Raw genomic sequence first — 115,343 nt, 5'->3', positions numbered from 1 at the left:
TTTAAGCAAGTAGCCGATTCCTACAAGAAGTTCCGGAATACGGTACGCTTCATGTTAGGCAACACCGCAGACTTTGATCCGAAGACCAACCGCGTGGCTTATGAAGATTTAGCAAGTGTGGACCAGTACATGGAAACACGGTTGAACGAATTCGTAGCTGAGACGAAGGACCATTACGATCATTATGATTTCTTGGATATCTACAAGAAGTTGATCAACTTCTTGACGGTTGATTTATCAAACTTCTATCTCGATATTGCCAAGGATATTATGTACATTGATGCCGAGGATAGCCATTCACGGCGGTCGATGCAAACGGTCTTCTACGATGTTTTGGTTGCCTTGACGAAGCTCTTCACACCAATGCTGCCACACACGACTGAAGAAATTTGGCCATTCTTGAAGGAACCAGAAGAATTTGCGCAATTAGCTGAGATGCCAGCTGTTCAAAATTATGCGAACAGCGACGAGTTGATGGCTCAATGGACGCGGTTCATGGATCTTCGGAGTAACGTCTTAAAGGCGTTGGAAGAAGCCCGGGATGCTAAGTTGATTGGTAAATCCTTGGAAGCACACTTGGATTTGTATGTTGATGATGATACGCAAGCCTTCTTAGATCATTTGAACACCAATGTTCGGCAGATGTTGATGGTTTCAGCATTAGATCTACACGCGTTAAGTGACGCGCCTGCAGACGCAGAAACATTTGGTGACACGTTAGCCATCAAGGTTGGCCATGCTGACGGTGACGTTTGTGATCGTTGCCGAATGGTTAAGACCGATGTTGGCAGTGACGAGGCTTATCCGATGTTATGTGCACGGTGCGCCGCAATCGTTCGTGAAAACTACCCTGAATCAGTAACAACTGGTTTGGAAGCTTAATCTGAATTAAATTTAGCGTGAGTCTTGATAACTTATGAAAAGTGCCACTAATCAGTCAAACGGGACTGATTAGTGGCACTTTTTTGTGCTGGCGTGTGGGGATTATCAAGTAGTCAGTAAATCCGAACACCGGGATGATTGAGATACAGCTGTAAAAAACTGATTGCGTTTTTCAGATGCAAGATTTAAGAGCTATTAAGAATTTACAGTTGCTGCGCAGGACTTTGAATGGTTATTATGAGAAATGGTCCTTTGCAATTGAATTTTCATGAAAAAGTCAGTATGATAATGAAGTAGTTTAAATTAAGGTCGATTTTATATAGATAGGATGTTGATGGCTGTGAAAATGATCAAGGTACACGGTTCTGGTAACGATTTTTATTTATTGGATCAAACACAATTTCAAGCACCGTTATCGGATGCGGATTTGAAGCAATTGGCAATTAACATTTGTAAACGTGACGGCGCAGGTTTGTACGATGGCGCTGATGGCGTGTTGGTTGTTGATAAATCAGAACATCCACAAGTACTTGGTCGGATGCGGGTCATTAATGCGGACGGGACGGAAGCTAGCATGTGCGGTAATGGGCTACGGACCGTTGCTCGTTATTTGGGCACGCAAAATAGTCAGGAAGACTTCCGGGTTCAGACGATGTATGCGGACTTAAAGGTGCAGGCCGTTGCTGATTTTGCGGCCCACGTCCCAGCTTACAGTGTTGAAATTTCACCCGTAACTTTCGACGCGCAGACACTTGGCATGCATGCGAATAACGATGCGACGACAATTATTAATGAAAAGATTCCAGCGCTGTCTGCTGACTTGAAATTCTCAGCTGTGGCGGTGCCTAATCCGCATTTGATTGCGTTCGTTGACCATGATACGTTGGTTGGCCCCGAATTAGGACGTATCGGTGAATGGATGAATGATGGTAAAAACCAAATTTTCCCTGATGGCGTCAACGTTAGTTTTGTGGAAGTCTTAGGACCAAATTCAATTTTTGTACGCACGTTTGAACGCGGGGTTGGTTTTACCAATGCTTGTGGGACTGCGATGTCGGCTTCCTCATTGATGTACGTGTTATTACACCAAGAAAGTACCGATTTTAATCAAGAAATCCACGTCACCAATCCTGGTGGGATGGTCAAAACCGTTGTTCACCAAGGTGCCGATGAAGAATACTGGATGGAATTGATCGGTAACGCGACGTTCGTCCGGATCGTGACTTTGCCATTAGAAGATGCGCTTCAGGGCGACTACAGCCCAGCTACCGCAACGGAAACTGGTGAGCAGGTTGCTTATGAAGATTTCGTCGCTAACCTTGCAAAGGCCTAATGGCGATTAGTGTCAATTGGTCCGCTTGATTTTAAGAATTGGAAAAATGGGTTAAGGAGCCAAATTGGTCGCTCGTTAGCCCATTTTTTGCGGGTTCGTTAAAATTACCGAAATCGCCCAGTTGAAAATTGCAATCGAGCTAAAAAATCGGTATCCTTATTGAGAGAGCAGACACTGAAAGGGGTTCTTGATCAATGACATTTGAGGAACGGGTTCAGAGTCGTCAGTTGGTTTATCAAGGCGGGTTGGTACAGGTCGAACGACAAGAAGTCACTTTACCAGATCAAACGACGGCAACACGTGAAATTGTGCGACACCAGCCGGCCGTCGCGATGCTGATGATTACCGCGCAACATAAAATGATTGTTGAACAACAGTGGCGCGCTGCAACCGGTGGGCTGACCGTCGAGATTCCGGCTGGTAAGGTCGAATCCGGTGAGACCATGGACCAGGCGGCCGTCCGCGAATTAAATGAGGAAACCCGATTGACAGCTCAGCACTTAGAAGCAGTCGCCCAATTCTACACGTCACCCGGGTTTACGGACGAACTAATGAAGTTGTACGTTGCTACCGGTCTGAGTGCGGTTGCAACGGCATTCCCACAAGACCCTGACGAACAAATTAGGCTCATCAAGCTGGACCTCGCGACGGCTGTCAGTCAAGTTCAGACTGGTCAGATTCAGGATGCCAAAACCGTAATGGCGATTTGGTACTGGCAAAGTCACCCTGAGTTAGGAGTTGAAGCATAGTGGCAGATGATGATCGACTCACCAGACAGCAATATCGACAACAACGTAGCCAGCCAACTGGTCACGATACTCAGGAACAAGAATCACCAACGGCCGAACCCAGTGCATCCCGACAAGCGTATGCTGCTGAGAACAACCGGGCTGTTGAAGAAGCCAAGACGAAACGGCTAGCCCGCAAATTGAATTGGGCGATTGCTGGACTAGTCGTTGGGATTATTATTGTCTTTTTAATTTTATTTTTAACACCATAGAAAGTAGGCGCTAGGCTCACATGAAATTTGGAATTATTTGTGCGATGGAAGAAGAACTTAAAACGTTACGGGATGCTTTGCAAGACGAAAAGATCGTTAATATTAAGGATATTACGTTCTATGATGGGACAATTGATCAGCAGGAAGTTGTCTTAGTGCAATCAGGCATTGGTAAAGTGCAAGCTGGTATGACTACGGCTTTAATGATTACTAACTTTGATGTGGACGTTGTCATCAACTCTGGTTCTGCAGGTGGGATTGGCGCTGGTTTGCATGTCGGTGACGTTGTCGTAGCTAAGGCAACTGCTTATCACGATGTTGATGCGACGGCCTTTGACTACGAATATGGCCAATTACCACAACAGCCACTATACTACGAAACGGATGCCAATTGGGTAAAGCAAATCATGGCGGCGGCCAAGGCAACCGGTTTGAATGCCAAGACTGGACTGATTGTTTCCGGTGACCAATTTATCGCAGGTAAGGCGGCTACCGATAAGATTTTAGCACACTTTCCAGAAGCACTATCTAGTGAAATGGAGGGCGCCGCAATTGGTCAAGCTTGTCACCAGTTCCAGACGCCATATGTGGTGATTCGCGCGATGTCCGATGTCGGTGATGAAAATGCCGGTGTTAGTTTTGACGAATTTATCCTGGAAGCGGGTAAGCAGTCCGCAGCGATGTTACTTGCATTATTTGCGGCGCAAAATTAGTCAGATGTATCGCAGCGATGCTAATAACTAAGAATTATTTAGAAGGAAGTATGATGTAATGAAGCAAGTGTACCTAGACAATGCGGCAACGACCCCAATGGCAGCGTCCGTTATTCAGACGATGACGGATCAAATGACGAATACGTTTGGCAATGCTTCAAGCACCCACGCATTCGGTCGGGCCGCCCGTGAAGTTTTAGACGATAGTCGGCACGTGATTGCCCAAAGCATTAACGCAGCTGACGATGACATTATCTTTACCAGTGGTGGTACAGAAAGTGATAATACGGCGGTGATGCAGACCGCGTGGACGCGCCAACATTTAGGCAAGCATATTATTACGACGGCAATCGAACATCAAGCAATTCTTAAATCGACTGCTTTTTTGGCAGAACATGGGTTTGAGATTACTTATTTACCCGTGAATGAACAGGGACAAATTAGTCTGGATGATTTGAAGGCGGCACTACGTCCTGATACGATTCTCGTCTCAATCATGACCGGGAATAATGAAGTTGGTTCACAGATGCCAATCCATGAAATTGGTGAATTGTTAAAGGATCACCAGGCATGGTTCCATACGGATGCAGTGCAGGCCTACGGGTTGTTGGATATTGATGTGCAACGGGATCATATTGACATGTTGTCCACCTCAGCACATAAAATCAATGGGCCTAAATTCTTGGGCTTCTTGTATAGACGCAATGGCATTAACTTTCCTAGCTTTGTCAAGGGTGGCGAACAGGAAGATAAGCGCCGTGCCGGTACTGAAAATATCCCGGCAATCGCGGGCTTTGCCACGGCCGTGCAAGAACTGACGACCGCTGAGAAAGCCCACCGGCAGGCTAAGTATCGTGAGTTCAAGCAATACATCGTTGACCAGTTAACGGCTAACGGAGTTGATTTTGAAGTCAACGGGTCCCTCGGTGAGCATAACTTGCAACACGTTTTGAACTTATGGATCAAAGGGGTATCGACCTATACAATGCAAACTAACCTGGACTTAGGTGGTGTCGCAGTTTCTGGGGGCTCCGCATGTACGGCGGGGAGCCTAGAACCATCACACGTTTTAATTGCAATGTATGGTGAAGACTCTCCCCGGATCAGCGAGTCGATTCGGTTGAGCTTTGGTCGCTATACTACTAAGGCTGATCTGGATCAGTTTGTAACGGTGCTGACGAAGACGACGCAGCGCTTATTAAAAAAGCAGGGGGCGTGACGATGGCATACACAACAACGGTTAAACTAGATGGGGATACTAAGACGTATACGCTGAGTCCAACGGTCAAGAAATACACGTTGATGGATTTGGGTTTTGTGAAGGGTCGCTCGGGCGCGTTTAGTTTTGAACGTTCCTTGGATCCCACTTCACCCTATCAAGCGGCTTTCAAGCTGAAGATGACAGTCAATGCGGATTTGACTGGGTTTAAGATGACGACGGTAACGGGCAATGGTGTCCAACGGGCAAATATTTTCAAAAATGACGCCCATCCGGAAGCTGTTGAACAATTACGGTATATTTTAGCTAACTTTATTGAACGGGATGTCCTCACGACGGACTAATCAGGGAACGCCTGGCTTGCAGCCGGCGTTTTCTTTGTTATAATGGAACTTACTGGACTTGTACGACCTTCAAATCGTGGATTCTCCAGAATCTTTTGGAAATGATGGTGAAAAGTATGACTGATCACAGTAACACGCGTGTCGTTGTCGGCATGAGTGGTGGTGTTGATTCATCCGTAGTGGCGTTGCTCTTGAAGCAGCAAGGTTATGACGTGGTGGGCGTGTTTATGAAGAATTGGGACGATACGGACGAAAATGGTGTCTGTACCGCGACCGAAGATTATAAAGATGTTGCCAAAGTGGCAGATAAAATTGGGATTCCTTATTACTCGATTAACTTCGAGAAGGAATATTGGGACCGGGTCTTCACGTACTTCTTAGACGAATACAAGAAGGGACGCACACCGAACCCCGATGTTATCTGCAACAAAGAAATTAAGTTTAAGGCGTTTTTAGATTACGCGATGGATTTAGGGGCGGATTACATTGCCACTGGTCATTACGCGCGGTTACAACATGATGAAGATGGCACGATGCACCTTTTGCGTGGTGTTGACAGCAACAAGGACCAAACTTATTTCTTAAGTCAGCTGGATTCGAAGACCTTACAAAAGGTGATGTTCCCACTTGGCGAAATGGTGAAGCCTGACGTTCGTAAGCTTGCTTTAAACGCGGGCTTGGCAACAGCTAAGAAGAAGGACTCCGTTGGGATCTGCTTCATTGGCGAAAAGAACTTCAAGGAATTCCTAGGCCATTACTTACCAGCAACACCAGGTAAGATGATGACTTTCGATGGTCAAGTAAAGGGTGAGCACGCCGGGCTGATGTATTACACGATTGGCCAGCGCCGCGGACTTGGTATCGGTGGTGATGGTGAGGATAACGAGCCATGGTTTGTGGTCGGTAAAGATCTGAAGAAAAATATTCTGTATGTTGGCAAGGGCTACCATAATCCGCACCTGTACGCAACCCACTTAAAGGCGTCCGACTTACACTTTGTGACTGATGAAGACTTAGGTAATGACTTCCACGTGACGGCAAAGTTCCGTTACCGGCAAAAAGATTCTGGTGTGACGGTGCATTTTAATGATGACCACACGGAAGTTACCGTGACTTTTGATGATCCAGTTCGGGCGATTACTCCTGGACAGGCCGTTGTCTTCTACAACGGTGAGGAATGCTTAGGTTCCGGTATGATTGACGCTGCTTATAATGATGAGCGCGTCTTACAGTATGTTTAGTTCGTAATTGGTTTACCGCTGATCAAGCTGAGCTTGATTAGCGGTTTTTTTGTATGTATTGGGTCGGCCGTGGCCGGCGTACGTCAAAGCTTAGGTCGGACTTGCTTTTCTTGGCTAGGTTGATTAAGCTAAATGGAGTATGATCAATCGGACTGATTGGTTATAATCGATAAGCTGTTGTGGGATGGAATGATTATGAGACAATTAGCACATTTTAAATTTTTTGATACGCTATCTAAGAAAATGGTAGCCGGTTTTATTATCTTAATTCTGATTGGGACAGTCTTACTGAGCCTCCCATGGGCGACGCCAGCAAACGTGCACACGTCGTTGATCGATGTGTTGTTTACGTCGGCATCAGCGACATGTATTACTGGGCTGACCGTCGTCAATACTGCTGCGCACTGGACAACGTTTGGTCAATTGGTGATTCTGGTACTTTCGGAGGTCGGTGCGCTGGGCTACATGACCTTTGCGGTACTCCTCTTTAATATTATGCGTCGTCAGATCGGTCTCTCTACGCAGTTGATGGTCAAGGCCTCCCTGAATTTGGAACGATTGAGTGATACTAAAAGCGTTATGAAGTATGTCGTGGGTTTGTCACTGCTCTTTCAGCTAGGCGGTCTTGGGTTGCTCGCAATTGATTTTGTACCTCGATTTGGTTGGCGTCACGGATTGTATGTGTCACTATACCATGCGGTTATGTCATTTTGTAATGCCGGTTTTGATGTGTTTGGCGATAGTCTGCAAGGCTTTCGTAATGATCCATACGTCTTGACGGTCACGATGATCCTAATTATTGCGGGTGGCCTTGGATTTTTAGTTTGGCGTGACGTGCTGCTGTACCATACGCGTAAGCGACTGACTTTAAATTCCAAACTGACCTTACTCACAACTTTCAGTTTATTTGTCATCGGTTTTGTCTTGTTGTTGATCACTGAACGTGACTTGGAACTGTTGCCAACCGGAATGTCGTGGGTCAACCGAACGATCAATACGCTGTTTTTAAGTGTTACCCCCCGGACAGCGGGTTTAATTACAATGCCTACTCAAGGATTGCAAGCGGGGAGTTTATTGGTCATTATGATTCTGATGTTCGTTGGTGGGACGCCTGGATCGACTGCGGGTGGGATCAAGACGACAACGTTTGGCGTTTTGATGTTCCAAAGTATTGCCCAGCTACGTGGTCGCCGTGATGTTGAGTTTAGTCATCGTCGTTTTAGTCAGGAGAATATCAATCGGGCGCTAATGCTGATTTTCTTGGCTAGTATTGTGCTGACAGTGGCAACACTGATCTTAACGCAGACTGAAAAAATTCCGAAGGGCTTCGGGTTGGAATACGTTTTGTTTGAAGTGTTATCAGCATTTGGAACCGTCGGACTCAGTTTGGGATTGACGCCCAATCTGACTTTGATTGGGAAGATTGTAATCATGATGCTAATGTTTATTGGCCGGGTGGGGATCTTCACGTCACTCTACGCGCTTTCCAGACGTCAAGCTAGGGTGAACTTGATCCGTTATCCGGCAGAAAATATTTTGATTGGTTAGGTGGGCAACATGCGAAAAAATTTTGCTGTATTTGGTCTAGGACGGTTTGGTGAGAGTGTTGTTCGGGCGCTTGCCGCAGCTCATCAGGATGTTTTGGCCGTTGATATTAACGAAGAACCAGTTAACGAGCTAATGGACGTGGCGACACAGACAATGATTGCTGATACCCGTGACGAGCAGGTGTTGCGTGATTTGAACGTCGATACGTTTGATTATGTGATTATTGGGATTGGCAATAATATGGAAGCCAGTATTCTGACGACGATGTTGAGCAAGGAGCAGGGGGCGAAAAAGGTCATCGCCAAGGCCGAAACTAGCGACCAGGGGCGGGTCCTTGAACGGGTCGGCGCTGACCAAGTCGTATTTCCGGAACGTGATATGGGTCAGGGCATTGCCCACCGCATCCTTTCCAACCATATTTTAAACTTTATTGACTTAAGTGATGAGTATACGTTGGCCGCAATCGAGATTACGGATCCGAACTTTGTTAATCAGAATCTGATCGATTTAAAGATCCGGCAACGTTTTGGTCTGACGGTAATTGCAATCAAACACGAGAAACACATTGATGTCTCGCCCAAGCCGACGGATATGATGGCCCTCCATGATGTGATTACTGTGGTTGGTCCAGTTAAGGGCGTTATTGCGTTAGATGAAGCGTTAAAAAAATAAATGGATTAATGATGTAAAAACATCAAGGACAACGGGCCTTGATGTTTTTTTGGTTACAAGGGTGACTGGGTATCCACGTTGTGGCCGGTTATCACCAGGCGTTTAATTAATATGGAAAGTTAATGAATCAAAACATAACCCACAGTTTCGATTGGTATACATGATAAACTATGGTTGGCGTCAGGGGAAGAGGACGGTGAAAGCGGAATCATAAAGTGATTAGTAAACTAATATGGTAGCAGGCGACTGGAAAAGCAGTCGATTGAGAAGGAGGAAGCAACATGCGAACTTTTAAATTAATGACCGGGTTGAGTGGTGGCGCAACTTTACTATCACTTGCGCTAATGCCCCTAGCGGTGTTAGCGGCCGGACCCGGAACAGCAAGCAACAATTTGACGACAGTTTCGTCTGGTTATGTTGCGGATAGCACGGGTAATGCGGAAGCGTTATCGAATGCACAATTTACGGTTATGCCCGGTGAATTAACGTTGGATGCTGTGCCAAATATCGCGTTAAGTTCGACCAACGTTAAGAATATTGCATCTGCTGCCACAACGTTAAATGCAACAAGTAGCAATACGTCGGGAGGCAGTGGCTATGATGGCAATGGTAGTGGCAATTTAAACGTTAGCGACTTTCGGGGAAATCATGCTGGCTGGACGTTGACAGTTGGGATGGGACCGTTTAGTTCGGGAGCGGCTAAAGTTGACTCGGCCACATTGAATTTGAATATGACCAAGGGTAACGCTGACAATGCTAATACTGCCGCGCCGACCGCATTGAGTTTGAATCAGAGCGAAGTGACAAACGGATGGGTCGCGAGCCCACAAACGTTATGGAATGCTGCTGCAGATAGTGGTGAAGGTTCAAATACAGCGACGACTGCCACGAGCAGTTCATTGCAAGTCGGTAAGCAGTCCAATATTTCTGCTGGAACTTACACAGCAACGCTTTACTGGACGCTTCAAAATGCACCAGCAGCTGCTGCAGCAACACCAAAAGCAGCTTCATAGGTTCAGCTGATCATCGCGCGTCGTTATTCAATGATTAAGTGAAGTGGGGGTGTTTAGAATGCGATGGAAACAAATCGGTCAGTGGTGGTTATTAGTGTTGGCATTGCTACTAGGCGGGCTTTTAGGGTCATTACCTGGTCAAGCGGCATCTAACACACCCGCATCGGGTTTTATTCTGACACCCCTACTGCCCAAGGATCAACTAGATAAGCAGGCGGGTTACTTTAATATGAAGGTCACGCCGGGAACGACGTCAACGTTCAGAGTCTCCGTCAGCAATCCTGGTAAATCAGCAATTACGTTGCAGGTAACACCGGTCAACGCAACGACCTCAGATGCAGGCAGCGTCGCGTACGTGCCGTCTAAGCGGCATGACCCATCTGCCACGACGACGTTTACTGACATGACGTCAAGTGGCGTCGTAGTTAAGTTAGCGGCTCATCAAGCGAAAACGGTGGCTTTTAAGACCACGATTCCCAAGTCTGGGTTCCAAGGGGAGGTGTTAGGTGGCCTCTTTGTCACCAATCCAACCGCCAATGCGGCCCGGCCAACGACGAGTCAAGGTTTTATGTTGAAGAATCGCTATGCAGAGGTTACAGCGGTGGCGCTTTGGTGTCAGCCGCAAGTGACGATTCCAGTTAAGTTAGTCCTCGATGAAGTCAAAGTGACGCCCACCAATGGGCAACCAGTACTCTTTGCCAAACTCCGTAATCTGACGCCGACACTTTTTGGACAACTCAAAATTCAAGCACGCGTTATTCAACGCACGACGGGAAAAACCGTTGCCACGCAGCAACTTAAATCAGGATCAATGGCACCGAATAGCTGGTTTAACTATCAAGTCGCGTTGGGCACGCAAAACTTAGCCGCAGGGAAGTACCGACTAAAATTGCATCTAACGAGCGGCCAGCGTGTCTGGGATTTCACCCGTGACTTTACCTTGACTGCAGAACGGGCGCAACAACATAATCATCATCTGGTTGGACCGCGTCAGGTCAACTGGTGGCTGTGGGGTGCAGTGGCACTAGTCATTCTCTTAGCACTTCTAATGGCGGCGTACTGGTTTGGCCAGCGGCGTTCGCGTAAGGAGTGAGGAACGATGAGAAAGTTGATCAAGGCTTGTGGCCTAATGGTGATAAGTATGCTGGTTGGTTTAGGTATCGTCACGAGTGCCTTAGCAGCCAAAACGGCGCCCCAATCGCCAAGCAGTCCACCGAGTTCCGTCTTAGGTTTGAATCTATCGGGCGGTTTTTCACAACAGCCAATCGATTCAAATGTGATTGGTGGCAACTCAGTAACGCTGTCGGTTCGGGCCCAGCGCAGTGCGCTTGAGGCGGCGACAAGTCTGTTGAGTGGTCGCAAGTACGTTTGGTGGGAATCGACGGATGAGGGGCAAACCTATCAGAAGATTGGCACTAATAGTCGAACCTATACTTTCAATGCGCCGCAAGTGACCAAAACAACGCATCTTTATTTTCAGGTCCAGTATGATTTCTCTGGTGTTGGGGCGTTTCCTGATTATTGGTCCAAAATCGCGAAAGTGACGGTCACGCCAGCCCGGGTGGTAACGACTGGCATCAAAGTGACGAGTGATGACGCGTGGCTCAATAATGCACAAACGACCATGGTACATGCAGCACTGACGCCAGAGGAAGCAACGGATCCAATTACTTGGAAGAGTAGTGACCCGTCACTTGCGGCAGTTGATGAATATGGGAATGTGACCGCAGCGGATGCCGCCACGGATAATTCCGGAAAAGCGGATGATCACGGAACTGTCACGATTACCGGAACCTCTAATGGTCTGAGTGATAGCGTCAAAATTTTGGTTGGAGCGTTACAAGATGTGACGGTCGTAGAAGGGACGCCGGCAACATTTACATTACCAGCATTGCCCGAGGGGGTGACTGTTAGCAATTGGTATCGTGTCAAGAATGGTAAGGCTACAGCCCTCAATGTCACGGATACGAGTTATACGGTCAAGGTACCGACCAATGCGGATGATGATGGAACGGCCTACTATGCGAGTCTAAGCTATCCGGTCAATGGCAAGCCACAGACGGTGACGACCAACGCCGCTTTGCTAACAGTTAAGAGTGGTGGGCGGTTATCATTGAGTGCCGTTCCTAATTTTAATTTTGGAACGTTAAACCTGCAGCGACTTGCACAAGGCACTGACTTGGCGACAGACCCGACGGCCGTAAAAGCTAATGACGGTTATGACGGTAATAATGACTATCGGTTGGCCGTGGTTGATGACCGGACTGTTGGGGCTGACTGGCAGTTAATGGCGAGTCTGAGTCCCTTTACTGCTGGAAATACAACAATCAAGACGGCTCGGTTAATGCTCAAAGACTCGACGGGAGTGCTCAATCAAACGATACCAACGGATGGTTCGACAACCAGCGTTTACCGGCAAACTGGTCATCAGAGTCAAACTTTTGATGTGGCACCTAGTTCATTACAGTTACCAGCAACACCATTGGCAACGCCTGGTGAGTATCAAAGCATTATTACTTGGACCTTGGCGATTGTGCCCGCTGCATAATAATTAGTGGTGGTAAGTAGTGTTTCAAAGCTACTTACCACTTTTTTGTTAAAGCAGGGTAATGCTGGAGTTGAACTTGGTTCGGCTGATTTAGTTTACATAATTATATTTTTATTAAGTAGATTGGAAAAACGACGATTTACTCTTACGGCTGAGTAGTACGGTGAATAACAGCCATTGGCAGTATGGCGTAGCAGTTGCATACTTAGTGGCTAAAAGATACCATGCCCGGTCAACTGATCGCGTTTATCAAATAATAGCGTGATGATCGTTAAAATTCGTGAACAGATTTTGAAAATCAGTCTGAAAACTGTCATAATATAGAACGTAAGACGTGTTGCGAGCGTGACGAAGTATCACGACCATCCGCCACGTCATTTGAAGTATTAACAGGGTTGGCCTAACGGCGATTGACGATGAGTTGCAATGATACTGCTAAATCATCGCAACCGTTATTCAGTTTGGAGGGGCCATTGCTCGAAAATAAGATCAAATCAAGACACTAGAGTAAGGAAGTAAGCAATTGACAAAACTATTATTTGTTCGCCATGGGAAAACAGAGTGGAATCTTGAGGGGCGCTATCAAGGCTCTCAGGGAGATTCACCATTATTACCGACTAGTTATCAAGAAATTCATGAATTGGCAGCGGCGCTCCAGGATATTCGGTTTAGTCATATCTATGTCAGTCCGTTAAAACGGGCGCGTGATACAGCGATGACACTACGTAATGATTTGACACAATCAGAGTTACCCATAACGGTACTGAGTCGTTTACGGGAGTTCAATCTCGGTAAGATGGAAGGAATGGCCTTCACGGATGTTGAAGCTACGTATCCGGCCGAATTCGACGCGTTTCGAAATCATCCGGATCAGTATGACCCGACAGCGATTCAGGGGGAGAGCTTTCAACAACTGCTGAAGCGGATGACTCCCGCTATTAAGCAAATTGTTCAAGCAAATCCACGTCGCGATGACAATGTTTTGATCGTTAGTCATGGTGCAGCCTTGAATGCCTTAGTCAACTCATTACTGGGAGCGACACTGGCGACGTTACGGCAACGGGGTGGCTTGTCGAATACGTCAACAACAATTTTAGAGACGCGTGACCGTGGTCAACATTTTAAGCTATTAGATTGGAATGACACCTCATACCTATCACGGCGGCCCGATGCAACTGATACGATTTAATATAGAAGGAAGTGGTTCGGATGGCAAAAACATCACGTCCTAGCAAAGCTAAACAGCAAGCACTAGTCCATCAACTCATTGGCAAGATTGATGCACAGCCCGAGGACTACCATGCTTATTATGAACTAGTGGTATTATTAACGGCTGGTCAAGATTTTGAACAGGCAGAGGCGTTAGCAATGAAGGCGTTGGGAAAGTTTGACCACCAACAACCCGCAGCCGACTACCTGCGTTATGCGTTGGGAAATGTCTATTATCAAGCTCAAACTTATGACAAAGCGTTACCATATTATCAACAAATTACGGATGATCAACTAAAACAGGATGCTTATTTAATGAGTGCACAAGCTTTAATGGCCCAACACGATTACCAACATGCCCTGGTCTGGGCCATTACGGCTCAAGAGGCACGTCCACAACAACTTGACGCTAATTTGTTAGTAGCAGACATATTACTTGCATTAGGCAATAATCAGCAAGCATCGGATTACTATCAACGCGCATATAAGATTGATTCGCAATCTGGGCGAGCTGCTTTTAACCTTGGACTGACCGCAATGGTACTGGGAAAACCGTATGCCACCTGGTTTGAACGCGCGCAGAAATTGGACAGTCAATATTTTAAAAGTCATCAGCAACAGCTAACGGATATTGAAAAAATGTTAGCCGCACAAGCAGATAATCAAAATCACTAATTTAGGAGGATTTCCGTGACGGACGAACAAGCACATTTATTTTCCGACGATATTGGTCGGGAACCGGTCACACACTTTATCGTCGGTAAAGTCGCTGCCGTTTTTTTTAGCAGTGCCGATAGTTTTTATAAAGTCTTATTAGTCAAAGTAACTGAACAGAACATTGATTGGTCGGAAGATGAGATCGTTGTTACTGGAAATTTTGCGGATATTCAGGAGGAGACAACGTATCGTTTTACCGGTAAAACGGTCACGCATCCCAAATACGGGGTTCAGTTTCAAGCGGATAATTATCAAAATGAAACGCCCACGACACGCGCAGGCTTGATTGCCTATCTATCTGGTAGTGATTTTCCTGGGTTGGGTAAGCGGACTGCTGAGCGAATCGTCGATACTTTGGGCGAAGACGCCATTGATCAAATTTTAGCTGATCCGAAGGTTTTAAAACCAATCGGACTTCGGGCCAGCGTTCAGACGACTTTGATCGACACGCTCACGGTCAATAACGGTTTGGAGCAAACTATCATCGGACTTAATGCGTACGGTTTTGGGAGTCGGTTAGCTGCGGCCATCTATGCACGCTATCAAGGTGACACTTTGGCTAAGATTCAAGCGAATCCGTACTGTTTGGTTGAGGATATCAAAGGCGTCGGGTTCAAAAAAGCGGATCAAATTGCGGCCCAACTTAAAATTGATCCCCAAGCGGATGACCGGTTAAAGGCGGCCCTATTGACTGAGATTAATGAGCTGTGCGTGGAAAACGGTGATACGTATACCACGGCTCAACCGTTGCTGAATCAAACGTTGCAACTACTTGAGAATGCTCGCAATGTTCAAATTGATCCTTCGAAGCTGGCTGATCAGTTGGTCGTCTTGGCGAAGGAAAATAAAATCGTGGGTGACGAGAATCGTATCTACTTGCGCGGTCTCTATGAAGCCGAGTGGCGCGTTGCGGAACATTTACAACGGTTGTTAGCCGCCGATAATGATGAAAAATTGTCTGAACGTGCCGTGGATCATGCTATCGAGCATGTCGGTCGAGCTAGCAACATTACTTATGATGAATCACAAACCGAAGCACTAAAAGCGGCGATTACGGCGCCTGTTTTTCTACTAACTGGGGGACCGGGGACTGGTAAAACGACCATTATCCGTGGCTTAGTCGCGCTCTATGCGGAATTACACGACGTTGCACTAGATATCAATCAGTATAAGGATAAGCCTTTTCCAATCCTGCTGGCGGCACCGACTGGACGGGCAGCCAAGCGGATGGCTGAAACGACTGGGCTCCCAGCTAGTACTATTCATCGGTTGCTTGGGTTGACGGGGCGTGAAGATGGTCCCGAGGAGCCTAGTAAGGAATTAGATGGGGGCCTCCTGATTATTGACGAAATGTCGATGGTTGACACGGTACTGTTTCAGCAGTTACTGACGGCGATTCCAAGTCACATGCAAGTCATTCTTGTTGGCGATAAGGATCAACTGCCATCGGTAGGAGCCGGGCAAGTGTTTCATGATTTATTGCAGTTTAGTGAACTGCCCCAAATTGAGTTAACGACAATCTACCGGCAGGGCAATGATTCCAGTATTATTCCGTTGGCCCACGCCATCAAAGATGGTCATTTACCGGCCGATTTTGCCGTCAACCAACCGGATCGCTCATTTATTGCCTGCAACGCTTATCAAGTCAATCACATTGTTGAACAAGTTGTGGCACGTGCCAAGGCGAAGGGCTTCAGTGCTGAGGAGGTACAAATTCTGGCCCCGATGTATCGCGGCACTGCCGGGATCGATCAGCTGAATACCACGGTTCAGAAAATCTTTAATCCGTTGAAGAGTGCCCATCAGAAGCATCTAACGTATAACGGTCAAGATTTTCGGGTCGGTGATAAGGTCCTGCACCTCGTTAATTCACCCGAGGATAATGTTTTTAATGGCGACATTGGTAAAATCGTCGGTATCGATCTGGCAAATGATTCTCACAATGAATCGAAGAAAGACCAGATCACGATTGCCTTTGATCAAAATGAAGTGACTTATCAACGCAATGAATGGAATCGATTGACATTAGCGTACAGTATGTCGATCCACAAGTCTCAAGGGAGCCAGTTTAAAATGGTTATTCTGCCACTGGTACCACAATTTGCACGGATGCTACAACGCAATCTACTGTATACTGCCGTGACACGTGCTGAACAAATGCTGATCCTGTTAGGTGATAGTCAATCATTTGAGCGGAGCGTTACCAATGAATCGGTTAATCGCCAAACCACACTGACGAAACGGTTACAACAAGTCTTTGGCGGGGATACCGTATCCGATGAAACGGCCACTATTGCGACTACTGACCAAGCAGAGGCAATGCCAGTCGGCGAAAAAGCGACGGCGGTTAAGAAAGTTGCTTCTGACGAGGAGTCGGCCACTGAAAAAACTCAGGAACCGAGTTCCCAGTCTGCTGGACCAACAATTTTGACCCCAGCGCTAGTCAGCGCTGGCCGAATCGATCCGATGATTGGCATGAATGGTATCACGCCAGCTAATTTCATGCCGCAAGTAGCTAATTGATAATTAATTGGTTATTGCAACTGAAATTACGGTGAACGACACATTGTCGGCGACGCTCATTATGCAAGAAAATTTGCTTGTGTGCGGTTTTTAGCCGTGGTTACTGCTATAATCAAAGTAGCAAAATCATCAAACAACTTTTATGGAGGTCGTTATGTCAACAGATCAATCTTATGCCAAACTGAAACTGTTTGCCCTGAATTCGAACCTACCGTTAGCCGAAAAAATTGCGCAGCGGGTCGGAATTCCACTCGGCAAAAGTTCCGTAAAGCGGTTTAGTGATGGTGAAATTCAGATCAACATCGAAGAAAGTATTCGTGGGGCGGAAGTTTTCGTCATTCAATCTATTTCGGAACCGGTCAATGATACAATATTAGAATTATTGATCATGATCGATGCCTTAAGACGTGCTAGTGCCAGTCAGATTAACGTGGTTATTCCTTATTACGGGTACTCACGTCAAGATCGCAAAGCGCGTTCACGTGAGCCCATTACTGCAAAATTAATTGCAACGTTATTGGAAAAGGACCGGGCCAGTCGAGTCTTGACGGTCGATCTGCACGCCGCACAGATTCAAGGATTCTTTGATATTCCGGTTGATCATTTATTTGCGGCCCCACTCTTGGCAAGTTATTTTAAAGATCGCGGCATTACCGATAATCTCGTCGTCGTGTCACCAGATCATGCCGGTGTTTCGCGGGCACGTAAGATGGCAGAACTATTGGGGGCCCCAATTGCGATTATTGATAATCGACACCCAGATGATGATGACCTAGTGCCAAGTAGTATTATTGGTGATGTGAAAGGGCGCGTCGCCATTGTGATCGATGATATGATTGATACGGGAACCCGGTTCGATGTCTCGGCAGATGCTTTAGCACAAGCGGGAGCAGCGACCGTATACGGCTGTGCGACTCACGCAATCTTTTCACAGGATGCAGTGGCTAAATTACAGGCTTCCAAGTTCGAGAAAGTCATCGTGACGGATACGATTCAGATCCCAGCGGATAAACACTTTGATAAGTTGGTGCAACTTTCGGTTGGTCCATTATTGGGTGATGCAATCAAATTAGTACATGAACAGCAACCAGTTGATCGGTTGTTTGATCCTCGCATCTAGCTCGCAACTTTAAGAGGCTGTGACATAACTAGCCTCTGTATAAGCAAATGGGACGAGAAACCGAATTTTGGTTTCTCGTCCCATTTGCTTACGCCTTTGATTTTTAAAGTTGGTCCCTACCGTGACCAGTTTCATAATGTTTAACGCCAGTATTACGATTCCGGCTTCCTTGGTGACCTTGTCGAAACCTCGCACCGAGAATCGATTGAAATGTAAAGAAGCCTTCATCTTGCCAAAAACTGGCTCAACATCGATCTTACGTTGAGCGTAAATCTGACCAGTTTCTGGAGCTGAAAGTAATTCTCGTTGTTTCGATTTGAAATATTCCCAATTTTCGTTCACGGAAATCCTTTTAAGATATCCTTTTGGTGTTAGTGCCGCGGCAATTAGTTGATGATTTTCATCATACTTTTCGGCAATGTATTCTTTAAAGTCACGGGTAAAACCATACTTATCAGTCCGTCGACGATAAGCATTAAAATTAAACCGGACGTTTTGCGGATTGATAAAATAATCATCTTTTTCATGATAGTCCCAGTTCATAACCTTACGGTCATCACTTTGCCATTTTCGACTATTCTCTTTAAGCATTGTGCCGTAGGGAATCAAAACGGTATGCTGACCGAATTCATCTTCCAAGTACCGATAATTACTTTCGGAACCGTATCCGGCATCGGTAACGATGGTGTGACCTAACACATTGTTGGCCTTTAAATGTTCAATAAACGGTTGTAAGGTTCGTGTGTCGGTTGGATTTTGGAAAAGCCGATATCCCGTAATGAACTGATTACTCGTGGCGATTTGAACGTTGTAGGCAGGTTTTAATTGACCGTTTTGCATCGGATCTTCCTTGACCCGCATAAAGGTGGCATCGTGATCCGTCTTAGAGTAGCTGTTACGCTGACCATAGATTGCTTGCTGTGCTTGGTGTTCACGCATTTTATCACGTCGTTTATCCAACTTACGTTTTTGTGATTTAACAGTCCGGCGTTGCTGTTTGGCTGGGTTCGGGGAAACCTGCTTAGTTGCTTCCACGGTTTCATTAAGGACCACTAAGTGATCCTCAACCTTGCTAATCATGATATCCAATAGTTCGGGAGTCAGCTCTGATCCTGCCGGAATTTCACCGACAATTTTAGCTTCATGAAGCTCGCCTAACAGGTCAACGAGTTTTTCGCGATTCATCTTGTCAAATCGTATCGTATTCTTCTTCCAAACAAAGCTATACTTGTTGGCGTCGGCTAGGATCTTAGTTCCATCAATAAATGAAACATCATCAATCATGCCATTTTGACGAAGATATTGGGTTAGCTGTGATAAGCTATCGGTTGTCAAAGTGGCCAGTTCATCAGAAATTCTAAAGCGACAAATCGTCCGGTAGGACGGAATTTGGTCGGCAATTAACCACCCAGCTGGCTTGTTTTCACGGGCAAACCGTTCAATTTTACGACTGCTGAAAATGCCATAGCTGTACGCTAAAAGGACCAGTTTTAACATGGCACCGAGGTTATATTCCCGCGGACGGCCAAACTGGTAATCATATTTTAGTTTTAAACTCTCAACAAGCTGGTTGATGTAACGAGCAGAATGATGATCTTCTGGTTGGTAATCCAAGGCAATACTCAAAGTGGTTTGATTCATGTTATAATAATCTTGCATATTAGGAATGTCCTTTCGAGGATAATTTCGTAGAGTATCGGGTGCGACCGATGCTCTTTTTTTATTTTCTATTATATCAAAAGCAGGTCTGGAAAAATCCGAAGATTTTTCCAGACCTGCTTTGTTTCTAGAGACTTATGTCACAGCCTCTTTTTGGTTGGTTTACTGAATAGCGTAACTCGTCCAAACAGTGCAACTAATTACTTGAAGTAATCAAAAGATAACATTCCGTTTATATGCATAAACGTTGCTATAACAGCCAAATGCGCCGCTTTGGCATTGGCAAACGTTTTTCAAAATAACCGGACTGTTTTGTAAAAAAACGAGCGATTCTAGTTTGTATTTTGGTAAATTGTGCTACAATAAAATTATGATTTGTAAAAGCAGGTTAAGAATTTCTTAATCTTCAGTCACAAGACGATTTTGTTACTGTTAATTTGAGTTCAAAAACTAAGGAGTGAATTAAATGTCACAAGCACATACAACGGGCAAGGTCCTAGCCAGTACGGTTGGTGCCGTTGGTTTATTGCTTGCTACAGGCCAAGCTGCCAATGCTGCCTCAATCACTGTAAAAGCAAACGATACAGTTTGGGGCCTCGCTCAACAACACGGTGTTTCCGTGCAGAGTATTGAAAAACTTAACCAGATTAAAGCATCTGATGGTAATATCGATTTAATTTATGTTGGTCAAAACTTACAAATTGGTGGATCCGCAACTAAGACCGCCACGACTAAGTCAGCAACTAAGAAAGCCGCTACTAAGGGTACATATACCGTTAAAGCGGGTGACACTCTTTGGGCGCTTGCTGATAAGTACAACACTTCTGTTCACGCTCTCCAGACGTTAAATGGTCTTTCTGGCGATTTAATTGTGGTGGGTCAGAACATTCAAGTGCCAGGAGCAACGACCAAGACGACCGCTAAGACGAGTCAAAAAACAACCATGTCAGCTACTAGTGCAGCGTCAACTACGAGTACGACTGCCAAGGCCACGACGGCTGTTAGTGCGAGTTCCACCTCAAGTACAAGTGCGAGTTCGGTTTCAAGTGTGAGTGCAAGCGTTGTAAGTAGCACCAGTGCAGCAAGTCAGGATGCTGTCAGTGCGAACTCAGCAAGCAGTACTAGCACGTCAACGATATCATCATCGACCGGCTCTGTTGCTTCATCAACGGCTACGACCTCAAATGCACCGGTCAAAGCAGTCGCAACGAGTGCAGCCGTATCAGCAAGTAGTGCTAGTTCTTCGACTGCTACCAGTCAGTCGAAGAGTGTTGCAGCGAGTGCCTCAGTAACGAGTAGCGCGTCCTCATCAGCTGCTAGTTCAACAACGACTAGTCAAAGTACCGCTTCAACTGCGAGTGCAACTAGTACTAGCAGCACGACTGCTACTAGCACGGCTAGTCAAGCATCAAGTACAGCTGCTAGTGCAGCATCAACTACGAGTACAGCGAGCCAGAGTAGCTCGGCAGCGACTAGTTCAAGCACGACCAGTCAGAGTAGTTCTTCAGCAGCCACTAGCAGTGCAAGCAATACCGCAAGTAGTACCGCAACGACTAATAGTAGCAGTACCACTACTAGTTCAACGAGTGATTTAGCTACTGGTTCTGTAACCGGCCTTGCGCTGAAGTTGGCTAGTGCCAACATCCCTTATGTTTGGGGTGGTGCGAGTCTTTCGGGAATGGATTGTTCTGGTTTAGTTTCCTATGTTTACCAACATGCAGCTGGGATTACCTTGCCACATAGTACGGTTGCACAGGAATCTTATGTGACGACGCATTCCGTTGCGGATGCTCAACCTGGAGATATTTTATTCTGGGGTAGTCGTGGTAGCACTTATCACGATGCCATCTATATTGGAAATAATCAATACGTTGCGGCTCCAACTGAAGGCCAAAACGTTCAAGTTCAGACAATCAGTTCTTACTTCATGCCAAGTTTTGCAGGTACGGTTAAGTAAGCCGATTTTAATTGCAAATACCCCTAACACGATATTGTTAAGTGTTAGGGGTATTTTTAGGGTCTCTGTCAACCGGTGTTGATGAAGTTATATTTAGAATCCAATTCATTTACGAATTGGGTTCTTTTTTTCGATTTTGATTTTGAACTCAATTTGAATTCGATAAATAAAGTTTTGCCAGTTCTTGTAACCATACGCGGTTCTTTTGATTTGCTTGATTTTACGGTTCACACCTTCGACGGGACCATTTGATAATCGGCCGGTAGTCATATTTTTGATGAGTTGCCGGTTCTTGATAAAGCTTTTAATATTGGTCATTAGCTGAGGACTGACATTTTCGACATGACCTAGTGCTGCTTTGAAGGATCGATAATCACGCTTTTGAAAAGCCTTAACTAAGGCATGTGCGGCTTGGTAGGTTTGTCGAAACTGTTGGTCTAGATTTAAACCGGCTACGACTAATTGCTCTGGTGTCATGCGATCTTTAAGATGCGCAAACCATTGAGGTTTGCGCTTTTCGAGGCTGTCATAATCTTTTAAATATAACCGCCAATAATATTTAAGCACTCGGTATTCACGACTCTTAGGGTTAAAGCGTTTCATGAGTTGGACCCGAGTTTGATTCAAAGATCGTAAGGCCATTTGAACAAGATGAAAGTTATCTGCGACTAGTTTGGCGTGTGGAAAGAGTGTTCGAATCGCGGGTTGATATTGAGAATTAAAGTCCATCACAACCCGGGTTACGCGGTCACGATGACGTTTAGAATAATGATTGAGAAAGAAGTCTTTAATATCGGCATTCTTACGTCCTGGTAAAATTGTAATGATGTCGTGGGTTTGGGCATCCACCGCAATAAAACTCATTTGTTTACCAGTTGAACGAAATTCGTCGATACAAAGCATCGTTGGTAGTCCGTTGAAAGCTGGTTGGGTACCTTGTCCGAGTAACTTTATTCGGCGACTAATCGTATTGGTCGAGACATTGTATTGAGCCGCAATACTAGCCATCGTACGGTCTTCAGTTAATGATAGATCAATGGCATGCAGACTGTTTTCAGATATTTGATGATGTTTTTTAACCAGCGTAGTCGTTGTTAAACTACTTTTACCACAATTTTTACAGATAAATCGCTGCTTCTTTAAGTTAAGGATGGTGACTCGTTCGCTAATTCTAGGAATTCTGATGTGAACGGTCTTAAAGCCATTCTTAACCATGGAACGTTTGCTACAACGTGCGCAAACAGTAACCGGATACGTTAGCTTTGCAAGCACTTGTAAGCTTCCGTTAGTAGCTTTTTGAACAACTAAATCAGTAATATTTGGGTCTTTAATTTGGAGCAGTACTTTAGTAGAATGGTCCTGGGACATATCTGACACTCGCTTTCAATTGGTTTTGGTCGACTTGATTGTAGCACAGGACGATATGTCCTTTTGTTGTACATAAAAATAGTGTTGATGGATTTTATCCATCAACACTAAATATCATAGACCCGATTTTTATTTAAATTTTTTTGAATTTTATGATTTAAACTTACCAATAATTGTGGTATATTATGTTTGTCGTTTTTCAATTCGAAAAATTGGACCATCTATTGTGATAAGGAAGTGCTATCAGTGAGTAATCGTTTTGAGATTCTGGAAGAATATCAAGAGGCTAATACCCAACTCGATCATTTAAGGACGCTAGCCGTTCGGCAACAGGATCGCTCACGGGTTGTGACCATTTATCCGCATTTGAAAGAACGGGTGAGTCACTTATCTCGTAAATGTGAACAACTTGACATGCTTCTGGAAGCAATCAACGCTTCTGAGGACTAAGATTAATCAAGACTGACTGTGTGACCATATTGAGATGGTCAGCAGTCTTTTTTATTAGCCGAGTGGGTGGGGAGTCAATTAAGTGGTCATTAGCATTGCTGGCCGGTAAGTGGACGGTGATCAAGTAGTATGAATTGCCAATCTGGGTCCTATAAAAAAGTCGTTGCGAGCATCTTCGCAACGACTTTTTATCGCTAATTTGTATTGTTTTAGCAGTAGAGTTAGTGGTGGTCATGGATACTAGTGTCGATCCAGAATGGGTAGGGATGGGTGGACAAGTAGAGGTCGTAGTTACGATTCCCAATAATTTGACCATCCATCTGACCAATTTCAACAGAGTTAACCAATAAGTGCAAGTTAGCGTTGCGATAATGGTGAACGAAACGCGACTTGAGATGACGGCCACCCAGTAGCAGTAAGACGAACAACCAGAGGATAATCCACCAGTGAGGCTCTTCGACAACGATTAATTCGAGCTGATCATCGTGCAGATTAGCCTGAGGCAGAATTTTAACTCCGCCACCAAAGTATGGAATGTTCGAGACTGTACAAAGGAAAGCCCGCTTATAATAGTCTCGCTTCCGGTTAACGTGTACGGTTAGCGGGAAGCCTTCCTGTTGGGAATATGCGGCCAGCATGTTACTGAGATAAGCCCAACGACCCAGACGGCCCTTCTTTTTGCTACGGTTTGTGTCATCAACGATTTGAGCGTCAAATCCTAAACCAACGTTGTTGACGAAATACTGGTGTTCGTTTTTCAAGGTTTCATGGAAATAACCAACATTTAACGAACGGGGCCGCATATTGTTGAGTACTTGTGCAAGTGCAATTGCTGGATCAGTCGCCATACCCAGACCGCGAGCAAAGTCGTTGCCCGAACCTCCAGGAATGTAGGCGAGCGGGATCGGTTCAGCTTGTGGGACCTGCATAATACCATTCAAGGCCTCGTTCAGTGTGCCATCACCACCAATGACCAGAATGACCGGGGTCACGTTTGGTCGTCGTTGAATGGTTTTAACGTACTCATTTGCGAGCCGAATTGTGTGGCCGGCATATTCAGAAATTCGATATTCAAATCGAATCTGTCGTTGTTCTAGAATCGGCTTGACGGTTTCCCAAACGACCTTACCGTGACCAGATCCTGCCAGTTCATTAATAATAATGTAGTATTCAGCAATCAAAATTACACCTCATATCAGTCTTACACCATAAAAAACCGGAACGAGATCGTTCCGGCAAGTAGTTAGTTCATAATCAACATTGGCAGAATCATTGGGTGCCGTTCAGTCTTATCAAATAAGAAACTCTGCAGGTCGTCAATAATCGCATTGCGGATAGTCGCTTCGGTTGCTTTATCCGACTTCATTTTGCGCCGGATCGTACGGAAGACATGCCGCCGGGCTTCGTTAATTAGATCGCCAGACTCGCGCATGTAGACAAAACCACGTGACAGAATATCTGGACCAGCTTGGATCTCTTTTTTGTTCAAATTGATGGTAGCAACGACAACAACCAAACCTTCTTCCGAAAGCACTTGGCGGTCGCGTAACACAACGTTACCAATATCGCCGATTCCAGAACCATCAACATAGACATCGCCAGCACCAAAGTGACCGGCAACCCGGGCAGAATCCTTCGTAAAGGCAAGCACATCACCATTTTCAAGGATAAAACTATGGTCTAGTGGCACACCACATTGTTCGGCCAGTTCGGTGTGAATCTTCAACATTCGATATTCACCGTGAATCGGCATAAAGAACTTTGGTTTCATCAGCCGTAGCATCAGTTTCTGTTCTTCCTGACCACCATGACCAGATGTATGAATGTTATTGACTTTACCATGAATGACATTCGCACCGGCTTCTTCGAGTTCGTTGATTACGTGGTTAACACTTAACGTATTACCAGGAATCGGTGAACTTGAAAAGATCACGGTGTCGCCAGGTTCAATAGAAATCTGGCGATGAGTACCGTTGGCAATTCGCGAGAGCGCCGCCATTGGTTCACCCTGGGAACCAGTACATAGAATCATGACTTTATTGGCGGGGAGGGAGCGTAAATCGTTAGCATCAACGATGGCTTCGTCAGGGATGTTTAAATAGCCTAATTCACGTCCGTTGACGATAGCTGCTTCCATACTACGCCCAAATACCGCGATTTTACGATGATGTTCAAGGGCGACCTGCGCTGCCTCTTGAATCCGCGAGATGTTAGAAGCAAAGGTAGCAAAGATGATTCGACCTTCAACTTGTTCAAAAATGTGGCGAATTGATTGCGCCACCCACCGTTCAGACTTCGTCCAGATTGGCCGTTCGGCGTTAGTACTGTCTGACATTAGCGCCAAGACACCACGTTCACCGAGATGCGCCATCTTTTGAAGGTTCGGCGGCTGGTTAGTAATTGGTGTCAGATCGAACTTATAGTCTCCGGTCTCTACAATCGTGCCAGGTGGTGTTTGAACGGCGATTCCCAGTGTATCAGGAATTGAATGGGTCGTTCTGAAGAACGAGACACGCGTCTTACGGAACTTGAGCACCGTATCTTCATTGATCTCGTGTAATTCAGTTGTTTTTAATAACCCGTGTTCCTCTAACTTACCCTTAATCAAGGCTAAGGCTAGGGGGCCGGCATAGATTGGCACGTTGATCTGTTTTAATAGGAATGGAATCCCACCGATATGATCTTCATGACCGTGCGTAATCACTAAAGCTTTTATTTTTTGCTGATTTGCAACTAGATAAGAATAGTCTGGAATAACGTAATCAATTCCGAGAAGTTCATCTTCAGGGAATTTAATTCCGGCATCAATCAGAATAATCTCATCTTGAAATTGGATACCATAGGTATTTTTCCCAATTTCTCCCAAACCGCCGACTGCAAAAACAGCGGTTTCGTTATTTTTGACGTTTAACCGTTTCATTTATTGAACTCCGTTAGGTGATACTCTGGATTTTTTTGTTCGTAATCCAAGAAGTTACCTTCTAACGGTTCGATAAATTCGATGTTGTGATCTGTATTATCTTCCACTAAGGTCCGTGCCGCTACTTCGGTCTCGGCTTCGAGATACAAAGATTGGGTCGTTTCCCGTTGTGGGTTCCGTTCTTTGGTTTCTTGGTAATATACTTTGTAAATCATGCGTAAAACTCCTTAATATAAACAAGATTTATTTAGATACTAAGTAATCTAAATAGATAGCAAAAATAAAAGTTTGATCCGTACACCAGGTTGTGTAAACACAACAATTATCTTACATTTTAGCATAATTTGAGATGGGTGTATACAATGTTAACTTTCTTCAAAAATAGAGCGGTTAAAAGAATTTTTTTTGATGAAACATGCTATGCTAAACATAAGTAATAAAATGAAAAATTCCTAAAATTGTGAATCATTATACAAAAAAAGAATTGAGGGTTGAGCATGCAGAGTTGGTTAACAATCATTGGTGGGGTACTAATGGCAATCGTCGTTTATGAATTGCTGCGACGGCAAGTGCTGAAGCGTGCGGCGTTGAAGATTCGGCGGGCTGGCCAACGAACGGTTGATAGTGCGATGGTAGCAGCATTCAAAGTGCTCGCAAATGCGATGACGATTCAAGAGGTTGCGGGGGCGATTCATTCGGTGCCCGTCGCAGACGTCTGGGGGCGTGGTGTGATGGCCTTTGAGTACGTGCTAGATGCACCAGGCATGGTCACGGCCGATTTGCCAGAAGTTCGGCGATTATTCAATAACGAATTGCAAGCGTACGCAATTCACAATCAGGTGGTTGCTTTCCGGGAAGCTGGACCAGCGTTACGAGTGACTGATGCGTGGCTGCGCAGCGGACAGCTCCACTTAGATATTGCCTATTTGATGAATGAGGCCACTTTAGAGTATTTGGAAGATTTGCGTCGGTTGAATTCGAGTGCACCAAAAAAGCAGTCCTGAACATTTCAGGACTGCTTTTTTAAATGACTTTAAGAAATTAGAACTAAATCATCATCAGCGGCAAATGGATTGTCGCCATTGATATGGTCGTAGAATAAAATACCATGAAGATGATCAATTTCATGTTGACAAACAATGGCCGGATAATTCTTGAGACGAATCTTTTTCTCTTCACCAGCCATATTATAGTAGCGTAACGTAATCCGATCGTGTCGAATAACGTAGCCAGCAATATCACGGTCGACGGATAAACAACCTTCACCTTCAGTTAAGGCGCCGGGTTGGACGGAGTGACTGATGATCACGGGATTGATAATGACGTCTTTAAAGACCGGTTCATCATCTTCATTTTCACTCGGAACAAGGACAGCAGCCATCTGTTCCGAAACGTCGACTTGCGGTGCAGCTAAACCAACACCGGCACGCAGTCCGTATTTTTTAGCCAATTCGGGATTCTGGCTGTTTTCTAAGTATTCCATCATGTCATTGGCCAACTTCTGATCAGCTTCACTCAACGGAAATTTAACTTGCTTTGCTTCCGCGCGTAACGTGTGATTACCTTCGCGGATAATGTCGCGCATTTTAATCAATTCCAATTACCTCCAAAATTAAGATCGCGCAGTTTACACTTAATATCTAGTTTATCATAAGCCTACGCCAAAAAGTAGCGCCCGTTATGAAAAAGATGAAAACAGAATTAAGCACAAATTAAATAGTTCACAATCATTTGGACAGAAAAAGCCGGCTTTTCGCTCTTTGGAAGGGCTTGCAAAAGATGAAACGCAATGGTAAATTAGACTTGTAATTATGAAAACGATTACGAACGCGGTGCGATGCACAACGTTTGTACGTTCATGAAAGGGATGTGTCATTTATGGACAACGAAAAACCAATTGTTGATTTTGGTGCGATCCGCGATGCACTTGGGAAAGACTTTGAGCCCGTGCAAGTATTGGATGGTCAAGATAAAGTAATTAAACCAGAAATTGTCTCTAAATATTCAAACGAACAACTCGTTGAATTCTTTAAATTAATGTTATGGGAACGGACGTTACATCAACGTTCTAACGCTTTGACACGGCAAGGACGCTTAGGATTCTATGCGCCGACTGAGGGCCAAGAAGCCAGTGAGATGGGGAGTAACGCCGCGATGAAGAAAACCGACGTTTTAATGCCTGCTTATCGTGATATTCCACAATTGATTCAACACGGACTACCTGTTTACAAAGCGTTCCTGTGGTCTCGTGGTCATGTCTTGGGTAACGAATATCCAGAAGACTTCCATGCAATGCCACCACAGATTATTATCGGCGCTCAATACGTACAAGCTGCCGGTGTGGCTTTAGGGATTAAAAAGAACGGTACCGAAGACAAAGTTGCCTACACTTATACTGGTGATGGTGGGACTTCGCAAGGTGACTTCTATGAAGGTATGAACTTTGCCGGAGCCTTCGAAGCACCGGCCGTCTTCATTGTTCAAAACAATGGTTATGCCATTTCAGTACCACGGCGCAAGCAAACAGCTGCGAAGACGTTGGCTCAAAAAGCAGTTGCTGCCGGTATTCCAAGTGTTCAGGTCGATGGGATGGACTTCCTAGCTGTTTATGAAGTAACAAAGGCCGCCCGGGAATACGCTGCTGCTGGCAACGGTCCTGTCATGATTGAAACGCTGACATACCGGTTTGGCCCGCATACGAATGCTGGGGATGATCCTAAGCGTTACCGGACTAAGGACGAAGAACAACCTTGGTTCGATAATGATCCATTGATTCGTTACCGTAAGTACTTGACTGATCAAGGTGTTTGGTCAGAAGATCAAGAAAACGAATACGTTGAACAAGTTAAAGAAGATATCAAGGCTGCTGTTAAACAAGCAGATGAAGCACCAAAGCAAAAAATGACCGAATTCTTGGGGAATGTTTTTGAGGAACAACCACAAAACATTCAACAACAAATTACGGAATTCCAAGCAAAGGAGTCGAAGTAACATGTCAAAGAAAACGTATATTCAAGCGATCACCGATGCACTTCGATTAGAACTCGGGTCAGACGAAAAGACCTTAGTTTTTGGTGAAGATGTTGGTAAAAACGGTGGGGTCTTCCGGGCAACTGATGGCCTGCAAGCCGAATTTGGTGAAGATCGTGTTTTTGACACTCCTTTAGCAGAATCCGGTATTGGCGGTTTATCAATTGGGCTGGCATTGGAAGGTTTCCGGCCAATCCCTGAAATTCAATTCCTTGGATTCATTTTTGAAACTTTGGATTCAATTGCTGGTCAAATGTCACGGGAACGTTTCCGGACAGGTGGCACTCGGCATATGCCGATTACCATTCGATCACCATATGGTGGTGGAACGCATACACCAGAAATGCACGCGGACTCATTAGAAGGCTATTTAGCTCAAATTCCTGGTTTGCGGGTCGTGACGCCATCTAATCCTTACGATGCCAAGGGGCTATTAATTTCTTCTATTCGGAATAACGATCCAGTTTTCTTCCTTGAAAACTTGAAGTTATACCGGTCAATGAAGGCGGATATTCCGGATGAAGCTTATACCGTTCCGTTAGATAAAGCAAACGTGGTTCGTGAAGGTACTGATATTTCCTTGATTGCTTACAGTGCACAAGTTAACCAGTCACTGAAGGTTGCGGAAAAGCTCGAAAAAGAAGGAATCTCCGTTGAAGTTGTTGACTTACGGACCTTGTCACCTTTAGATGAAGAAACAATTCTCAAGTCTGTTCAAAAGACTGGTCGGGCCGTTGCGATTCAAGAAGCACAACGACAGGCTGGGATTGCTGCGAACGTTGCTTCACTGATTGCTGAAAAAGGTGCGCTTTATCTCAGTGCCCCAGTTGGCCGGGTGTACGCACCAGATACGGTCTACCCATTCGGATTAGCAGAAGACGATTGGTTACCAGCTGAAGATGAAATTGAGGCAAAAACCCGCGAAATCTTGAACTATTAATCAAGACGCGGCATCGAAAAACAGTCACCTGAGACTGTCATGAAAGGAAGTTATCCAATGGCTTACGAGTTTAAATTACCAGAGCTTGGTGAAGGTCTTGAAGAAGGCGAAATTGCATCATGGCTCGTAAAACCTGGTGATGAAGTCAAAGAAGACGATTCTCTAGTTGAAATTCAAAATGATAAATCGGTGGAAGAATTACCATCGCCAGTAAGTGGTAAAGTTATTGATATTTTAGTTCCAGAAGGTGAAACGGCTAAAATTGGTGATGTGATCGTCACGATTGACGATGGTTCTGGCGACGCTGCGCCAGCGGCTAAGGCTGAAACACCAGCGGCTACTAAGACGGAAGCCCCGGCAAGTGAAGCAGCTGAAACTCCCGCTGCAACATCAGCACAACCGACTGGAACCCCGGCTGCGGGCAATCCTAATAAACGGGTCTTGGCAATGCCATCAGTGCGCCAGTACGCACGTGATAAGGACATTGACATCACGTTAGTTACGCCAACTGGTGCCCATGGTCAGATCACAAAGCAAGATATTGACAATTACACGGGTGCGCCAGCGGCAACGGGTGCTAAACCGGCAGCTACGCCAGCGACAACGGCTCCGGCTGCAAGTGAAGCACCAGCACCAACACCAGTTAAACCATATGTTTCTGACACACCTGAATTAGAGACGCGTGAAAAGATGACGCCAATTCGGAAGGCAATCTCTAAGGCTATGGTGAACAGTAAACACACCGCGCCACATGTTACTTTATTTGATGAAGTTGAAGTGAGTGCGTTGATGGCACACCGGAAGAAGTACAAGCAAGTTGCTTTGGATCGCGACATCCATCTTACCTTCTTACCATACTTCGTGAAAGCTTTGGTTGCGGTTTTACAACAATTCCCAGAATTGAACGCGTCGATCGATGATGCAAACAAGGAAATTGTTTACAAACACTACTTCAATATTGGGGTAGCTACCGATACTGACCGTGGATTGTTAGTGCCAAATATTAAGCACGCTGAAGGTAAGGGCTTGTTTGCAATTGCCAAAGAAATTACTGACAATACGCAAAAAGCTTACGATGGCAAGTTAAAGGCCAGTGAAATGAGTGGTGGGTCTATTACTATTAGTAATATTGGCTCAATTGGTGGCGGCTGGTTTACCCCAGTTATCAACCAACCGGAAGTTGCCATTTTAGGTGTTGGGCGTATCGGTAAGGAACCTTACGTCAATGACGATGGTGAAATCGTTGTTGGTAAGATGCAGAAGTTGTCCTTGAGTTTTGATCACCGTCTGATTGATGGTGCAACAGCACAACGGGCAATGAACTTATTGAAGCAATTGTTACATGATCCAGAATTACTTTTGATGGAAGGATGAGGTCAGAATGGTTGTAGGAGATTTTGCTGAAGAACGCGATACAATGATCATCGGCGCGGGCCCTGGGGGTTACGTCGCTGCGATTCGGGCCGCGGAACTCGGCCAAAAAGTCACCGTGGTGGAAAAGGAATATATCGGTGGTGTCTGCCTTAACGTTGGTTGTATTCCATCAAAAGCTTTGATCAGTGCTGGTCATCGGCTACAAGAAGCCAAGGACAGTAAGATCTTTGGTATTAAAAATATTCAGGATCCGGTGTTGGATTTTAAAGTGACCCAGGACTGGAAAGACCATCAAGTTGTTGATCGGTTGACTGGTGGCGTTGAAATGCTGCTCAAGAAGCATAAGGTGGAAGTGGTCCGTGGGGAAGCCTATATGCATGATAATCATACCTTACGGGTGATGAATGGTGACCATACTGGTCAGACTTATAAATTCAAACATTTGATCATCGCAACTGGTTCACGGCCAGTTGAAATTCCGGGCTTCAAGTTCAGTGGTCGGGTCGTTGACTCGACGGGTGGCTTGAATTTGCCCGAAGTGCCTAAAGAATTAGTGGTTATCGGTGGTGGGTACATTGGTTCTGAGTTGGCTGGTGCCTATGCCAACCTCGGTGCTCACGTGACGATTCTTGAAGGGACACCGCAAATCTTACCTAACTTCGAAAAAGATATGGTCAAGCTTGTCTTGAACAGCTTTAAGAAGAAGGGGGTTGATGTCATTACTAATGCGATGGCTAAAAACTCCGAACAAGATGATAGTGGCGTTACGGTTACCTACGCTGTCGACGGGAAAGAAACTGAGATTCATGCTGACTATGTTATGGTCACGGTTGGTCGGCGGCCTAATACTGACGACATGGGCTTGGAATACACTGACGTCAAGTTAACGAAGCGCGGCTTGATCGAAGTTGATGAACAGGGGCGGACGGCCGCTGAGGATATTTTCGCAATCGGAGATATTGTCGCCGGTGCTGCGCTGGCACACAAAGCTTTTGCTGAAGCCAAAGTTGCTGCTGGTGCAATCAGTGGCAAGAAGACGGCGAACGACTACGTTTCAATTCCGGCAGTTTGCTTTACTGATCCAGAATTGGCAACAGTTGGCATGACGAAGGCTGAAGCTGAAGAAGCCGGCTTGCAGGTGAAGACGTCGAAGTTTCCATTTGCTGGTAATGGTCGTGCAATCTCGTTGAACGCCATGGACGGCTTCTTCCGTCTTGTCAGTACGAAGGACGAAGGCACCATTGTCGGCGCCCAAATTGCCGGACCAGGTGCCAGTGATTTGATTTCTGAATTAAGCGTTGCGGTCAATGGTGGGATGAATGTCGAAGACCTTGCTTTGACGATTCATCCACACCCGACCCTAGGTGAAGTAGTTCAAGAAGCGGCGGATGAAGCGATGGGTTACCCAACGCACATCTAAAGCGGATGATGGCTTAATAAAAGTTTGAGGCGTGAGTCTCAAACTTTTATTTTACATAGGATGTTGCAGCCAGTATGGATTACCGAAGTACCAGTCAAGATAGTCACGTAAAAACGTAACTTAACGCGCTGTCAGGCGCAATGAAGGTCAGTCTTGTTAATCATTACTCAGCTGATCCGTAAGTGACGCCTTTGAACCTGATGCGGATGTTGTTATTCAAATTGCTAACTTTTTAGCATGTAGTGGTCTATATTAATAACATATCAAAATGTGTTTGCTTCGGGGGGAAGTGGACCAATTGGTTACGCAAAAATGTTACAAAAGAGTAAGCTTTTTATTAACATTTACTTGAATTCATTGACAGCTCAGGTACAATTATTATCGAAGGTTGGAGGGATTGAAATGATTAATACAGTAATTATTCGGGGATTATTCGAGTTCGTACAACAATTAATATTAGTCGCAATTGCCAAAGATTTGCCAGTGAAATTAGTGGTCGCAACGGGTGCTGAAGAAGCGCCGCGCTACCAAGCACTGGTAACAGCGAGTTTAACTTGTCGTCAGTTTACACTAGTGGCGCAAGCTAAGCCGGATTATTCGCAAGCAGATAGCTTGATTATTGGAAATTTAGTGCCATTGGCAAGCGACCGTGATGCCAGTGGTGATTTAAAGGCGACTTTGCCGCTATTTCGCGCGTTTGTGAATGATGCGATGGGCGCTGGTTTTAACGGAAAAATTATTTTGGCTGGTAGCAATGATGCGGTTTTAAGTGTCTTAGCTGCGCGTTTCAGTGGCATTGATCATTCTAAAGTGGTCGGATTGGGTACTTTGCCGCAGAGTCGTTTATTGGAGCAACTACTACGTCAGCAATTAAGTGTCGGCCCGGCGGATGTCCGCGCATTCGTAGTGGGAACTGCGGCGACACACCTGATCTCATGGAGTCGTTCATATATTGGGCCGGCGCCCGTGATGACTTATTTGGCTAACCAGGATATTAGTTTTGGGATGGACGAAATGAGTGCAGCGACGGAGCAGATCGACGACCCCACGATTGTTACTAATCAGACCTTGAGTGTGTTAGCATTAGTACAAGTGCTCAATGCGTTTTACGCCCAGACACCGTTTATCGGTACCGTCACAAATATCCAAACACCAGTCGATGACGACCAGCTGGTTGGATTATCATCACCGGTACTGATTAGTGCTAACGGAATCAAACGAATGGCGGATATGGTGCTATCTGATGAAGAGCAGAAAGAATACGCTGAGATTGCGAGCCAGGTTCAAGAGGAACTTGACCGGGTCACGGCGGGGGAGTTGGATGAAGATGTCTAAACACAATGATAATTACCAATATCCACTGGATGAGACGTGGACCACGGCCGAGATCATTAAGGTTACGACCTTTTATCAAGCCATCGAGGCCGCTAATGAAGGAACAATCGCTACAGCAGACTTGTTGGCAGCCTATCGTGATTTTAAGACGGTCGTTCCGGCTAAGTCGGAAGAAAAACGACTGGCTCGTGATTATGAGGCTGCTTCAGGTTATCGGATTTATCAAACAATGCGCGCAGCTCAGGAAACTAACAAGCAGCGATTTCAATACCGAGACTAGGTGACTTAACGTGCAAACGAATGTGGTGAAACAGTTAAATCAGAAAATGCAAGTCGTGATGCAAACTGCGAGAGCGCAAGTGTTGGCGAAGATGGGCACCCACTTGACGGTTGCGGAGAAGACGAGTCGGCGTGATTTGGTCACTAACGTGGATCATAGCAATGAAGATTTTTTGGTGCGTCAGATTCGAGCCTTGGATCCAGTTGCGAAGATTTTAGCTGAGGAAGGAACCGGCGACCAAGTTACTGATATGAATGGTCACGTCTGGATCGTTGACCCAATCGACGGTACCATGAATTTTGTGCATCAGCGTAATCATTTTGCGATGATGGTGGGCTTGTATGTTGACGGTAAACCAACACTGGGATATATCTTTGATGTCATGGCGAATAAATTATATGCTGGTGGTCCTGAAGTCGGCGTCACGCTTAACGGTGAATTGCTGGCTGCACCCGCGGATGTTGATCTGAGTGCGGGGCTGTTTGGTGCGAGTGCGCCGTTACTAATTCAAGACCGCTTCAATATGCAGACGATTATTGCCAAATCACTGGGACCACGGATTATGGGTAGTGCTGGTATTCAAATTAGCCAGGTCTTAGCGGGCGAACTGGTCGGCTACCTGTCATACTTGCGACCATGGGATTTTGCGGCTGGTCGCGTTCTCGCGGAAAGCCTTGGCTTGGTTGTGTCTAGAGTTGACGGCAACCCGGTTAATATGTTATCATCGGGTGCTGTACTGATAGCGACAAAGCGCGCACAACGCTCAATTTTGGCAATCGTCTAGTAAGTAGTGGGACTGTGACCCATATGTCACAGTTTTTTTATGTCAATGGATGAAAGCCGCTGAAAACGTCGTTATGAAGGTTTCAAGTTGAAGCTATGACTTGATAGTAACGGCGGATTGTATTAATATATGTAAGATTTCTGCTGTCGAAGATAGTCAGAATTTTGAAGGATGAAAGGAAGATCAATTTTGAAATTTAGAGATGATATCCGCAACATTGCCATTATTGCCCACGTTGACCACGGTAAAACGACGTTGGTTAACGAAATGCTTAAACAATCGGATACCCTTGACGAACATGTCCAGATTGACGATCGGGCGATGGACACTAATGCCATTGAAAAGGAACGCGGTATCACGATCCTTTCGAAAAACACGGCCGTACGTTACGGCGACAAACAAATTAACATTCTAGATACACCAGGACATGCTGACTTCGGTGGTGAAGTTGAACGAATCATGCGCATGGTTGACGGGGTATTACTCGTTGTTGATGCGTTTGAAGGAACGATGCCTCAAACTCGGTTTGTTTTGAAAAAAGCTTTGGAACAACACCTAACACCAATCGTTGTTATTAACAAAATCGACCGCCCCGGTGCACGTCCTGAAGAGGTCGTTGACGAAGTGTTAGACCTCTTCATCGAATTAGGTGCTGACGAATCACAATTAGACTTCCCAGTGGTCTATGTTTCAGCTTTAAATGGGACTTCTAGTTATGAATCAGATCCTGCTAAGCAGGAACATACGATGCAACCAATCTTCGATACGATCATCAAGACGATCCCATCACCAATTGACAACTCTGACGAACCTTTACAATTCCAAGTGGCCTTATTAGACTACAACGATTATGTTGGTCGGGTTGGTATCGGTCGGGTCTTCCGTGGTACGATCAAGGTTGGTGACAGTGTTTCTGTCATGAAACTCGATGGTAGTAAGAAAAATTTCCGCGTAACTAAGTTGTTTGGGTTCTTTGGTCTTCAACGTTTGGAAATCAATGAAGCCCACGCCGGTGACTTAGTTGCTGTTTCTGGGATGGAAGATATCAACGTTGGTGAAACGGTTGCTGATTCAGCTAATCCTGAAGCTTTGCCAATCTTACGGATTGACGAACCAACTTTACAAATGACTTTCGGTACGAACTCCTCACCATTTGCGGGTAAGGAAGGTAAGTTCGTAACTGCCCGTCAACTTGAAATGCGGTTGAAGGCTGAACTTGAAACCGATGTTTCACTTCGGGTTGATGATACTGACGAACCTGGTTCATGGGTCGTTTCTGGTCGTGGGGAATTGCATTTGTCAATCTTAATCGAAACGTTACGGCGTGAAGGTTATGAACTACAAGCATCTCGTCCAGAAGTTATCTATCGCGAAATTGATGGTAAGCGTTGCGAACCATTTGAATCTGTTCAAATCGATACGCCAGACGAATATACTGGTTCAATTATTGATACCTTATCAAAGCGTAAGGCTGAAATGAAGAACATGGAAAGTACTGGTAATAACCAAACCCGGTTGACTTTCTTAGCACCTTCACGAGGCTTGATCGGTTATTCAACTGAATTCCTTTCATTGACACGTGGTTACGGAATCATGAACCATACTTTCTCTGAATACCTCCCAGTTATTCCTAACTGGAACCCAGGCCGCCGTAACGGTGCTTTGGTTTCAATCAACCAGGGTAAGACCACGACATACGCCACAATGGGAATCGAAGACCGGGGAACGATTTTTGTTGATCCAGGTACCGAAGTATATGAAGGCATGATCGTGGGCCAAAATAGCCGCGAAAATGACATTTCAGTTAACATTACTAAGGGTAAGAACATGACCAACGTGCGTTCTTCTAACAAGGATTTGACGGCGACAATCAAGACACCAACGCATTTGACATTGGAAGAATCGCTTGAATTCTTGAATAGTGATGAATTCTGTGAAATTACGCCAGATCATGTTCGCTTGCGGAAACGCATTTTGAACACGAACTCCCGTGAAAAAGAAGCTAAAAAGCGTAAAATGAACAAGTAAGTTGATTGCTTGGAAGCACGTCCTTAATAGGGCGTGCTTTTTTGGTACTGGCATGCCTAAGGCTGTATCCGCCAAAGCGGTTTGAAGAGGAGTCGTTTAATCACCAACTCAAATATTGTCCCATTAATGGTTATTGGGTTCATTTAGATGGAAATAATGATTGATAAATTGTTATCCAGAGTATAGTATTAGTTTATAGGGTAAAAAGAGTCTAATGGTCTTCGTTACCCGTTGAAATGGTATTGAACTTGGGAGGTGTGATCATCGTGAAAAAAATTAATAAGTTGATGATCTTAGGCATGCTCGTTTTTGGGGTAACGGGGGCAACAATGATCAATCCTGAAATGACGACCGCAGCGCATGCTAGCGCCAACATCACCATTGATGGCAAGATGAACGACTGGAAAGATGCGACGTTAACGGAGGGCTATAATGGTTACACGGCACTCACGAGTGCTGGCCAGTATGTCAATGTTTACGTCAAGATGAAAAATGGTGCTGTGCCAGGATATGGCGACTATAATTTCACTATTGATGGTAAGACGTATTATATTTGGTCTAAGAATATTTCAGGTAGTGTTAGCTCGGGAACGGTCAAGTCCTTCACATTAACTGGTGGTAAATGGAACGATGGTACTCAGTATGGAACTGTCGGGACGGGATATGTGACCAACGACGGTTCGCATAATTATGCCGAATTTCAGATTGACTTAACCAAGTTAGGATTAACTGACAGTGCGAGTGGTAAGCAGATTTCGATGGTCAATCCGAATATCGGTAGTGACTCTACGACTAGCACTGTTGGAACAATTACGTCGACTTCAACTAGCTCAAGTAGTAGTACCAGTTCAAGTACAAATGCGAATTCTACAACTAGTTCAAGTTCTACGACTAGCACCAGTAGTGCAGCCAGTTCCTCAGCAACTAGCTCAGCTGGGGTAATTACTGATAAAAGCACGGTCTCTTCCAAGGCGTCCTCGACGACGGACAATAATGCAGCCAATGACAATGATAATCTCAACATTAAAATCGATGGTAACTTTAATGATTGGAAGAACGTGACTTTGACCGAGGGTTATAACGGTTATATGGCAATGGTTAGTGACGGAAAGTACGTCTACGTTTATGTCAAGATGAAGTATGGACAGGTTCCCGGTTACGGGGATTATAATTTCGACATTGGTGGTCAGAAGTATTACGTGTGGTCCAATGAGATGCCTAGCTCGCAAAGTGACGGGGCGGTCAAAGCTGTCTCATTTACGGGTGGTAAGTACAATGAGGGCCATCAGTACGGGACGGTCGGCAACGGGTATGTTTCTCAAGCCGGTTCACATTCGATTGCTGAATTCCGAGTGGACTTGAGCAAGTTCGATATTTCAACGATGACCGGCCAAACGATTACGATGTCCAATCCGAATATCGGTAATCAAAAAATGACCGTGGCCGGGGGCTCAACTGGTCCGTACGTAATTTCCGGTGTCGGTGTCGTAATCGTTGCTTGGGGATACTTTAAATTCCGCAAGCGGCGTCGATTAACTGCAACGGATTTACCGACCACTAAGAACTGATGATTGATAACATGTTGTGCTCGTTATTATTTAGCATTAACCACGATTAAAACGTGCTGTTCCTTTAAATTCAGAAGCAGCCAGCTTAAACCCGCTGGAAATAGATACGAGTTGGTGTAAACTTGTTTTGCTGGTTCGTCCTAAGCCGACTTCCAGGCATTTCTGCCAATTGCTGGAACGCGGTGGACACAGATTTAAGCCGCAACCCACGTCTTAAATACTGGTCTTCCACTAACCAAGCCAAGGACGCTTGCTAAGTGGAATTTCACCGCTGAGCATTGGCCGAAACGCCTTCCAGTCGGGACAGTGTTCGAATGGCGGACATGTGCGTACCCAACTTTTGGTGAATTCGTCATTGTTTTTCATAAACCATAATTTTGTCAATCAACTGTCAGACTGAAAATGATATTGAGATAGCTCACTAATCCTAAATTGTTGTAGTGAGATTTAATCTCTTGACGGAGTGCTTAATACACCTAACGCTTTGTTTAAAATTCCAGTATCAAAATAGTCAACGACAAATTGTACCGAGTTCGATGGTCGTTCATTAGCCATTCGAGCGGCTTCCCGACCGGAGGGGCTGGGTGACAATGCTCAGTAGCCAAATTATTCTTAGTCGGAAGTGTCTTTCTTCCGGCTTAGAATAAGACTCGTATTTGAGATGACGCGGGTTATGCGTTAGCTCAAATCGACGTCGGCTGCGTTCCAGCAATTGTCACCCAGCCCCGTAGGTCGGAATAGGACGCGCACCGGCTGACGAACAGGAATCTAAAATTGGCACGTTTTAATCATGATTAAAGATAGATTAACTTGCACGATGTGAATTGAATCGATAACTATTGAACTAATGATATTTAATTTACTGACAATCAATTTATAACCACCGGCGGCTTAGGCGCGTCGGTAAGCTAATTAATAGGACTGATGTACGATGAATGTAAAGATCCTACTAGGGATTGTGATATGGTTATACGGACTGTCAGTGCTCAAACGGGCTCGGCTATCTGCCTTCTACTTCATTGTGGGAAGCGCCGGGCTCTTTTTTATCTTGACGGCAATTAGTCGTCCGTATTGGGTGTGGTTTTTTACCCACGCTGTGATTCATGGGGTAGCGCTGTTTAGTGATATCACCGGTTGGTGCAGTATTATGTTCAAAATGGGCCTGGTCTACATTATTAATAGTGGTAATCCGGTAATCATGTCGATTGATTATGAATGCTCGGGAATCATTGAGACGTGTGCATTTATTTCGCTAGTAGCCTTTTACCCGGCTTACCAGCGCCGTGAAAAGGTGTTTTATGGTGTTTTTGGATTGTTGTATATTTACTTGATTAATGTATTACGCCTGTCCGTGGTGATTGTGATTGTTCACTTTGGCGGTGGTCAAACATTCTTTCTGGCTCATTCAGTGATTGGGCGGTTACTGTTCTATGTTCTGGTCATTGTCTTATATTACAATGTTTTTACCTATTCACAGTTAGCTCGAGGACTTTATCAGCAGTTTATTGATTGGAGGGAGCGAATCCTGTGATGTACTGGATAAACTTAGCGCTGACTAGAATGGGGTTTTGGATTACCTGGGCCTTAGTGCCGATCGTGGTGGAAATTATTCCGGCAATTATGTCGACTATTAAGTTAATGCGACTACATCGCCACATGCCCCGGCTTAAAGCGCCTGCTAAGTGGCCGTGGGTAACCATCATTGTACCGGTTTATAATTCTGAAGATACGTTATTTGACTGCATTCGTTCCATCGATCATCAAACGTATGATAAAAAAAGCATGCAAATTATTTTGGCGAATAATCAGAGTACCGATGATAGTTTTGGGGCGTATGCACGCGCCCAAAATGCGTTTCCTAATTTATTTTTACGGTATGTCAATACTGACAAGGGGAAAGCTCGCGCGCTTAACGCGGCCATTTACGAGAGTATTGGTAGTTATGTCATTAATATTGATAGTGATGGTTTATTGGAACCCAACGCGATTAAAAATATGGTACTACGGTTCGAGAACGATGAGCAGATTGCGGCCATGACCGGGGCAGTGCTCCCACAAAGAAACTTGGTTAAGCAAGTTCATGGTTGGTGGCATCGGCTGTTGGCTAAAAATGAGTATTACGAATATGCACAGGCTTTTCTTTCTGGCCGTACCATCGAGTCGTTCCGTGACCAGCTGTTTACCATGTCAGGAGCTTTCTCGGCATTTCGACGGGAAGTGTTAATGGAAACTTTCTTGTATGACACCGATACAATCGGTGAGGACACGGACATGACGTTTCAGATTCGGACACGTTTAGGCAAAAAGGTCGTTATTTGTGCAGATGCTATTTTTTATGTGGCGCCAATTTCAGGCTTTTCCGAGTTATATACGCAACGCCAGCGCTGGCAACGTGGTGAACTGGAAGTTGCACAACATTATATGTCACAAACAGCTAGCATCAAGGGCTTTTTCAAAGAATTTTTGGTGCGGCGAATTATGATTGATCACACGTTTACGTTTCCACGAATGATTTGGACTTTTGCGACGATTGTTTTGATTGCTTTTGGCTATTCAACTGTGGTCGTGGGGCTCTCATATCTCTTGATCTATAGTTTATACGTCATGGTAGGGGTTATTAACTTTATTAGTGTTGGTATTTTATTAAAGCCGTATCCTGAAGAACGCCATTTCTACAAGCATTTATGGTGGCTAACATTAACGCTGCCACTTTATATGTTTTTGACAGCTTGGATTCGATTGATTGGTGTTATCAATGCGATGACGACCCAGGCAACTTGGAAAATGCGGGGGTTCACCGAAGAATGGCAACGGTTGTTGGCCGTCTTACGTGATGATAGGCGTACAATCCACAATCACTATCGACGCCGGAAAGGAAAATGAGTTGAAGCGGCACGTGTTGGCTGACTACAAGATATCACGCGAAGTTAGCGGAATATCTTGATTGTTTAGTTCAGGTGCAAGAATTCAAACGAAGTAGATTAATGATGAGACGTTATTTTTATCAATTTAGTCAGAAGATGATTACGAGCGTTTGGTGGTTACTATTTGCACCAATGTTGTTATTTGCAGTAATGTCGCCGAATATTATTTTAGGGGATAACGCGACGTTTGGGACGAGTACGACCTTATTGACGACGGGGTTGATTATTATGATTGTCGCCGTGTTGATTATGAACTATGCGTATCCGCGCGTTCATCGGGTGCTATATCGACTACTAATCACAAATCAGCTCCGGACGGCTGGTGTCTTGTTAGCACTTGTTTTTATTGGTCAGCTCGTATTCGTGACATTTGTCCATCCCGTCAGTGGCTTTGACGCTGGGATGCTCCACTATGCGGCTACCAGTGCGAAACACGTCCAGGAGGTGGGCGTGACGGCGTATTACAGTCTTAATCAAAACAACATGCCAATCATGCTTTTTATGCACTGGCTATCGGAAGTGACTGGTCAAACTTCGTGGCAATTTTTTGATTACGTGACGCTGTTTTTTGTCGATCTTTCAGCAGCTTTCAATTTAATGAGCGTATTTGTGGTACGACGCTCGGCGTTAGGAATCGCTATGTATCTGCACGCCGGTTGGTTGGCGGTTTTTCCAAGTATTATTATGCCGTATACGGATGCTTGGGGACTGCCGCTGGTTTCGTTTTTCATGCTGTGCTATTTTGTGATGAGTCAAACGAAGCGACCGCCGTTACTGCGTGTGGCCGCCGCCGTCGGGTTTGGCGTGAGTGTGACATTAACGTACTTCATGAAACCCTCATCCATTATTCCGGTAATCGCCATTGCCATCATCAGCTTTTTAGCACGCTTGCGGTCGCGGCAGGGTTCACAAACGATGATGATTTTTGTGACGGTCGCCATGGCAATCTTGATGCTCGAAAGTGCCGGCCTCACTTATCATTATACGAATCAGGCCATCCAGAACCAGACGTATATCAAAATCGATAAATCAAGGTCGATTCCGGCGATTCATTTTATGGCCATGGGCGTTTACGGCACCGGCGGGTATAGTGAAAAGCAGGCGATACAGATGGCCGTTTTGCCCACCAAGGCACAAAAAACGGCTTACTCAATCAAGATGCTGAAGCGTCAGCTCAAGAAACTGGGACCGTGGGGTTACCTTGAATTCTTGGTAAAAAAGCAACGCAATAATACTGCTGACGGGACCTTTGGCTGGTTGAAGGAAGGCAATTTCTTTCGCGAAAATCAAAAACCAAGCAACCAGGGCTTTAGTAATTGGTTAAAAAACTTTATTTATTTATACGGTCGCCATATTGCAGATTTTCGGTTTGTGGCGCAACTGTGGTGGTTAGTGCTACTCGTGATTATCGCGTTGGGTTTTGGCCCGCGCTGGCAATTGATTCAATTGCTCCGGTTGGCGATGATTGGTGGGTTTATCTTCCTCCTCTTGTTCGAAGGTGGTCGGAGTCGGTACCTAATTCAGTACTTACCGTGCCTGCTATTACTGGGCGCATTCTCATTTGAACGGGCAGTTGCGAATGTCCGGCGTGTTAGGGATTGGTATCAGCGTAAGTTGCGAGCCGCGATTGCGGCAGATGAGTCCGAGTGAGCGTGCAATCGTCCCAGTGCGTGACACGAAAGCGATCGTTAACGAGCGGTTAGCAATCCAAAATAGCTGTGGTGGGTCCTAAATAGGGCTTACCACGGCTATTTTATCGTTCACGTTGTCGATTGTTGGCTCTTGCGGGGGCGCTTATCGCGTTATGGGTGGCAATGCGCGACAAATTCATTCCGACGTCAAGTGCCGGAACGGCGCGGGTTGTTCAAATTGTCTAGGTACGTTTATTAAGGGAAATACACTGATTTGGAGGCGTTGGCCAGCCGGTTACTAATGAGGCTAAACGCACTAGTTTGTAAATCAGTAATCCAAACTTGATTAAAAAACAACAAATTAATATGTGAAAATGCTGTGTTAAAATCGACTTATGCTATAATTGTTGCAAGCAAACAGTTCGCGTTATTGTGGGGGATAATCCGAATTGAGATATTAATTAGGGTGGGATTTAAGCTCATGTGGAAAAAGTTACACTATATGGACTATGTGCTGTTTATCCCGTATTTGATTCTCAGCGGGATCGGTGTTGTCATGGTCTATTCATCGAGTTCATACGTAGCCGCACAAAACGGTTCGACACCCACCGGTTATTTAGTTAAACAACTGATCTGGGTCGTCTTAGGCTTAGTGATCACCTTGGTTTGTATGAATTTGAAGATCGACTATTTTAAGCAAACCAAGTTACTTGGTATGTTAGGGTTTGCGATGTTATTTGTTCTGGTTCTCCTCCGATTGGTTGGTCAATCAATTAATGGGGCGGCTGGCTGGATCATTTTGGGACCAGTCTCGATCCAACCAGCTGAATTTTGCAAGTTTTACCTGATCATTTACTTGGCATCAATTATTTCTCAACGGGAGGCACATTTTGGGGTGGCTCGAATCCGTGAATTGGGTGCTCAGTTTGTGATGTTGTTCGCGATGATTTTACTGATTTTTGTGCAACCCGACCTTGGTGGGGCCACGATTAATTTAGCCATCGCGGCGGTTATCTTGTTTGCGAGTGGCATTTCATACTTTGTAGGTGTTGGTGTCTTTGCTGGGGCGGTCGCTGCCTTTGAATGGATTTTAGTGCCTTTAGTGAGTCGCATGCCCCAAAGTGCTTTTGCAAATTCTTATCAGTTACGGCGGTTTCTCGGTTTCCTGAATCCGTTTAAAACGGCTTCAGGAGCGGGGACACAGTTAGTCAACTCTTACTATGCCATCTCAAACGGTGGTTTGACAGGCGTTGGGATTGGGAATAGTTTGCAAAAACGTGGTTATTTACCCGAACCGAACACTGATTTTATTATGTCAATCACTGCCGAAGAACTCGGACTAATTGGCATTTTAATCGTAATGGGCTTACTACTTGTCATCGTGATGCGCACGATCTATATCGGGGTTCGTGCGACTAATACGTTCAACGCGTTGGTCTGTTACGGTGTCGCAGCCTACATGACCATTCAAGCATTTATTAATGTGGGTGGGATCGTTGGTCTGATTCCGATTACTGGGGTGACCTTCCCATTCATGAGTTATGGTGGTTCTAGCATGATGGTATTGACGCTTTCACTAGGATTGGTATTAAACATTAGTGCACTTGAAAAAATGGCGCGCCTTAATACAGTTCGACAGGCAGGCTAAGACGATTTTATTTGGAAATGAGGGATTTTGGTGAAGAAAGTATTAATTGCTAACCGTGGTGAAATTGCGACCCGGGTCATTCGTGCTTGCCACGAATTAGGCCTTCAGACTGTTGCGATTTACGCCAAAGAAGATGAGTTTTCAGTTCACCGTTTTAAAGCTGATGAAGCGTACTTAGTAGGTGAGGGTAAGGCGCCGATTGCGGCTTACCTGGATATTGAAGATATTATTCGCATTGCTAAAGAAAATCATGTGGATGCGATTCACCCAGGTTACGGCTTTTTATCTGAAAATGCTACTTTTGCTCGGCGGATTGCTGAAGAAGGCATGACCTTCGTTGGTCCTAAGCCAGAGCACCTCGAGATGTTTGGTGATAAGATTACGGCCAAACGTGTAGCTCGCGATGCCGGCGTGCAGACGATTCCGAGCACCTTACACCCGGTTACTAGCCTGAACGAGGCGTTACAGTTTACTCAGCAATACGGTTATCCAATTATGATCAAAGCTGCCATGGGTGGTGGTGGTCGGGGAATGCGCATCGTTCATGAAGCTTCTGAATTACAAGAAGCTTTTGACCGTGCCCGTTCAGAGGCCATGCAATCCTTTGGTGATGACGAGATTTACTTGGAAAAATTCATCGCGAATCCCAAACACATTGAAGTCCAGATTTTAGCGGATGCTCACGGCAATGTCATGCATTTATTTGAACGTGACTGTTCTGTTCAGCGCCGTAATCAAAAAGTGATTGAATTTGCACCGGCCGTGGCCCTGCCAATCGAGTTGCGTCAAAAGATCTGTAACGCCGCAGTCGACTTGATGAAGAGTGTACACTATTTAAACGCCGCAACGGTTGAATTCTTGGTTGAAGGGGACCAATTCTACTTCATGGAAGTTAATCCGCGGGTTCAAGTTGAACATACGGTGACAGAAATGATTACCGAAATCGATATTGTCCATGCTCAGCTCAAAATTGCGATGGGTGGTGACCTATTCGAGGATTTACGGTTACCACATCAAGACGCATTGACATATAAGGGTGCGGCAATTCAGTGTCGAATTACGACGGAAGATCCCGCAAATGATTTTATGCCAGATACTGGTCGCATCGAGACGTACCGGTCACCAGGTGGTAATGGGGTTCGTTTGGATGCTGGTAATACCTATTCCGGCGCAATCGTAACGCCTTATTTTGATTCACTGCTTGTAAAGGCTTGTGTTGCGGCGCGGAGCTTCAAAGCGGCCGTTCATAAAATGCGACGCGTCCTAGTTGAGTTCGATATTCGCGGCGTGAAGACGAACATTCCGTTTATGCTGAATGTGATTGACAACCCAACGTTCCAAGCAGGTGAAGCGGGGACCCGGTTTATTGATCAGACCCCAACGCTCTTCAAATTCCCTGACGATACGCAACGTGAAGATAAGATGTTGAAGTATATTGGGAATGTGACGGTCAATGGTTTCGCTGACGTTGCCCAACATTCGAAGAAGTACTATCCGGACGTTGAGTTTAAGGATGATTTTCAACCGATCGCACCCGACATCGTCACGGCAAAAGACGTGTTGGATCAACAAGGTGTCCAGGGATTACAACAGTGGTTGTTAGCCCAGAAGCAAGTGTTATTAACAGATACGACCATGCGGGATGCGCATCAGAGTTTATTTGCAACGCGGATGCGGACGAAGGATATGTTAGCCGTTGCCGCGGCTTCACAAAAAGCGTTGCCACAGTTATTCTCCTATGAGATGTGGGGTGGTGCGACGTTCGATGTGGCCTATCGTTTTCTAAATGAAAACCCCTGGAATCGGCTGAAAGTACTTCGGCAGGCAATGCCCCGGACACTCTTCCAAATGTTGTTCCGTGGTTCCAATGCGGTGGGTTACCAGAACTATCCAGATAATGTGATTCGCGAATTTATCTTAGAAGCAGCTAAGAGTGGCATTGATGTTTTCCGCATTTTTGACAGTTTGAATTGGGTTCCTCAAATGGAAAAGAGTATTCAGGCCGTCAAGGAAACCGGGAAGATTGCGGAAGCCACGATCTGTTATACGGGCGACATTATGAACCCTGATCGGCAAAAATACAATCTTGATTATTATCGTCAGCTGGCCTTGGATCTGCAATCAACTGGTGCCGATATTATTGCCATCAAGGATATGGCGGGTGTGTTAAAGCCAGAGGCCGCCTATGAATTAGTATCGACGTTGAAAGACGCGCTGTCCGTGCCAGTTCATCTGCATACGCATGATACGACTGGTAATGGAATCTTTACCTATGCCCGAGCAGTGGAAGCTGGTGTTGACGTGGTCGATGTTGCTGCGAGTGCGCTATCAGGCACGACCAGCCAACCATCAATGAGCTCGTTGTATTACGCATTAGCCCACAATGATCGGCAACCTGATGTTGATATTAACAACGTTGAAGCTATCAATCGGTATTGGCAAGGCGTACGGCCGTACTACCAAGACTTCTCGAATGGTATGACCGGCCCCCAAACGGATATTTATCAGACGCAGATGCCGGGTGGACAATATTCTAACTTGCAGCAACAAGCTAAGGCTGTTGGTCTCGGGGATCGTTGGGAAGAAGTTAAGACGATGTATGCGACGGTCAATGATATGTTTGGTGATATTATCAAAGTTACGCCCAGCTCTAAAGTTGTTGGTGACATGGCCCTGTTCATGATGGAAAATCACTTGACACCGGACGATGTTTATAATCAGGGTACCAAGCTCGATTTCCCAGCATCGGTCATCAACTTCTTTGCTGGCAATCTTGGTCAACCAGTCGGAGGCTTTCCAAAGAAGCTCCAGCAGATCGTCTTGAAAGGCCAGCCAGCGTTGACTGTGCGGCCCGGTAGTTTAGCCAAACCAGCTGACTTTGCTGCGGTCAAAGCAGAGCTATCGGCTAAGCTTGGTCATGAAGCGAGCCATCAGGAAGTGCTCAGCTACATCCTGTACCCGAAAGTATTCATGGATTACGATGCTAGCCATAAGCGCTACGGGCACGTATCACTGTTAGACACACCGACCTTTTTCCAAGGCATGCGGCTCGGTGAGACGGTCAATATTGAGTTAGCCAAAGGTAAGACGATGATCGTCAAGCTTAATCAGATTAGTGATCCCGATGTCGATGGTGTCCGGACACTTTACTTTAGTATCAATGGTCAAAATCAAGAGATTATGGTCAAGGACAATGCCATTCACCAATCGGCAACCAGCACGCGCAAGGCGGAACCAACTAATGAAGATGAAGTTGGCGCAACGATGAGTGGTTCAGTTCTGAAACTGTTAGTTAAGAAGGGCCAAACGGTTAAGAAAGGTGAGCCATTACTTGTGACGGAAGCAATGAAGATGGAGACAACCATTCAGGCACCGGAAGATGGGGTCATCGAACATATTTATGTTAATGCGGGTGACGTCATTCAGACGGATGACTTACTGCTCGAGATTGCACCACAATAAGGATATTTCAAGCAAAAACACTAGTGGCTTAGGTTACTAGTGTTTTTTAGCTTCAGCGCTTCGCCAATAAAAACCACTGCGTAGTTAAGAACTTAGTTGACGAAATGCTGAATCTAGCCTAACATTTAAACAGAAACGCTAGTAGAAGAGGTGAGGTTCGATGGATTTTACAGTTAAACCGCGCCGGTCGCTCATCGTTTATATGCATTCGATGAAGCAGGTGCGTCAATTGAAACGTTTTGGATTAATTCAATACCAATCGCGTAAAGAGCATTATGTGGTCTTGTACATGGATGAAAGTCAAATTCCGGCCGCGACCACGAAAATCAAAAAATTAAATTTTGTCCGCAGGGTTGAACCGTCATACCGCCCGGACGTTGCAATGAACTTTGGCGAACGTGTGGATCAAGGCTTTTTTAAGCCAACCACGACTGGTGCGCCTGATGACGATGATGAGGATTAAGTTGGTGAAGATGAAATGCGAATTGTAGCAGGAGACTTTGGTGGTCGGCGGCTCAAAGCCGTGCCAGGCATGCAAACTCGGCCGACAACGGACAAGGTTAAAGAAGCTGTTTTTAATATTATTGGCCCCTATTTCGATGGTGGGCAGTCCCTAGACTTATTTGCTGGGAGCGGTGGCTTGAGTATCGAAGCTGTATCACGCGGAGTGGCTCGGGCCGTCTTGATTGATCGGCAGTATCAAGCCATCAAGACGATCAAGGATAACATTGCCGTTACAAAGGCCCCCGAACGATTTGAAGTTATCAAAGGCGATGCTGAGCGTATTTTGGACCGATTAGCATCCCAAGATGAACACTTTGATTGGGTGTTTTTAGACCCACCCTATGCCAAGCAACAGATTGTGAAGGATATTCAGCATTGTGATGCACTAGGATTGCTGAATCCGGGTTGCCGGGTCATTTGTGAGACGGATACGAATGCGAACTTGCCAACGGTCTTACCCGGATTTGAATTGATCAGACAACAAGATTACGGTATTACGGTCATTACCATTTACCAAAAAGTAACGGAGGTCGGGTAAGTTATGGTGACAGCAGTTTTTCCGGGGAGTTTCGACCCAATCACACGGGGCCACTTGGATATGATTCAACGTGCCAGTCGATTAGTTGACCGGTTGATTGTGGCCGTCATGGTCAATACGAGTAAGCAACCGTTATTTACGATGACGGAAAAAGTCGCGATGATCAGTGATGAGCTGACGGGTTTACCCAACGTTGAAGTTCAGGCCGCAACTGGTTTGACCGTTGACTTTATGGCGAGTGTCCATGCGACAGTTTTGGTACGTGGTTTGCGGAATGAACAGGATTTCGGGTATGAACGTGATATCGCTTGGATGAACAAGTCATTAGACGAGACGATCGAAACGATTTGCTTGATTGCACGGCCCCCGTACGCTTACTTTTCTTCCAGCTTAATTAAGGAAGTTGCCAAGATGGGAGCGGACGTTTCCAAGTACGTCCCGACCGCGGTGGCGCAAAAACTCCATCAGCGGTTAGGAACTGATCAGCATGACTAAGGGCCGGGAGTTGTTAAAACGTTACTGGGGCTTGCTGGTCGTGATACTGGTGGTACTTGCACTATTTCTAATTCCTTTACCGTACTATATTGAAGGACCCGGAAGTGCAAACAATTTGAAGACTTTTGTGACCGTCAAGCGGCATCCGGATCATCACCGGGGTAAGTTTATGTTGACCTCGGTCGCAGAAGCTCGAGCGACGCCGCTGATGTGGCTTTACGCACAATTGAATCCGCACTATGACGTGGTCAGTGCTCAGGATATGACTGGCGGTCAGGATGACGCGACTTATAATCGGGTTCAGAAGTTTTATATGCGAAGTGCAATCAACGAAGCTATCGCGACGGCGTATTCGGCTGCGCATCAGCAATACCGCAAGGTTTATCAGGGTATCTACGTTTTAACGGTTCAGTCTAATTCGAAATTTAGAAACCAGTTAAAAGTTGGCGATACGATTACGAAAGTCGATGGCCACCATTTTAATACAGCCAGTGCGTATCAGCATTATATTGGTAAGCAGGGCGTCGGACATCGAGTGACGATCACGTATCGGCGAAAGGGCCATTTGAAGCAAGCAAGTGCGCCCCTAATCAAGCTGAGCACGCACCGCGCCGGGATTGGTATCGGCCTAACTGATAATATTAAAGTGACGACGACTATTCCGGTTAAGGTTGATCCCGGACAAATCGGGGGTCCCTCGGCCGGATTGATGTTTAGCTTGCAAATCTATCAGCAATTGACTAATCAGAATTTGCGACACGGACGGAAGATTGCGGGGACCGGCACCATCGATCAAAATGGACAAGTTGGTGAAATTGGTGGTATCGACAAGAAAGTGATTGCTGCTAAGCGGGCAGGGGCGACAATTTTCTTTGCACCGTATGTGAAACCAACCAAAGCGCTTTTGGCGGTTGAAGAAAAGGGTCAAACTAACTATCAACTTGCTAAAGCGACCGCGAAAAAGTACGCGCCTAATATGAAAGTTGTTCCAGTGACCTCATTTAAACAGGCCGTTCATTATTTGCAGACACACCAATAGTAAAATTGAAATGCAAGTTAGCAAAGTTTGGGGTAAAACCCAAACTTTTTTCATGGGTAGCCGCTCCTTTTGCGTAACTATTCGCTGAAGGGGTGAAAACAAATGATAGATTGGATTAAGCTGCTCAAAATGCACTGGCGGATTGTTGGTGGTGTTACTGCCGTGATCATTATTTTGATAACGGGATGGGCACTGAGTCAACTTAAGCAGCCTCAACCCGCCGGTACGGATAACTTGTTGGCGCATTCGTTCAATTCCACATCAATGGGAGGCGCGAGTCGAACGTCTGCCAATGCTGACCAGCCCGCAACGAGTACCCAACCGTCGAACGCTACACCGAGCCCAGCCCGACCGACAGGTGCTAGTTCACCCGGGTATGTCGATATTAAGGGTGCGGTTAATAAACCAGGGTTGTATCAGGTTACTGCTAGTATGCGGGTCGCGGATGTCATCCAACTGGCACAAGGCATGCAGCCACAGGCAGATGCTCAGCAGATCAACTTGGCTGCCAAAGTGACTGATCAGCAAGTGATCTACGTGCCAGCTAAGGGCGAACAGGCCCCGGCTGTTGCGCCACCAGTCGTCCAGTCAACGGGGCCTACTGGCGGAACACCAACTAGTGATCATGCGGCAACGGATAAGATCAATCTCAACACGGCTGATGTGGCCGCGCTGCAAACGTTGAGCGGAATCGGGCAGAAGAAGGCTGAAAAAATCATTGATTATCGCCAGCAACATGGTAATTTTAAAACAATTGATGATTTGAAAAACGTCAGCGGCTTTGGAGAAAAGACTGTGGCCAAATACAAAGACCAGCTCACCGTCTAGTTTCAAAGCGCACATTTTGGTATACTACTGTCATTGAAAGTGAGGCATAAAATGATGAAAGATCAACGAATTCCATGGGATCAGTATTTTATGATGCAGGCGGTCTTATTGGCGAGTCGAAGCACGTGTGAGCGGCTTTCGGTTGGTGCCACGATTGTTCGCGACAAACGCATTATTGCGGGTGGTTACAATGGTTCAGTATCCGGCGATGTTCATTGTATCGATGAGGGGTGTTACCTTGTTGATGGGCACTGTGTTCGCACTATTCACGCGGAAATGAATGCGATTTTGCAGTGTGCGAAATTCGGTGCAGCTACGGATGGTGCTGAAATCTATGTCACTGACTTTCCATGTTTACAATGCACGAAAATGTTATTACAAGCTGGAATTCAAAAAATTCATTATTTACGTAATTATCATAACGATGCGTATGCCATGTCCTTAATTGAACGAAAACACGTGGCTTTACAACAAGTTCAGTTCGACCAATCAGATTTGGATAAGCTGAATCTTGATCAAATCTTGTTAGATCGTGACTAATTGCGTGCACTATTTTTTGCTGCCATTGCGTGCGGCTTACTTAGTAGTTGGTTAGTTGACCAACAATGGCTGGCAGCCGGATTATTATTAATTTGGTTATTGCGAGTCATCCGATTACGAGATCGACAGTGTTTGATGGTGACGATTGGCTGTGTTTTATCTTTGGCAATCTGGCTGAACTGGCAAAACCACCGTTTCGCCTCCATTGTTCAGCGGCCCAGTCAGGTGGTCACAAGCCATTTGGCTGTCCAACCCGATGCGATTACGGTGCGCGGTGGTCAGTATCAGCTGATTGCCACTAGTCCAATGGGCAAAGTACTTGTTAGAGGACAGCTGAAAAGTGCCACTGAAAAACAGTATCTGACCCAGTTTACTCACCGGACGATCTGGCACGTTCAGGGGGAAGTCGCCGCCATCGCACCTCCTACCAACCCGGGGCAGTTTAATGCGCCTAGGTATTATCGCAGTCAAGGCATCGCCCGCCAAGTAACGGTCACAGCGGTTCAACGAATAGAAATTGCGTCGCGGCGTGGTTGGCTGGGGCTACTTGATCGATTACACCAATGGCGTCAGCAATTCTTTCTAGCCTGTCAAAGATTGCCACCAACGCTTAGTCGTTATGCGACGAGTCTACTGGTTGGGATACGCCCCACAGATTTTCAGACGACAATGGGGGCCGTTCAACAGCTGGGACTATTGCATTTGTTCAGTTTGTCGGGTATGCATGTTATTTTATTAGTTAAATTCTTGCAATGGGTCTTGTTACGACTGCATCTAAGTCAGCAAGCAATCGATATTTGGTTATTAGGGCTCTTGCCAGCATACCTTGTCTTGGGCGGCGGTGCCGATAGCTTGCGGCGGGCAGTTGTAACCGCGGCTTTACCAATTATTTGGCAGTTGCTAACACATCAGTCAAGTGGGGCGTTGGGTGGTTGGAGCCTTGCCCTTATAATGGGGATTGCCCATAATCCTTTGGTATTGAGCCAATTAGGTGGTCAGCTCAGTTATGGACTAGCCTTGCTGCTGATCTTAATGCCTGGTTTGCCGCCGTGGCGATTAGCAATTTGGATTCAGGTTATCAGTTTACCGGTTTTGCTTGTAGCTACGGCGCAGTGGCATCTGTGGTCCTTAGCAGTCAATTTGGTGGTTGCGCCTATTTTTAGTTGGGTATTATTACCGGTGACGGTCGTGGGGGCGAGCATTGGCTTTGGTTCTACCAATGTCACCAGCGTGTGTGAATGGGTGTTGGTTAATTTTCAGAATTGGCTTGAGTGGGTCAGCCATTGGCCAGGCCTACTCATTATCGGTCAACCGAGTACACTGTGGGCATGGACGCTCAGTCTATTGAGTTTGTGGTTGTTACGGACACCGCGGCGTCGGTATTACTGGGGACTGTTACTGGCATATGCTTGTTTTAGTCTTAGTCTACGTTTTCCACTTCACGGTGCCGTTCAATTTATCGATGTCGGTCAGGGCGATTCGATCTTGATTCGCCAACCATTTAACCGCCAAGTGAGTTTGATCGATACTGGGGGGCAACTACACTTTTCCCGGCCACGTTGGCAGGCAGAGCAGGTACAACCGCGATCGCGTGCGGAAACGATTACGGTCAATTATTTGCACCGGCTAGGGATCACTCACTTGGATACAGTTTATTTATCACACAAGGATGTTGACCATATTGGTGATTTGGGTGAACTATTACGCTTGATGCCGGTCAATCAAGTGGTGGTACCTGCCGGAATGGCGCGCCTAGCCAAGTTTCAAAAGCTGCTAGTGCCCGCCAGAAAGCGGCCTAAAGTGGTTGAAGCATTGGCCGGCCATACGTTTGCAGATGGATTGGTTGCGGTGCATCCGTTTAAACCGGGACGGGCTGAAAATGAAGATTCGTTGGTGCTAACGGGGGTTTTTGGTCAGCAACGTTTCATGTTTACGGGTGATCTTGACCGAGCGGGGGAGCGTGCAATCGTTGCCCGATATCCACAATTACGCGTGGACGTTTTAAAGCTAGGGCATCATGGCAGTAAAACAGCCTCGGATCCGTTAGCTTTGCGCCAATTAGGTGTGCACCACGGTATTTTATCGGTGGGTCGGCACAATCGCTATGGGCATCCGAATCAAGAAACACTAATAACTCTAGCTGAACAGCATATTGTCACTTATTCAACGGCTTTGCAGGGGATGATAACCTATCGTTTCGTTAATCATCGCCAGGGACGTTGGCAAACATTTTTAAAGGAAGGTGATCGCCATCAACGCACAACAGGCGTTAAAATCGATTCGCAACGGTGACTTGGCATCGATCTATGTTATCTTGGGAACGGTCGACTATTTGGCCGATCAGCTCAAACAGGCTTTTACGCAGCAAATTCCCAGTGAAGAACAAACGATGAACGTCGGCAGTTATGATATGGAAACGACGCCAGTAGCTGTAGCTTTAGATGATGCAATGTCGGCACCGTTTTTTGGTGAACGGCGATTAGTCTTTATTAATCACCCGTACTTTTTGACGGGTGAAAATAAGAAGACCAAGGTTGACCATGATCTGGCCTCACTACAGCACTATTTTGAACAACCTGAACCAAGTACGATTCTGGTGTTTATGGCACCCTATGAGAAATTAGATGCGCGTAAAAAGCTCGTTAAAACGTTAAAAAAACAGGCGACGACGGTTGAAGTCAACCAAGTCTCGGAGGCTGAAACGCAACGCTATGTGCAAGCGGCGTTAGATGAGAAACAGATTCGCATTGATGCGGACGCACTACAGGAACTGGTTAATCGAACTGACGGGCAGTTGGGACTGATTATGGGACAATTACCGAAGTTGATGATTTACGCAGCCCAATCCCAACGAATTGATTTAGCGGCAGTTCAGGCTTTGGTGACTAAATCACTGACGCAAAATGTTTTTGATTTGGTCAACGATGTACTTCGTTATCAGACGCAGTCAGCGGTCGAACTTTACCATGAACTGGTGGCAGCTCAGGAAGCCCCACTAAAGATCAATGCAATCTTATTAGGACAATTCCGATTGTTGCTACAGGTCAAAATTATGGCGCGTGCAGGCTATAGTCAGGGCAGCCTAGCTAGCACGCTTAAAGTGCACCCATATCGGGTCAAACTAGCCATGCAAACGGTCCGCCATTTTGATCAAGCTGCGTTACGGGCGGCGTACTTAGGACTGCTCCAAACAGAAGTACAAATGAAAACGACACAACGCGACCCGGAGTTGCTCTTTGAGTTATTTATGGTTCAATTTGTTAATGAGCGACAGGCAGCGGTCGGAACGCGGCTGTCCCGTTAGGCATTGGCTTGTTGGACAAGCGAGAACGACTATTCACGAAGGCAAAAGTAATAGTGCTTAGATATGGAGCCCCAAAAAAAGATGGTCGACCGGAATTCTCAGAATTCGGTCGACCATCTTTTGAGTCATTAAAGGCGATAAAAAAACGCCGTCGCAATGCTCGGGCGTAAAATTAGCTTATTTAGCGTAACGTGCAGCCATCCGTGACTTGTCACGGGCAGCTTTGTTGCGCTTGATAAGACCTTTAGAAGCAGCCTTGTCAACGGCGCTAGTTGCTGCTAAGTATAAATCGTCGACGTTGTCGGCACCAGCAGTTTTAGCAGCTTCAAATTTTTTAACAGCAGTCCGCATCGCACTCATTTGGGCGGTGTTACGGACGTTTGCTTTATTGTTTGTTTTCACGCGTTCAATAGCGGATTTGATAATTGGCATCAGATTCACCTCCATCATTTTTTCAACAAATGCTATTATACATAAGCCCCGGCTTGAATGCAACCGTTATGTGTAAAGTAATTTATCTTGATATGTATTGAAACTTGCTTTTTACTCCTTAGTTTGCTAGACTATATCAAGTGTTCAGCAACCCTTTACTTAGTTTTTCGTGCACCACCAACGATTTACTCAGTTTAGGGCAATTATTGGAAAGGTGGTTGAAACACATGGCAATTTCACGCGAAAAGAAGACGGAGCTTATTAACAAGTATGCTCGTCACGAAGGCGATACTGGTTCTGTTGAAGTCCAAGTTGCAGTTTTAACGGAAGACATCAACGAATTAAACGAACATTTACGAGTTCACAAGAAGGATTTTCATTCACAACGTGGGTTGATGAAGAAAATTGGTCACCGTCGTAACTTGTTAGCTTACCTTCGTAAAGAAGACGTTAACCGTTACCGTGACTTAATCCAAAGTCTTGGTCTTCGTCGTTAATATTGAGATTACGAGAACTGCCTGCGGGTGGTTCTTTTTTTGTGTAAAAAATTACAGAAACGATACATAAACTTTATTAAACCCAAACAACCGTTCGCTATACTTATGTTTATTCAAAAGTGAATGAGGGGATTTCATGGAAGCAATGGCAACGTTGACTCGTAACTTTCGGGTCTTATGGTTTGGCAGTTTAATCACTGATTTAGGTAACGCAATGACGTTACCGTTTATTGTGCTGTATATTCAGACATTAGGCGATTATTCAACGACCCAGTTGAATTTTCTAGGGGCAGCGGCGTTTGCCGTGACATACGCCTGCAAAGCTTTAGTCGCACCATTGTGGGGCCGATTGGCGGATCAAAAGGGGCGTAAGCTGATGTGTCTACGCGCATCTGGCATGATGACCTTAACGATTCTCGGTGTGGGACTAGCACCTAACGTGATCGTCCTCTTGATTTTACGAGCCGCACAGGGAGCGTTTTCAGGTTACATCAATAATGCTAACGCACTGATTTCGATTACCGTACCTGCGGAACAACGTGGCCAGTGGTTAAGTAAACTGGTCACTGGTAGCATCAGTGGCACATTGATGGGGCCACTTTTGGGAAGCTTTCTGGCTAATACCGTTGGCTATCGGGGGGCGTTCGTGGCTACCAGTAGTTTGATGGCGCTTGTCTTTGTCATGACCTGGTGGGGTGTTCAAGAGAAGGTGACGGCAGTTAGTCGCGCCACGTTACCACCATTGCGACCAATCTTACATCAATTGGGTGGTCGCTTTATTTGTGCCTTGCTGACATCGTTACTAGTTGTTCAGGCGACGACCAATGCGATAACACCACTGTTAAGCTTGCTGGTCGGACAGTTAGCGCCCCAAGCAACGGCGCAGACGATTATCTTGATGACGGGGATTGTGGCGGCTGCGCCGGGACTTGCCACGATTCTAATGGCTGGTCGTGTTGGGCGCATTCTGGATCGGCTGGGCGCTGGCCGTTGCTTAGTTACTTTTTTGATTTTAGCGATTGTTGACTTATTGTTGACTAGTTTGGTACATCAGGTCACGTGGCTGGTCGGGCTACGGCTAATACTGGGAATTGCGGATGCGGCACTATTGCCCGCGCTTCAAGTGATGACAGTCGAGCATGTCCCACACGCAGCGTTTGGGCGTGTGTTTAGTTTAAATCAGTCCGCGCAAGCTTGTGGTAACGTGGTCGTCCCCGGGTTAGCCGTGATTGTTGCCAATTGGTGGGGGTATCAGTCAATCTTTATTGTTACGGCTGGATTACAGCTGATGGCATTGATGCTGTGGGTCGCGTATTTTAGTCAGCAACGACCACATTAGATTGCATTGAATGGTCTAACTATTGCTTTACTTTAAAATGTGGTAAACTGGGGAGAGTTACTTAATCGGAACAGGTACGCTGGTACTTGTAAATTTTAATAGAGGAGTTTTTAGATCATGAACTTTGCAAACGTTGATTTGATGACCGCAATGGTGACCCCTTTCGATGATCACCAACAATTGGACGAAAAGCGGTTAGCAAGTTTGATTGAACATTTATTGGCACACGGCACCCAAGGTATTCTGGTGGGTGGGACAACTGGTGAAGCACCAACGCTAACCGAAGATGAAAAATTAACCTTACTAAAGAAAGCAGCTGAGATTGTCGATGGTCGGGTACCAATCGTGGCCGGGACCGGCTCAAACAGTACCGCTGCTACCATCGCATTTACTAAGAAGGTTAGTCAGATTAAGGGGATTGATGCAGCTTTAGTGGTGGTTCCCTACTACAACAAGCCTGATCAAGCTGGTATGATTGCCCACTTTACAGCGGTTGCTGATCAAGGTGGCTTACCAGTTATTATTTATAATATTCCGGGCCGGGTTATTGTGAAGATGACCGTGGCCACGATCTTAACATTAGCACAAAATCCCAATATTATTGGGATTAAGCAGTGTGCGACGATGGAAGAGTTTGGCGCGATTGTCGAAAATGCACCGGCTGATTTTCTTGTTTATACTGGTGAAGATTCTCAGAGTTTGGCTGCCAAGGAAATTGGTGGTGCTGGGGTTATCTCAGTGGCAAGTCATATCTATGGTGACGAAATGACGGCGATGTTTAGTGCCATCGACCAGGGTGAGATTGCCACGGCCGCTAAGTATCAACGGGACTTAACACCCAAGATGAGTGCCTTGTTTAGTGCACCATCGCCATCGCCAGTTAAAGCGGCCTTAAATCATTTGGGTCAGCCGGTGGGTGAACCACGGTTACCAATCTTACCATTGAGTACTGAACAAACGGCTCAGCTTTTTAAAACATTAAACATTTAGAAGAATCAAGGTGAAATAATTGAGTAGTGAAATTCAAATTACCCCATTTGGTGGGGTCCGTGAGAACGGCAAAAACATGTATGCTGTCGAAGTCGATGGTGATATTTATATTTTAGATTGTGGGTTAAAGTACCCAGAAAATGAGTTATTAGGAATTGATATCGTGATTCCGGACTTCAGTTATTTGCGAGAAAATGCTGATCGAATCGTCGGTGTCTTTTTGACCCACGGCCACGCTGATGCCATTGGTGCGTTACCGTACTTTTTGAATGAGTTCAACGTTCCCGTGTTTGGTTCAGAGCTAACCATTGAGTTGGCAAAAATTCAATTGCAAAAGGACCCTAAAGCTAAAAACTTTAATGACTTCCACATCATTAATGAGAAGACAGAAATTGATTTTGGCACGGTCACGGTTTCGTTTTTCCGCACGACCCATTCGATTCCAGATTCAATGGGAATCGTGTTGCAAACCAGTGCCGGTGAGGTCGTTTATACCGGTGACTTTAAGTTTGATCCGACGGCCGCAGGCGACTATCAGACTGATTTTGCGCGGTTGGCGGAGATTGGATCAAAAGGCGTCTTGGCGTTACTTAGTGATTCAGCTAATGCAGAAAATTATGAACAGCCGGTCAGTGAACGTGAAATTGCGGCCTATGTTTTAGAAACGTTTAAATATCATCCAGGACGGATCATTGTCGCTTCAGTTGCATCCAATATCTTGCGTATTCAGCAAGTTTTAGATGCCGCTGCAAAGTCTAATCGGAAAGTCGCTTTAATGCCTGGTGACGTTGAGAGTATCGTGAAGACCGCAATCGATTTAGGCAAGTTACACATGCCTGAAGACGTTGTCGTACCACTTAAAGCCATTGATAAACTTAAACCTGAACAAATCGTGATTTTACAAACGGGCCGAATGGGCGAACCTATTAAGGCCTTACAACGGATGGCTAATAAGCAGGAGAGCAAGGTCAATATCGAAAAGGGTGATCTGGTATTTATTACTACCACACCGTCACATTCGATGGAAACCGTGGTTGCCAAGACCCGTGATATGATTTATCGTGCTGATGCGGACGTTAAGGCGATTGCTGATGAAATGAATTCCTCCGGCCATGCCGCTAAACGTGACTTGCAAATGATGATCAACATGATGAAGCCCCAATATTTCATTCCGATTCAAGGGGAGTATCGTCTGTTGGATGCTCATGCGGACTTTGCACGTGAAGTTGGAATTCCGGACGACCATGTCCTGATCGCAGCCAAGGGTGACCAGTTACGTTATGACGGTGATACCATGCACTTGGCCGGTTCAATCGAAGTCGGCGATACGATGATCGATGGCATCGGGGTCGGTGACATTGGAAACATTGTGTTACGTGACCGCAAGATTTTGTCTGAAGACGGTATTTTCGTGGCAGTGGTCACGATTGATCGCAAAAAGAAGAAGATTATTGCGACTCCTAAGATTACTTCACGGGGCTTCGTCTACGTCAAGACTAGTAAAGACTTGATGCAAGAGAGCGCTGAGTTAGTCAAAACGACGGTGCAAGAAAATCTCGATAATAAAGAGTTTGATTGGGGCCATTTAAAACAGGCTGTCCGTGAGAAGTTGAACCATTATTTATGGGACCAGACCAAGCGGCACCCAGTTATTTTACCGGTTATTATGGAAGTTAATCAGCATCATCGGCGTACAAAGAAGGCTAAACCAGCCAAACCAGTCGAGACTGAATCTAAAGCTTAGTATTAAAAAAGTCGGAAGCTACTTCCGACTTTTTTGGTTACAATGAAGAGGAGGAAGGTTCAATGACAATAGCTGAAACACAATTGGCCGCCGAACAAGCCAGTCGAGCTCAGGATTGGTCCAAGGCGGCTAGTTTGTGGGAGCAAGTGTATCAGGCACAGCAAACGGCACCAGTTAATTACGAATTGGTCCAAGCGTTGGTGGCTGATCAACAATATGTGGCAGCAGCTAATTATGCCAGTGAGTTTGAAGCGCAGTATTTAGCAACCGATGCGGCCGCAGATCTGTATCTGAATGCATTGGTTGCTAATCATGACTTCATTTCTGCCCACATTATGATCAAGGCACGCCCAACGAGTGCGTGGACTACGGCTGCAAACACAACTTTAAAAGCGGCGGAGAGTACGGCTGAGCGAACGCTAGGATCGACATTGACCACAACAATGCGTCATTTTTATCATTTATCTGACCAGCCCGTCCAGAAACAGGTGGCAGGTTTGCAAGCAGCCCGTCACCTGCCATATGAGCGCTATCTGACGGCAGCCAAGTTTCTATTAGTAGATCCGTTTTTGCATCCCTTAACACGAGTAGAAGTGTTATATACACTGTACCAATTGCAAGTATCAGAGACGGTCAAGATGCAGTGGCTACTGGATGAGAAGATGTTGACACTGTGTCCAGCAAAGTTAGTCGCACTCGGTCAGGACGAGACGAGCAAGGCCGTTTACCATGCTTTGAAAGTGCGACTTGGTAATCAAGATGTCTTTTTATATGAAAGCTTACGAGAACTTTTACAATTGCAATTAATGTATTTATATCCATGCGCTGCACAGGTTATTACAGATTCCACGGCTTGGATCGATCTTTTGATTAGTTTGCAAACTGGGCAGACGATAACGCCGTCTGATGACCAAACTGAAAAAATGATGAAAATTCAGCAAAAAATTCAGCAATTTAGCCTTGATTTACAATCATAAGCGTGTGTAATAAGAATTTACTAACAAAAATTCAATTTTTTGAATAATATCTGTTTACAAATCAGATTAGGCTATATATAATATTTAAGGATTCTCAGTGATGGGTGCGCGATTTGGCCTTTTCACTAGGATGTAGTATAATACTAACTAAAGAATTGTTGAGACCATTTTGGCCTCGACGTTATTCTTGCGAAAATCACAGGAGGTTTCATTAATGGCAAAAGAACATTATGAAAGAACAAAACCCCATGTAAACATTGGTACTATTGGCCACGTTGACCATGGGAAGACTACTTTGACCGCTGCAATCACTAAGGTATTAGCATCTAAGGGCTTGGCTAAAGAACAAGACTTTGCTTCTATCGATGCTGCTCCGGAAGAACGTGAACGTGGTATTACTATCAACACTGCCCACGTTGAATACGAAACTGAAAAGCGTCACTACGCTCATATCGATGCCCCAGGACATGCTGACTACGTTAAGAACATGATTACTGGTGCCGCTCAAATGGACGGTGCGATCTTAGTTGTTGCCGCAACTGATGGTCCTATGCCACAAACGCGTGAACACATCCTCTTGGCTCGCCAAGTTGGTGTTGACTATATCGTTGTCTTCTTAAACAAGACTGATCTTGTTGACGATGACGAATTAGTTGACTTGGTTGAAATGGAAGTACGTGAATTACTTTCAGAATACGATTTCCCTGGTGACGATATTCCTGTTATCCGTGGTTCAGCGCTTAAAGCACTTGAAGGCGACCCAGAACAAGAAAAGGTTATCATGCACTTAATGGATGTTGTTGATGAATACATCCCAACTCCAGTTCGTGATACTGAAAAGCCTTTCTTGATGCCTGTTGAAGACGTCTTCTCAATCACTGGTCGTGGGACTGTTGCTTCTGGTCGTATCGATCGTGGGACTGTTAAGGTCGGCGACGAAGTTGAAATCGTTGGTTTACACGAAGATGTTCTTAAGTCAACTGTTACGGGTCTTGAAATGTTCCGTAAGACACTTGACTTAGGTGAAGCCGGGGATAACGTTGGTGCGTTATTACGTGGTGTTAACCGTGAACAAGTTGTTCGTGGCCAAGTTTTGGCTAAGCCAGGTTCGATCCAAACCCACAAGAAGTTCAAGGGTGAAGTTTATATCTTGAGCAAAGAAGAAGGTGGCCGTCATACGCCATTCTTCTCAAACTATCGTCCACAATTCTACTTCCACACCACTGATATCACTGGTGTTATTGAATTGCCAGACGGCGTTGAAATGGTTATGCCTGGTGACAACGTAACGTTCACTGTTGAATTGATTCAACCAGCTGCCATCGAAAAGGGTACCAAGTTCACGGTTCGTGAAGGTGGTCATACTGTCGGTGCCGGTGTTGTTTCAGAAATTGATGACTAATCTCTAACTGATTTTCATTGATTGATCTAAGCGACTTGGAAGTCTTCTTCCAAGTCGCTTTTTTTAAGAAAAACGAACAATAAATCGCGAGCTTACGCGCTTTTTTAGCCAATTTGGTTTACTTTACGGTGTCGATAGGTTAAACTTAACAAGTATGCAATTGACTAGAATTGTAGAAATTATAATGTTTCGGAGGGAATACAATGGCTGCAAAGTGGGAAAAGAAAGAAGGCAACCAAGGCGAATTAACATTCGAAATTGGTGCTGATAAAATTAGTGAAGGTATCGACAAGGCCTTCCAACGGACTAAAAAGAACTTAAATGTTCCTGGTTTCCGTAAGGGTAAGGTTCCACGTCAAATCTTCAATCAAATGTATGGTGAAGAAGCACTTTATCAAGATGCTTTAAACATCGTGCTCCCAGAGGCATATGAAGAAGCAATCAAGGAAACTGAAATCGAACCAGTTGATCAACCTCAAATCGATGTTGATAGCATGGAAAAAGGTAAGCCTTGGGTATTAAAGGCCGTTGTAACGGTTAAACCAGAAGTTAAGCTTGGTCAATACAAGGAACTTAGTGTAACGCGTCAAAATACTCGCGTTTATGCTAAGGATGTTGATGCCGAATTAGAATCACGGCGTGAAAAACAAGCTGAATTAGTTCTGAAGGAAGACCAACCAGCCGCTAAGGGCGATACGGTGGTTATTGATTTCAAAGGATTCGTTGATGGCGAACCATTTGAAGGTGGCGAATCAGAAAACTACTCACTTGAATTAGGTTCTAACTCATTCATCCCTGGTTTTGAAGACCAATTAGTTGGTGTCAAGGCTGGCGACGAAACTGAAGTTAAGGTAACGTTCCCTAAGGATTACCAAGCTGAAGACTTACAAAACAAAGAAGCCACTTTCAAAGTGACAGTTCATGAAGTCAAGACTAAGGAACTCCCTGAATTAGATGACGAATTTGCCAAGGATGTTGACGAAGATGTTGACACACTTGAAGAATTAAAAGCTAAGATCAAGGACGAACTTAAGGAACAAAAGGAATCCGCTGCGCATGATGCAATTGAAGACGAAGCTTTAAACCAAGCGGTTGACAATGCTGAAATTCAAGCAATTCCTGATGCCATGAAAGAAGACGATATTCATCGTCAAATGGATCAATACTTGGCTAATATGCAACAACAAGGTATCGATCCAAAGACTTACTACAAGTTGACTGGTACTACTGAAGACGACTTGCACAAGCAATTTGCTGCTGATGCTGAACGCCGGGTTAAGACTAACTTGGTCTTAGAAGCGGTTGTTGAAGCTGAAAACATCAAGCCATCTCAGGATGAAATTGCGGCCGAAGTTAAGGATTTAGCTAGTCAATACAACATGGAAGAAAGTGCTGTTCGTGGTGCTTTAACGGATGACATGTTGTCACATGACATTGCGATTCGCCAAGCCGTTGACTTGATTGCGGATTCTGCTAAGCAAAATGCCAAAGCAGAAGACAAAAAAGACGACAGCGACAAGAACTAATTAATTCAATTAGATACAAGTCGAGGGTCTTGGAAGAATAATTCTTCCGAGACCCTTTTACATAGCGTCAGCTAATCGTAAGATTAATTTAATAGCTATTTGGCTGACGCCTGTGATTTACTGCGAGAATCATTCGGTTTTCAAAGTGGTTAGCCGGATGATTGAACAGATAATTTCGGGTTTAGGTTCGTCCATGTTATAGTAGTGGACGTAGAAGACAGTGCCTAAGCTGGTTTTAGCTCAGTTTTTCTGTTATGATTAATCCATGTAAATACATCGATGAGGTGAGAATGAATGTTTGAAAATACCGAGACAAACGGCCCTGTGAACTGCTCATTTTGTGGTAAATCACAAGATCAAGTTAAAAAGATCGTGGCTGGACCCGGCGTTTATATCTGTAATGAATGTATCGATTTATGTAAAGAAATTATCGATGAAGAGTTTAGCGAAGAACAAACCCATGAATTAACAGATATCCCAACGCCAAAGGAAATTGTAGACGAGTTAGACCAATACGTGATCGGCCAAAATGAAGCTAAGCGGACCCTATCAGTTGCGGTTTATAACCACTACAAGAGGGTTAAGGCCATGGCTGATAATGATGAAGAGACCGAAGATGGTCCTGAATTACAAAAGAGTAATATTAGCTTAGTGGGACCAACTGGTTCTGGTAAGACTTTCTTAGCTCAGAGTTTAGCGCGAATTTTGGATGTGCCATTTGCTATTGCGGATGCCACGACGTTAACCGAAGCCGGCTATGTTGGTGAAGACGTTGAAAATATTTTGCTGAAATTACTGCAAAATGCGGATTACGACGTTGAACGTGCCGAAAAAGGGATTATTTATATTGATGAAATCGATAAGATCGCCAAGAAGAGTGAAAATGTCTCAATTACACGGGATGTTTCCGGTGAAGGGGTTCAACAAGCCCTCTTGAAGATTTTGGAAGGTACGATTGCCAATGTGCCACCGCAGGGCGGGCGTAAGCATCCCCAACAAGAGTTTATTCAAATTGACACGACCAACATTTTATTCATCGTTGGTGGGGCCTTTGATGGAATCGAAGACATCGTCAAACGTCGCCTAGGCGATAAAACGATTGGTTTCGGTACGGACACCGATGGTAAGAATGCCGTTCTAGACGATTCCAAGAGTCTCATGCAACAAGTTGTGCCAGAAGACCTCTTACAATTCGGTTTAATTCCTGAATTTATTGGGCGTCTTCCAATCTTGACTGCGCTAGAACGTTTAACGGAAGATGATTTGGTCCGGATCTTAACGGAACCAAAGAATGCGCTTGTCAAGCAATATCAACGCCTAATTGCTCTAGACGGTGCAGAATTAGACTTTAACGATGACGCTTTACGTGCCATCGCGCAAGAAGCCTTAGCACGTAATACTGGTGCTCGGGGTCTACGCTCGATTATTGAAGACACGATGCGGGACATTATGTATGATATTCCAAGTCGTGAAGATGTTAAAAAGGTGATTATTACTCGCGAGACGGTTGCTGATCACGCTGAACCAGAACTGGTTTTAGCTGATCAAAAAGCTTCCTAACGTTTCGTTCAGAAGATCAATAGACAGCACTCAGGACCGCGATGAGTTTTCATTCGCGGTCCTGAGTGCTGTTTAAATCGAATTTGAGCGCGGATGACAACCCGCTGCAAAAATTATGGTAAAATGAATGCAATACGATTGCAGAAGGAGTTAATTCGATGGAAGTGCATAACGTTGAACTTGTCATGAGCGCGGTAGCGCCGAGCCAGTACCCGACTACTGGGTTTCCAGAAATTGGGTTAGCGGGGCGCTCTAACGTCGGAAAATCATCCCTGATTAATGTGTTGATTAACCGCAATAGCTATGCGCGGACGTCTAGTCAACCTGGGAAGACCCAAACACTGAACTTTTATAAAGTTGAAGATCAATTATACTTCGTCGATGTTCCGGGATACGGTTATGCTAAGGTATCTAAGAAGGAACGTGAGAAGTGGGGACAAATGATTGAGACGTATCTAACAAGCCGAGAGACACTGCGAGGTGTCGTTATTCTAGTCGATGCACGTCATGCGCCAACTAAAGACGATGTCGCAATGTACGAGTGGATGCGTTACTATGAGATGCCATTACTGGTCGTGGCAACTAAAAGTGATAAAATTCCGCGTGGTAAGTGGAACAAACAGGAAAGTTTAATTAAAAAGACGCTTAACTTCCAAGCTGAAGACGATTTTATCGCCTTTTCAGCTAAGACCAAAGAAGGCAAGGATGCTGTTTGGCAATGGATCGAAGCGCACACTGTGGGAGGCAACTAACTTGGAATTTAATGAGTATCAGTCGTTAGCAAATCGGACATTATATGGTAATGAGCAGGTGCTGACGAACTTATCGCTGGGATTAGCTTCAGAGACTGGTCAAGTCGTTGACTTAGTCAAAAAGTATACGTTTCATGGTGAACGTTTGAATAAAGATCAGCTGACGAAACAGATGGGCGATGTGTTATGGTACTTATCACAAGTTGCTGAATGGGCGGATATTCCGTTCGAAGAAGTTGCGCAACAAAATATTGTTAAACTCAACGATAAGTACCCGAATGGTAAACCAGTTAAATAGTCGGTGAAGAGTGGTCTAACCTGAAGAGTTGGGCTGTCAGCAGGTAAGGCTGGCAGCCCAACTCTTTTTTATTGCGACGAACGACCACATATCATTTGCAAAAATTGTGTCATTATTGAGTTCGGCTGTTTATTTTCACTTTTCTAGGTAAATTAATTGCATTTGCAGCTGAAATAGCGTAAATTAAAGACTGTAAAAGAGTTGTGCACAACTTAAATGTTTTTGAAACGGAAAGGATGCTTAACTATGAAGATTAATATCAAAGACGATGCTCAAGCCTACCTTGCAGATAAGATTCCGGCAGGGAGTCAAGTAATTTTAACAACTGACGATGGTTCTAACAAATATTCGAGTTTAGGCGGTAGCTGTGCCATTGGTAATAAGTTTCAGTTAGTTATTCTTAAAGCCGCTGATCCCGACTATACCACGCCATTAGAAAATAATGCTGGTTATGTGATGCACGTTGCACCGGCTGATGAAGCCTACTTGGGGAACGGCCTCAACATTTCTCGCTGGCATAATGCTTTAGCGCTCAAGGATGATAGTGGGATGCTCGACGGTGCTTTGGCTGTTGTTGATTGGCGCGATGTTTCACCAGAAACGGAAGCAGAGCGGCGCGAAAAGATGCAAACAATCGGGACTAAAATTTGCTAAATAGTTATTCAAATAAAAACGCGATGGCTAACTGCCATCGCGTTTTTTTTGACTGCTATTTATGGGCGTCCTTTTTATCAGCTGCCTTATTTTCTTTGCGTTTAGCATGTTCGTCAATAGTATCCTGAACCGCTTTAGTGGTGAGTTTATCCTTATCGTCAGGACCAATGGCAAACTTGTCGAATAGCTTATCAAGGTTATCTTGACGCTGTACTTTTAAACTCATAAAATCATTCCTTTCGATTAACGCCTATCATAGCAAATTTCCGACAATTTGTCAGTTATTCGTCGTTTATGCATAATCAATGGGCTAAAACGTGTATAAACGACTTATTTATGCATAAAATAAAGAAATTTTCAAAAATACTTGCATAAATAATCATATGCGGTTATACTTTATTCTTGTAAATTACAAAACGAGGAGAATACCTATGAAAAAAAGATTTGGGTGGTTTTTAGCCATTATTGTGGCCCTGATCATGACCGTCGTCCCACTCGGACAGACGCAACATGCGCAAGCGGCCGATAATTCATTAGAACAAATTCAGAAAAAGGGCGTCTTAGTAATGGGGACGTCGCCTGATTATCCACCGTATGAGTTTCAAGCAACGGTCAACGGTAAGAGTAAGATCGTTGGGATGGATGTTCAGATTGGGAAACAAGTTGCTAAGGATCTGGGCGTGAAGCTGAAGATCAAATCCATGTCATTTGACTCATTGCTAGTGGCACTCCAAACTGGCAAGGTTGATATGATTATCTCTGGGATGAACCCAACCCCTTCACGGCGGAAAAATGTTGATTTTACCCACGTTTATTATCAAGGTGGCTACGATATTGTCATCAATAAGACTGATAAGGGCAAGTACAAGAATAAGAATTCATTCAAGAATGGCACGTTGGGTGCCCAAACTGGAACGACTCAATATAATGCCGTCAAAAACCAAACGACTGCCAAGGCTAAAGGGATGACTTCACAATCTGATCTGATTTTGGCACTTCAGAGTCACAAAGTTGATGGGGTTGCTATGGAAAAGCCTTCTGCAGAAGCCTATGTTGCAAACAATAAGAGTTTGGTTGCTATTCCTAGTGACTTCAACATGAGCTCTAGTGCAACGAGTTCGGCGATCGCATTTCGGAAAGGTTCAACTAGTCTTGTTAACAAAGTCAATAAGACCGTTGATCGGATTAAGAAACAGAACCTCGTTAAAAAGCAATATTTACCGGCAGCCGGCAAGTATTTGAAGACCAATACCGTTAATACGTCAATGGGACATTACTGGAAGGCTTTTGCAACCGGGATCGAATATACGTTAATCATTACGGTTTGCTCCGTTTTCTTCGGTTTTATCATCGGTATTTTATTGGCATTAGCACGGATGGCTAAAGGAAATCCACTTAAGACTGCCATTCGGTGGTTAGCAACTGCGTATGTTGAATTTATTCGTGGGACGCCAATGATGGTCCAAGTGATGTTTGTGTACTTCGGACTTGGGTTATTCGTCAATTTACCAGCACTGACTTCTGGGATTATTGCGATTTCCTTGAACTCTGGTGCGTACGTTGCTGAATATATTCGTGGCGGGATTAATTCCGTCGATGTTGGGCAGACGGAAGCTGCTCGGAGTTTAGGAATGTCCAACGGTGAAACGATGCGTTACGTGGTCTTGCCACAAGCATTGAAGAACATTTGGCCATCACTTGGGAACGAATTTATTACGTTGATCAAGGATAGTTCCATCGTTTCGATTATTGGGGTCACTGAATTAATTTATCAAAGTAACATTGTTCGTTCAGATACGTACCGGGGGGTTGCACCGATCGTTGTTATTATGGTGCTATACTTCATCTTAACCTTTACCGCTTCACGGATCTTGAACTACTTCGAAAGGAGAATGCAACATGACTAAACCAGTAATTGAAGTTAAAGACCTTGCGAAGAGCTTCGGTGAAAATGACGTTTTAAAGGATATTACAGAAAAAGTTGAACCCGGTCAGGTGATCGTGGTGATTGGTCCTTCTGGTGGTGGGAAGAGTACCTTCTTACGTTGTTTAAACTTACTCGAGACGCCCACAAGTGGTCAAGTCGCTTTCGAAGGTCAAGATCTCACAACTTTGGATACGAAGAGTGTTAACGCGCTACGTGAAAAAATGGGAATGGTTTTCCAAGGGTTTAATCTATTTCCCAACATGACTGTATTGGAAAACATTAAATTGGCGCCGATGAAGGTCAAGCATGTCGATGATGCCGCGGCGACTAAGCAAGCGCACGAATTATTGCAACGCGTTGGGTTGGACGATCATGCGGATGCCTTTCCAAGTAGTCTTTCAGGTGGTCAGGCTCAACGGGTGGCGATTGCTCGTGCGTTGGCGATGAACCCTGAAGTGATGCTGTTTGACGAACCAACGTCTGCCTTGGACCCGGAAATGGTTGGGGAAGTGTTAAACGTGATGCAAGAACTTGCTAAGGATGGGATGACCATGGTTGTGGTCACTCACGAAATGGGTTTTGCTAAGTCAGTAGCGGATCGAATCTGGTTCATGGCTGATGGCTATATTCAGGAGAATAATACGCCTGAGGAATTCTTTGCGAACCCGCAAACAGAGCGGGCCCAAGATTTTCTTTCTAAAATTTTGATGTAAACAACACATAACCGGTAATCAGCTCAGTTGCTGATTACCGGTTTTTTGCTACACTGTGATCAGTAGCGACAGTGATGAATAGTCGGTCATAATAAAAATCATATTTCCGGGCTGTTTGGTTGAGCCCCATGCTAGCAGGCGGTATACTAATAATGCTAATCTAAATGAAGGGAAGGTGTGTTATGGCATCCGCGCATATTGAACATAAGTTATCCTTGTTACCGGACTTACCAGGATGTTATCTGATGAAGAACTTAAACAGTCAGATCATTTATGTGGGTAAGGCCAAGAACTTGAAAAATCGGGTGCGTTCATATTTCAAAAGCAGCCATACTGGTAAGACCGCGCGGTTAGTATCAGAGATTGCGGACTTTGAGTTTATTGTGACCTCAACGGATAAGGAAGCCTTCCTGCTAGAAATTACGTTAATTCAAAAACATCAACCGTACTTTAATATTAAATTAAAAAAGGGAACCGGTTATCCGTACATTAAGATTACCAATGAACGAGACCCCCAGATCCTGATCGTCAGTGATGTTCGTAAAGATGGTGGCTACTACTTTGGGCCATATCCCAATGTTTACGCGGCTCAGGAAACGGTCAATTTTATTCAGAAGGTCTATCCGTTGCGGCGTTGCCATGGTTTCCAGAAGCGGCCGTGTCTCTATTATCATATGGGCCAATGCTTGGGAGCTTGCTTTAAAACGGTGCCGGTGGCAGAATATGACGCTCAGATCAAGCGGATTAAATCCTTTTTGAATGGTCACGTTGAAACGGTCAAGAAGCAGTTAACTAAACGAATGGATCAAGCGGCCGCTGACCTAGAATTTGAACGAGCCGCTGAATTACGTGATCAACTGAATTATATTGAAATGACGGTTGAAAAGCAGAAAATTATTTCAAACGATAATACGCCCCGCGACCTGTTTAATTTCTATCTTGATAAAGGCTGGCTTTCGATTCAGGTCTTCTTTATTCGGCAAGCGCGGTTGATGAAGCGCGAGAAACGCTTGTTCCCAGTAGTGTCAACTGCACCTGAAGAAATGACGAGCTTTATCTTGCAATTTTATAATCGCAAAAATAACGTTCTACCACGCGAAGTTTTAGTCCCCAACGGTCTTGATAAGCAGGTCCTGAGTGACATTCTCGGAATTCCGGTAAGGACCCCTCAACGCGGCCAGAAAAAGGATTTGCTGGACATGGCACAAAAAAATGCTCGAATCGTCTTAGAAGAGAAGTTCCGGTTGTTGGAATTGGATGAGCGCAAGACGACGGGGGCGATGCAAGAAATCACGGATGCTTTAGGCATTCCTGCTGGTCATAAAATTGAGGCTTTTGACCACTCTCATATTCAGGGGGCCGACTTGGTTTCTGCCATGGTCGTCTTCACGGACGGGCAACCGAATAAAAAATTGTATCGGAAATATAAGTTGCGGACGGTCGATCATGCTGATGAAGCTGCATCGACCCGTGAAGTGATTCGGCGGCGCTATACACGGCTACTGAAGGAGCATGCAGCATTGCCCGACCTGATTTTGATGGATGGTGGCGAGATCCAGCTGGAAGCCGCTAAGGACGTCTTAGAGAACGAATTAGGGATTGCAACGCCAGTCGCGGCAATGGTCAAAAATGACCATCATAAGACGGCGGACCTACTCGCTTCTGCTGGTGATCAGCATTTGCATCTAGATCCGAAGAGTCAAGGATTTTATTTATTACAACGGATTCAAGATGAAGTGCACCGCTTTGCGATTACGTTTCACCGACAAGTCCATACCAAACATTCATTGAGTTCGCGCTTGGACGAGATCCCCGGGGTTGGGCCGAAGACGCGTAATAAGTTGTTGCGTAAATTTGGATCGATGAGTAAAATTGCTGGTGCCTCACTGGAAGAGATTCAGTCCCTGGGAATTGCTAAAAACGTTGCACAAACTGTCAAATTTTCATTAGCCGGTGGTGGTGTAACACCGAAGCATTATCAAAAGGGCGCCACATAGTTGTCATCTGGCTAACTAATGTAATTAATGTTAAGAAGACCATCTAGTTTTCACGAACTAGGTGGTCTTTTTTGATGCTTGAAAACATCATTGATTTGTAAAAATGTCGATTTTGTGATTAGTTGAAAAGCACATTGGTTGCTGGAGTAACCGATGATTTAATCGAAATAATTGTGGGTAAATACGAGCTAAAATAAAGTCAAATAATTATACAATTTATATTATTTTGATTAGTAACTATCAATAAATATAACATTATTGTCTATAATGTCAATTTAAATTTAGAGATTGTCGAATATTCGCTTGTATTTATATGAGTTTCATGAAAATTCGTGAAAACTATTGCGTCGTTTGCAACTGGTTTTCTACAATAATGTCAATCGTTTAATAAAAGTCAGTCAAGAAATATTGGAGCGTGTGGAATGGAGCAAGTAATAACCTTTGATTTTATTGTTAAACTCATTCGTCAGTATTGGAAGGTATTATTGAGTTTAATGATTTTGGGCGGGACGATTGCAACAGTGGTGACTTTGTGGGTCATTCAGCCCGAGTATCAAGCCAATGTTCAAATATTAGTGAACCGCAAACACAGTAGTGCGGGCGCGGATTTGACGGGCCAGCAAGCCGATGTGCAGATGATTACGACTTATAAGGAATTAATTACAAAACCAGTCGTGTTGAAGCCGGCACGGCAGACTTTAATGGCAGAAACTGACATTCGACGCTCACTTGAGTCGCTTAAGCAAACGGTCAGCGTGACCAGTACGGCCAATTCGCAGGTGTTTTCAATCGTTGTTCGTGATAAAAATGCGAAAGCTAGTGCAATGATTGCGAACCAAATTGCTGCAACGTTTAAAGATCAGGTCCAGCATATTATTAGGGTCAATAATGTAACGATCGTTGCACCCGCAGAGACGCCGGATCAGCCGGTAGCGCCTAAAAAAATCATCAATATCCTAATTGGTTTCGTGGGGGGGCTGATTTTGGGATTGGTGTATGCAAGTGTCCGAATCTTGTCCAATCGGCGAGTGCAGACACTCGAATACCTAGCAGATGAATTAATGCTGACAAGTCTAGGAATCATTAATCATCAACAGCCGGTCACAGCGACTCACGACCAACCGGCAATTAAACCACAGCCGGTGACGTCAGTTGTTAAAGCGGCAGTCAAACGAGTTTAACATAGGGGGGAACGGTTATGAAATTGAGGCGAAGAGTAGCGAATATGCATACCGGCATACAGTTAACAACTTTGACGGCACCGATGTCAGTCGTAACTGAGCAAGTCAAAACGATCCGAACAAATCTTAACTATGCGATGGTCGGTAAACCGTTGAAAACACTAATGATCACGTCAGCGATTCAGGGCGAGGGAAAATCAACGGTCGGCAGCAACTTAGCCGTGGAATACGCCAAGAAAGGCCTGCAAGTCTTACTTGTCGATGCTGATTTGCGGCGGCCGACGATTCATCAGACGTTTGCGATCAGTAATCAACGGGGAGTGAGTTCATGGTTAAGCGGGCAACTGACGGACGTGAACGAGGCCATTTATCCCGTACTTGATCATTTGTTTGTCATGCCGAGTGGGCCTAAACCACCCAATCCAGCTGAGTTATTAGCCAGCGATAGAATGACCGAGTTTTTAACGGTCGCAACACGTAAGTTAGATTTAGTGATTGTTGATGCGCCGCCGATACTGCCCGTGACCGACGCTCGGATCTTAGCTGGTCAAGTGGATGGCACTGTCCTAGTCGTTCGCCAAAACTTTGTCGAAAAAGTTGCGGTGCGCCAGGCAGTGAGTGCCTTGAAGAATGCTCGCGCACAATTACTCGGGACTATTTTAAATGACGTGGACATTAAAACTCACGGTTATGGGTACGGCTATTATGGGACTGAGACCAACTGAGTATATTGACCTGCACTGTCACTTATTACCGGGATTGGATGACGGCCCCCAGCAGCTTGCTCAGGCAGTCGAAATGGCGCGACAAGCGGTGGCTGATGGCATTCATTACGTCTTGGCAACGCCACATCATCTAGATCGGCGTTATCAGAATACTGGCCTGGTAGTTGAGCGGGCCGTTGCCGAGCTCCAGGCCGAACTTAAGCGGCAACAAATTCCACTGACCGTTTTTGCCGGTCAGGAGGTCCATTTGCGAGATGATTTGGCGACAGCTCTGCCGCACTTGCTAGGAATTGATGTTGGTCGGCGCTATTTGTTACTAGAATTGCCACACGAGCAGGTACCTAATTACGTGGCGCAAGTAATTTTTGAGCTCTTACAGCAAGGGACGACTCCGGTGATTGCCCATCCAGAGCGAAATGCTCAGATTATGTCACAACCAGAGCGGCTCTATGATTTAGTGCAGCAGGGCTGTTTGGCACAGCTAACAGCGGGGAGTCTCGTTGGGCAATTTGGGCGAGCGGTTAAAAGTACAGCGCTGGAATTAGTTGAATGCGGGCTGGTCCAAGTGATTGCTTCAGATGCGCATTTGATGGCACGACGAGGATTTATGATGCGGGCAGGTTATCAGGCATTAGCACGGTTAGATAGTACCAATCCTGCATCTTTTGCAGTGAATGCAAGACTGCTACTGAACGGGGATCCAGTAGTGTTAGGGGAAGTCTTGCGACCAAATCAACGACGAAAATTTTGGCTTTTTTGAGAGGGGTAAATAGTTATGAAGGCATTGGTAACGGGAGGTGCGGGGTTCATTGGCTCGCACTTGGTTGATCATTTAGTTGAATCTGGCTTTGAGGTGGTGGTGGTAGACGATCTGTCAATGGGGGCCATCAGCAATATCAAGCATTGGGAACAGATTACGATATACGTCGCGGATGTCTGTGACGATAAATTCATGCAACAATTGTTAGCAGACGAACGGCCAGACTATATTTATTTTCTGGCAGCGATTGCGAGTGTGGCGGATTCGATTGAGCGGCCGGCAGAAACGCATGCTGTCAATCATACCGCGGTATTTAACTTGCTCGAACATATTCGCCAAATTCGCTTGCCTATTAAGCAATTTCTATTCACTTCTTCGGCGGCGGTTTATGGCAATCTACCTGAATTACCAAAACGCGAGGATTCGCGCGTCGCACCCGTGTCACCGTATGCTATTGATAAGTATGCGACTGAACGTTTTGTATTGGCATACGGTGAGTTGTACGATTTGCCGACCGTTTGTGTGCGGTTCTTCAACGTTTATGGACCGCGTCAGAATCCAAGCTCACCGTATTCGGGGGTTTTGTCGATTTTGACGGATTGTTTGAAAACACAGCGACCATTTACATTATTCGGTGATGGAACGCAGACCCGTGATTTTGTATATGTAAGTGATGTTATCAAGGCATTATGGTTGATTACAGAACATCAAGTGCAACATGAAGTGATCAATATTGCCAATGGCTTAGAAACTAGTTTAAATGGCATTATTCAGATGTATCAAGAGATTGCTGGTCAACAACTTGAAATCAAACGGGCCGAGCAGCGGGGTGGTGAAGTTGATCATTCAGTTGCAAGTATTGGCAAGTTGGCACGCTTAAATTATGAATCAGAGTGGCCGTTGAGAAGAGGATTAACTAAGTACTGGGAAGGGGAATGTGAGCATGCACGAAGTTGAGATTAATGAATCAATCGTGGCTGACGAACAACACTGTGAATTTATTAGCAAAATTGGTGTTCCGGTCACCGGCTGGAAGATGGATCTAAAGCGGTGTTTCGATCTAGCAGTCGGCTTATTGGGCACACTGCTCAGCGTTCCCATCGTAATTGTGTTTGCCATACTTATCAAGTTGACTTCTGACGGTCCCGTTTTCTACAAGCAGGCGCGAGTCGGTTGGATGGGGACGACTTTTGACGTGATTAAGCTGCGATCAATGTATCAGGACGCTGAGGCGCAGACGGGTGCGATCTGGGCACAAAAAAATGATCCTCGGGTGACGCCGGTTGGACGCTGGATGCGCAAAACTCGGATCGATGAGTTACCACAATTTTGGAATGTTTTGAAGGGCGATATGAGTTTGGTCGGACCTCGCCCGGAACGGCCAGAACTAACCGAACAATTCAGTGAACGCTATCCTGATTTTCCGAAACGGCTACGAATCATTCCTGGCATTACCGGCTATGCGCAGATCAATGGTGGCTATGATATTACACCGGGTGCCAAGTGTCAGTACGATAACTATTACATTGAGCACTTTTCGATTTGGTTTGATATCAAGATGCTGATGGGAACGGTTAGGGTGATTATTTCCGGGGATGGTGCGCGGTAGTGAAGATTGTTTACATCATTACTCAAGCGACTTGGGGTGGGGCCCAGGCGCATCTATATAGTTTGATCAAAGCGCAAGTGATGCGTGGCAATGCCGTTGCCTTAGTATACGGCGTTGAAGGACGCCTGAGTGCAAGCGTCGCGAAAGAATTTCAAGACGTGCAAGTTGTCAGAGTTGCCAGCCTGGTACATCCGATTGCACCGCTGAGTGATTTGAAAGCAATCTACACGTTAAGGAAATTAGTAAAAAATTGGCAGCCAGATATTATTCATTTGCATTCTTCGAAGGCTGGTATGATTGGGAGGCTCGCCACGATTAGATTGCCAATGAAAGTCATTTTTACGGTCCATGGCTGGGGCTTTACTCCTGGTGTCGGGAAGAAACGGCAGCTATTGATGAAAACTATTGAAAAAGCATTAAGTCGCCTGACAACGGCTTACATCTGTGTCTCGCAGTTTGATTATGATTTGGGTGTCCAAAGTGGTGTGATTACTAGTGCTCATCCTGCTCGTGTTATCCATAATGGCGTGACAGCATTAACGGGCGCAAACAAGGCGACCAGTTCCGAGGTCTTTGTACTATCAATGGCGGCACGCTTTGATACACCAAAACGGCAGGATATCCTGATTCAAGCATTGACATACTTGCCGGAAAATCTACCAATCGTGTGTCATTTTCTGGGTGACGGCCCTTCGATTGAAGCCTGTAAAACGCTAACGCACCAGTTGAATCTGGATGGTAAAGTGAACTTTTATGGGGTGGTGGATAATGTACAAAAATATTATTCTCAATCGGACGTTGGGGTGCTGATTTCTGATTATGAAGCACTCCCAATCAGTTTAGTGGAAGCCTTAGCCCAAGGTCTGCCGATTATTGCGTCGAATGTTGGGGGCATTCAGGAATTGATTGATCATAATGGCTTTTTGGTCACCAATGATGCGCGCCAGATTGCTGAAAAAATTCTGACACTCTATCAATCGAAAAAGATCGCCGAGGTCAAGACTAATTCCTATCAAATGTATCAACGTCACTATACTGAGCATGAGATGCTTGAACAAACGCAGGCGTACTATTTGCGTTGCTTGGCCTAGGAGGGACGATTGTCGATGACAAAAATTGTTCATGTCTTGTTTTCCGCCAAATTAGGTGGTGCTGAGCAGGTGGTCATTAATATCAGTAGGGGTTTGAGTGGATCCTATGATTTCACCTACTGCTCACAATCAGGATCGATACAAGAAAGCTTGCAAGCTGTCGGAATCGCGTATCAAAGTTTTTCGCCGAAACAGCTTCTTAAATTTCGGCGAGCTATTCTGGCACTCCAGCCAGATATTATTCACGCACACGATTTCAAAGCGAGTTTTTTGGTCAACCTACTTTTTCACCATGTGCCAATTATCACCCATATCCATCAAGCCCCGATATGGCAGACTAGTGTGAACTGGAAAAGTTTGGCGTTTCAATATATTGGCAACAAGAGCTCACGAGTCTTATATGTTTCAGATTGGGCCAAAGAATCGTATCGCTTCCACAAACATTTAACCAATACGGCGATTATTCCCAATGGAATCGACAGTTCACGGATATGCCAACTGGCTACTGCCAGCACAACCATTGCATTTGACCTGTTATTCGTGGGACGGTTGGAAGATGTTAAAGATCCCGCAAGATTTGTGAGAATTGCGCATAAATTATTAGACGCTATCCCTGAACTAAAGATTGGGATTGTCGGCGATGGTAGCTTGAGCGCACACATCGCTAAACAGATTGCAGCCACCCCACAAATACGGTGGTTAGGGTTTAAAAGTAACCCTTACAAATACATGCGGCATGCAAAAGTTGTGCTGTCGACGTCCAAATCAGACGCGTTTGGGTTGACCATGGTCGAGGCGGCTTTGTTGGGTGCGATTCCGTTTGCCCCCCGTATTGGTGGCCTCTCTCAAACGGCTGCGAGGGTAAACGGCATCGTTTATACGAGTGATGATGAATTATTAGCAGTACTGACACGTCTCTTCTCGGATGACCCATTTTATCAGGCAACCAAGGCTAAAATAGCAGCGGTCGATTTTAGTGATTATGAACAAAAGCGATTTATCCAACGAATCCAGCAAGTTTATGAAGGAGTAATGGAACGATGACTGCAGTAAATCGTCAAATTGGCGGGCCATTCTTAAAACTAGGACTATTGATTGCCGGATTTTACCTGATTTACCAACCCAACTTTTGGAGCAGTAGTTATGTGCCCCTGATTGTTACACTGGGGATTACTGGTGGTTGCGTCTTGCTATTGTCGCCAAAGGACTTATCGATTGCTATTAATCGGCTGCACATTTTTGTGATTGGTGTGATGCTATCAGTGATTTACTTTGCGTTCAGGGCAAAGTTGGCAGGAAATGCCCCCCGGGTGTTTCAAAATATTGTGATTATTTTGAACGTCGTTGCCTTGGTGTTATGGCTAGAAGTTCTTCGTAAGTATTTTAACGTGACAAGCGAAACGGTCTTGACCTGGATGCTATGGATGGTGGTCGTTCAATGCTTATTTGCTTTGGTCATGCTGGCAAGTTCGGGTATTCGCGCTGCAATTTTAGCAAAAACAGCCACTGGTATTATTCAGAATCAGTTTATTTATGGTGAACGTTTGTATGGAATCAGCAGTGATTACACATTTTTTACTCCAATCTATCATAGTTTGATGGGGCTAGTTGCGATATATCTGGGAATGAACCATGGCAAAAAGTATTATTGGTTCCTACCATTTTGTGTCTTTATTATCGTATTAAACGGCCGAACCGGCTTGATCACGCTGGCTTTTGGTTTTGCTTTGATGCTGGTCAAACGGATGCTGTCCAGTGTTCGAGGGCTGTTTCAAGTTGTGTTGATTATCATATTGAGTGTGACCTTTATCATATTGGGTTTAGCGTTTTTGCAATCCATCCAACCTGATACGTATACCTGGATCGTCAGTGGCTTCGAAGATACGTTTGCACTCGTCTTTGAAGGTAGTAAGCAGGGCAATTACGAACAACTGACGGGCTCGTTCTTGATGTTTCCGAGTCAGCTTTTAGATTGGGTGTTTGGTTATGGCGTTCGCGTATATGGTGGCAATGCCAACAATATTTGGTTCGGAACGTCCGACATTGGCTTTATTAATGACTTATTTATGGGGGGCATCATTTACATGGCGCTACTGTACGGTACGATTATAGCCTCGTTGACGGCTTGCCACAAAAAGTCTGGAAAGGTTGTTCGTGATAGTAAAATCTTTCTAGCCTTTGGCGTAGTTCTACTAATCGCAAATTATAAAGGTGAGGTTGCGCGCAGCGGCATGGTACTGACGGCAATAATATTCTTGGGGTATTTACTTTCAACTGAATTGAAGATTGAGGAGAAAAAATGGCAATCAGCGTAATTATGAGTGTATATAATGAACGACCTGAGCAAGTCCAGCAAGCGGTTGACTCGATTTTGAAGCAAACCTATTTGCCGAGGGAGTTTGTGATCGTACTGGATAATCCAGAACGGAGTGATTTAAAAGACTTGTTAATGGATTACGATTTCCGTGTGGAAATGATCAAACTAGTGTGCAATCCAGAAAACCTCGGCCTGGCTGCTAGTCTCAATAAGGCGATTGAGCTAGCAAGTAGTGAGTTGATTGCGCGGATGGATGCGGATGATATTTCTGTCACTAATCGGCTCGAAGTGGAATTAGAGGCGTTAAAAACGCGCGATTTGGATTTAATTTCCGGAAATATTACTTATCTTGATGAACAGGATGAGGTTGTCGGGGAAAAATCGGCCATTCCCGAGGCTGAACCACTAATTCAAAAAATCCTGCCCTATGGTTCGACAATTATTCATCCCACCGTTTTAATGCGGAAAACGGCCGTCCAACAAGTCGGTGGTTACCGTTTATTACCAACGGCTGAGGACTATGATCTTTGGCTGCGGCTGCTTGCTAATGGATTCAAAATCGGGTCAATTAACCGCCGAGTGTTGAACTATCGGTTACGCGGTAATAGTATGACCAGCGACGCGTGGAAAACGTATCTGGTATCGCGCTATATTCAACAATTGTATGCGGAACGTAAACGGACGGGAGCAGACAGTTTCGGCCGCGGGATGTCGGCGTTAACAGACAAAATAAATGACGTCCGTGCCCAAAGTACGTTTAATCGTGGGCAAAAATATTTTACGATGGCGATGGCCAGTATGCGCAAACGAAAACTTGGTCAGGCCCTGGCTGCGTTAGTCCGCGCAATGGTGACATCCCCAGATAATTGTTACTATGTGATCAACTATTTACGTTTAAGAACGATTTGGTCGGTAAATGGGCGCCGGTATCGACAACAACCAAGTGATTGAACGTGTGCGGTGCTTATGAGATTTGTTATTAGTAAGCAGGGGATGTGATGCTCAGTTCAGACCTATGAGAAAGGAATTTATGTTAGTCAGTATTAGAAATAAATATCGGCATTTGCCAAAGCAAGTTAAGGCCTCACTTTGGTTCTTAGTCTGTGCTTTTTTTGAAAAGAGCATTTCAATAATCGCAACGCCCATTTTTACCAGAATAATGTCTACTTCCGAGTATGGTCAATTTAATGTGCTGTACTCCTGGCTGACTATCGTCACGATCATCGTCTCACTAAATCTGTGCTACGGCGTTTATACTCAAGGTCTCATCAAATTCAGCCATGATCGACGTCGATATTCGGCTGCATTACAAGGATTAACGGTTGTGTTGGTATTAGCATGGACACTAGTTTACCTTGGCTTTCGTGATTTTTGGAATAGTGTCTTTTCTTTAACGACGACGCAGATGTTGGCGATGCTTCTAATGGTATGGACCTCGTCAGTTTTTAATTTTTGGGCTGGTGAGCGCCGAGTTGCCTTGCAATACAAATCATTGGTGATGGTGACCTTGCTGGTTGCAATCGCCAAACCGTTAGTAGGCGTATTGCTCGTTGTGTATGCGAATGATAAAGTGACGGCTCGATTTTTAGGGCTAGCATTAGTGGAACTGGTAGGCTATACGGGCTTGTTTTTTGTGCAAATGTATCGTGGCAAAACGTTTTTCTCGCGCCATTTTTGGCGTCACGCATTAATGTTCAACATCCCGTTGGCCCCACATTATCTTTCACAAATCGTTCTGAGTAGTGCTGACCGGATTATGATTGCGAACATGGTAAATACGAAAAGTGCGGGCATTTATAGTTTGGCGTACTCACTTTCACAAATCATGATCTTATTTAACGTTGCATTGTCGCAAACGCTGAGTCCGTGGATATATCAAAAAATCAAGGATCGACGGGTGGCCGATATTGCGGGTGTTGCTTACGGTGCCTTAGTTTTAATTGCGGTTGTCAACCTGCTATTGATTGCATTTGCGCCCGAAATCGTTTCGATATTCGCACCACGAGCATATGCTAAGGCGACCTGGATCGTTCCACCAATCGCAATGAGCGTCTTTTTCATTTTTGCTTTTGATTTATTTGCAAAGTTTGAGTTCTATTATGAACGGACATCTTTAATCATGATTGCCAGTGTTATTGGCGCAGTATTGAATGTGGCGCTAAATTATTGGTTGATTCCAATTTTAGGATACGAGGTGGCGGGATATACAACATTAATTTGCTATGTGATGTATGCGGTTGTTCATTATTGGTTTATGAATCGAATCTGTCGCGAAAAACTTGGCACGCTTCCATATGATCGCAAGATACTGGGGCTGATTACGCTCACTTTTTTGGCGGTTGGCTTTCTATTTTTAGGAGGCTATCACAGTGTTGTACTCCGTTATCTATTGATTTTGATAACGGCCGTCGTCGGATTTAGCAAGCGTGATTATTTAATGACCATTGTTAACCAAATGCTACGTGTGCGAAAACCAATCTAGCCGAATCGAAGTAGGGTGGTGCCGGTGTGACTGACCAGCTATAAGTAGTGACTAATCAAAAAGACGACAGCCTGAAAATTCGCTGTCGTCTTTAGTTTATAAAGTGGTTATTGTACGGACCCAGACCACGTCACGTTGCCGTGTAGTTTCTTGGTGGCTAACACGAAGCCGCGCAAACTTGTATTGTGGGGCATTTGTTGCCAAGCTTGAATAGCGGCGCTATTTTTGACTGGGGTGCCCCGAAAGAGCGCGATATTGGCGGCCGCCATGCCGCGGGCTAGCTGATTAACTTTAGCGCTTGATAGTTGCGTTTCGTCACGGTCCTCATATAACTGACTCAGTGCTGCGTTATAGCCAGCCGCATATAACACGTCATGATCGTACTTTTGATAGGCGCGCATTGCTTTATTACCACGGTGGTGCTTGATGTAAGCACTCACGTTTAACGGGGTCGCGTGGTACGTGGCCGTCCCGTTACTCTGGTTGATCTTAAGCGTACCGTAATAGTGAGATCCCAGTATCAGGGCGCCACTGGCAATATCAGTCAGTGACTGGTTCTTGACTTTGGTAGACTTGATATTTTGAGCATGAATATGGCCGCTGAGCGATAACTTGATACCCGCAGTGGTAAAGGCCTTACGGACATCTTCGGCATAACCGATTGTATAGTCCTGATGAATCACCGTGTGGTCCATTGTATTGTGATGTAGGACGGGAATGAGAGTCGCATGGGCTTGTTTTGCTTGCTTACCGACTTTAGTAAGCCATTGTAAGGTCCCATCGGTCAGGCCACCACCGACCGTTGAATTACCTTGTTGATAATTACTTTTATAAATGGCGGAGTTTAGCATCAAAAACCAAGTGTGTTTACTAGGTTTTACCAAATATCCCAATGAGCTTGGGTCAGTTTCACTGGCTTGGCCGTAGCCGTCCTGATGATAGATCTTCTTGAACTGGGTCGGGCTAGTCGCCTCGGTGCTATATTGATGCTTTCCTTTGAAGCGACGGGCGATAGGGTTGTTCAAGTCGTGATTACCGGGGACGACGTAGACGCGGATGTGCTTAGCAGTCAGTCGGCGAAGCTGCTTGGCAACGTACTCGTGACTGGCTTTTTCACCGTTGTTAGTAATATCGCCACTGATGAGCACAACGTCAGGCTTGGTGATTAACGCCTTAGCAATAAAAGCGCGAAAAATCGTCGCGCTGTATTTTAAATCTGCACCGGCATCGTTAGCCGCGTACTGCGTGAAAGCCTTACCATTATCATGCAGGCTGGGCGCAATGACATGGTCATCACTGATCACCATCGCTGTTAAGGTCTTGTGACTGACAGGGGGCAGGGTCATTTTAGTTTGTTTTTGGCAACCGGAAAGCAGCATCATGCCGAATAATACACAGCTGATGCCAAAGATAGATTTTCGTAGTTTCATCAAACTCGTCTCGATTCTCGTTAACATAATCAGTATATTACTTTCATTATACCCGTTTTATTGCGGGGTTAGACGGCTGATTCGTTAATTTTGAAAACAAAAAAAGACGATCAATTTGATCGTCTTTTTAGATATCACATTATTTAGAAGCTTTAGCTGGTTTCCAGAGACCAAGGATAACCCCAGCGATAACGGCACCGATAATTGTGGCACCGATGTAGCCCCAGATATTCGTGGCGAGTAATGAGACCCAGAGGCCACCATGAGGAGCAGGGACGGCAACGCCCCAAAGTTGAGTTAAGCCACCGGCGATGGCAGCACCAATCACACTTGAACCGATAACGTGCAATGGGTCAGCTGTGGCGAATGGAATGGCACCTTCAGTAATGAAGGAAATACCAAGTAACCAGTTAGAGATACCAGCTTTACGTTCGTCATCCGTAAATTTCTTTGGCCAGAAGGCAGTGGCAATCGCAGTTGCCAATGGTGGAACCATCCCACCAGCCATAACAGCGGCCATTAAGTTCCCATGTCCAGTTGCGGTAAAGGCACCAGTTGCGAAGACGTAAGCGGCCTTGTTGAAAGGACCACCCATATCGATCGACATCATACCACCGAGGACAAGACCGAGGAGAACGGCATTACCAGTACCCATTGAGTTTAGGAAGTGGGTAATCCAGGCGTTGATAACTGAGAAGATTGGGTTAACAACGAAGAACATTAGCGCAGCAATAATCAATAAGCCCAGAATTGGGAAGATCAGCATTGGCTTCATCCCGTCTAAGGATTGTGGCATGTTCTTGGTCCACTTCTTCATCCAAACAGTAATATAACCGGCTAAGAAACCAGCGGCTAAACCACCTAAGAAACCAGCGGGACTCTTAGCATTGGCGGTAATGGAGGCCGTGTAAACACCACCGTAAGCGCCAGTGTATACCGTGGCCATGAACCCACCAACGAACCCGGGCATCAAGGCAGGACGATCACCAATTGATTCGGCGATGTAACCGGCTAAAACAGGTACCATGAAGGCGAAAGCCATGTTACCAGCTTGGTTGAAGAAGGTAAAGGCTAAGCTCTTACTACCAACGAATTGCTCAATAATGAAGGAGAGGGCCATTAAGATCCCACCACCAACAACGAATGGCAACATGTGGGAAATCCCGTTCATGAGGTCTTTGTAAACTTCACCCCAAACGCTACCATTAGCGCTGCCACCTTCATCGTCATCCGCAGCACCACCATCAGCATCGTGATAGACAGGAGCTTTACCACTCAAGGCTTCTTGAACTAATTGATCGGCCTTGTTGATCCCGTCAGTAACGGGACGGTTAACCAGGTGCTTACCATCAAAACGGGCCATCTTGACCTTTTTGTCAGCGGCGATTACAACACCGTCGGCACGAGCGATTTCATCGGCAGTCAATAAGTGCTTAACACCTTCAGAACCATTCGTTTCGATTTTGATGTCAACACCGGCCGCTTCACCAGCTTTGATCAAGGCTGCTTCGGCCATGTAAGTATGGGCGATTCCGTTTGGACAGGCGGTAACCCCAACTAAATAGGGACGTTTTTCGTCAGTGGTGGTGCTGGCAGCTGCGGCTTCTTTTTCGGCCTTGGCAGCAGCATCTTTGGCTTCTTTTTCTTCCTTAGCAGCCTGGGCGTCACCGAAGAGTTGTTGAACTTCTTCAGGTGACTGTGCATTCTTAAGTTTAGCGACCAATTCAGGATCAATCAATAAGCTTGAGAGGGCGGCGAGGGCGGCTAAATGGGTGTTGTTGGCACCTTCAGGAGCAGCAATCATGAAGAAAAGATGAACGGGTTGACCATCTAACGCGTTGAAGTCAACGCCGGCCTTACTCTTAGCAAACATCACGGTTGCCCGGTTAACAGCCTTATCTTTGGCATGGGGCATAGCAATCCCGTCGCCAATCCCGGTAGTTGATTCGGCTTCCCGTTTGATGATGTCTTGCTTGTAGAGGGCCTCATCATTGATGATACCTTGTTCGGCATATTTATGAACTAACTCATCAATCGCTTCGTCCTTGGTCGTGGCGTGCATGTCCATGATCATGACATCTTTTAGTAATAAATCGCGGATATCCATGTTTAGTTAACAGTCCTTTCTTTAGTGAGCGAGTTTTTCAATGTTAATGAGTGGCAAAATTTCATCGATCTTGGCGCGGGTCGCAATGTCTTCTGAGAAGGCGGTTGCGGAGCCACAAGCTAAGCCGTAGCGGAAGCTTTCAACAGCATCGTGTGTTTTGGCGAACGTGCCGACAAAGCCACCAATCATTGAATCACCGGCACCAACTGAGTTGATTACCTGGCCCTTTGGTGCGGGACTAAAGTAGACCGCATCCTTGGTGATCAGGAGGCCACCATCGCCGGCCATTGAAATCAGCACGTGTTGTGCACCTTCAGCTAGCATCCGTTGGCCCGCTGCAATGATATCAGTCTGGCTATTAAACGTCGTGTGGTAGTAATCAGCAAGTTCGTGGTTATTAGGCTTCACAACGAGGGGGTGGCTGGGTAAAGTTTTCTTCAAAGCTTCACCGGTCGTGTCGATGACAAAATTAGCACCAGCAGCTTCGACCTTCTGAATAATATCGTAGTAGAAGCTATCTGGTAAACTAGGCGCTAAACTACCAGACATGACGACCACGTCATCCGGCGTTAAGTTGGCTAATTCGGTGTAGAAGGCTTCGATTTCTTTGGCGGTGATGTCCGGGCCAGCACCGTTTAATTCGGTCTCTTCTTCAGCGTGAATCTTCACGTTGATCCGGGTGTCATCGGCAATCGGTGTGAAGTGACAATCTAGGCCCTTGGCTTTTAAAGCATCACTGATAAACGTGCCGGTAAACCCACCGATAAAGCCGAGGGCCTTGTTGGGTTGGTCTAGGTCGTTCAAAATCTGCGATACATTGATGCCTTTACCGCCAGGGAGTTTCGCCGTGTGTGCTAACCGGTTAACACTACCGAGGGTCATTTGGGGTAGTTGCACCACGTAGTCAATTGATGGATTGACAGTAATGGTATAAATCATGATTGAACCTCCTGAATCGTAGTTAATGGTTGATACTGTTCGGCAACGCTTGGCGTGAGTTGGTCAGTGATGATGGTTGCACTGGATAAATCACCGACGCGCGCAAACGAAACGTGGTCGAACTTAGTGTTGTCAGCTAAGATAAAGCTTTCTTCACTTTGTAGAATTGCGGTTTTTTTGACGACCGCTTCATCGGGGTCGGGCGTTGTGAGCCCGAATTTTGGGTGGACACCGTTGATACCAAGGAAAACTTTGTTGAATCGGTATTCCTCTAACGATTTAACGGCTTCGGGACCAATCACGGCTTTGGTGGTGCCTTTCAAATTGCCACCAAGCAGGTAGGTTTGGATGCCCATGTCTGCCAAAGCGGAAGCATGGACAACACCATTAGTCACGACACGTAAGTTGTAGCTCGGATTTAAATGGTGAATCATGGCTAGGGTTGAAGTCCCAGCATCCAAATAAATGACGTCATCAACTTGAATGTTCGCAACGGCTTGCTGCGCGATATGGTCCTTGGCGTTAACGTTACGGGAAACCTTATCATTCATCGCGGGTTCCTCTTGGAGTGAGTTCATATACTTCGCACCACCGTGCACGCGGAGTAACTCGCCCTGTTCTTCTAGCTGTTGGAGGTCACGGCGCGCCGTGGACTCGGAACAACGAGTTTCAGAACAGATGTCCTTGATTTTAATAATGCCCTTGAAACGGATCGTATTTAAAATGTACTGTTGACGTTCTTCTGTAAGCACTTTCAAATCCCTCCGCATAATAATATACCTGTTTAAACGTCAAAATGCAACAAAAACCTTCAAAAACCGTCAAAATAATCCAAAATCTGTCATCAAATCGTCATTAGCATCCAAATAAAGATGATCTGTCTAATTAGGCGTGGAACTTTTGACGAAGTGGCCGAAGATTTGTATACTAGGTCAGGTATCTAATTTCGCACGATCGGATTTCGTAGATAATAATATAGAAGAAACGGGAGAAAAGAACATGTTTGTTGATCAAGTAAAAGTAGATGTAAAGGCCGGTAACGGTGGTAACGGCATGGTTGCTTTCCGCCGTGAAAAGTTTGTTCCCAATGGTGGTCCCGCTGGCGGTGATGGTGGTCGCGGCGGAAGCGTCGTATTGCAGGCTGACGAAGGATTACGGACACTGATGGATTTTCGTTATACGCGGAAGTTCAAAGCCGCAGCTGGTGGCAATGGAATGATTAAGCAGATGACAGGTCGTTCCGCGAAGGACACAATTATTAAAGTACCGCTTGGGACAACGGTGACGGATGCTGAAACTGGTGAGTTAATTGGCGATATCGTCAATAAAGATCAGCGGTTAGTGGTTGCCAAGGGTGGCCGGGGCGGTCGGGGAAATATTCATTTTGCTAGCGCTAAGAACCCTGCTCCTGAAATTGCTGAAAATGGTGAGCCCGGCGATGAATTGACGATTCGAATGGAATTGAAAGTCTTGGCCGATGTTGGTCTGGTTGGTTTTCCTTCAGTCGGCAAGTCGACACTGCTTTCAGTGGTCACGAGTGCTAAGCCCAAGATTGCGGCCTATCATTTTACAACTTTAGTGCCTAATCTCGGGATGGTTCGTTTGGATGACGGTCGTGACTTTGTTATGGCTGATCTACCTGGTTTGATCGAAGGTGCAGCTAACGGAGTCGGCTTAGGGATTCAATTCTTGCGGCATATTGAACGGACGCGCGTTATTTTACATCTGATTGATATGAGTGGTGTAGAAGAAAACGATCCGTTTGAGGATTATCACAAAATTAATCACGAGCTGACGAGTTATGACCCTGATCTCTTGAAGCGGCCCCAAATCGTGGTGGCGACTAAGATGGATATGCCGGATGCCGAAGCTAATCTGGAAGACTTTAAGGCGAAGTTAGCGACGGATGATACGTTGCCAAACACGCCAGCCGTCTATCCGGTATCGTCGATTACACAACAGGGACTAAAAGCCTTGTTAGCCAAGACGGCTGATTTGTTGGATACGACGCCACAATTCCCAATCAAGGGTGTTGACGACTTGAAGCACCGTGATTACACGACTGAAGCGGATGCGGACTTTAGCATTGATAATCCAGAACCGGGCTTGTTCGTCTTGTCTGGTGATAAGTTAGAACGGCTCTTTAAGATGACCAATTTAGATCATGAAGAAAGTTTAATGCGCTTTGCTCGGCAATTACGTGGGATGGGTGTTGATGATGCCTTACGTGCAGCTGGTGCCAAGAATGATGATACGATTCAAATCTTGGACTACTCCTTCCAGTTTATGGACTAAACTTTTGTGACGACATAATTAGTTGATGATTGTCGTTACGACAGTCTGGTAGGTAGACTAGTGATAAAATAATGAACAATCCAAAAACAGCGCCGTTAGAATTTTAACTAACGACGCTGTTTTTGAGTTGACGTGCGATTAGATGCTCAGCCAAACAGTAAGCGCTGCTGGCTTAAGCGATAGCCAAATAATCGGCGCGGACGCGGTGGGGTTTGAATACAGAGCTGCGTTTGACCATCGATTTGGCGCGTCCGCGCATTGAACTGGTCGAGTGTCAGCGGGAGCGCGCTTTTTGAAGCTACTAAAACCAGCTGGTGATCGACGAGCGTAACACTTTGGATTGGCCAGATTTGATTAGTCGTTAGTTCCCAATACAGTGGTAAAGTTTGCTGTAGATCAGCGGTTGATAAGTTAAAGTCGATGAGTCGCATAACGGTTACCTCTTGTTCAGACGATTTGTAAGCAAGTATACGATAATCAATTGGGTTAAGCAAGATGGACTGAGGATTCATTTGCCGGCGATGACGGGTTGAATGAAAACGGTCACAACCCGTCATAGTCAGTTTGCCCGGAAAAGTGCATTTTTTGATTATAGATAACACCGGTGGCAGGCAGTCTTGGCGCGTGGAATCTTGAAACCAAGTGCGATAATTTTAGCCTGACATGTTAAAATAAAATGAGCAGCGTTGTTCGTGTTCTTCCTGTTAATTGTGAGGAGTCGCCCAACGTCGCTTGCTTTGTAGAATTGCGGTCGGTGAGCGCACGGTGTTGACCGGCCATGACTTTGCAGTGCTAACAATTGTGTATTGCCGCTAGATTCGGTAAAATAGTTAGCAGACTGTATAGATAGGACGAACAAAAATATGCAATTAGAATTTTTAGGTACCGGTGCCGGCTCACCGGGCAAATTTCGAAATGTCACTAGCACAGCATTACGACTATTAGATGAGCGAAATGAAGTCTGGTTGTTCGATGTCGGCGAAGGGACGCAACACCAGATTTTACGCACGACGTTAAAACCACGCAAAATTGCAAAAATATTTATTACCCATCTGCATGGCGATCATATCTTTGGCTTACCGGGGTTATTGAGCTCGCGTTCTTTTCAAGGCGGGGACGAACCACTCACCATTTATGGGCCAGTCGGTGTCCGCGACTTCGTTCAAACGGCGTTGCGGGTCTCTGGCACCCATTTGTCATATCCATTGAAGTTTCATGAAATCACGAAGGCTGAGACGGTTTTTGAAGATGCGACGTTCAAAGTAAGCTGCGAACCTCTGGATCATCGGATCGCTTGTTTTGGTTACCGGGTAGAAGAAGCGGACCACCCGGGTGAATTACAAGCCGATCGACTCAAAGCCCTGAACATTCCGAGTGGTCCCGTCTATGGTCAATTAAAAGCCGGCAAAACGGTGACGTTGCCTGATGGTCGGACAATTAATGGTCAAGATTACATCGCTGCGCCACAAAAAGGGCGGACGGTGACGATTCTCGGTGATACTCGGCGGACACCGCACGCGGTCAGCTTGGCACAGGATGCGGATGCTTTAGTTCATGAGAGCACGTTCGGAAAAGATGAAGGTAAGTTGGCACATAACTATTACCATTCAACGAGTACCCAAGCAGCCCAGGTGGCCCAACAGGCCGGTGTTAAGCAGCTATTGTTGACCCATATCTCGGCTCGGTACACGGGTAAGTTGAGTAAGGAACTACAAAAACAAGCACAGAAAGTCTTTAGTCACTCGAAAGTCGTTCGCGACTTTGATGTAATTGATATTCCATTACCTGAGAAAGGTTAGGTCAAGTAAATGACGAACTTAGTGGGTAAAACTGTTTTGGTTACTGGCGCGTCTAGTGGACTAGGCGAGCAACTAGCCCTAGCCGTGGCGAGTCAGGGAGCCAATGTCGTCTTAGCAGCCCGGCGGCGAGAACGGCTAACACAGGTTGCTGATCAATGTCGTCTGTTATCAAAAGGGCAGGCCGTGGCGATTACTTGTGACGTGGGTCACGTGGCGGACGTTGATCACGTCTTTACGACCATCGATGAGCTATTTGGTCAATTGGATGTGGTCATTAACGCTGCCGGTTTTGGCGATATGACCACGGTGATCACCATGGATGCGCCGGTGATGGCGAAAATGTTGCGCGTCAATACATTGGGAACCATGTATGTTAGCCAACTGGCTGCGCAACGGATGGTCAAGCAACATGCAGGTGAAATTGTCAACATCGCCTCGATGGCTGGCAAAATCGCAACACCTAAATCAGCCGTTTATGCGGCTAGTAAGGCGGCCATTATTGCTTATGATAATGCGTTGCGCTTAGAACTCAAGGATGCTCATGTCAACGTATTGACGGTCAATCCGGGTCCCATTAAAACGGACTTTTTCAAAATTGCGGATCCCACGGGGCACTATTTAGACCGGGTCGACCAGCTGGCATTGAACCCCGTTAAGTTTGCTGAATTGATTGTAAGCAAACTCGGGCATCAACGGCGCGAACTGAATCGGCCTTGGGTGATGTCTGCAGCTAATTTAGGTTATCAGCTGGCACCCAAGCTCGGGGATTGGCTGACGGGGACGGTTTTTAATTTTAAATAGGGGATGAATTTAATGAAGAATCAATGGCGGTTAGTGAGTGCACTAGTCATTGCACTAGTAGTGATTATTTTTGCAATTTTAAACGTAGAACCAGTTCGAATCAATTTTGGAATTACAGCAGTTCATTGGCCACTGATTTTGGTCATTGTGGTGACGTTGATCTTAGGTGTCATTACCGCAGTACTGATGGCGACGGTCAATGAATCTAAGGAACGGACAGCCCATAGTGAAGCTTTAGCAGCGGCCCAGGCTAAGATTGATAAGTTGACTGCCGAAAATAAGCAATTAACGTTGCGTTTGAATAATAAAGGTAAACAAAAACGAGCGGTGGCAGAACAACCAACCACGCCAGCGGATAAGTAAGTTGTTGAAAGGAAGGATGCCATGTTAGCGGCAAAGAAAAAGTGGGTGCCACGTTTAACAACGGCCGTTGATGAAGCCGATGTTGATAAGTTAGCTGAGGCGGCCAGCGTGACCCCTTTAGTTGCCCGGTTATTAATAATGCGGGGCATTAATACGGCGGAAGAAGCCGCCCCATTCCTGCACGCGGATCAACAACCATTGTTGGACCCAACGAACATGCACGATATGGAAAAAGCCGTTGACCGCATTCAAGAGGCGATTATTGCCGGGGATCAAATTACCATTTACGGTGATTATGATGCAGATGGTTTAACAAGTACGTCAATTATGTATGAAACGTTGGACCAAATTGGCGCTAACGTGAATTACTATATTCCAGATCGTTTCAAGGATGGTTATGGTCCTAATCAGGCCGCTTTTGACCGGCTGATTGCGGCTGGAACGAAGCTGTTTGTGACGGTGGACAACGGTGTCGCGGGAAATGCGGTCATCAATCAAGTGCAGGAACAGGGCATCGATGTCGTGGTGACCGATCATCATGAGTTACCGACTGAATTGCCGCACGCTTACGCCATTGTCCATCCACGACATCCAGAGGGCAGTTATCCATTTGGTGGTCTTTCTGGTGCCGGTGTGGCGTTTAAAGTAGCAACGGCGCTGCTTGAGGAAGTACCCGAGGAACTGTTAGATCTGGCTGCTATTGGAACGGTTGCTGATTTGGTCAGCTTAACTGGTGAAAATCGGACTTTGGTAACGCTCGGCCTGAAGGTCTTACAGCAGACGACCCGCCCAGGCTTGGCCGCACTGATTCAAGAAGCCGGATTGATTCCCGATAAATTGACCGAGACCAATATCGGGTTTGGTATTGCCCCTCGGCTAAACGCACTTGGCCGTCTGCAGTCGGCGCAGAGCGGTGTAGAATTATTGACAACTTTGGACGATGAGCGGGCGACCGCGCTGGCCAAGCAGGTCAATCAATTGAATGAAAAACGCCAAGGCTTGGTCAAGACAATCAGTGCCAGTGCAATCGAGCAAGCACAGACGCCGGAAAATGAGGCCCGCCAAACCTTAGTTATTACCGGGCATGGTTGGCACGAGGGTGTTTTGGGAATCGTCGCGAGCCACGTGGTCGAAACGTCTGGCAAACCAACCCTAGTGTTAAATGAGGATGATGATGGCCGGCTCAAAGGTAGTGGTCGGAGCGTCGAAGCGTATAATTTATTTGCCGCGATCGACCCAGTTCGGGAGTCATTGGTGGCTTTTGGCGGTCATCATATGGCGGTTGGACTAACTGTCATGGCCGACCAGTTAGCAACGCTTAAAGAGGCGATGGAAGCGGCGGCGGGTCAGCAATTAGCAGACAATGCGCAAGTCAGTTTACCAATTGACGGCACGTTACCATTAGCTGAGGCAACCTTGGCAACTCTGGCAGATATTCAAGCGTTGGCCCCCTTTGGAACGGATAACCCGGCACCGTTGTTTGAATTAGTTCCAACGACTGTTCCGCAAGCACGCGCGATTGGTAGTGATCAGCAACACTTGAAATTACAACTGGGTGATGGCACCAATACGATTGATGCTATCGGTTTTTCGATGGGTACTGCCTTGCCGGCTATTCAGGCGAGTCCCACCGATGTGACGTTAGTGGGTGAGTTGAGTGAAAATACTTGGAACGGTCAGACAAAGCCCCAAATCATGGTTAAGGATATTGCAGTGACGGGGACCCAGGTGATCGACGCCCGGACGCAACATCTTTCGGCCCATTTGTTTCAAGCACCGGGGGTTTACCTCTTTTTCCACCAGCGTCTGTTGAAAAAAGTTGAACAGTATTTAGGTTCCCAAACGCAAGCCGTATGGGTGGGGGATACGAAAACGGATCTGACTGCCGTGACGGCTAATCAAGCGGTCTTCATTGTCGATTGTCCTGACACGCTGGCGGATATGACCCAGGTACTCAGCACAATTGCGCTCGATCAGCTGACGCTCTACTTATATCGGCAAGAATCGGTTTATTTAACGGGAATGCCAAATCGCGCGCAGTTTGCGAAACTTTTCCAGTTTACCGCAGCGCACCATGATGTTGATATTCATCATCAATTAACATTAGTGGCCAAGCATCTGCATATTGAACGAAATTTGCTTATTTTCATGATTCAGGTGTTTTTTGAGGTCGGATTTGTTAAAATAAATGATGGTGTCATGAATGGCGTTTCGAATCCGGCAAAAGCGGATTTACATCACGCCCCTAGTTATCAGCTGCGCGAACAACAAATCGTTGCTGAAGAAACGCTTTTATATAGTAAATCTGCAGCGCTCCAAGTATGGGTGAAGAACCAGGCTGCGGTTAAGAATTGAAGGAGCTGTTAAGAACAAATGGCATTAGATTTAAAAAAGTATGTGGCTAGTATTCCGGACTATCCCGAACCTGGAATCATTTTTCGCGATATTTCACCACTGATGGCTGACGGGGAAGCTTACCGTGAAGCGACTGATCAGATCGTGCAATTTGCGCGTGATAAACATGTTGATATGATTGTCGGGCCTGAAGCACGCGGCTTTATCGTGGGTTGTCCAGTGGCCTATGAATTAGGCGTTGGTTTTGCACCTGCTCGTAAGAAGGGTAAGTTACCACGCGAAACGGTCAAAGCGACTTATGATTTGGAATACGGGCAGTCTGCACTTTATTTGCATAAAGATGCAATTAAGCCGGGACAAAATGTGCTAGTTACTGATGATTTATTAGCAACTGGTGGGACCATCTCAGCAACGATTCAAATGGTTGAAGAATTAGGCGGTAACGTGGTTGGGACGGCTTTCTTGGTCGAACTCAAAGAGTTGCACGGCCGCGATAAGATTAAAGATTATGATATGTTGAGCTTGATGCAATTTTAAAGCCAATATTAAAAGCTCCGAATGACGATTTATTAGTCATTCGGAGCTTTTTTGCTAACCCTTGTTTTGGTCGTTAGTTAGCTTGGATAGTCAGTGATTCTTTGGTAGCCAAGCCAAAAAGACTAACAATTGCATATTCTAATTATTGCCACTTTTCAATGAGTAGTTTAACCTGACGCTTGTCCGTTGACTGAGGATCAGGATCATTCTTTTCAGCATCGCCAAGCAATTTGATCAAATCTAAGCGCAACTGGTGCTCGCCTGCCGCTGAAAGGTTTAGGATCGCGTTACTGAAAAAAATGGCTGACTTGTCAGGTTGCTTGCGGGTCATCTCTTCCTGGTAGGCTTCGGTAAAGTCGTGGTTCAATAGCATGATCCATTGTAAAACTTGTTGGACATGGGCTTGAGTCCACGTGCCGGAGATGTCAGTCAGATCAGTATCGAGACCATCAAGATCTGCCAATTCCTGTGGCGTCTCATGGGAGAGGTGGGCACTGGAATAGAAGTTTTCAGTTAGATTTTTAACCTGAACTTGATTAACGATGGTTAATAAGTCGGCATCCTGCATTTTGTTGATGGTGTAGTACAACTGATTGTTGGGAATTTTAGTTTGGGCCGAAATTTGCTTAGTTGTTAAACCAGTTTTAGATTTGGTGGCCTTTAAGATAGCGGCCACCTTGGGATCGGCCATTAACTTTGCAAACTGAGCCAGTGTGTTTTTGGGCATGTTTTTCACCTCAATACTAGCTTAACCATTTGACAAATAGAAATCAAACGATTAAAGTTGCTTTATCATTTAAATTTATTTAAACGATAAATAATATTAAATTGGAAGTGGCGTTATGAAAAATCTAGGCCGTAATCGAGCGTTTGTCACGTTAACAGTAGCTGATCTTTTTGAGACAATTGGTACCAGCCTATTTAACATTATTCTATTAACGTACGCGCGAACGTTTGCACAAGCAAATTTGATGGTTTCACTAGTTTCGGTGGCTACTGTGCTTCCTGGTATTTTTGGTATGCTTACTGGTCGATTGGCAGACTCGCAAACCAATAAGCGGGGGTGGTTAGCAGGTTTGAAATTTGTTCAAGCGGCATTATATCTCGTGTTAGCGCAACTTATTACTGAAAAACAGGTCGGGTTGCTGTTGATTATTATTGTCATCAATTTGTGCTCAGACGTGTTGGGGATGTTGAGTGGCAGCCTCCGAATGCCATTATTACAAGCTAAAGTCGCGTCTGAGTTACAAGAAGAGGCCTTAGGGATCAACCAAGGCATCGGAGTGTTAATGCAGACGATGGGCCAAGCGTTGGGTGTCAGTCTATTGGCCGCAACGGGCGATTATCGTCTCGCGGGATATTTGAATGCAATCACGTTCTTGATTGCCGGTCTGGTGCTGCTGTCTGGGTATGAAACGCTAAAATTACCTTCCGCAACTGTCACCGTGACGTCGACATTTCGTCAACTGCTACGACAAGTACGACAAGCAATGGAAGCGGGGGTGCACATGAACGTCTTGGCGCTATTGGGGAGCGTCTTGTTCTTGAATGCGGTGGGTGCAAGCGTCGATGCACTATTGAATTTATACCTGATTCACCGGGCGACGCAGTTACCATTTTCATTCGGAGTCGCAATTCTTGTGATGAATACTGCTGACGTATTTGGCTCGGTTGCAGGGAATTTGTTACATACAGGTTACTTTCAGAGGTGGACGTTTCGTGGTGTCATGTTAACTACCGTCGTGGCGTTTGAGGGTTTATTTATTAATCTGTTGTTTTGGCAAAACTATTGGGTAGTGGTTACAATCATGATGATTGGGGGATTTTGTATGGGACAAGCAAATCCTAAATTGATGGCGAGTTTATTGAAAGTGGCCGATCAAAGTATCGTTGGGAGCTTAGGCGGCATCATAAATTCATTGGCGACGATTTCGATTCCAATCGGCAGTGTTGGATTGGTCTTGTTGGATAATATCGTGAGCCCAGAAGCGGCTTATTTGACGGCCATGGGATTACTGTTAGCTTGTGGTGGTTGTCTGTTCATTCGCCGGTGACGAAAATTATAATTGTGTTATACAAACAGCTGCCACCATGCTAAAAAACCGCTTGCCCAGATTACCGGCAGGCGGTTTCGTTAGTCTCGAATCAGATTAAGCATTGTCAGTGGTCAAATCTTCGGTGATAAAACGAACTGCGGTACCATATGCGGCAACCGATTGCATATCCTGACTAATGGAGCCGGTGTCGAACCGCATCATCACAACGGCATCCGCACCCATGGCACTTGCATTATCGCGCAACCGATTGACCGCGACATCGCGCGACTCTTCGAGCATCTTGGTGTAATCCTTGATTTCGCCGCCAACTAGGCCCTTTAAGCCTGCCCCAATGTTACGGACCAGATTCTTAGATTGAGTGGTTAACCCAAAGACTTCACCGATAACTTCATAGGGGTGCCCCGGAATATTTTCAGTGGTCGTGACCAGTAATTGTGTCATTGACTGAACCTCCTTTTAAAGATATTGTAATCATAGCATAATTCGTATTGAAATAGGCCAGCGGAGACTTTGATGAGTGGTCTGGTTTACAGGAAACGAAGGAGGCAAAATATGACAGCTTTAGAAAGAAGTTGGTTTGAAGAAGCGCAGCAATCCATGCACGGCTGGGACTTTAGTCATCTGGCTGGCCGGTGGCAGACTGCGGACTTACCGTGGGATTACGCTGCCCTAGTTCGTGAGCATCTAAGTGCCGATGATCGATGGTTGGATATTGATACGGGCGGTGGTGAATTGATGGGGCGTTTTAACCATCAGCCAGCGCTGACTGCGGTGACTGAGGGGTGGCAACCAAATATTGAGTTGTTGAAGCAAACGGTGGTTAAAAAGGGGATAACATTATATCCAGATGCCGCCGAACAGTTGACGGCCGTACCAAATTCGACATTTGATATTGTAACGAATAGTCATGGTGCGATGCCAGTGAAGCGAATTGCGGAAGTTTTAAAGCCGGGGGGCCGATTTGCGACTCAGCAAGTTGGTGCGACCAATAATTATGCGTTGTCACGATTCTTTGACGAGCATTACGAACCGGCGTATCCTGACAATCAGTTGTTGACGGTAATGGCTCAAATGCAGGCTGCGGGATTTGAAATTCTGCGGGCTGAGCAAGCCTACGCGGCACTGAGTTTTACGGATATTGGCGCAATTGTCTATTATGCCACGGTGATTCCATGGGAGTTTCCGAATTTTGACGTGGCACGGATGCTTCCCAAATTACATCAGTTACAATCCTTACTGACCATTAATGGTCGCGTCACGACGTTTGAAGACCGATTTATGATTATCGCTCGTAAACTGGCTCGTTGTGATTGAGGTTGCAAGGGGGCATATTAATCGGATTGGCACTTAACAAACGTAATCGGTTACGAATTGTAGCTTAAACGTTGGATTTGAGTATTCAGAGCTTGTACTTAATTGCGCACTGCCTATAATAGGCGTTATTCCAATCGGTTATTTCATTGGAATAACGAGTTAGGGGGGAGCGTCATGCGGATACGTCGACCGGTTCGGTTTTATCGTTCATTTTGGTTTTGGTTAAGCGTGATTTTTCTATGGGTCTCAACTGCCGGTTTTCCGAAGACTTTAGTGACAGTGGGGGATGTACTGTGCTATGGCATTTTATTTTTACTATCATGCGTGGGTATTCTTGGTTCGTTCTTTGTTTTTGGTCAAGCCGCACGTGAACAGAAGTAATTGGGTATCCGTTGGCAAGGGCTGACGGATATTTTTTGTGGAAAATTCTGAATAAATATTTGTTCTGAAAGCTAATTATGCTATACTTATTAAGTACCACATGGAGAGTTGGCAGAGTGGTAATGCACCGGACTCGAAATCCGGCGAACCGGCTAATACCGGCGCGCAGGTTCAAATCCTGTACTCTCCTTAAATCATTAAGGAACAACTTTCTTTGACCCCGAAAATCGTTGAGATAGCGGGGTTTTTGTTTGCTTCAAAACGCTTAGGAACGCTCTGGATTGATATATTGGTGCACTTGTCGGTGCACTCTAATGATTTTTACCCTGTTTTTGGGATGCTTTGAGTGCACCACAGTGGTGATTTTTTAATTGCTGGGCCCCTTGTGTCCCAACGGATACAGCAATCTTCATAATGCACATTAACTAAATTTAGCCAGTGCATTTAAAGTCCGTGATTCTTCCTGTTTTTGATCTTCAGTGAGCAGATGGGCGTACACATTACGCGTGATTGAACTATTCTTGTGACCCAAGCGTTTTGAAATATACTCCATTTTGACACCACAATAAAGCAGGGAACTCGCATGTGTGTGACGTAGACCGTGGAAGCTAATCCGTTTAATTTCAAGAGTGGTATGATAGTTCTTTAGCAATAAATCACAAGCCCCAGGAGTTGGAATACGACCACGATTATTTAAGAATACCATGTGATCGGGGTTATCCAGATTCTTTTGAATCTGTAATGATCGGAGCTGTTTTAAATGATTTAACAACTCATCGGTCACAGAAATTTTACGAATACTGGACTCAGTTTTAGTCCGTTTGAACTTCTGCCCATACACATAGTCCCAGGACTTGTTAATACGAATGGTCTTGGTTTTCCAGTCAATATCCGACCATGTTAGAGCGGACACTTCAGCGACACGCATACCAGTCATTAAGCCGGTATATATCATCGACTTGCCAGTGGAGGTTAAACGGATGTTCTTGTTTACCTCATTAGCAAGTATTTTCATATCCTTGACGTCTAGAAATTTGAGTTGAGCATCCTTACCTTTATGACCACCCAGTTCAGCATGAGTACAGAAATCGGATTTTATTAATCCGTCAGCAACGGCATCAATCACTGCTGCATGAATGTGCCCGTGAAGTTTTTGAACGGATGCTTTACTATGATAAGGTTGGTCACCTGTTAAATGACGTTTGGCGCGTTGTTCGACATTGCCATGGGTGAAGTCATTCAAGAACTGTTGATACCGGGTTCGAGTCATTGAGTTGAGTTTAATGTTGCCAAGTAATTCTCTAATTTGACGCAAAGTGTAACGATATTCCTGTTCGGTAATCTGAGCCAATTTGCCAAACTTATAGGTTTCAAGCCAGTGTGAGTAATAGGCGTAGAAGGTGGTAGTTGTATCTACTAAACCGATGGAGTTATTAAATTTGTCTAACTCTAAACTATTGGCCCACGCTTCAGCTTCAACTTTACGGCTAAAACCATTCTTATTCTTAAAGTGACGTTTGCCGAACTCATCATAGTAACTTACTCATACTTGCCATTTACCATTTTTCTTATTAATACTTGCCATTTATATTTCCTCCTTAAATTTCACCTAGGCGGGTAGAATTTGAAGGACTTGTTGTCATCACCTTTCTTCAATAAAATGGTAAAAATTTAATACGTTATTAGGTTAAGGTCGTCTTCTTTTTGGTGGGAAGATAGTTTTTATATAAAATAAAAGAGCAACTATTTTTTTGAACTGGCTACTCCTAATATGAACTAATAACTGACTGTCAGCAGTGCCTAGATCAGCGAACGGTCGAACCGTCTTTTCCTTATTAATAACAATAATAGTTCACGCGTTGTGTTAGTTGATTCCTAGCTTGATCATTGTATGAACAAGTAAATATTGCTCTAATCGTAACTGTAAGGCCGTCAATGATCTTACGCGGATTCATTCAATATCAAATAACTCATTTAGTTGTGAAAAATTTGTCTCACTCTGGCGCCGTTGTCGATTTAGTAATCGTTGGTAAGCCACGGGCTGCTTCATGTTTCGACGAACCGGCGTCCATAAATTAATCTTCTTTTTGGCAAGTTCTTGTTTGAGCTTACGACTAAGATAACCTAAATCTACCAATATTTGATGGCTAGGCCATAACGATAATAATGTTTGTACTGATTTAATAGCATGCCAGGAAGCGGGGGTCACATCGTAAGTTAAAACAATGCCATTATTAGCGACCTCGAGGTTACCTTTGAAGCTGTAATAATAAAGTTTCTTAGTTGCGTTATAATCGATATTGGCGGTTTCGCGAAAGACTTTAGCACGATGATTTCTAATACCCTAACATAAGGGCATCGGTAAACTATCAATAATCGTGTAAGCTGGTGTTGGACATAAATTACGTAATACCCCAAAGCAAATCCATTGAAGTTCATTGGCAGCATAATAACACTTACGATTAAAGCGTGATCGTTCTGGCAATTATCCGGGTTTAAAAATATTTTGTTTTAAAAACCGGTAGTAAAGTGAACCCTCTGAGTGGAGTAAATCCAGACTCAGGGGGTTTTACTATGGTTCAGCTAAAATAAAGCAACGAGCTTTAAGCAGATATCTCCAGGGAACTTCGCCCCTGTTACTTATGAAAAAGTATGATATCAAAGGAAGTGCGACGATTTATCAGTGGCTCGCTCAATTTGAAATTTTTGGCATTCAAGGATTAGAGAATTGTCGTAGGAAGACATTTTATGACTATTCCTTTAAAATCAAGGTTATTAAATGGCGACAAAAACATCATGCCTCATATCCAGTAACGGCAACCCATTTCAGGTTGAAGCAACCGATGATGGTTTGGGACTGGGAACGAAGACTGATTGAGGGACATCTTAAGCCATCTAAAGGACGGTCTTTAAAAATGACAGATAAATCTAAACAATCTAAGACATTGAAACAACTTCAGGGAGAAAACGAGCTTTTACGAATCCGGGTAGCATACTTGGAAAAACTCGAAGCCTTGGCACAGAAAAAATCTCAAACCAAGAAAAAGCCCAGCTAATCACTGAGCTAAGACGTAAATTCAATGTTAAATTAGTTGTGGTTTTAAAAGCAGCACACATGTCGAGTAGTAATTACCACGATGCATTTCACTGTAAATATCAATCAGGCTCATCAACGTTAGTTGATGAGATTAAAAGCGTTCGTTTGGCCAATCCCGATTACGGTTACCGAACCGTGACTTTAGCGCTTAAAAATAAGGGAATCAACGTTAATCACAAGGCAGTACTTCGTATTATGCGTGAAAATAATCTCCTTTGTCAGGCATTCAATCGTCGAACGAAGAAATATAACTCTTATAAAGGAACTGTTGGTACAGTTGCTCATAACCGTTTAAACCGTCGTTTTAAAATGGATCGCCCATTTCAAAAAATCGTTACTGATGTAACGGAGGTCCGTTGGGGGAATCAAACAATCAACAAACGTGCATACTTTACAGTTTATATTGACCTTTATAACGGAGAAATTATTGAATAGGCCATTGGACGTAAACCAACGGTAGCCTTCGTCACACACCCCCTTGAACGATTAGTGGCAAGACGTTCAGGCTTACCATACCGTATGATAATTCATTCGGATCAGGGGTTCAGTATCAGAACTGTCGGTACGTGAATATTTTGCGACAAGCTCGCGTTTTCCAAAGCATGAGCCGCAAGGCCACATGCCTAGATAATGCGGTAGCTGAAAGTATCTTTCACATTCTTAAAGTTGGCACGGTTCACAATTATCAATACAAGAACTATGAAGAGCTAGAATCCGCCATTATAAACTACGTAGATTATTACAATCAGCGTCGTATCAAAACAAAATTGGTCGGTATGTCCCCGGTAAAATATCGGGAATATACCAGCCAATTAGCAGCTTAGAAATTTACTCCAATTTATGGGGGTCACTTCATAGAACCTAGTTCGGACGGTCATTTTTAAATCAACTTGTCAACAAAGTAATGATAACAATAAGACGTCTGAAAGCTTGCCTTGATTGACGTTACGGCGGTTTTGAATTTGCTCGCGGACTAATCACAAATTGGTTATGATAAAATTGGTCTAACATAAGACACACTCCTTTGTTTGCGCTGCTTGAAGTGTAGCTTGGTTAGGCATTTTTTCACAACTAAAGTCTTGGTTAATTAACTAGCACAATGCGTATAGGTATATATATCTGATGATTGCAAATGCGGTGGGTTATATTGTTATAATTATAGTGGAAATAAATTTAATATCCATTAGAACAGTCTCCAATCTGATTCGGCCAAATAATTCACAGTCCTAAAATCTGTCTCTTCTTAGCATCAAAGTCGTCTTGGGTAATCACGCCGTCATCAAGCAGCTGTTTCAATTCGTGCAACTCATCAACTTCACTTGAGCCGATGTTAGTGGGGACAATATTGGCTGAGTTAGCTGCTTGTTCTTTGGCCTTCCGCTGTTCTTGATAATTTTCCCAACGTTGAATTGGATCAATGATAGTATTGCTATCTCGTAAGTCTTCAATCTCTTGCACAGTAAGTGTCTTTTCAACTAGTACATCCTTCGGGAGGGCAGTGTAGTCAACACCAATTTTCTGTAAGCAATCAGTACAGACTTTACCATTTTGAATGTGCACTAACTCATCACTTTTGTGCTTGTTATTGCAGACGTCACATCTATTAGCTTTTACAATGAAATAAACAATTACTATTAACGCAATAGTAATAATGGTGATTATCCCTGGCGTACTAGATACAACTCGCCAGATGAATGAGAAGATACCTTTAACAAGGTAGTAGAGATAAGTCAGGACTGCTGCGAGAACAACGTAGGGTGCAGCCTTACCCATAAGTTTAAATGCCCCGACTATGAGCAAGATTAATAGTAGTAACCACATGTTATTTCCCCCTTAATTAAATCCCAAGAATTTGTTTCTTTTTTGCTGTGAATTCTTCTTCAGTTAAGATACCATCATCAAGAAGTCCCTTGAGTTTGCGTAGTTGATCGGCACTGTCAGTAGCAGAGACTGGAGTTGCAGGTTCATTAACGTTGCTATTGTTGTTGGCAATAATTGTATCAAGATCATGGCAGAATCTAAGTAATTCTTGTTGAGTGATATGGTAGGCACTGCTATCTGTTTTAGTAGTTTCGTTAAGTAAGACTGCTTCCACGCGATGGTCGCCTTTGAAATAAAGCACGACAGAGACTTTAGAAACGGCAGCATACGATTTATTACCAGAAAATGCGCCTAATACAGCACCAGTTGGACCAGCAATTAAACCGCCAGCTATTGCTCGAGATAGTCCATGTTTATCTTCAATAGTAGTCCCATTTTCAATAGGATCATATCCTTCTAAGTCACTGTAGTCATATAGTTGGAATGGTTCATCAGCTAAGTTTTCCATGAAACTTAGCTTAATTAAAAATTGTTTGCGTTTGTCACTGAGATAAACTTTTCCGATATGACCGTTACCTTCTTTTTTGAAAGTAATCAGTAATTTTTCATATTCTGATTTATTGTCAAAAAGCAATTGTTTGGCATCTATCTGAGTATGAGAGTCTTGATGATTTTTGATATCTTGGACAGTTAAATATTTGACAGCGGATTGTGAGCTAAAGTTATTTTTTAAACCAACTCGAGAAGCACAGTCGTCACAAATTTTCCCATCAGTTAATTTGAAGCCACCTAATAAACCTATTTCACGACCACAAACCGCACAGGGGTGTTTGATTTTAGTATTAGAATCTTGGTGAGCAGATACGGTTGGTTTGTTTTTCATATCATCTAAATATTTCTTTAAATCTATCTGGGTATTAGTGTCTTGATAATTTTTGATATCTTGGACAGTTAAATATTCGACGGCAGATTGTGAGCTAAAGTTATTTTTTAAACCAACTCGAGAAGCACAGTCGTCACAAATTTTCCCATCAGTTAATTTGAAGCCACCTAATAAACCTATTTCACGACCACAAACCGCACAGGGGTGTTTGATTTTAGTATTAGAATCCTGGTGAGCAGATACGGTTGGTTTGTTTTTCATATCATCTAAATATTTCTTTAAATCTATCTGGGTATTAGTGTCTTGATAATTTTTGATATCTTGGACAGTTAAATATTCGACGGCAGATTGTGAGCTAAAGTTATTTTTTAAACCAACTCGAGAAGCACAGTCGTCACAAATTTTTCCATCAGTTAATTTGAAGCCACCTAATAAACCTATTTCACGATTACAAACCGCACAGGGGTGTTTGATTTTAGTATTAGAATCCTGGTGAGCAGATACGGTTGGTTTGTTTTTCATATCATCTAAATATTTCTTTAAATCTATCTGGGTATTAGTGTCTTGATAATTTTTGATATCTTGGACAGTTAAATATTCGACGGCAGATTGTGAGCTAAAGTTATTTTTTAAACCAACTCGAGAAGCACAGTCGTCACAAATTTTTCCATCAGTTAATTTGAAGCCACCTAATAAACCTATTTCACGATTACAAACCGCACAAGGGTGTTTGATTTTAGTGTTAGAATCTTTCTGTGAAGGCTCAGCAGGTTTGCTTTTCATATCGTCTAAATACTTTGCGATGTCTATTTTAGTATGGGAGTCTTGATAGCTTTTAACATCATCAATAGTCAAATCTTTGGCGACGGATATAGACTGCAGGCCAGTTTTTAATCCAATTTGTTCTGAGCAGTCGACACACATAATCCCATCCTTTATGTCAAGCCGACTAGCCATGAGTCCGATTTTCTTTCCGCATATATCACATTTTTTAGCCATAATTAAATTCCTCCAAAGTTTTATTTCCTAAGTAAATATCTTATAAATCTAGTATTTATCATACACAGTTAACTAAAGGATGAATGCACCTTGGCTAATTTTAATACCAAGCTCTTGTTCAGCAACATTATGAATAAACAGTGATTAGATCCCCAGAATTTGTTTCTTTTTTGCTGCGAATTCTTCTTCGGTTAGAATGCCATCGTCCAGGAGGCTTTTAAGTTTACGTAGCTCATCGGCACTGTTAGTGGGTGTAGATAGAGTGGTAGGTTCATTATTTTCATTTTCGACTAAAATTTTATCCAATCGAACACAGAATCGTTGCATTTTTTCTTGTTCATCTCGATAGTACATGCTGTCGATTTTTGTTTCAGTGGATATGTAGTTTAATTGCTTAGAGTAGTTGTTATTAAAGTATAAAACTACTGCCATCTTTGAAACTGCGTCATAGGACTTGTTTCCTGAAAAAGCACCTAATACAGCACCGGTAGGCCCAGCAACTAAGCCACCGACTATGGAACGAGACAAACTATGATTCTTGTTAATAGTGGTAGGGCTTTTAATTGTCTTGTAACTAGTTAAATCTGAAAATCTGAAAAGGCGATAGTCTTCAAGAATAGTTTTATCAATGAAGATTTGCTTTTTAACAAAATCTAAATAGACTTTACCTTTTTTGACAGGTTCATCTGCTTTAATGGCAGCCTTAAGTTGATCGTATTTATCTTTTTCAGCAGAGATATCTTCTTTTTTTAAATTTTTTCTTGTTTTAACTTATTTTTATACTCCGCCCAGCGCTTTTGTGGATCAATAATTTGGTTGTTAGCTTGTAAGTCTTTAATTTCTTTAACAGTCAAAATTTCTTCTATAGACATTGAAAGCGGTAGCTCAACGTAATCCACACCAATTTTCTTCATACAATCGTGGCAGACTTTACCATCAATCACAGGAACGGACTTAAACATTTTTAATTTGTTTCCACAAACATCATATTTTTTACTCATAGTAACTTCCTCCAAATTTTTATTTTCAAAGTAAATATCTTATAAATCTAGTATTTATCATACATAGTCACTAAAGTATGAATGCGCCTTGGTTAATTTTAATACCAAGCTCTTGTTCAGCAACATTACGAATAAACAATAAATGTTTTGATTCTAAATTGTAACTGTTAGCAAAATGCAAGATATTGAAATCTTGTGGTTCAATGCCGGTTTCACTGGGGTAATGATTTAACATAATATAGAATGCACCACGATTAGCCCGTGATTCAATTTTTGTATTGGAAACCATGCTAGTATCTATGTAATGGTTCAACCGTAGGATCAAGCAAACAATGCTGTAATTCATGACATTTTACGAAAGTAGGTGATGTGTTTTTTTCATTGATAAAAAAGGTTTGGGTCAATGGCAAAGTATGTTCTGACTTTAAAGTATAAGAAAAGTGTTTTTAGTAAGATTAAGCTACACTGCGTTCTCGGTTGTCAGTACCATTGCAATCAATCTTGTCACGAACTTGTAAGCGGTAATCCGCGTCGAATTGGCAACTAGGGTCAATAAGCCCGTGCTGCAATTAACTTATTTGACAATAAATTAAGACTAACTGTTATTTTACAAGTATCACCATGTTTACACAATGTTATATGCGTATCTTTAAATAAAAAAATCTGCTATACAATAATAAAATTGAAAGCAGATTAAAAATATAAGATTTTATCAAGTTAGAAGTGTTCAATTGGTCATATCGTTCCCAAAATTGGTCTTACTTCTTTTCCTGCACGATGTAGTGGGGCCGGTGTTTTGATTCGATATAAATCTTACCAATGTAATTGCCGATAATCCCCAGACAGAACAGCTGAATGCCACCGATTAAGAGCATAATCGTGATGGTTGAGGCCCAACCACTGACACTGTTATCAAATAATATTTTACGAATAATAACGACAAATATACTGATAATGGAGATTAGTGAGAGCAAGCCGCCGGTGAAGGTCGCAATCTTCAGGGGTACATCTGAGAAGTCGACGATGGCATCCATTGAATAATTGAATAATTGCCAAATTGACCAGTGTGTCTCGCCAGCGGAACGGGGCTGATTTTCGAACTTCAAATAAGTTGTTCGGAAACCGACCCAGTTGAAGATGCCTTTTGAAAATCGGTTATATTCAGGCAATTCCAAAATAGCATCAACCATCTGACGTGTCATTAACCGGTAATCGCGGGCGTTTGGAATAATTTGTACTTTTGAAATTTTGTTGACAACTGAGTAAAACGAGCGTGATAAGAATGACCGGATCATTGGTTCACCAACGCGATTTTCCCGCATTGTACCGATACAGTCATAGTCACCGGTTTGAAGCATTGCCAGCATTTTAGGCAATAAAGTCGGTGGATCTTGTAGATCAACGTCCATGACGGCGACGTAATCGCCAATGGTGTGCTCCAGGCCGGCTAATAAACCAGCCTCCTTACCAAAATTTCGCGAAAAGGAGACATAGTGGACAGTGTCAGGATGGGCGGCGTTTAAAGTTCGTAGTACGTTCAAAGTGTCGTCAGATGAGCCATCATTAACGAAAACATATTCAGTAGTGATATCCTTGAACGACTCTGGATTATCTGCCAAGACTTTTTCAACGGTGTTATAAAATATTTCAATCGTTGGTTCCTCGTTATAGCATGGAACAACAAGACTCATGGTTTTCATAATAATTGTATCCGACCTTTTTATAATTTTTAGATTGATCTATTAATTAGGGCTCCTACTGATTAATAAAGAAAGGAATTTTAAACCAGTATGAATATCATAGCTTGAATTAAGGTATAAAGCAATCAAATATCAAACCACAAAAATTGTAATGATGTCACGATAGCTTGTCAATTACATCACCAATCAAGTACGTCGACAGCGATGCGTCATGTTATTTCAAATTTCACACCTGGCAGTGTTGAGTAGTTTGCAAAAAAACAACTCCAACTGGGCACAGTAGCATGGCCCGTTGAAGCTGTTGGAAAAGTGATTATTGTGATTTATCTTTTTGAGATTGGGCGATGGGTGTCAAGGTGGACTTAGAAATATTCACAACCGTCAAATTTATATTTTGACAACCGAAATGCCCAATTAGCGGATATGAATCTATAGCCGTAAACAGCTAATTATTTGCGAGCGAAACCCAATTAGTGGCCTGAATGGTATCAATTCGATAGACAGCAATGGTGACGTCTTTTAAGGATCCATAAAGTGTCCCTACAATTGTTAATGGTGAAACGGAATCGCCCACGCGTACTTGCCAGGTACACTTGTTGTGGAAGTTCGTCCGGTCGATACGCAGTTCAATATGTTGATTGCTCAGCGAATTGATAACGAGACGCGAGGGTGACAGGCTAATGATATCACCATCAATCGGGGCATTAATCACCGGACTGGTCGGTTGTATGGCTAATAGCCCGATTTGTTGGGGTGATGTGGCAGTGGGAATCACCGTATAAGTACCGGCGACGGGTGCCTGAAGACTATTTCGTTTTTGATGATGTGAGAACCACATATTTACCGCGCTCCTTACTTAGTGCTTGTCTTAATCGCCTTATTTAATAACAGCATAAATTATGGAACCCGTCCCAGGTCAAGCAATTGCGGGCAGTATTTTTGTCGTGAAATGCTATAATAGTTAAGAAATCTTAGGATGGTTAACGAACGGGGTGGTCAAGATGGATTTTGTAGAATTGACACCGATCGCATTGGGGCATACGCCGCTTGGCACACGCGGACCGAATCCCCATATTCATGATTGGCAACTCGATTGGCAAAAACTAAGTAGTTTGATTGCTGATAATCAAGACGTGATGATGCAGGTGGACGCCGGACTTGCTGAAGATTGGTTGAATACGCACGGCACCATTTGGGACAATGTACAAGGCTATCACCGCTACCCGAATGACAACCGGGCGTTTGATGACACCGTTTTTTGGGCGGCGTCTACTTGGGCGACACCGGCAATTGTTGTGACTTTTCATAATGAAATTAGTCGGGCTTTCAGCTGCTATCGGGTCGGAACTGACCCTGATTTTCATTACTTAGGGCCACGCGGACGTGCATATTAATCCCTTATTGTCATTAACAAATTGGAGGAAAAAACGTGAAAGTTGGAATCGACAAGTTGCATTTTGCAACTTCACATTTATACGTAGACATGGCGGAACTGGCGACAGCTCGCCAGGCAGAACCTGATAAGTATTTGATTGGTATTGGTCAGTCTAAAATGGCGGTGATTCCGCCGAGTCAGGATGCAGTGACGTTAGCTGCTAATGCTGCCGCACCGATGCTGACAGCGACTGACATTGCGGCTATTGATTTATTAGTCGTCGGTACCGAGTCGGGGATCGACAATTCCAAAGCGAGTGCGATTTACGTCGCTAAGTTGCTCGGTTTGAGCCAGCGGGTTCGAACAATTGAAATGAAAGAAGCCTGCTATGCGGCGACGGCTGGTGTCCAACTGGCCCAAGATCACGTGCGTGTTCATCCAGATAAAAAGGCGCTGGTCATTGGTAGTGACGTGGCACGCTACGGATTGAACACACCGGGCGAGCCAACTCAAGGTGGTGGGGCGGTTGCTATGTTAATTAGTGCGGATCCTAAAGTATTAGCACTGGGTACTGAGTCAAGTCTACTGAGCGAAGATGTGATGGACTTTTGGCGACCATTGTATCATACAGAAGCCCTAGTTGACGGCAAATACTCGTCTAATATCTATATTGATTATTTTCAAGATGTGTTTAAGAATTACTTGCAAACGACTCAAACTAGTCCAGACACACTGACGGCCTTAGTTTTTCATTTGCCATATACAAAGATGGGACTTAAAGCGCTTCGAAGCGTGTTACCATTAGTTGATGCCGAGAAACAAGCCCAGTGGTTGACGCACTTCGAACATGCGCGTCAGCTAAATCGACAAGTTGGTAACTTGTATACTGGTTCACTCTATTTGAGCTTGTTATCGCAGTTACTGACTGATCCTCAGTTACAACCAGGGAACCGACTCGGATTATTCAGTTATGGCTCGGGTGCCGAGGGTGAATTTTATACCGGGGTTATTCAGCCGGATTATCAGGCCGGCTTAGATCATGGCTTACCACAACGGTTGGCTCGTCGGCGCCGAGTTAGTGTGGTGGAATATGAGACCTTATTTAGTCATCAACTGCAATGGCGGGCTGATGATCAGTCGGTCAGTTATGCTGATGATCCCCACCGATTCGTATTGACCGGTCAAAAGGACGAACAACGCCAATATTTGGATCGACAAGTTTAAACGAAAAAGTCACTTGTTACTAGCAAATATGCTAGGCAAGTGACTTTTGTTATTTGAAGTTGTTGGTGATGATCTGGCCATCTTTGACACTCAACAGCGTCTTGTCAGTGGTATCTGGCTGTAGCAACTGAATGGTATAACCAGCCGCAAGATTTTTCTTGAGCGATTTTGACAATGATTTGAAATTTGAAGTAATCGTCGTGATTGCTTTTTGATTTTGAGATGGATATGATTTAATCGTCTTCAAAGATTTAACGTACTTTTTATTGGTTGGCGTAATCGTATATGTTTTCGTTGACTTGGTGAATGCAACGGTGCCAATCGATTGATAGTTAGATTGTAATTGTTTAAGGATATTTTCTTCATTCAACTTAGTCGTTGCGGCCGCGCGTTTGGTGTTGGCTTCGTTAAAAACGACTTGTGAGGAACTCAAGCTCGTTGATTTAGACTTGCTGGTACTAGCGCTAGTACTCGTACTAGATGATGCTTTGCGCGTCGATTGCTGTGACTGGTTGTATGGCCAGTAAGGCAATTTAACGACCGCGTAGATGGTGACCAGGGCGCTGAGGACCGTAATTAGTGTTAGAAATTTCCAACCACCACCGGTTTGACGTGCGTAAATCACGGAAAATAATGCTAATAGAAAAACAATCAAGCCCATAATGGCTAGGAACAACATGTAACCAACTCCCAATGTTTAAAATAGTATAATCATTATACCATTGAACTATTGGCTGTTCGTCACAGATTTGAAATATTTTGAAAAGAGATCTGACTAATAACCAATTTGACGCCAGCACTTTTTCTGTCGATACACCGGGAGAATCAGGCGCCGCTGGTTCAATAGCAATGGTGCTACCACCAAATCACAGTAACGCCACGGTGGGATAGTGTTGATGCCTGGCGCAAGGTGCCTGCAGCGTATCTCTCAGCGCACGGTTGTTTACAACAAGTGGGTGGTATATTTACGAGCTACCGATAAATAGGTGCGACGAGTAGGTATCGCGCTTCGATTAGGCTTGAAAGAGGACGAATTGCCAATTTACAAACGGCGATACTAACGAATCGGGGTGATGATGACTTTTTTATTCAGAAGGCAATCGGTTGGGCATTGCGGGATTATGGCAAAGTGAATTCGGAATGGGGGCGTGCTTTTGTCGCAAATAACGTGCTCTCGTCCCTGGCACGGCGGGAAGGGTGTAAATATTTGTGAGTGGAATCTGTAGGCATGCCATCAACCTGCTCTAAAAACTGGCGAATAAAAAAGATGACAAATTGAATTGTCATCTTGTGGGTGATAGTTTACTGAAACAGCATGTCGCGATATAAACCGACAACTTTGCCTAATACAGAGACGTTGTTCAAGATAATTGGGGCCATCGTGTCGTTCTCAGGTTGTAGTCGGTAGTGATCGGCCTCTTTGAAGAATCGCTTGCAAGTCGCTTCATTTTCATCGGTCATGGCAATGATGATATCACCATTGTCAGCGGAACTTTGACGCCGAACAATGACTTGATCACCATTCATGATACCGATATTGATCATACTTTCGCCACGGATGGTGAGCATGAAAAGGTCGCCACCGAATGATTCAAGTTCCTTAGGAATTGGAAAATAATCCGTCGCTTCCTGTACGGCAAGAATTGGTTGGCCGGCGGTTACCGTTCCAAGTACCGGAATTTGATGTGGCGTAGTTTCGACGCCCAGTGCTTCGAAACCGGCTGGCGTTACCTCAATGGCACGTGGCTTAGTTGGGTCTTTTTGGATGTAACCTTTTTTTTCTAGCCGTGAAATGTGGCCGTGAACGGTCGAAGTCGAAGATAAGTCAACGGCTTCACCAATCTCACGAACGGTTGGCGGGTATCCTTTTTCATTGACACGTTCATAAATAAAGCGAAGAACGGCCATTTGTTTGCTTTCCGATGTTTTACTCATCTTGGCACCTCATTTTTTATTTTCATTATTGGTTAAACCAATTGTAGCATAGCGTTTCATAGCTTTCAAACAAATGTTCGGTTGACAAACACTATTAATTGATTTAGGGTCTAATTTCGTGTATATTTCAAGAGTGAAAGGGGCTGCTGATTTGATTTCAAAAGAATTGCTTGCTCGGATCAATGAGTTAGCTCATAAGGCGAAAGCCGAGGGGCTCACCGAGCTAGAAGAAGCCGAACGTCAAGAGTTGCGGCAAAAATACTTGAAGGAATTTCGCGCCGGTTTTCGGCAACAAGTTGAAATGCTTCAGGTTTATGATAAAGATGGTAAAGAGGTTACGCCAGAAAAGGTCCGTCAAGTGCAACGCGATCGCGGTCTTCGAGATGATTAACCGATTTCAGGAAAATTTGTCAACTGACAAATTTTCCTTTTCTTTTATTATTAATTTGTGTAGACTAGTTTAATGAAGACTGTAATAAGGGAGGGGAATGACTGTGTCTACAGGAATTTGGATTTTAATCGTCGTTATCGGCGTATTGGTTGGGTTAACTGGTGGTTTCTTCGGTGCCCGGCACTATATGCAAAATTACTTGAAGCAAAATCCACCAATTAGTGAAGAAATGCTTCGTAGTATGATGATGCAAATGGGTCAACGCCCATCCGAAAAGAAGTTACATCAGATGTTGAATTCGATGAAAGCTGCATCTAAAAACGATAACAAGTAGTAAAAAAGTGTCGGCTCGCTTTAAATTGCGATCACCGACACTTTTTTATTATCGAACTTAATGTTTCTGACGGGTTGTAGCAGGATCAACGTATTTGAACGTTGGGTCGATTTGACGATCCAAGTCGTCAAAAGCGTGCAACATTTTAGTTTCAATTTGTTTTTGACCAGCATCATCTAGTTTCAGCTTACGATCAATATCAATCGGTTTACCAAAACGGACGGTGACCCGCTGACGACTAAAAAGTTGTTTGAAGGTCAATGGACCTTGGTAAACGGTTGGGACTAGTGGAACACCGGCCATCTTAGCGATGACGGTTGCACCGCCTTTAAGTTCTTGTGAGTGGCGCGTTCCCGATGGAAACATGATTAATGAAAGCTTACCGCTGCGCAAAAATTTGACGGGGGTCTTGATTGCTGAAGGTCCTGGATGTTGCCGATTGACAGGAAAAGCGTTCGCATGGACGAGAATGAACCGCAAGACGGGATTCTTAAATAGTTCTTCCTTGGCCATAAAGCTAAATTTCATTGGGCTGCCGGCCAACGCATAGTACAACGGATCAAACCACGTCCGGTGCGGTCCAACTAAGATGTAGGCGCCCTCAGGCAAGTTTTCCCGTCCTTGATAGTGCGGCCGACCGTTAATAATGGTGATGATTAGTCGGACTAGTCCGCGCATAAAAGAATAAAACATCACGATCTTCCTTTCGTTTACTAACTGCTCACAGTATGACGAAATTTGGCAAATTCTGCAAGTTAATTGTATGATAACTGTGCGATGATTTTAATGGAGAGGTGGCCGAATATGGCAGACGTCACGTTACACGCCGATGAGCGTATTGATCAATTATATAGTCAAGATATCCAAATCATTCAAAGTTCTCAAGTCTTTGCGTTCTCACTGGATGCTGTTCTGTTGGGTGACTTTGCCCAGGTTGCGAAGGGCGTTAAGAGCCAGATCGTGGATCTCTGTGCTGGCAATGGCGCAGTAGGTCTATTCGCCAGTGCTAAAACTCAAGGCCATATTACGGCGGTCGAGATTCAGCCCCGGTTGGCCGATATGGCTCAACGCAGTGTTGTTTTGAACGATTTAACCCAACAAATGACAGTCCTGAACGAAGACTT

At 44.7% G+C, this 115,343-nt stretch carries 111 protein-coding genes and 1 tRNA gene (2 of these 112 cut by a window edge); 85 read left to right on the top strand and 27 right to left on the bottom strand.

Going from position 1 to position 115,343, the window contains the following annotated elements; genetic code table 11:
* The 17 genes from ileS to E5260_RS09265 all read left to right on the top strand — a co-directional run.
* Positions 1 to 882, top strand: partial view of an isoleucine--tRNA ligase gene (gene ileS, locus E5260_RS09345; RefSeq protein WP_003640849.1) — the final stretch only. The gene continues 1,917 nt to the left of window position 1, outside the view; only the last 882 of its 2,799 coding nucleotides appear in the window; its start codon lies off the left edge, out of view; its stop codon occupies positions 880 to 882.
* Positions 883 to 1,216: 334 nt separating this feature from the next.
* On the top strand, positions 1,217 to 2,215 hold the full coding sequence (gene dapF, locus E5260_RS09340; protein ID WP_003645933.1) for a diaminopimelate epimerase: 999 nt from the start codon (positions 1,217 to 1,219) through the stop codon (positions 2,213 to 2,215).
* A 194-nt stretch (positions 2,216 to 2,409) separates the two neighbouring features.
* A complete protein-coding gene (locus E5260_RS09335) occupies positions 2,410 to 2,964 on the top strand; it encodes an NUDIX hydrolase (protein ID WP_003640847.1) in 555 nt (184 codons plus the stop codon).
* Positions 2,964 to 3,215 carry a hypothetical protein gene (locus E5260_RS09330; protein WP_003640846.1) on the top strand — a complete coding sequence of 84 codons (252 nt, stop codon included), beginning with the start codon at positions 2,964 to 2,966 and terminating at the stop codon, positions 3,213 to 3,215. Before E5260_RS09335 ends, E5260_RS09330 begins: the two co-directional genes overlap by 1 nt.
* 20 nt (positions 3,216 to 3,235) lie before the next feature.
* A complete protein-coding gene (locus E5260_RS09325) occupies positions 3,236 to 3,928 on the top strand; it encodes a 5'-methylthioadenosine/adenosylhomocysteine nucleosidase (RefSeq protein ID WP_003640845.1) in 693 nt (230 codons plus the stop codon).
* 58 nt (positions 3,929 to 3,986) lie between these two features.
* The gene (locus E5260_RS09320; RefSeq protein WP_003640844.1) at positions 3,987 to 5,147 is read left to right on the top strand and encodes a cysteine desulfurase family protein; all 1,161 of its coding nucleotides are present in this window, start codon (positions 3,987 to 3,989) and stop codon (positions 5,145 to 5,147) included.
* A 2-nt stretch (positions 5,148 to 5,149) separates the two neighbouring features.
* Positions 5,150 to 5,491 carry a DUF1831 domain-containing protein gene (locus tag E5260_RS09315; protein WP_003640843.1) on the top strand — a complete coding sequence of 114 codons (342 nt, stop codon included), beginning with the start codon at positions 5,150 to 5,152 and terminating at the stop codon, positions 5,489 to 5,491.
* A gap of 116 nt (positions 5,492 to 5,607) precedes the next feature.
* Positions 5,608 to 6,732, top strand: coding sequence for a tRNA 2-thiouridine(34) synthase MnmA (gene mnmA, locus E5260_RS09310; protein ID WP_003644602.1), 1,125 nt, complete (start codon positions 5,608 to 5,610; stop codon positions 6,730 to 6,732).
* A 189-nt stretch (positions 6,733 to 6,921) separates the two neighbouring features.
* The gene (locus tag E5260_RS09305; RefSeq protein ID WP_003644601.1) at positions 6,922 to 8,280 is read left to right on the top strand and encodes a TrkH family potassium uptake protein; all 1,359 of its coding nucleotides are present in this window, start codon (positions 6,922 to 6,924) and stop codon (positions 8,278 to 8,280) included.
* A gap of 9 nt (positions 8,281 to 8,289) precedes the next feature.
* Complete coding sequence (locus tag E5260_RS09300) at positions 8,290 to 8,952, top strand: potassium channel family protein (protein WP_024971792.1); 663 nt, start codon at positions 8,290 to 8,292, stop codon at positions 8,950 to 8,952.
* A gap of 281 nt (positions 8,953 to 9,233) precedes the next feature.
* A complete protein-coding gene (locus E5260_RS09295) occupies positions 9,234 to 9,965 on the top strand; it encodes a WxL domain-containing protein (protein WP_003640839.1) in 732 nt (243 codons plus the stop codon).
* A gap of 58 nt (positions 9,966 to 10,023) precedes the next feature.
* Entirely contained in the window at positions 10,024 to 11,058 is a 1,035-nt protein-coding gene (locus E5260_RS09290; protein ID WP_003640838.1) for a DUF916 and DUF3324 domain-containing protein, read from the top strand.
* Between the two features lie 6 nt (positions 11,059 to 11,064).
* Complete coding sequence (locus E5260_RS09285; protein ID WP_003640837.1) at positions 11,065 to 12,513, top strand: WxL domain-containing protein; 1,449 nt, start codon at positions 11,065 to 11,067, stop codon at positions 12,511 to 12,513.
* A gap of 523 nt (positions 12,514 to 13,036) precedes the next feature.
* The gene (locus E5260_RS09280; RefSeq protein ID WP_003640836.1) at positions 13,037 to 13,702 is read left to right on the top strand and encodes a histidine phosphatase family protein; all 666 of its coding nucleotides are present in this window, start codon (positions 13,037 to 13,039) and stop codon (positions 13,700 to 13,702) included.
* A gap of 20 nt (positions 13,703 to 13,722) precedes the next feature.
* On the top strand, positions 13,723 to 14,397 hold the full coding sequence (locus tag E5260_RS09275; RefSeq protein ID WP_003640835.1) for a tetratricopeptide repeat protein: 675 nt from the start codon (positions 13,723 to 13,725) through the stop codon (positions 14,395 to 14,397).
* Positions 14,398 to 14,412: 15 nt separating this feature from the next.
* Positions 14,413 to 16,962, top strand: coding sequence for an SF1B family DNA helicase RecD2 (recD2, locus tag E5260_RS09270; protein WP_003640834.1), 2,550 nt, complete (start codon positions 14,413 to 14,415; stop codon positions 16,960 to 16,962).
* 154 nt (positions 16,963 to 17,116) lie between these two features.
* Positions 17,117 to 18,082 (top strand): ribose-phosphate diphosphokinase, encoded by a 966-nt coding sequence (locus E5260_RS09265; RefSeq protein WP_003644596.1) that lies wholly within the window; start codon positions 17,117 to 17,119, stop codon positions 18,080 to 18,082.
* A gap of 9 nt (positions 18,083 to 18,091) precedes the next feature.
* On the opposite strand, the gene E5260_RS09260 is transcribed toward E5260_RS09265, so the two are convergent.
* On the bottom strand, positions 18,092 to 19,741 hold the full coding sequence (locus E5260_RS09260) for an IS1182 family transposase (RefSeq protein ID WP_025015716.1): 1,650 nt from the start codon (positions 19,739 to 19,741) through the stop codon (positions 18,092 to 18,094).
* A gap of 466 nt (positions 19,742 to 20,207) precedes the next feature.
* Between E5260_RS09260 and E5260_RS09255 the strand changes: the two genes are divergently transcribed.
* Positions 20,208 to 21,698 (top strand): C40 family peptidase, encoded by a 1,491-nt coding sequence (locus E5260_RS09255; RefSeq protein ID WP_003640832.1) that lies wholly within the window; start codon positions 20,208 to 20,210, stop codon positions 21,696 to 21,698.
* Positions 21,699 to 21,803: 105 nt separating this feature from the next.
* On the opposite strand, the gene E5260_RS09250 is transcribed toward E5260_RS09255, so the two are convergent.
* Complete coding sequence (locus E5260_RS09250; protein WP_003640831.1) at positions 21,804 to 23,066, bottom strand: ISL3-like element ISP1 family transposase; 1,263 nt, start codon at positions 23,064 to 23,066, stop codon at positions 21,804 to 21,806.
* A 246-nt stretch (positions 23,067 to 23,312) separates the two neighbouring features.
* Here E5260_RS09250 and E5260_RS09245 point away from each other — a divergent pair, with 246 nt between their 5' ends.
* Positions 23,313 to 23,516: a hypothetical protein gene (locus E5260_RS09245; RefSeq protein ID WP_003640830.1), complete on the top strand. Its 204-nt coding sequence runs from the start codon at positions 23,313 to 23,315 to the stop codon at positions 23,514 to 23,516.
* A gap of 221 nt (positions 23,517 to 23,737) precedes the next feature.
* Here the strand turns inward: E5260_RS09245 and E5260_RS09240 are convergent, their stop codons facing one another.
* The 3 genes from E5260_RS09240 to E5260_RS09230 all read right to left on the bottom strand — a co-directional run bounded on the left by E5260_RS09240 (position 23,738) and on the right by E5260_RS09230 (position 26,651).
* Complete coding sequence (locus E5260_RS09240; protein WP_003640829.1) at positions 23,738 to 24,697, bottom strand: diacylglycerol/lipid kinase family protein; 960 nt, start codon at positions 24,695 to 24,697, stop codon at positions 23,738 to 23,740.
* 62 nt (positions 24,698 to 24,759) lie between these two features.
* Positions 24,760 to 26,436 carry a ribonuclease J1 gene (rnjA, locus tag E5260_RS09235; RefSeq protein ID WP_003640828.1) on the bottom strand — a complete coding sequence of 559 codons (1,677 nt, stop codon included), beginning with the start codon at positions 26,434 to 26,436 and terminating at the stop codon, positions 24,760 to 24,762.
* A complete protein-coding gene (locus E5260_RS09230; RefSeq protein WP_003640827.1) occupies positions 26,433 to 26,651 on the bottom strand; it encodes a DNA-directed RNA polymerase subunit epsilon in 219 nt (72 codons plus the stop codon). The genes rnjA and E5260_RS09230 overlap by 4 nt, the downstream gene beginning before the upstream one ends.
* A 282-nt stretch (positions 26,652 to 26,933) precedes the next feature.
* Here E5260_RS09230 and E5260_RS09225 point away from each other — a divergent pair, with 282 nt between their 5' ends.
* Entirely contained in the window at positions 26,934 to 27,440 is a 507-nt protein-coding gene (locus E5260_RS09225; RefSeq protein ID WP_003640826.1) for a hypothetical protein, read from the top strand.
* Positions 27,441 to 27,469: 29 nt separating this feature from the next.
* Here the strand turns inward: E5260_RS09225 and def are convergent, their stop codons facing one another.
* The gene (gene def, locus E5260_RS09220; RefSeq protein ID WP_003640825.1) at positions 27,470 to 28,030 is read right to left on the bottom strand and encodes a peptide deformylase; all 561 of its coding nucleotides are present in this window, start codon (positions 28,028 to 28,030) and stop codon (positions 27,470 to 27,472) included.
* A 284-nt stretch (positions 28,031 to 28,314) separates the two neighbouring features.
* Between def and pdhA the strand changes: the two genes are divergently transcribed.
* The 22 genes from pdhA (at position 28,315) to holA (ending at position 56,108) form a co-directional block, all read left to right on the top strand.
* Positions 28,315 to 29,427 carry a pyruvate dehydrogenase (acetyl-transferring) E1 component subunit alpha gene (pdhA, locus tag E5260_RS09215; RefSeq protein ID WP_003640824.1) on the top strand — a complete coding sequence of 371 codons (1,113 nt, stop codon included), beginning with the start codon at positions 28,315 to 28,317 and terminating at the stop codon, positions 29,425 to 29,427.
* A gap of 1 nt (position 29,428) precedes the next feature.
* A complete protein-coding gene (locus tag E5260_RS09210; protein ID WP_003639044.1) occupies positions 29,429 to 30,406 on the top strand; it encodes an alpha-ketoacid dehydrogenase subunit beta in 978 nt (325 codons plus the stop codon).
* 57 nt (positions 30,407 to 30,463) lie between these two features.
* Positions 30,464 to 31,780, top strand: a complete 1,317-nt coding sequence (locus E5260_RS09205; protein WP_003644592.1) for a 2-oxo acid dehydrogenase subunit E2 — start codon at positions 30,464 to 30,466, stop codon at positions 31,778 to 31,780.
* A gap of 7 nt (positions 31,781 to 31,787) precedes the next feature.
* Positions 31,788 to 33,200 (top strand): dihydrolipoyl dehydrogenase, encoded by a 1,413-nt coding sequence (gene lpdA / locus E5260_RS09200; RefSeq protein ID WP_003640822.1) that lies wholly within the window; start codon positions 31,788 to 31,790, stop codon positions 33,198 to 33,200.
* 402 nt (positions 33,201 to 33,602) lie between these two features.
* Positions 33,603 to 34,535, top strand: coding sequence for a Rossmann-fold NAD(P)-binding domain-containing protein (locus tag E5260_RS09195; RefSeq protein WP_003644591.1), 933 nt, complete (start codon positions 33,603 to 33,605; stop codon positions 34,533 to 34,535).
* Positions 34,528 to 34,815, top strand: a complete 288-nt coding sequence (locus E5260_RS09190; RefSeq protein ID WP_371861957.1) for a UPF0223 family protein — start codon at positions 34,528 to 34,530, stop codon at positions 34,813 to 34,815. Before E5260_RS09195 ends, E5260_RS09190 begins: the two co-directional genes overlap by 8 nt.
* 10 nt (positions 34,816 to 34,825) lie before the next feature.
* On the top strand, positions 34,826 to 35,599 hold the full coding sequence (locus E5260_RS09185) for an inositol monophosphatase family protein (protein ID WP_003640819.1): 774 nt from the start codon (positions 34,826 to 34,828) through the stop codon (positions 35,597 to 35,599).
* A 189-nt stretch (positions 35,600 to 35,788) separates the two neighbouring features.
* Complete coding sequence (gene typA, locus E5260_RS09180; protein ID WP_003644590.1) at positions 35,789 to 37,627, top strand: translational GTPase TypA; 1,839 nt, start codon at positions 35,789 to 35,791, stop codon at positions 37,625 to 37,627.
* A gap of 266 nt (positions 37,628 to 37,893) precedes the next feature.
* Complete coding sequence (locus E5260_RS09175) at positions 37,894 to 39,195, top strand: Firmicu-CTERM sorting domain-containing protein (protein WP_003644589.1); 1,302 nt, start codon at positions 37,894 to 37,896, stop codon at positions 39,193 to 39,195.
* Between the two features lie 931 nt (positions 39,196 to 40,126).
* Positions 40,127 to 40,726, top strand: a complete 600-nt coding sequence (xrtG, locus tag E5260_RS09170; RefSeq protein WP_003640816.1) for an exosortase family protein XrtG — start codon at positions 40,127 to 40,129, stop codon at positions 40,724 to 40,726.
* Positions 40,726 to 42,078: a TIGR03111 family XrtG-associated glycosyltransferase gene (locus E5260_RS09165; protein WP_011101666.1), complete on the top strand. Its 1,353-nt coding sequence runs from the start codon at positions 40,726 to 40,728 to the stop codon at positions 42,076 to 42,078. The genes xrtG and E5260_RS09165 overlap by 1 nt, the downstream gene beginning before the upstream one ends.
* Positions 42,079 to 42,179: 101 nt before the next feature.
* Positions 42,180 to 43,769, top strand: coding sequence for a TIGR03766 family XrtG-associated glycosyltransferase (locus E5260_RS09160; protein WP_003640814.1), 1,590 nt, complete (start codon positions 42,180 to 42,182; stop codon positions 43,767 to 43,769).
* Between the two features lie 462 nt (positions 43,770 to 44,231).
* Positions 44,232 to 45,398: an FtsW/RodA/SpoVE family cell cycle protein gene (locus E5260_RS09155; protein ID WP_003645668.1), complete on the top strand. Its 1,167-nt coding sequence runs from the start codon at positions 44,232 to 44,234 to the stop codon at positions 45,396 to 45,398.
* A 30-nt stretch (positions 45,399 to 45,428) separates the two neighbouring features.
* Positions 45,429 to 48,860, top strand: a complete 3,432-nt coding sequence (locus E5260_RS09150) for a pyruvate carboxylase (protein WP_003640812.1) — start codon at positions 45,429 to 45,431, stop codon at positions 48,858 to 48,860.
* Between the two features lie 160 nt (positions 48,861 to 49,020).
* Positions 49,021 to 49,323, top strand: a complete 303-nt coding sequence (locus E5260_RS09145) for a YlbG family protein (protein ID WP_003640811.1) — start codon at positions 49,021 to 49,023, stop codon at positions 49,321 to 49,323.
* Positions 49,324 to 49,338: 15 nt separating this feature from the next.
* Positions 49,339 to 49,902 (top strand): 16S rRNA (guanine(966)-N(2))-methyltransferase RsmD, encoded by a 564-nt coding sequence (gene rsmD / locus E5260_RS09140; protein WP_003640810.1) that lies wholly within the window; start codon positions 49,339 to 49,341, stop codon positions 49,900 to 49,902.
* A gap of 3 nt (positions 49,903 to 49,905) precedes the next feature.
* Positions 49,906 to 50,397, top strand: a complete 492-nt coding sequence (gene coaD / locus E5260_RS09135) for a pantetheine-phosphate adenylyltransferase (RefSeq protein ID WP_003640809.1) — start codon at positions 49,906 to 49,908, stop codon at positions 50,395 to 50,397.
* Entirely contained in the window at positions 50,390 to 51,436 is a 1,047-nt protein-coding gene (locus E5260_RS09130; protein ID WP_003640808.1) for a SepM family pheromone-processing serine protease, read from the top strand. Before coaD ends, E5260_RS09130 begins: the two co-directional genes overlap by 8 nt.
* 102 nt (positions 51,437 to 51,538) lie before the next feature.
* Positions 51,539 to 52,264, top strand: coding sequence for a helix-hairpin-helix domain-containing protein (locus tag E5260_RS09125; RefSeq protein ID WP_003640807.1), 726 nt, complete (start codon positions 51,539 to 51,541; stop codon positions 52,262 to 52,264).
* A gap of 54 nt (positions 52,265 to 52,318) precedes the next feature.
* On the top strand, positions 52,319 to 52,804 hold the full coding sequence (locus tag E5260_RS09120) for a ComE operon protein 2 (RefSeq protein ID WP_003645663.1): 486 nt from the start codon (positions 52,319 to 52,321) through the stop codon (positions 52,802 to 52,804).
* Complete coding sequence (locus tag E5260_RS09115; protein WP_003640805.1) at positions 52,805 to 55,096, top strand: DNA internalization-related competence protein ComEC/Rec2; 2,292 nt, start codon at positions 52,805 to 52,807, stop codon at positions 55,094 to 55,096.
* Entirely contained in the window at positions 55,047 to 56,108 is a 1,062-nt protein-coding gene (gene holA, locus E5260_RS09110; RefSeq protein WP_003640804.1) for a DNA polymerase III subunit delta, read from the top strand. The genes E5260_RS09115 and holA overlap by 50 nt, the downstream gene beginning before the upstream one ends.
* Before the next feature lie 177 nt (positions 56,109 to 56,285).
* Here holA and rpsT read toward each other — a convergent pair whose 3' ends face one another.
* Complete coding sequence (gene rpsT / locus E5260_RS09105) at positions 56,286 to 56,540, bottom strand: 30S ribosomal protein S20 (RefSeq protein WP_003645660.1); 255 nt, start codon at positions 56,538 to 56,540, stop codon at positions 56,286 to 56,288.
* Positions 56,541 to 56,767: 227 nt separating this feature from the next.
* On the opposite strand from rpsT, the gene rpsO reads away from it, so the two are divergent.
* The 11 genes from rpsO (at position 56,768) to E5260_RS09050 (ending at position 68,279) form a co-directional block, all read left to right on the top strand.
* Positions 56,768 to 57,037, top strand: coding sequence for a 30S ribosomal protein S15 (rpsO, locus tag E5260_RS09100; RefSeq protein ID WP_003639022.1), 270 nt, complete (start codon positions 56,768 to 56,770; stop codon positions 57,035 to 57,037).
* 136 nt (positions 57,038 to 57,173) lie between these two features.
* Positions 57,174 to 58,376, top strand: a complete 1,203-nt coding sequence (locus tag E5260_RS09095; RefSeq protein WP_003640802.1) for an MFS transporter — start codon at positions 57,174 to 57,176, stop codon at positions 58,374 to 58,376.
* A gap of 117 nt (positions 58,377 to 58,493) precedes the next feature.
* Positions 58,494 to 59,366 (top strand): 4-hydroxy-tetrahydrodipicolinate synthase, encoded by an 873-nt coding sequence (dapA, locus tag E5260_RS09090; protein ID WP_003640801.1) that lies wholly within the window; start codon positions 58,494 to 58,496, stop codon positions 59,364 to 59,366.
* 19 nt (positions 59,367 to 59,385) lie between these two features.
* On the top strand, positions 59,386 to 61,110 hold the full coding sequence (locus E5260_RS09085) for a ribonuclease J (RefSeq protein WP_003640800.1): 1,725 nt from the start codon (positions 59,386 to 59,388) through the stop codon (positions 61,108 to 61,110).
* Positions 61,111 to 61,172: 62 nt separating this feature from the next.
* Complete coding sequence (locus tag E5260_RS09080) at positions 61,173 to 62,087, top strand: hypothetical protein (protein ID WP_003640799.1); 915 nt, start codon at positions 61,173 to 61,175, stop codon at positions 62,085 to 62,087.
* A 214-nt stretch (positions 62,088 to 62,301) separates the two neighbouring features.
* Positions 62,302 to 63,489, top strand: a complete 1,188-nt coding sequence (gene tuf, locus E5260_RS09075; protein ID WP_003640798.1) for an elongation factor Tu — start codon at positions 62,302 to 62,304, stop codon at positions 63,487 to 63,489.
* Positions 63,490 to 63,692: 203 nt separating this feature from the next.
* On the top strand, positions 63,693 to 65,015 hold the full coding sequence (gene tig / locus E5260_RS09070; RefSeq protein WP_003640797.1) for a trigger factor: 1,323 nt from the start codon (positions 63,693 to 63,695) through the stop codon (positions 65,013 to 65,015).
* Positions 65,016 to 65,309: 294 nt separating this feature from the next.
* Positions 65,310 to 66,575: an ATP-dependent Clp protease ATP-binding subunit ClpX gene (gene clpX / locus E5260_RS09065; RefSeq protein ID WP_003640796.1), complete on the top strand. Its 1,266-nt coding sequence runs from the start codon at positions 65,310 to 65,312 to the stop codon at positions 66,573 to 66,575.
* A 158-nt stretch (positions 66,576 to 66,733) separates the two neighbouring features.
* The gene (gene yihA, locus E5260_RS09060; RefSeq protein ID WP_003640795.1) at positions 66,734 to 67,327 is read left to right on the top strand and encodes a ribosome biogenesis GTP-binding protein YihA/YsxC; all 594 of its coding nucleotides are present in this window, start codon (positions 66,734 to 66,736) and stop codon (positions 67,325 to 67,327) included.
* 1 nt (position 67,328) lies between these two features.
* On the top strand, positions 67,329 to 67,625 hold the full coding sequence (locus E5260_RS09055) for a nucleoside triphosphate pyrophosphohydrolase family protein (protein ID WP_003640794.1): 297 nt from the start codon (positions 67,329 to 67,331) through the stop codon (positions 67,623 to 67,625).
* A 246-nt stretch (positions 67,626 to 67,871) separates the two neighbouring features.
* A complete protein-coding gene (locus E5260_RS09050; RefSeq protein ID WP_003644577.1) occupies positions 67,872 to 68,279 on the top strand; it encodes an iron-sulfur cluster biosynthesis family protein in 408 nt (135 codons plus the stop codon).
* Positions 68,280 to 68,334: 55 nt separating this feature from the next.
* Here E5260_RS09050 and E5260_RS09045 read toward each other — a convergent pair whose 3' ends face one another.
* Positions 68,335 to 68,505, bottom strand: coding sequence for an SPJ_0845 family protein (locus E5260_RS09045; protein WP_003640792.1), 171 nt, complete (start codon positions 68,503 to 68,505; stop codon positions 68,335 to 68,337).
* Positions 68,506 to 68,710: 205 nt separating this feature from the next.
* On the opposite strand from E5260_RS09045, the gene E5260_RS09040 reads away from it, so the two are divergent.
* From E5260_RS09040 to E5260_RS08980, 13 genes are all read left to right on the top strand, one after another.
* A complete protein-coding gene (locus E5260_RS09040; protein ID WP_003640791.1) occupies positions 68,711 to 70,186 on the top strand; it encodes an ABC transporter substrate-binding protein/permease in 1,476 nt (491 codons plus the stop codon).
* Positions 70,179 to 70,919 (top strand): amino acid ABC transporter ATP-binding protein, encoded by a 741-nt coding sequence (locus E5260_RS09035; RefSeq protein ID WP_003640790.1) that lies wholly within the window; start codon positions 70,179 to 70,181, stop codon positions 70,917 to 70,919. Before E5260_RS09040 ends, E5260_RS09035 begins: the two co-directional genes overlap by 8 nt.
* Positions 70,920 to 71,101: 182 nt before the next feature.
* Positions 71,102 to 72,916: an excinuclease ABC subunit UvrC gene (gene uvrC, locus E5260_RS09030; protein WP_003640789.1), complete on the top strand. Its 1,815-nt coding sequence runs from the start codon at positions 71,102 to 71,104 to the stop codon at positions 72,914 to 72,916.
* A 422-nt stretch (positions 72,917 to 73,338) separates the two neighbouring features.
* Positions 73,339 to 74,097, top strand: a complete 759-nt coding sequence (locus tag E5260_RS09025; RefSeq protein WP_003640788.1) for a YveK family protein — start codon at positions 73,339 to 73,341, stop codon at positions 74,095 to 74,097.
* Positions 74,098 to 74,114: 17 nt separating this feature from the next.
* Positions 74,115 to 74,822, top strand: a complete 708-nt coding sequence (locus tag E5260_RS09020; RefSeq protein WP_003640787.1) for a CpsD/CapB family tyrosine-protein kinase — start codon at positions 74,115 to 74,117, stop codon at positions 74,820 to 74,822.
* Entirely contained in the window at positions 74,803 to 75,582 is a 780-nt protein-coding gene (locus E5260_RS09015; protein WP_003640786.1) for a tyrosine-protein phosphatase, read from the top strand. The genes E5260_RS09020 and E5260_RS09015 overlap by 20 nt, the downstream gene beginning before the upstream one ends.
* A 15-nt stretch (positions 75,583 to 75,597) precedes the next feature.
* On the top strand, positions 75,598 to 76,539 hold the full coding sequence (locus E5260_RS09010) for an NAD-dependent epimerase/dehydratase family protein (protein WP_003640785.1): 942 nt from the start codon (positions 75,598 to 75,600) through the stop codon (positions 76,537 to 76,539).
* Positions 76,526 to 77,191 (top strand): sugar transferase, encoded by a 666-nt coding sequence (locus tag E5260_RS09005; protein WP_003640784.1) that lies wholly within the window; start codon positions 76,526 to 76,528, stop codon positions 77,189 to 77,191. The genes E5260_RS09010 and E5260_RS09005 overlap by 14 nt, the downstream gene beginning before the upstream one ends.
* On the top strand, positions 77,191 to 78,282 hold the full coding sequence (locus E5260_RS09000; protein ID WP_003640783.1) for a glycosyltransferase family 4 protein: 1,092 nt from the start codon (positions 77,191 to 77,193) through the stop codon (positions 78,280 to 78,282). Before E5260_RS09005 ends, E5260_RS09000 begins: the two co-directional genes overlap by 1 nt.
* A 15-nt stretch (positions 78,283 to 78,297) precedes the next feature.
* Positions 78,298 to 79,326, top strand: coding sequence for a glycosyltransferase (locus tag E5260_RS08995; protein WP_003640782.1), 1,029 nt, complete (start codon positions 78,298 to 78,300; stop codon positions 79,324 to 79,326).
* Complete coding sequence (locus E5260_RS08990; RefSeq protein ID WP_003640781.1) at positions 79,323 to 80,597, top strand: hypothetical protein; 1,275 nt, start codon at positions 79,323 to 79,325, stop codon at positions 80,595 to 80,597. Before E5260_RS08995 ends, E5260_RS08990 begins: the two co-directional genes overlap by 4 nt.
* Complete coding sequence (locus tag E5260_RS08985; protein WP_003640780.1) at positions 80,582 to 81,550, top strand: glycosyltransferase; 969 nt, start codon at positions 80,582 to 80,584, stop codon at positions 81,548 to 81,550. Before E5260_RS08990 ends, E5260_RS08985 begins: the two co-directional genes overlap by 16 nt.
* 79 nt (positions 81,551 to 81,629) lie before the next feature.
* Complete coding sequence (locus E5260_RS08980; protein ID WP_013355662.1) at positions 81,630 to 83,081, top strand: lipopolysaccharide biosynthesis protein; 1,452 nt, start codon at positions 81,630 to 81,632, stop codon at positions 83,079 to 83,081.
* A gap of 107 nt (positions 83,082 to 83,188) precedes the next feature.
* Here the strand turns inward: E5260_RS08980 and E5260_RS08975 are convergent, their stop codons facing one another.
* The 4 genes from E5260_RS08975 to E5260_RS08960 form a co-directional block, all read right to left on the bottom strand.
* Positions 83,189 to 84,511: a metallophosphoesterase family protein gene (locus tag E5260_RS08975; protein ID WP_033615798.1), complete on the bottom strand. Its 1,323-nt coding sequence runs from the start codon at positions 84,509 to 84,511 to the stop codon at positions 83,189 to 83,191.
* A 139-nt stretch (positions 84,512 to 84,650) separates the two neighbouring features.
* Positions 84,651 to 86,618 (bottom strand): PTS fructose transporter subunit IIABC, encoded by a 1,968-nt coding sequence (locus tag E5260_RS08970; protein ID WP_003640777.1) that lies wholly within the window; start codon positions 86,616 to 86,618, stop codon positions 84,651 to 84,653.
* Positions 86,619 to 86,639: 21 nt separating this feature from the next.
* Positions 86,640 to 87,557, bottom strand: a complete 918-nt coding sequence (gene pfkB / locus E5260_RS08965; protein WP_003640776.1) for a 1-phosphofructokinase — start codon at positions 87,555 to 87,557, stop codon at positions 86,640 to 86,642.
* Positions 87,554 to 88,309: a DeoR/GlpR family DNA-binding transcription regulator gene (locus E5260_RS08960; RefSeq protein ID WP_003644567.1), complete on the bottom strand. Its 756-nt coding sequence runs from the start codon at positions 88,307 to 88,309 to the stop codon at positions 87,554 to 87,556. Before E5260_RS08960 ends, pfkB begins: the two co-directional genes overlap by 4 nt.
* A 247-nt stretch (positions 88,310 to 88,556) precedes the next feature.
* Here E5260_RS08960 and obgE point away from each other — a divergent pair, with 247 nt between their 5' ends.
* Complete coding sequence (obgE, locus tag E5260_RS08955) at positions 88,557 to 89,852, top strand: GTPase ObgE (protein ID WP_003644566.1); 1,296 nt, start codon at positions 88,557 to 88,559, stop codon at positions 89,850 to 89,852.
* 146 nt (positions 89,853 to 89,998) lie between these two features.
* Here obgE and E5260_RS08950 read toward each other — a convergent pair whose 3' ends face one another.
* Positions 89,999 to 90,283, bottom strand: coding sequence for a hypothetical protein (locus tag E5260_RS08950; protein WP_003644565.1), 285 nt, complete (start codon positions 90,281 to 90,283; stop codon positions 89,999 to 90,001).
* Between the two features lie 432 nt (positions 90,284 to 90,715).
* Here E5260_RS08950 and rnz point away from each other — a divergent pair, with 432 nt between their 5' ends.
* Genes rnz through E5260_RS08925 form a run of 5 tightly spaced genes read left to right on the top strand, consistent with a single transcriptional unit; the run spans position 90,716 to position 95,707 of the window.
* Positions 90,716 to 91,651 carry a ribonuclease Z gene (gene rnz, locus E5260_RS08945; RefSeq protein WP_003640772.1) on the top strand — a complete coding sequence of 312 codons (936 nt, stop codon included), beginning with the start codon at positions 90,716 to 90,718 and terminating at the stop codon, positions 91,649 to 91,651.
* A 9-nt stretch (positions 91,652 to 91,660) separates the two neighbouring features.
* Positions 91,661 to 92,452, top strand: a complete 792-nt coding sequence (locus E5260_RS08940) for an SDR family NAD(P)-dependent oxidoreductase (RefSeq protein WP_003640771.1) — start codon at positions 91,661 to 91,663, stop codon at positions 92,450 to 92,452.
* Between the two features lie 12 nt (positions 92,453 to 92,464).
* Complete coding sequence (locus E5260_RS08935) at positions 92,465 to 92,815, top strand: LapA family protein (protein WP_003644563.1); 351 nt, start codon at positions 92,465 to 92,467, stop codon at positions 92,813 to 92,815.
* A gap of 21 nt (positions 92,816 to 92,836) precedes the next feature.
* The gene (recJ, locus tag E5260_RS08930) at positions 92,837 to 95,170 is read left to right on the top strand and encodes a single-stranded-DNA-specific exonuclease RecJ (RefSeq protein WP_003640769.1); all 2,334 of its coding nucleotides are present in this window, start codon (positions 92,837 to 92,839) and stop codon (positions 95,168 to 95,170) included.
* A gap of 18 nt (positions 95,171 to 95,188) precedes the next feature.
* A complete protein-coding gene (locus E5260_RS08925; protein ID WP_003640768.1) occupies positions 95,189 to 95,707 on the top strand; it encodes an adenine phosphoribosyltransferase in 519 nt (172 codons plus the stop codon).
* A gap of 142 nt (positions 95,708 to 95,849) precedes the next feature.
* Here the strand turns inward: E5260_RS08925 and E5260_RS08920 are convergent, their stop codons facing one another.
* The gene (locus tag E5260_RS08920) at positions 95,850 to 96,434 is read right to left on the bottom strand and encodes a winged helix-turn-helix domain-containing protein (protein WP_003640767.1); all 585 of its coding nucleotides are present in this window, start codon (positions 96,432 to 96,434) and stop codon (positions 95,850 to 95,852) included.
* A gap of 115 nt (positions 96,435 to 96,549) precedes the next feature.
* On the opposite strand from E5260_RS08920, the gene E5260_RS08915 reads away from it, so the two are divergent.
* Positions 96,550 to 97,761 (top strand): MFS transporter, encoded by a 1,212-nt coding sequence (locus E5260_RS08915; protein ID WP_003640766.1) that lies wholly within the window; start codon positions 96,550 to 96,552, stop codon positions 97,759 to 97,761.
* A 96-nt stretch (positions 97,762 to 97,857) separates the two neighbouring features.
* Here the strand turns inward: E5260_RS08915 and E5260_RS08910 are convergent, their stop codons facing one another.
* Positions 97,858 to 98,205, bottom strand: a complete 348-nt coding sequence (locus tag E5260_RS08910; RefSeq protein WP_003640765.1) for a heavy metal-binding domain-containing protein — start codon at positions 98,203 to 98,205, stop codon at positions 97,858 to 97,860.
* 111 nt (positions 98,206 to 98,316) lie between these two features.
* Between E5260_RS08910 and E5260_RS08905 the strand changes: the two genes are divergently transcribed.
* From E5260_RS08905 to E5260_RS08895, 3 genes are all read left to right on the top strand, one after another.
* On the top strand, positions 98,317 to 99,078 hold the full coding sequence (locus tag E5260_RS08905; RefSeq protein ID WP_024971669.1) for a methyltransferase domain-containing protein: 762 nt from the start codon (positions 98,317 to 98,319) through the stop codon (positions 99,076 to 99,078).
* Positions 99,079 to 99,252: 174 nt separating this feature from the next.
* Positions 99,253 to 99,459, top strand: coding sequence for a hypothetical protein (locus E5260_RS08900; protein ID WP_003640763.1), 207 nt, complete (start codon positions 99,253 to 99,255; stop codon positions 99,457 to 99,459).
* A gap of 102 nt (positions 99,460 to 99,561) precedes the next feature.
* Positions 99,562 to 99,649: transfer RNA gene (locus tag E5260_RS08895), tRNA-Ser, on the top strand.
* A gap of 231 nt (positions 99,650 to 99,880) precedes the next feature.
* Here E5260_RS08895 and E5260_RS08890 read toward each other — a convergent pair.
* Complete coding sequence (locus tag E5260_RS08890) at positions 99,881 to 100,810, bottom strand: tyrosine-type recombinase/integrase (protein WP_003640762.1); 930 nt, start codon at positions 100,808 to 100,810, stop codon at positions 99,881 to 99,883.
* A gap of 600 nt (positions 100,811 to 101,410) precedes the next feature.
* Complete coding sequence (locus tag E5260_RS08885; RefSeq protein ID WP_134915516.1) at positions 101,411 to 101,758, bottom strand: transposase; 348 nt, start codon at positions 101,756 to 101,758, stop codon at positions 101,411 to 101,413.
* Between the two features lie 343 nt (positions 101,759 to 102,101).
* Between E5260_RS08885 and E5260_RS08880 the strand changes: the two genes are divergently transcribed.
* The 3 genes from E5260_RS08880 to E5260_RS15640 all read left to right on the top strand — a co-directional run bounded on the left by E5260_RS08880 (position 102,102) and on the right by E5260_RS15640 (position 103,380).
* Positions 102,102 to 102,515, top strand: coding sequence for a transposase (locus E5260_RS08880; RefSeq protein ID WP_003640760.1), 414 nt, complete (start codon positions 102,102 to 102,104; stop codon positions 102,513 to 102,515).
* Positions 102,516 to 102,553: 38 nt separating this feature from the next.
* Positions 102,554 to 102,991: an IS3 family transposase gene (locus E5260_RS08875; RefSeq protein WP_133279736.1), complete on the top strand. Its 438-nt coding sequence runs from the start codon at positions 102,554 to 102,556 to the stop codon at positions 102,989 to 102,991.
* A gap of 167 nt (positions 102,992 to 103,158) precedes the next feature.
* Complete coding sequence (locus E5260_RS15640; protein ID WP_003640758.1) at positions 103,159 to 103,380, top strand: IS3 family transposase; 222 nt, start codon at positions 103,159 to 103,161, stop codon at positions 103,378 to 103,380.
* Positions 103,381 to 103,774: 394 nt separating this feature from the next.
* Here E5260_RS15640 and E5260_RS08865 read toward each other — a convergent pair whose 3' ends face one another.
* The 7 genes from E5260_RS08865 to E5260_RS08835 all read right to left on the bottom strand — a co-directional run bounded on the left by E5260_RS08865 (position 103,775) and on the right by E5260_RS08835 (position 109,798).
* A complete protein-coding gene (locus E5260_RS08865) occupies positions 103,775 to 104,377 on the bottom strand; it encodes a DUF4428 domain-containing protein (protein WP_003640757.1) in 603 nt (200 codons plus the stop codon).
* A 16-nt stretch (positions 104,378 to 104,393) separates the two neighbouring features.
* Positions 104,394 to 106,259, bottom strand: coding sequence for a DUF4428 domain-containing protein (locus E5260_RS08860; RefSeq protein ID WP_117286927.1), 1,866 nt, complete (start codon positions 106,257 to 106,259; stop codon positions 104,394 to 104,396).
* Between the two features lie 144 nt (positions 106,260 to 106,403).
* Positions 106,404 to 106,787 carry an SHOCT domain-containing protein gene (locus E5260_RS08855; RefSeq protein WP_003640755.1) on the bottom strand — a complete coding sequence of 128 codons (384 nt, stop codon included), beginning with the start codon at positions 106,785 to 106,787 and terminating at the stop codon, positions 106,404 to 106,406.
* A 221-nt stretch (positions 106,788 to 107,008) separates the two neighbouring features.
* Positions 107,009 to 107,260, bottom strand: a complete 252-nt coding sequence (locus tag E5260_RS08850; RefSeq protein ID WP_003640754.1) for a DUF4428 domain-containing protein — start codon at positions 107,258 to 107,260, stop codon at positions 107,009 to 107,011.
* A gap of 70 nt (positions 107,261 to 107,330) precedes the next feature.
* Complete coding sequence (locus E5260_RS08845) at positions 107,331 to 107,549, bottom strand: hypothetical protein (protein WP_003640753.1); 219 nt, start codon at positions 107,547 to 107,549, stop codon at positions 107,331 to 107,333.
* A 469-nt stretch (positions 107,550 to 108,018) separates the two neighbouring features.
* Positions 108,019 to 108,960 carry a glycosyltransferase family 2 protein gene (locus E5260_RS08840; protein WP_003640752.1) on the bottom strand — a complete coding sequence of 314 codons (942 nt, stop codon included), beginning with the start codon at positions 108,958 to 108,960 and terminating at the stop codon, positions 108,019 to 108,021.
* 445 nt (positions 108,961 to 109,405) lie between these two features.
* Positions 109,406 to 109,798 (bottom strand): hypothetical protein, encoded by a 393-nt coding sequence (locus E5260_RS08835; RefSeq protein ID WP_003640751.1) that lies wholly within the window; start codon positions 109,796 to 109,798, stop codon positions 109,406 to 109,408.
* 163 nt (positions 109,799 to 109,961) lie between these two features.
* Between E5260_RS08835 and E5260_RS08830 the strand changes: the two genes are divergently transcribed.
* Together E5260_RS08830 and E5260_RS08825 are read left to right on the top strand one after the other, a co-directional pair.
* Positions 109,962 to 110,354: a hypothetical protein gene (locus tag E5260_RS08830; RefSeq protein WP_003640750.1), complete on the top strand. Its 393-nt coding sequence runs from the start codon at positions 109,962 to 109,964 to the stop codon at positions 110,352 to 110,354.
* Positions 110,355 to 110,389: 35 nt separating this feature from the next.
* Positions 110,390 to 111,559, top strand: a complete 1,170-nt coding sequence (locus E5260_RS08825; RefSeq protein ID WP_003640749.1) for a hydroxymethylglutaryl-CoA synthase — start codon at positions 110,390 to 110,392, stop codon at positions 111,557 to 111,559.
* Positions 111,560 to 111,608: 49 nt separating this feature from the next.
* On the opposite strand, the gene E5260_RS08820 is transcribed toward E5260_RS08825, so the two are convergent.
* Positions 111,609 to 112,238: a hypothetical protein gene (locus E5260_RS08820; RefSeq protein WP_003640748.1), complete on the bottom strand. Its 630-nt coding sequence runs from the start codon at positions 112,236 to 112,238 to the stop codon at positions 111,609 to 111,611.
* A gap of 303 nt (positions 112,239 to 112,541) precedes the next feature.
* On the opposite strand from E5260_RS08820, the gene E5260_RS15620 reads away from it, so the two are divergent.
* Positions 112,542 to 112,772, top strand: coding sequence for a DNA alkylation repair protein (locus E5260_RS15620; RefSeq protein ID WP_089197934.1), 231 nt, complete (start codon positions 112,542 to 112,544; stop codon positions 112,770 to 112,772).
* Positions 112,773 to 112,861: 89 nt separating this feature from the next.
* Here E5260_RS15620 and lexA read toward each other — a convergent pair whose 3' ends face one another.
* A complete protein-coding gene (lexA, locus tag E5260_RS08810; RefSeq protein WP_003640747.1) occupies positions 112,862 to 113,494 on the bottom strand; it encodes a transcriptional repressor LexA in 633 nt (210 codons plus the stop codon).
* Positions 113,495 to 113,645: 151 nt separating this feature from the next.
* On the opposite strand from lexA, the gene E5260_RS08805 reads away from it, so the two are divergent.
* Both E5260_RS08805 and E5260_RS08800 read left to right on the top strand, forming a co-directional pair.
* On the top strand, positions 113,646 to 113,885 hold the full coding sequence (locus E5260_RS08805) for a DUF896 domain-containing protein (RefSeq protein WP_003644501.1): 240 nt from the start codon (positions 113,646 to 113,648) through the stop codon (positions 113,883 to 113,885).
* A 97-nt stretch (positions 113,886 to 113,982) separates the two neighbouring features.
* Positions 113,983 to 114,219, top strand: a complete 237-nt coding sequence (locus E5260_RS08800; RefSeq protein WP_003640745.1) for a YneF family protein — start codon at positions 113,983 to 113,985, stop codon at positions 114,217 to 114,219.
* A 57-nt stretch (positions 114,220 to 114,276) separates the two neighbouring features.
* Here the strand turns inward: E5260_RS08800 and E5260_RS08795 are convergent, their stop codons facing one another.
* Positions 114,277 to 114,912, bottom strand: coding sequence for a lysophospholipid acyltransferase family protein (locus tag E5260_RS08795; protein WP_025015626.1), 636 nt, complete (start codon positions 114,910 to 114,912; stop codon positions 114,277 to 114,279).
* 111 nt (positions 114,913 to 115,023) lie between these two features.
* On the opposite strand from E5260_RS08795, the gene E5260_RS08790 reads away from it, so the two are divergent.
* Positions 115,024 to 115,343, top strand: the 5' portion of a protein-coding gene (locus E5260_RS08790) for a tRNA1(Val) (adenine(37)-N6)-methyltransferase (RefSeq protein WP_015825656.1). The gene runs 439 nt beyond the window's last position; only the first 320 of its 759 coding nucleotides appear in the window; the start codon lies at positions 115,024 to 115,026; its stop codon lies beyond the right edge, outside the window.

The organism is Lactiplantibacillus plantarum, from assembly GCF_014131735.1.
Classification (GTDB): Bacteria; Bacillota; Bacilli; order Lactobacillales; family Lactobacillaceae; genus Lactiplantibacillus; species Lactiplantibacillus plantarum.
Note: the sequence above shows the minus strand (reverse complement) of the source record. Positions and strands in the feature narration are given on the sequence as shown.

Bases quoted from the DNA above. Each gene is read 5' to 3' on its own strand.
- E5260_RS08980 (WP_013355662.1), top strand. From the start codon at position 81,630: ATGTTAGTCAGTATTAGAAATAAATATCGGCATTTGCCAAAGCAAGTT.
- E5260_RS09300 (WP_024971792.1), top strand. From the start codon at position 8,290: ATGCGAAAAAATTTTGCTGTATTTGGTCTAGGACGGTTTGGTGAGAGT.
- E5260_RS08845 (WP_003640753.1), bottom strand. From the start codon at position 107,549: ATGGTTTCCAATACAAAAATTGAATCACGGGCTAATCGTGGTGCATTC.
- E5260_RS09265 (WP_003644596.1), top strand. From the start codon at position 17,117: ATGTCAACAGATCAATCTTATGCCAAACTGAAACTGTTTGCCCTGAAT.
- E5260_RS08800 (WP_003640745.1), top strand. From the start codon at position 113,983: ATGACTGTGTCTACAGGAATTTGGATTTTAATCGTCGTTATCGGCGTA.
- E5260_RS09160 (WP_003640814.1), top strand. From the start codon at position 42,180: ATGATGAGACGTTATTTTTATCAATTTAGTCAGAAGATGATTACGAGC.
- E5260_RS09315 (WP_003640843.1), top strand. From the start codon at position 5,150: ATGGCATACACAACAACGGTTAAACTAGATGGGGATACTAAGACGTAT.
- E5260_RS09130 (WP_003640808.1), top strand. From the start codon at position 50,390: ATGACTAAGGGCCGGGAGTTGTTAAAACGTTACTGGGGCTTGCTGGTC.
- lexA (WP_003640747.1), bottom strand. From the start codon at position 113,494: ATGAGTAAAACATCGGAAAGCAAACAAATGGCCGTTCTTCGCTTTATT.
- E5260_RS09250 (WP_003640831.1), bottom strand. From the start codon at position 23,066: ATGTCCCAGGACCATTCTACTAAAGTACTGCTCCAAATTAAAGACCCA.
- E5260_RS09295 (WP_003640839.1), top strand. From the start codon at position 9,234: ATGCGAACTTTTAAATTAATGACCGGGTTGAGTGGTGGCGCAACTTTA.
- E5260_RS08970 (WP_003640777.1), bottom strand. From the start codon at position 86,618: ATGGATATCCGCGATTTATTACTAAAAGATGTCATGATCATGGACATG.
- E5260_RS09080 (WP_003640799.1), top strand. From the start codon at position 61,173: ATGACAATAGCTGAAACACAATTGGCCGCCGAACAAGCCAGTCGAGCT.
- E5260_RS09230 (WP_003640827.1), bottom strand. From the start codon at position 26,651: ATGATTTACAAAGTATATTACCAAGAAACCAAAGAACGGAACCCACAA.
- E5260_RS09010 (WP_003640785.1), top strand. From the start codon at position 75,598: ATGAAGGCATTGGTAACGGGAGGTGCGGGGTTCATTGGCTCGCACTTG.
- E5260_RS09015 (WP_003640786.1), top strand. From the start codon at position 74,803: ATGGGACTGAGACCAACTGAGTATATTGACCTGCACTGTCACTTATTA.
- lpdA (WP_003640822.1), top strand. From the start codon at position 31,788: ATGGTTGTAGGAGATTTTGCTGAAGAACGCGATACAATGATCATCGGC.
- E5260_RS08860 (WP_117286927.1), bottom strand. From the start codon at position 106,259: ATGGCTAAAAAATGTGATATATGCGGAAAGAAAATCGGACTCATGGCT.
- E5260_RS08900 (WP_003640763.1), top strand. From the start codon at position 99,253: ATGCGGATACGTCGACCGGTTCGGTTTTATCGTTCATTTTGGTTTTGG.
- E5260_RS09035 (WP_003640790.1), top strand. From the start codon at position 70,179: ATGACTAAACCAGTAATTGAAGTTAAAGACCTTGCGAAGAGCTTCGGT.
- E5260_RS09190 (WP_371861957.1), top strand. From the start codon at position 34,528: ATGTCTAAACACAATGATAATTACCAATATCCACTGGATGAGACGTGG.
- E5260_RS09165 (WP_011101666.1), top strand. From the start codon at position 40,726: ATGTACTGGATAAACTTAGCGCTGACTAGAATGGGGTTTTGGATTACC.
- xrtG (WP_003640816.1), top strand. From the start codon at position 40,127: ATGAATGTAAAGATCCTACTAGGGATTGTGATATGGTTATACGGACTG.
- E5260_RS08795 (WP_025015626.1), bottom strand. From the start codon at position 114,912: ATGTTTTATTCTTTTATGCGCGGACTAGTCCGACTAATCATCACCATT.
- clpX (WP_003640796.1), top strand. From the start codon at position 65,310: ATGTTTGAAAATACCGAGACAAACGGCCCTGTGAACTGCTCATTTTGT.
- tuf (WP_003640798.1), top strand. From the start codon at position 62,302: ATGGCAAAAGAACATTATGAAAGAACAAAACCCCATGTAAACATTGGT.
- pdhA (WP_003640824.1), top strand. From the start codon at position 28,315: ATGGACAACGAAAAACCAATTGTTGATTTTGGTGCGATCCGCGATGCA.
- E5260_RS08990 (WP_003640781.1), top strand. From the start codon at position 79,323: ATGACTGCAGTAAATCGTCAAATTGGCGGGCCATTCTTAAAACTAGGA.
- E5260_RS09120 (WP_003645663.1), top strand. From the start codon at position 52,319: ATGAAAGATCAACGAATTCCATGGGATCAGTATTTTATGATGCAGGCG.
- E5260_RS09205 (WP_003644592.1), top strand. From the start codon at position 30,464: ATGGCTTACGAGTTTAAATTACCAGAGCTTGGTGAAGGTCTTGAAGAA.
- E5260_RS08835 (WP_003640751.1), bottom strand. From the start codon at position 109,798: ATGTGGTTCTCACATCATCAAAAACGAAATAGTCTTCAGGCACCCGTC.
- E5260_RS08935 (WP_003644563.1), top strand. From the start codon at position 92,465: ATGAAGAATCAATGGCGGTTAGTGAGTGCACTAGTCATTGCACTAGTA.
- E5260_RS08985 (WP_003640780.1), top strand. From the start codon at position 80,582: ATGGCAATCAGCGTAATTATGAGTGTATATAATGAACGACCTGAGCAA.
- E5260_RS15640 (WP_003640758.1), top strand. From the start codon at position 103,159: ATGAGCCGCAAGGCCACATGCCTAGATAATGCGGTAGCTGAAAGTATC.
- E5260_RS08820 (WP_003640748.1), bottom strand. From the start codon at position 112,238: ATGTTGTTCCTAGCCATTATGGGCTTGATTGTTTTTCTATTAGCATTA.
- E5260_RS08950 (WP_003644565.1), bottom strand. From the start codon at position 90,283: ATGCGACTCATCGACTTTAACTTATCAACCGCTGATCTACAGCAAACT.
- E5260_RS09325 (WP_003640845.1), top strand. From the start codon at position 3,236: ATGAAATTTGGAATTATTTGTGCGATGGAAGAAGAACTTAAAACGTTA.
- E5260_RS09195 (WP_003644591.1), top strand. From the start codon at position 33,603: ATGATTAATACAGTAATTATTCGGGGATTATTCGAGTTCGTACAACAA.
- E5260_RS09260 (WP_025015716.1), bottom strand. From the start codon at position 19,741: ATGCAAGATTATTATAACATGAATCAAACCACTTTGAGTATTGCCTTG.
- E5260_RS09335 (WP_003640847.1), top strand. From the start codon at position 2,410: ATGACATTTGAGGAACGGGTTCAGAGTCGTCAGTTGGTTTATCAAGGC.
- E5260_RS09125 (WP_003640807.1), top strand. From the start codon at position 51,539: ATGATAGATTGGATTAAGCTGCTCAAAATGCACTGGCGGATTGTTGGT.
- E5260_RS09095 (WP_003640802.1), top strand. From the start codon at position 57,174: ATGGAAGCAATGGCAACGTTGACTCGTAACTTTCGGGTCTTATGGTTT.
- E5260_RS09320 (WP_003640844.1), top strand. From the start codon at position 3,987: ATGAAGCAAGTGTACCTAGACAATGCGGCAACGACCCCAATGGCAGCG.
- obgE (WP_003644566.1), top strand. From the start codon at position 88,557: ATGTTTGTTGATCAAGTAAAAGTAGATGTAAAGGCCGGTAACGGTGGT.
- E5260_RS08915 (WP_003640766.1), top strand. From the start codon at position 96,550: ATGAAAAATCTAGGCCGTAATCGAGCGTTTGTCACGTTAACAGTAGCT.
- E5260_RS09290 (WP_003640838.1), top strand. From the start codon at position 10,024: ATGCGATGGAAACAAATCGGTCAGTGGTGGTTATTAGTGTTGGCATTG.
- E5260_RS08880 (WP_003640760.1), top strand. From the start codon at position 102,102: ATGAAAAAGTATGATATCAAAGGAAGTGCGACGATTTATCAGTGGCTC.
- mnmA (WP_003644602.1), top strand. From the start codon at position 5,608: ATGACTGATCACAGTAACACGCGTGTCGTTGTCGGCATGAGTGGTGGT.
- E5260_RS09225 (WP_003640826.1), top strand. From the start codon at position 26,934: ATGCAGAGTTGGTTAACAATCATTGGTGGGGTACTAATGGCAATCGTC.
- E5260_RS09305 (WP_003644601.1), top strand. From the start codon at position 6,922: ATGATTATGAGACAATTAGCACATTTTAAATTTTTTGATACGCTATCT.
- E5260_RS08925 (WP_003640768.1), top strand. From the start codon at position 95,189: ATGGCATTAGATTTAAAAAAGTATGTGGCTAGTATTCCGGACTATCCC.
- E5260_RS08910 (WP_003640765.1), bottom strand. From the start codon at position 98,205: ATGACACAATTACTGGTCACGACCACTGAAAATATTCCGGGGCACCCC.
- dapA (WP_003640801.1), top strand. From the start codon at position 58,494: ATGAACTTTGCAAACGTTGATTTGATGACCGCAATGGTGACCCCTTTC.
- E5260_RS08830 (WP_003640750.1), top strand. From the start codon at position 109,962: ATGGATTTTGTAGAATTGACACCGATCGCATTGGGGCATACGCCGCTT.
- coaD (WP_003640809.1), top strand. From the start codon at position 49,906: ATGGTGACAGCAGTTTTTCCGGGGAGTTTCGACCCAATCACACGGGGC.
- pfkB (WP_003640776.1), bottom strand. From the start codon at position 87,557: ATGATTTATACCATTACTGTCAATCCATCAATTGACTACGTGGTGCAA.
- E5260_RS09275 (WP_003640835.1), top strand. From the start codon at position 13,723: ATGGCAAAAACATCACGTCCTAGCAAAGCTAAACAGCAAGCACTAGTC.
- E5260_RS08975 (WP_033615798.1), bottom strand. From the start codon at position 84,511: ATGAAACTACGAAAATCTATCTTTGGCATCAGCTGTGTATTATTCGGC.
- E5260_RS09210 (WP_003639044.1), top strand. From the start codon at position 29,429: ATGTCAAAGAAAACGTATATTCAAGCGATCACCGATGCACTTCGATTA.
- E5260_RS09050 (WP_003644577.1), top strand. From the start codon at position 67,872: ATGAAGATTAATATCAAAGACGATGCTCAAGCCTACCTTGCAGATAAG.
- rpsO (WP_003639022.1), top strand. From the start codon at position 56,768: ATGGCAATTTCACGCGAAAAGAAGACGGAGCTTATTAACAAGTATGCT.
- E5260_RS09155 (WP_003645668.1), top strand. From the start codon at position 44,232: ATGTGGAAAAAGTTACACTATATGGACTATGTGCTGTTTATCCCGTAT.
- E5260_RS09005 (WP_003640784.1), top strand. From the start codon at position 76,526: ATGCACGAAGTTGAGATTAATGAATCAATCGTGGCTGACGAACAACAC.
- E5260_RS09285 (WP_003640837.1), top strand. From the start codon at position 11,065: ATGAGAAAGTTGATCAAGGCTTGTGGCCTAATGGTGATAAGTATGCTG.
- E5260_RS09040 (WP_003640791.1), top strand. From the start codon at position 68,711: ATGAAAAAAAGATTTGGGTGGTTTTTAGCCATTATTGTGGCCCTGATC.
- rpsT (WP_003645660.1), bottom strand. From the start codon at position 56,540: ATGCCAATTATCAAATCCGCTATTGAACGCGTGAAAACAAACAATAAA.
- E5260_RS09020 (WP_003640787.1), top strand. From the start codon at position 74,115: ATGAAATTGAGGCGAAGAGTAGCGAATATGCATACCGGCATACAGTTA.
- E5260_RS08840 (WP_003640752.1), bottom strand. From the start codon at position 108,960: ATGAAAACCATGAGTCTTGTTGTTCCATGCTATAACGAGGAACCAACG.
- tig (WP_003640797.1), top strand. From the start codon at position 63,693: ATGGCTGCAAAGTGGGAAAAGAAAGAAGGCAACCAAGGCGAATTAACA.
- E5260_RS08920 (WP_003640767.1), bottom strand. From the start codon at position 96,434: ATGCCCAAAAACACACTGGCTCAGTTTGCAAAGTTAATGGCCGATCCC.
- rnz (WP_003640772.1), top strand. From the start codon at position 90,716: ATGCAATTAGAATTTTTAGGTACCGGTGCCGGCTCACCGGGCAAATTT.
- E5260_RS08940 (WP_003640771.1), top strand. From the start codon at position 91,661: ATGACGAACTTAGTGGGTAAAACTGTTTTGGTTACTGGCGCGTCTAGT.
- E5260_RS08995 (WP_003640782.1), top strand. From the start codon at position 78,298: ATGACAAAAATTGTTCATGTCTTGTTTTCCGCCAAATTAGGTGGTGCT.
- E5260_RS09025 (WP_003640788.1), top strand. From the start codon at position 73,339: ATGGAGCAAGTAATAACCTTTGATTTTATTGTTAAACTCATTCGTCAG.
- E5260_RS09145 (WP_003640811.1), top strand. From the start codon at position 49,021: ATGGATTTTACAGTTAAACCGCGCCGGTCGCTCATCGTTTATATGCAT.
- yihA (WP_003640795.1), top strand. From the start codon at position 66,734: ATGGAAGTGCATAACGTTGAACTTGTCATGAGCGCGGTAGCGCCGAGC.
- recJ (WP_003640769.1), top strand. From the start codon at position 92,837: ATGTTAGCGGCAAAGAAAAAGTGGGTGCCACGTTTAACAACGGCCGTT.
- E5260_RS08905 (WP_024971669.1), top strand. From the start codon at position 98,317: ATGACAGCTTTAGAAAGAAGTTGGTTTGAAGAAGCGCAGCAATCCATG.
- uvrC (WP_003640789.1), top strand. From the start codon at position 71,102: ATGGCATCCGCGCATATTGAACATAAGTTATCCTTGTTACCGGACTTA.
- E5260_RS09255 (WP_003640832.1), top strand. From the start codon at position 20,208: ATGTCACAAGCACATACAACGGGCAAGGTCCTAGCCAGTACGGTTGGT.
- E5260_RS09045 (WP_003640792.1), bottom strand. From the start codon at position 68,505: ATGAGTTTAAAAGTACAGCGTCAAGATAACCTTGATAAGCTATTCGAC.
- rnjA (WP_003640828.1), bottom strand. From the start codon at position 26,436: ATGAAACGGTTAAACGTCAAAAATAACGAAACCGCTGTTTTTGCAGTC.
- E5260_RS08865 (WP_003640757.1), bottom strand. From the start codon at position 104,377: ATGTGGTTACTACTATTAATCTTGCTCATAGTCGGGGCATTTAAACTT.
- dapF (WP_003645933.1), top strand. From the start codon at position 1,217: ATGGCTGTGAAAATGATCAAGGTACACGGTTCTGGTAACGATTTTTAT.
- E5260_RS08850 (WP_003640754.1), bottom strand. From the start codon at position 107,260: ATGAGTAAAAAATATGATGTTTGTGGAAACAAATTAAAAATGTTTAAG.
- rsmD (WP_003640810.1), top strand. From the start codon at position 49,339: ATGCGAATTGTAGCAGGAGACTTTGGTGGTCGGCGGCTCAAAGCCGTG.